Consider the following 115,343-nt stretch of genomic DNA (forward strand, 5'->3'; position numbering starts at 1 on the left):
GTCGACCCCCTTGCGCCCGGACAGCCCCGTCAGCGTTGAGTTGAGCGCGCCTTCGGCCTTCTGCTGAAGAATTGGATCGAAGCTGGTGAAAATGCGCAGACCTTCTTCGGTCAAGTCCTCGTCCCGATAATCCTGACGCAACTGACGCTTAACCAAGTCGAGGAACGCAGGGTAAGAACTGTCGGCCAAACTGCCGCGCTTGGTCACACCCAACGGCATCTTCTTGGCGGCAGCTGCCTCTTCCGGAGTCACCACGTTCTGCTCCGCCAGCAGGTCAATGACCAAATTACGGCGCTCCAGCGCCCGCTCTGGAAAACGCCGCGGGTTGTAGTAAGACGGCCCCTTGACGATACCGACCAGAAGCGCCACTTGATGCAACTTGAGCTCAGCCAACGGCTGACTGAAGAAATACTGGCTGGCCAGGCCGAAACCATGCACCGCGCGCTGGCCATCTTGGCCAAGGAAGACCTCGTTGAGGTAAGCCTCGAGAATCTCCTGCTTGTCGTAATGCAGCTCAAGCAGCAGCGCCATCAGAGCCTCGGTGGCTTTACGGGTGAGGCTGCGCTCGCTGGTCAGGTAGAAGTTCTTCACCAACTGCTGGGTCAGCGTACTGCCGCCCTGGCGCAATTGCCCGGCACTGGCATTGACCCAGAAGGCGCGGGCGATGGACTTCGGTGACACCCCGAAGTGATGGAAGAATTCCCGGTCTTCCACCGCTACCAGGGTTTCCACCAGATAAGGTGGCACCTGATCCAGCTTGATCAGGATGCGATCTTCATGGTGCGCCGGGTAGAGGCCACCGATCAGCAACGGCTCCAGCCGCGCCACCGCCAGTTCCTGACCGCTAGCCTGGGTAAGCCCTGCAACATAGTCGCCGGAGAACTTCACCCGAATGCGCTGGGCTGGCTCGGCACCTTCATAAAACTGAAAACCGCGGGTATTCAGCTCAACGTTATTGCCCGCCACCGCCGCCGCGCCTGGGCCATTGGCGGCGCTTTCGCGGCGGTAGCCAAGGGCGTCCAGCTCCGTCAGAAAGTCGTTCTTGGCCAGTTTCTGGCCGACGAACAGCTCCAACGGGCGAGCGTAAACCTTGGCTGGCACAGTCCAGCGCTTGCCGGAGAATTTCTCCTGCACCACGGCATCCAGATAAACGGCGAAACCGGCCAACACCACCAGCCCCACCAGGCTGAGTTTTACTAGCCAACCAAGCCAAGGGCGCATGCCGCCAGTACGGTGTTTGGGGCGCGAACGAGAAGAACGAGGGGATCGAGTACGAGTCATGGCGGCGCATTATACGCACTTTATCTAGAGCAGAGAGCCGCCACCTGGCGGTTTGCAGAGCCGCGCACAGTCGCCATAATGTCAGCCTTCTAACCAGTCCGTAACTCAAGGATAGACCGTGAGCCAGCCCCTGATTGCCGCCCTGCAGAACCCGGCCCTTTACCCACACCCCGTGGACGGTTTCCAGGTCATCGAGACGCATATCTCCTGGGTGCTGCTAACCGGCCCTTATGCCTACAAGATCAAAAAGCCGGTGAATTTTGGCTTTCTCGACTTCACCGACCTGGCCGCACGCCAGCACTTTTGCCACGAAGAATTGCGCCTAAATCAGCGCCTGACCCAAGGCCTGTACCTGGAGGTCCTGCCGATCAGCGGCAGCCTCGAAGCGCCGCAGCTAGGCGGCGATGGCCCGGCCATCGAATATGCCCTGAAGATGCGCCAGTTCCCGCAGAGCCAACTGCTCGGCGAAGTCCAGGCCCGTGGCGAACTGACCACTGCGCATATCGATGCCCTCGCCCAGCAGATCGCCAGCTTCCACCTGGTCGCCCCACGGGTAGCCCTCGAGCATCCGCTCGGCACCCCGGCTGCGATCATGGCGCCGGTCACCCAGAATTTCGAACAGGCCCGCGCCATGCTCTCGGAAAAGGCCGACCTGCAGCAGTTGGATGCCCTGCAAGCCTGGGCCGAAAGCAGCTTCGAGCGGCTCAAGCCGTTGCTTGAGCGGCGTAAGGCTGAAGGTTTCATTCGCGAATGCCATGGTGATATCCACCTGGGCAATGTCACCCTGATCGATGGCGAAGTGGTGCTGTTTGACTGCATCGAGTTCAACGAACCGTTCCGCCTGATCGACATCGCCTCGGATGCCGCCTTTCTCGCCATGGACCTGGAAGACCGCGGCCTCAAGCCGCTGGCACGGCGCTTCGTCAGTGCCTGGCTGGAGCAGACCGGTGACTATGCCGCACTGGAGTTGCTGAACTTCTACAAAGCCTACCGCGCAATGGTGCGCGGCAAGGTCAGCCTGTTCCGCCTCGGCCAGGAACAGGATGCAGTGCAGCGTGCGGTGATCCTGCGCCAGTACCGCAGCTATGCCGCCCTGGCGGAAAGCTACAGCGCCATTCCTTCACGCTTCCTCGCCATCACCCACGGAGTTTCCGCGGTTGGCAAAAGCCATGTGGCCATGCGCCTGGTCGAGGCACTTGGCGCCATCCGCTTGCGCTCGGATGTCGAGCGCAAGCGTTTGTTCGGTGAGCAAGCTGCTGCTAACCAAGGCCAGTTGAGCGCCGGCATCTATAGCCAAGACGCCAGCGCGGCCACTTATCAGCGTCTGCACGAACTGGCCGATGCTGCGCTGCATGCCGGCTTCCCGGTAGTGATCGACGCAACTTACCTTAAACACGCTCCGCGCGAAGCCGCCTGGCATGTTGCGGAAGAGACCGGCGCGCCTTTCCTGATCCTCGACTGCCAGGCCCCGGAAAGCGTTATCACCAGCTGGTTGGCACAACGCCAGAACGCCGGCCAGGACTCGTCCGATGCCACGTTGGAAGTCATCCAGGCCCAACAAGCCAGCCGCGAAGCACTCAGTGCTGAAGAACAGGCCCATAGCAAACGCGTCGATACCCATGAGAGCGCCAGCCTGGACAGCTTGATCATGCGCATTCGCCAACGCCTGCCGGGGCTCTAAGCAGAGCCAAGAATAGCTGGAACAGTCGCGGCGAGCAGAGCGCGCCGCGACCTCTATACTGCCGGTGAGCCCTTCGCCGGAAAGATGCTATGAGCCAGCCGCGCCAACTTGATCACCCGCTGTACCGCTTCCTGCATAACGAAGACATCCCCAGTTTCAATGCGCAAAAGCCCCAGAGCGGCGAAATCGACCTCTCCAATGGTGATTTTCGTGGTCTCGATTTGCGCGCCTTGCACGCCAATGGCATTAACTTCACCGACGCTTACTTTCGCGGTGCCGACTTGCGCGGCCTCGACCTTCGGCAGACCTGCATGGAAGGCGCGAGCCTGGCGCATGCGCAGATCTCAGGGGCTTACTTCCCTGTTGAGTTGAGCGCCGACGAGATCCTCATGTCGCTCAACTTCGGCACCCGTATGCGCTACCGGCCGAGCTAGCAGCATGAGTGAAATTGCCCGTTTATTCGGCGCCCGAGCGGGCGCTTACGCCAGCTTCCGCCCGGCATACCCTGCCGAACTGTTCGCCTGGCTAGCCGAGCACAGCCCCGCACGACAACGCGCACTGGATATCGCCTGCGGCAACGGCCAAGCCAGCCGCCCACTGCTTGCCTATTTCGAGCAGGTACTCGCCTGCGATGCCAGCGTCGAGCAACTGACCGCCAGTCAGGAACTGCAAGGGATTGAATTGTTTGCCGCAGATGCCGAGGCGCTGCCCTTAGCCGCCAGCAGCCTTGACTTGATTGTGGTCGCACAAGCCCTGCACTGGTTCGCCACTCCCGCATTTTTCGCAGAGGTACGTCGCCTCCTCAAGCCCGGCGGCCTGTTCTGCGCCTGGTGTTACAGCTTGATGCGCATCGACCCTGCACTCGATGCCGTGATCGACGAGTTCTACAGCAACACGCTCAACGGCTATTGGCCGCAGGGGCGTGCCAGCGTAGATGCTGGATATCGCGACCTGCAGGCGCCCTTCTCCCTCATCCAGCTACCGCCTTTCGCGATTGGAGTGGAGTGGAGTTTCGAGCATCTGCTGGGGTATCTGCGTACCTGGTCTGCAGTCCAGCGCTGGGAGCGTCAACACGGCCACGACCCGGTGACGGAGCTGACACCGACACTGCGACATGCCTGGGGCGATCTCAATCAACCACGCTTTGTCCGTTGGCCGCTACACTTTCTCGCAGGCTTCCCGACTCACTAAATCTTCGGTAGCGATGCCCCATTGCAAGGAGGCAGGATGAACGACGAACTGCAGCATCTGAAGAACTTGGGCAAAACCTCGGCGCAGTGGCTGCACGCCGTCGGCATCCACAGCGTTACCGACTTGCGCCGACTAGGTGCGGTCGGCGCCTACCGAGCGGTGCAGGCGCGCGGCTTTCGCGCATCGAAAGTCTTGTTGTATGCGATCGAAGGCGCATTGCTCAATGTGCATTGGAATGAATTGCCGCCCGCCCATAAAGCAGAGTTGAACGGCCAGTTGGATGCCATTCTGCTGCGCAATAAGAGCTAGCTCACAACCTCTGCGCGCGGCGATTTACGCAAGCCTTGGCACAACCTATTGTCTCAGGGACGTTCGTGCGTTCTCGCCTGCCCAGCCAGCTCAAGGAATTACTGTATGTACCTACTCGGGGAGCAACCGGCCTACGCCGATCAGCTGATCAACCGACTGCAAAGCATCCCCACCCAACTGCTGGAAGGACTGGAACCTATGGGTGCTCCCGTGTGCCTTGAGCGGGTCGAGGACCTGGCGCAGACACTGCCGGGCAACCAGTTGTTTATTATCGAAAATGGTTTGCTGCATGCGCTGGTTGACGAGCGCCCGCTGTTCTACCTGCAGGAAGGCGATTTGGTTGGTCTGCGCCAGGGCATCGAACTGCCCAGCTGCCGTTACAGCAGCGAAGAACCACTGAGCCTGATTCCGTATTTGCGCAGCGACGTGTTCAAGCACATCTATGCTAGCGAGCATCGCCAAGAGCTGCTCATCCAATACCTGATCGGCCATACCGCATTGCTCTCTGACGCACTGGCACGCCTAAAGCAGCCGGAAATTCGCCCAGCTACCGGCTTCCAGCATTTTGCCGCTGGCGAAGAATTGATCCACCAGGGCGACGAGGCCGATCACGTATTCATCATTATCGAGGGCCACGCCGAAGCCTATGTCGACGGGCACAAAGTCGGTGATGTGCAGAAAGATGAGATCTTCGGCGCCATGGCCGTGTTCACCCGCGAGAAGCGCAGCGCCACGGTACTGGCCAGTGAGCCATGTACGGTGATGGCGATTCCCAAGGAACAATTCCTTAGCCTGATGCAGAGCAACCCGCGGATCGCACACAGCCTGATCGAGAGCATGGCGCGCCGCATCGACCTACTGAACAAGGAAGTCACCCAGCTGCGGCTACCGCGTAGAGAGGCCTAGAGCCTGCTCCGCTCACCAAGAACCCGGCCCTGTGCCGGGTTCCTAGCTTCTGTGAGCTGGATTGTGCCGAGTTAGAAAAAGTTGAAAACGGAGTGTTGACATACAAATGAGAATTGTTATTATTATCACAACTGGTCGCGAGATCAGTCGATAAGCTGAGAGACCATTCAGTCGGACTTTTCAGATTATCTCCTCATCAGGCTAATCACGGTTTTGACCCGGCTCTTGCCGGGTCTTTTTTTGCCCGCCATAAAGTAGCGCCCCAGCGACCTTCAATAATCGACCTGAACCAGCCCGTCCGGCGGATTGGAGCAGTGACCGGTTGGCGCGAGACGCCCCTGGCGAATCTCGAAAAATGCTCCCGCCATCCATTGATCACGCTAGCCACGCGCTGCCCCTCGACTCAGTACGACTCAGCACATCCTCGAGGCTTTCGCGGTAACAGCGGGTCAACAGATCATCGGCGGCGGGCATTGGGAGTGCCCTGGCGCGAGAAGCACCGGGAATACGCCACAGCCATAGGCGGTAACGGGGGCTAGCGGCGCAGTTTAGCGCAGTGGTCCTGCTCCGGCTGCGCCGCGCTGTACCAGACAAAATCAGCGGTCTCGGCAGCCACCGGTTTACCGACTTCAGTCAGTATCAGCACTTGGCTGCCCTGCGCGGCGCCCAGATCGGCCAAGTGCAGTGGCACCCCCAGGTCACGCCGCACATGGAAGGCGCCAGCGAACAAGATCGCCGGTTCTGGCGCGGCCAACAGGCGCTCGGCCATCCGCCGATCACGCTGTTGCTGCACAGCGAGCATGGCCGGCAACTGATCTTCAGGCAGCAGCCCGCAATGCGACTCGCGAATTTGCGCCAGCAAGGGCGCGCGTACCACAGCCGCGGTCGAGGCCGTGCCGCTGAGCGCGGGCCGCGCGGCGTAAATCTGCATAATTTCACCGCGGTCCAGATTGGCCGACAGCACGGGATAAGGCTGAGCCAAGGCATAACGCAGGATCGGGCCGTACAACGCCCAATCCCAGTTCTGCTGCCAAGCTAACGCGCCCGGCAGATCGGCCAGTGGCTGGCCTGCAGCCATGGCCACCCGCGCCTGCTCGACCTTGGCCTGCTGGTCCGGATTGAGCATTTCCAGCAATAGACTACCTTGCGCCCGCTGCGCCACCAGCGCCTGCAACAACCACAACTGCAAAGCATGTTGATCCGGGTTGTCGTGCTGCTCGCCTACCAACACCCGCGGGGCTTTTGCCAGACGCTCGATCAGTTGCCGCGGGGTCAGCTGCTCACCACTGCGCAGATCACGGATCACGCCGAGGTCGGCATGCTCGAGCCCTTCTGGACTTTGCCAGGCAGGCAGCGGCGGCACCGACTGGCAAGCCGCCAACGCCAGCGAACACAGCAATACAAAGAAGCGCATCGGATTTCCTTAGAGCCTGTTCACGATCTCGCGAGCTAAGGTCAGGCAAGGCGAAATCGGGCGAAACGTAGCGAAGCGGAGTAACAGCCAAAGGCTGGCCCGCAGGGCGAGCGAAGCGAGTCAAAAGCGCAGTTTACACGTGGTAAATGAGCATTTTGAGCCCGATTTCAACGCCGCATTACCGACGCGCAGCAGATCATGAACAGGCTCTTAGCGGGCAATGATCAATGGATGACCGCGTTCCGGGTGGCGCTGCACCAGCACCTCCAGGCCGAACACCGCTTGTAGCGGCTCGGCCCGCAGCACCTCATCCGGGCTACCCAGCGCATGCGGGCGGCCACGCTCCAGCAACAGCACGCGATCGCAATAACGCGCCGCAAGGTTCAGGTCATGCAGGATCACCAGCACCGCCGCACCACGCTCGGCAAAGGTGCGCGTCGCTTGCAGGGTAGTGTGTTGATGCAAGGGATCGAGCATCGAGGTCGGCTCATCCAGCAACAGGCTCTGCCCCGCCGCACCGGGCCACAGCTGCGCCAAGACCCGGGCCAGGTGCACGCGTTGGCGCTCACCGCCGGACAGTTCCAGATAGCTGCGCCCGGCAAGGTGCATAGCATCCGCGGCGACCAGTGCCTCATTGATGATTTCCGTGTCGCGCGCGCGACCACTGGCGTGCGGCAGGCGGCCCATGCCCACCACCTCCTCGACCCGGAAAGCAAAGTTCAAAGGCGAGCTTTGCGGTAACACGGCCAAGCGTTGGGCGCGCTCCGGGCCTGGCCACTCGGCGAGCGGCCGCTGATCCAGCAGAACCTGCCCATGGGTCGGCCTCAATTCGCCACCCAGCGCGTCAAGCAAGGTGCTCTTGCCCGCGCCATTTGGGCCGAGCACGCCAAGCACTTCGCCCGGCTGTAGTTCGAGGTTGATATCCGTTAGCACAAGTTTGGCGCCACGCCGCACCGCCAGATTTTCCGCACGCAGCATCAGGCACGTCCTCGCAGCAATAAATAAAGGAAGAACGGCGCCCCCAGCAGCGCGGTGACAATCCCGATCGGCAACTCCGCCGGCGCCAACGCCAAACGCGCCAGCACGTCCGCAAATAGCAACAAGCTCGCCCCCGCCAACGCCGAAGCGGGCAGCAGCACACGGTGATCCGGCCCGACCAGCAAGCGCACCAAGTGCGGCACCACCAGGCCGATAAAGCCGATCATCCCCGCCGCCGCCACCGCAGCACCGACGCCCAGCGCGGTGCAGAACACCAACTCGCGCTTCAAGCGCTCGACCTCGAAACCCAGATGGCGGGCCTCGGACTCACCGAGCAGCAAGGCATTCAAGGCCTTGGCCCGGCGCGGCAACCACAGCCCAACGCCGGCAGTGACCAGCAATAACGGCCACAGACGCGCGTAGCTGGCGCCGTTGAGGCTGCCAAGATTCCAAAAGGTCAGGGTGCGCAGCGTCGCGTCATCGGCCAAGTAGGTGAACAGGCCGATGGCCGCGCCAGCCAGGGCTGTCAAGGCGATACCGGCCAGCAGCATGGTCGAGACGCTGGTCTGGCCATCCCGGCGACCGAGGCGGTAGACCAGCGCAGTCACGCCCAATCCGCCGGCGAAAGCACACAGCGACAGCAGATACGGCGCGACAGCCTCCGGCAGACCACCAAACGCGGCACCACCGACGATGGCAATCGCCGCACCAAGCGCCGCGCCACTGGAGACGCCGACCAAGCCGGGGTCCGCCAACGGGTTGCGGAACAACCCCTGCATCGCCACCCCGGACAGCGCCAGCACCGCGCCGACTGCCAACCCCAACAGGGTTCGCGGCATACGGATTTGCCCGAGAATCAACTCCGCCTGTTCCAGCCCCAGGCCAGACAATGGCAAGCCAAGCAGACGTAGCGCGGCGCGCAGAGTGTCGGCCAACGGCAAACTAACCGGCCCCAAGGCCAGCGACAGCCAGAGCGCGAGCACCAGCAACAAGCCCAGGGCGATAAACAATGAGCGCGGTTGAACGACAGAATTCATGGTTGCGGCTTAGCTTCGGCGGTCAGGGCTTGCGCGGCAGGATAGAAGGCTGCGCTGAGCACTGCCAGCCCATCGGGAATCCGCGGACCCAGTCCGCCGACCAGCAACGTCGGATCCAGCCCCAACAAACGCCCAGTGCGCGCAGCGCGGGTCGCGGCCAACGCCGGGTTCTGCTTGAGCAACGCCTGCTTGGCGGCGGCCCCGACCAGGCTGCGATCGGCAAAGATCAGCACTTCCGGGTCCAGTGCCAGCAGCGCCTCAGTCGACAGCGCCTTGTAGCTGGCATGCGTGGTCACATTGCGTCCACCGGCCTGCTCGATCAGCCAGGCCGCAGCGGTATCCCGCCCCGCCGCCATTGGACTACTGCCCGCATGACCGAGCAGCAACAGTACCCGCGGCGCCGGCTGCCTACGCTGTGCGGCCGCAACCCAGCGTGCCTGCGCCTGCAGACGCTGCCGATAGTCGGCCAGCACCTGAGCCGCACGCTGCTGCGCGCCGAGCAGCGCACCGATACGCGTAAGGCTACCCTCCAAGGTCGGCAAATCGGCCCGGGTTGACAGTGCCTCGATACGCACACCTGCGCTCGTGAGCTGCTCCAGCACCGGCGGCGGGCCCATCTCTTCGCTGCCCAGCAGCAGGTCAGGCTTCAGGCTGAGGATGCCCTCGGCGGCCAGTTGCCGCTGATAGCCGATGCTCGGCAGGGCTTTTAATGAGGCAGGGTGCTGGCTGGTGGTATCCACGCCGACCAACTTGGCTTCGCCGCCCAGTTCAACTATCCATTCGCTCAGCGAGCCTCCCGCGCTGACCCAGCGTTGCGGCAATGGTTCGGCGGCGCTGGCCAGCTGGCTCAGCAGAAAGCCGCCGCAAAGGCTGGCAAGACAGGCAGTAAAGCGCATGGCAAATCGACTCCATCAACATTCGAATATCCCGCGAGGCCTGCTGTTAGGGCGGAGCCAGCGGGTTGAAAACAACGGTAAGGGTTGGCACTGAACGTAGGTTGGTGCTGAGCCGAAGGCGATGCCCAACAACCGGCCTGCAAGGCCGGGCGGTCACGTTCGAATCCGAGCAAAGGGAAGTCGCTGGGCGACTCCTTGTTGGGCATCACTGCGTTCAGCACCAACCTACGTGAGCGGCATTACCGGCCAGGCGTGCTGAGCGCTGACAGTAGATCGGCGCTTAGGCATCCAATGCCGCAGCGGTTTCGGCCAGCGTCCGCCAGTCTTCCCGCTCCGGGATGCCTGGCTTACGCACGCCGAAGAGCTGGACGATCAACTCGCCATCCGCATCGAAGGCTTCCCAACTGGTGATCACGCCATCCGTGCTCGGCTTACGTACCCGCCACAACTCGGCCACCGACAGGCTCTTCAGGTGCAGATTGAACTCAGGGTCGAGCACGTTGAACCAGCTGTCCATCCAGCGCAGGTTGCGCACCGGGCCGCTATGGATCTGGATGCAATGACGATTGCCGACAAACACCATCAGCGGCACTTCAGTCTCACCCGCCGTCTCCAGCAACTTCGGCAACTCGGCCGGTGCCAGCGGTTCGGCCCACTCGCGCCCGGCCAGACGCAACGCCTGGGTACGTGTCGCGCCGTGCTGCTTCAATAATGCAAAGAAGTGATGAGTGTCTTTCAAGGTCGACCAGCCGACGCGCAGCGAGTTGACGTCGATCAACCCGTCCGCCGTCGGCACCGTGCGCGCCGGTAGCGGTTGCAGGTCGAGCTCGGCGTTCTGCTCCGCCGCGCGAAAGCGCTCGACCAGCGGCGCCCAGGCCTTGAGCTCGCTGTCCTCGGTGAGGAACACCTTATGCACTGCCACGCCTTGGCGGTCGAACACCTGAATACTGCGCTGGGTGCCTTTGCTGGTTGCCTCTTCGATGGCAAACACGCTGGCCCAACCACCGAGGAACAACCGAAGGTCGATTTCAGCCGACACCACCAACCCCATCTGCCCATTCGGCGTCACCGTTACTTCACGGTAAAAGCCCTTGCGTTCATGCACGCAGTGCTCGTTGCGCGTCAGCGCCATTACGTAACCCAGCTCACCGAGGGCTGGTAACAGCGCCGACCAGTCAGGTTGCAGACGCTGCGTATCGACGCCCAGCCGGCTGGCGATCAGCTCCGCTTCGCTGACCGCCAGACGCTCGGCGGCATCCCGCGCGCGCAGACGTGGCTGCTCGGTGCGCAGCACCTGCCAGGCCAGGTAAAGGTCATTGGCCACCGCGGCGGCCTGGGTCTGAGTGCTCATGGATGGAACTCCTTCATCACAATCAACGGCTCGCCGTCAGGGCGAACTCGATAGGTATTTGGACACGGCTGGGGACGGGGCGGCCGTCCTCGGTTTCCGGGCGGAAGCGCCAGGCGGCGACGGCCTGCACTGCGGCCTCATCCAGGCTTGCGACCCCAGAAGAGCGCAGCACCTGCAACGCCCGCTGCTGGCCTCGTTCGTCCAGCCGCACTTCGAGCAACACCACGCCATGCTGATTGCGTCGCCGCGCCTGCGTCGGGTAGCGCGGCGGCGCGGGCGGCTGCAGAAATGCCGGCGCGCGACTGAACACTTCTCTAACGACCGACTGCATCGGCAGCTGTGCCGCTGTAGCCGTTGTCGTTGCAGTTGCAGTTGCAAGCTCACTGCGGCTGACCGCCGGCGCGGTTTTCGCCGCCAGTTGCACGGGCTTGGGCGGCAGCGGTTGCCGCTGCGGCGGGGCTTTTGCCGGCGCTCGCGCCGGCACTTTGGCTCGCACCGGTGCAACTGGCGCCACGACTGGAGGCGCTTGCACGGCAGTCGCAGGCGGCGCAGCCGATGGCGCTACCGCAAGCGTCTGGGGAGCTGCCTGCAACTGAATCGTCATCACCGCCAACTCCGCCGGCAGCGCCGCTTCCTGCGGTCGCCCCGCGCCTAAAGTCGACTCGCGCAACAACAAGCCCGCCACCGCATGCAGTGCCAGCGACAGCAGGAAATAAAGCGAGAAACGCGACATTAGAGTCCCGACCCATAAAATCAGAATCTATTTGATAATTATTTGCATTTGCATGTCAAGCTCGTTAACGTCTTCCGCCGATATCTAACCGGTGGCCACCGAAGTCACCTGCCGTTCTCGCTTCAGGAGCCAGCCCATGTCCAACCGCCCACCCTTCGCCCGCCGGCCCTTGCTGGCCTTGCTGCTACTCTCACCGTCCCTGGCCCTGGCTGCAGAAGCAGCCAAAACCGCCACCCAGTTCGATACCGTGACCGTGACTGCAACTCGCAGCGAACAGCCCCTGGACAAGGTGCCGAGCACCGTTTCAGTCCAGACCGAACGCGATATCGACCAGAAGAACGTGAACAACCTCCAGGATCTGGTGCGCTACGAGCCGGGGGTTTCGGTCAGCGGCACCGGCAGCCGTTTCGGCCTGTCCGGCTTCACCATCCGCGGCATCGGTGGCAACCGCGTGCTGACCCAGGTGGACGGTGTCGGCGTAGCGGACGCCTTCAATTTCGGCCCCTTCCTCGATGCCCGGCGCAATTACATCGACCCTGACACCGTGAAACAGGTGGAAATCATTCGCGGTCCAGCCTCGTCGCTATATGGCAGCGACGCCATCGGCGGCGCAGTGAGCTTCCTGACCAAGGATGCCGCGGACTACCTGGACGAAGGCGATGACGCCTATGCGCGCCTGAAGACCGGCTATGACGGTGCCGATGACAGCTGGCTCCGCAGCGCTACCGTCGCCGGTCGCCAGGGCCAGGTCGATGGCCTGCTGCATCTCGGTCGTCGCGACGGCCAAGCCGTAGACACTCATGGTGGGCGAGGCGGCATCGGCAGCGCTCGCGAAGAAGCCAACCCGCAGGACTACAAGGCGCAGAACCTACTGGTCAAAAGTGGCTGGAACTACTCCGGCAACGATCGCCTGCAACTGACCTACGAGCGCAACGAAAATGACGCCGACACCAAGGTGCTCAGCGAATACAGCAATACCGCGACCATCCGTACCTCGAATGCCAAGGACAGCACGGACCGTGAGCGCGTCAGCCTGCAACACCAGTTCGAGCTGAACAGCGCCATTGCCGACAGCATCGACTGGCAACTGAGCTATCAGGACAGCGAAATCCGTCAGCAGACATTCCAACAGCGCTTTAGCGGCGGTAGATTCCGCAACCGCAGCCGCGACTCGAACTACCAGGAAGAACTGTGGGCGCTGAATGCCAAGCTGGACAAGCTGTTCGAGACTGGCATGGCCAACCATCACCTGATCTACGGCGTGGACGTGAAACGCCTGGACAGTAGCGACCTGCGCACCGGTGACGAAGTGTTTGCCACCACCGGCCTGCCGACGCCGCCGGCCTTCGGCGCAGAGACCTTCCCACTCAGCGACTTCCCGGACCCGACCACTAGCGAATACGCTCTGTTCGTCCAGGACAGCATCGAGATCGGCCGCTGGACCCTGTTGCCCGGCCTGCGTTACGACTACTACGAGCTGAAGCCAGACGTCACCCAGGAGTACCTCAACAGCAAACCGATCAATAAAAGCCCGTCCAACTTCAGCGACCATGCCTTGTCGCCCAAGTTTGGCGTCACCTACCAGCTCGACGGCCTGCACAGCGTTTACGGCCAATATGCGGCCGGCTTCAAGTCACCGGATGCGGTAGATATCTTCGGCGAGTTCGTCAACTCGGCAATGGGTTACCAGACCATCGCCAACACCGACCTGAAAGCGGAAACCAGCAATAGTTTCGAAATCGGCCTGCGCGGCAAATACGATGTCGGCAGCCTTGGGCTGGCGCTGTTCTACAACCGCTACAAGGACTTCATCGACTCGGTAACCATCCCCGATCCGACCGGTGCCGGGCTGCTGACCTACCAGTCGCAAAACCTGAGCAAAGTCACCATCCGCGGCGCAGAAGCCAAGGGCGAGTTGTTCCTCGATCAGTTCGGCCTGCCAACCGGCACCCGTCTGCATGGCGCCATCGCCTATGCCCGCGGCAAAAACGAGGAAAACGGCGCGCCGATCAATAGCGTCGACCCGCTCAAGGCGGTCTTCGGCCTGGGCTATGCCGCGCCGAGCGGGCAGTTCGGCGGCGATATAGCCTGGACCCTGGTGGGCGCCAAGACGCGCGTCGACCAGAGCCAGAGCGCCGCGCTGCGCATCAGCGAACAATTCGAAACGCCAGGCTATGGCACCCTCGACGTCAACGGCTGGTGGCAGATCAGCGAGCAGTTCTCGGTCAACGCCGGCCTTTTCAACCTGACCGACAAACAGTACTGGCAATGGGGTGATGTCCAGGGGCTGGACACCAACAGCCCGAGCCTGGGCCGCTTCACCCAGCCGGGCCGCCACGCGGCGGTCAACCTGATCTGGGAAATCTAGCCCTTTTCACGCGCAAGGACTTCGTCCTACTTGGCAAGCCAGCACGGCGCGGGATAATGCCCGCCCTGTGATGGAGGTGCCGATGATTCGCTTATGCGCCCTGGACGAACTGGCTGAAGGCCAGAGCCGGGGCTTTTCACTGGATGGACTGAAACTCTTGGCGGTGCGCAAGGACGGCCAAGTCTATGCCTATCAGAATCGCTGCCCGCACCGCGGCGTGCCGCTGGAATGGCTGGAGGATCAATTCCTCGATCACAGCGGCAGCCTGATCCAATGCGCCACCCACGGCGCCCTCTTTCTGATCGACTCCGGCGAGTGCGTGGCCGGCCCCTGCTCCGGGCAAGCGCTCAACGCGCTGACCTGTCGCGAGGATGCCGCCGGTATCTGGGTCGAATTGCCTGCCTAGAAAACTACAGGTGAACCTCAAGTCGCCGGGTGAGGCGAATCTCTTGCGCCGACAACTCAGCGGCATAAGCCAGTACCTCGACACCCTCCGCCAGTGCTTCGTGCAGCGCGGCGGCATAAGCCGGGTCGATTTCCGCCGCAGGACGCACCGCGTCGATCCCCGACAGGTTCACGCAATACAGTTGCACCGCGCGCACGCCCTGACGCGCCAAGGTCGCCAGTTCACGCAGGTGCTTGGCACCGCGTTCGGTGCGCGCATCGGGGAAAGCCGCGATCGCTGAACCCTCAAAGCCGAGGGTGACGCTCTTCACTTCGACAAAGGCCGGACCGCTCGGGTAATCCAGGCGAAAATCGATCCGGCTGTTTTCCTGACCGTAAGCCACCTCACGCTTGAGTGCCGTGAAACCTGCCAGCTCGGCAATCACGCCAGCCTTCAGCGCCTCCTCGACCAAGGGATTGGCCCGTGCGGTATTCACGCAGGCCAGTCGCCCTTGCGGAGTTTCGCTGAGCTCCCACGTGCCCGGCAGCTTGCGCTTGGGGTCATTCGAGCGGCTGAACCAGACCGTCCCGCCCTCGACCATGCAATTGAGCATCGAGCCGGTATTCGGGCAGTGGATGGTCAATTGCTCACCGCCGCTGGTTTCGATATCGGCGAGGAAACGCTTATAGCGGCGCAGCAGTCGACCCTGCTCCAACTCTGGAACAAAACGCATCAGGGCTGCCAGCTTTTCAGGCCGCGGGCAATCCGCTCGACCGCCTCCTGCAATCGAGGCAGGCTCTGGGTGTAGGCGAAACGCACGTGATGACCGGCCTGATAGCGACCGAAATCCAGCCCCGGGGTAAAGGCGACATGCTCGGTTTCCAGGAAGTGTCGGCAGAAAGCAAAAGCATCGCCGCCGAAAGCACTGATGTCCGCATATAAATAGAAAGCGCCTTCCGGCTCGACAGCGATACCGAATCCCAGCTCACGCAAGGCCGGCAGCAGGAAGTCGCGACGCCGGGCGAACTCGCCGCGGCGCTCTTCGAGGATTGCCAGAGTAGCGGGCTCGAAGCAGGCCAGCGCCGCATGCTGGGCCATGCTCGAGGCGCTGATATAGAGGTTCTGTGCCAGCTTCTCCAACTCCGGCACCGCAGCCGGCGGCGCCACCAGCCAGCCGAGGCGCCAACCGGTCATGCCGAAATACTTGGAGAAACTGTTGAGGACGAACGCCTCGTCATCCACCTCCAGCACGCTGGCAGCCTCCACGCCGTAGGTCAGGCCGTGATAGATCTCATCCACCACCAGATGGCCACCGCGCTCTTTCAATGCCCCGGAGAGTGCCGCCAGCTCAGCGCGCTGCAACAAGGTGCCGGTCGGGTTGGCTGGCGAAGCGACCAGCGCACCGACACTGTCGTGATCCCAATAACGCTCGACCAACGCCGGGGTCAGTTGATAGCGCACCTCGGGGCCCACCGGCACCAACTGCGCGGCGCCTTCGACCAGGCGCAGGAAATGCCGGTTGCAAGGATACCCAGGATCGGCCAGCAACCAGTGCTTACCCGGATCGACCAACAGGCTGGTGGCCAACAACAAAGCACCGGAACCACCGGGAGTAATGAGGATCCGTTCGGGGTCTATGCTTAATCGATAGCGTTGTGCGTAGAAGCTGGCGATGGCCTCACGCAGTGCCGGCAAACCCCGCGCCGCGGTGTAGCGGGTATGCCCATCGGCTAGCGCGGCTTGGCCCGCGGCGATGATCGGCGCAGCGGTGGTGAAGTCCGGCTCGCCGATCTCCAGGTGGATGACATCATGACCATCCGCCTGCAACTGATTGGCCCGAGCGAGCAACGCCATGACGTGAAAGGGTTCGATCGCGCGGCTGCGAGCACTGTAGGACGGGATCATTAGCCTTCCTTTATATAAGTTAAGGAAGAGATTCTAACCAACCATCCGGGTAAACAGCAGCAACCACGACATCCAGGAGTGGCGCGGCCGTGGGCGATCTGGTAAGTTCGCCCGCTTGCAGCCGCAGGGCCGGCAAAATGACGGCAATGGACATCATCCTGCGCAGTGGATTAGAGAGATTAAGAGGCGGTCATCCATGCCCACCAAAGCAAAAGCAAAGAACGACCTGAATCGTGGCTTCGAACCCTATAAAGAAGTGAAGGGCGAGGAGTACATGAGCGACCCCATGCGCGCTCACTTCACCAATATTCTGGGGAAGTGGAAGCTGGAGCTGATGCAGGAAGTCGATCGGACTGTGCATCACATGCAGGACGAAGCTGCCAACTTCCCGGACCCGGCCGACCGCGCGAGCCAGGAAGAAGAGTTCAGCCTGGAACTGCGTGCCCGTGACCGTGAACGCAAGCTGATCAAGAAGATCGACCAGACCCTACAGTTGATCGAAGACAACGATTACGGCTGGTGTGACTCCTGCGGCGTCGAGATCGGCATCCGCCGCCTGGAAGCCCGTCCTACCGCCACCCTGTGCATCGACTGCAAAACCTTGGCGGAAATCAAAGAAAAGCAGATCGGTTCCTGATCTCAGAACGGGGCGCTTAGGCGCCCCGCTTCATTTCTAGCAGCCCCTGCGCGCATGAACACTTCTGCCTATATTGGGCGCTTCGCCCCGACTCCCAGCGGTTACCTGCACTTCGGCTCTCTGGTCGCGGCGCTGGCATCCTATCTAGACGCCAAAGCCTGTGGCGGCACCTGGCTGCTGCGCATGGAGGATATCGACCCGCCCCGCGAAGTGCCGGGCGCGCAGACGGCCATCCTGAAAACCCTGGAAAGCTACGGCTTCGAGTGGGACGGCGAACTGGTCCGTCAAAGCCAACGGTATGCGGCCTACGCCGCGGTACTCGATCGTCTGTTCAGCCAAGGCCTGGCTTACGCCTGCACCTGCTCACGTAAACAACTGGAAGACCATCACGGTATCTACCCCGGTTTCTGTCGCAATGCCGGGCATGCCCAGCACGCTGCGGCTATCCGCTTACGCGTACCGGAGCTGGAGTATCACTTTGCCGATCGTGTGCAGGGTGAGTTTCGCCAGCACCTCGGCCGCGAGGTCGGTGACTTCGTGATCCGTCGCCGCGACGAGCTCTACGCCTATCAATTAGCCGTGGTCATCGACGATGCCTGGCAAGGCGTAACCGATGTGGTCCGCGGCGCCGACCTGCTCGATTCGACGCCACGGCAACTTTATCTGCAGGAACTGCTTGGTCTGCCGCAACCGCGTTACCTGCACGTGCCGTTAATTATCCAACCGGACGGCCATAAGCTCGGCAAGTCCTACCGCTCACCGCCGCTGCCCGCGGATCAGGCCGCACCGCTGTTGATCCGCGCCCTGCACACACTCGGCCAAAGCGTCCCCAGCGAGTTGAGCGACGCACGCCCCCATGAACTGCTGAGTTGGGGCATCCGCCATTGGGACGCCAGCCGCATCCCACGCCGCCGCACCTTGGCCGAAGCGCAGTTGCGCTGATGCTGTCGGGCGTCCAACGCAACGCGTTATCCGCCGTTACCCCAGTTGGGGCGGATCGATCACTGCACGATTTATCCGACCTACTGTGCCCAACGCTTCCAGCTTCCAGCGTCCTTCCGTTAACATCGCCGCATCCCTGACACGAGACACGGCATGTACATCTACCGATTGGTCTTACTTCTGGTGGTGGGGATCTACCTCTTCTCCCCCGCCATCATGGACTGGTGGATCGACCCTACCGGTGCCTGGTACCGCCCCTACCTGTTGTGGCTGATCCTAATCGTGGTGACCTTTATCCTGCAGAGCCAACGTGATGCTGACGAGCTTTAGTCTAAGTCAGCTGATTCTGATCAGCGCCGCCTACCTGCTGGTGCTGTTTGGTGTCGCCTGGATCAGTGAGCGCGGGCTAATCCCGCGCTGGATCATCTGTCACCCGTTGACCTACACCCTCTCGCTTGGGGTCTACGCCAGTGCCTGGGCCTTTTATGGCACCGTGGGCCTGGCCTATCAGTATGGCTTCGGCTTCCTCGCCAGTTACCTTGGGGTGTCTGGCGCCTTTCTACTCGCCCCGGTACTGCTCTACCCGATCCTGCGTATTACCCGCACCTATCAACTGTCGTCACTGGCCGACCTATTCGCCTTTCGCTTTCGCAGCACCTGGGCCGGCGCACTGACCACGCTATTCATGCTGATTGGCGTATTGCCGTTACTGGCGTTGCAGTTTCAAGCGGTGGCCGACTCGATCGGCATTCTCACCCGCGAACCCGTGCAGGCGCGCGTGGCGCTGAGCTATTGCGCGCTGATCACGCTGTTCACCATTTTGTTCGGGGCCCGGCATATCGCCACCCGCGGCAAGAACGAAGGCCTGGTATTCGCTATTGCCTTCGAGTCCGTGGTCAAGCTGGTGGCCCTCGGCGGCATTGGCCTTTACGCACTCTATGGGGTGTTCGGCGGCCCCCATGAACTGGAGCTCTGGCTGCTGCAAAACCGCGACACCCTCGCCGCCCTGCACACACCGCTGCAGGAAGGCCCCTGGCGGACGCTGCTGCTGGTGTTCTTCGCTTCGGCCATCGTGATGCCGCATATGTATCACATGACCTTTACCGAGAACCTCAACCCGCGTGCCATGGTCAGCGCCAGTTGGGGGCTGCCGTTGTTCCTGCTGCTGATCAGCCTGGCGGTACCGCTGATTCTCTGGGCCGGACTGAAACTCGGCGCCACCACCAATCCCGAATACTTCGCCCTGGGCATCGGTATCGCGGTGAACAACGACACCCTGGCCTTGCTCGCCTATGTCGGTGGTTTATCGGCGTCCAGCGGGCTGATCATCGTGACCACGCTGGCGCTCTCCGGCATGGCGCTCAACCATCTGGTGCTACCGCTGTATCAGCCGCCCGCCGAAGGCAATATCTATCGCTGGCTGAAGTGGACGCGACGCGCGCTGATCATTGCCATCATCGCCGCCGGCTATGGTTTCTATCTGCTGCTCGGCGCCGAGCAGGATCTGGCCAACCTCGGCATCGTCGCCTTCGTCGCCACCCTGCAATTCCTCCCTGGCGTGCTCTCCGTGCTGTACTGGCCAGCCGCCAACCGCCGCGGCTTTATCGCCGGCCTACTGGCGGGGATCGGCGTGTGGCTGGCCACCATGCTGCTACCGCTGGTCGGCAACCTTCAGGGCCTCTACCTGCCACTGTTCAATGTCATCTATGTCCTCGACGACACCAGTTGGCACCTGGCGGCGATTGCCTCGCTGGCGGCCAACGTGCTGATCTTCACCCTGGTCTCGCTGTTCACCGAGGCCAGCCCCGAGGAGGGCAGTGCCGCCGAGGCCTGTGCGGTGGATAATGTGCGCCGCCCACAACGCCGCGAGCTGCTGGCCGTGTCGCCGCAAGAATTTGCTGCCCAACTGGCCAAGCCGCTCGGAGCAAAAACCGCGCAGCGCGAGGTCGAACAGGCCTTGCGTGACCTGCACCTGCCCTTCGACGAAAACCGCCCGTATGCCCTGCGCCGCCTGCGCGACCGCATCGAGGCCAACCTCTCCGGCCTGATGGGGCCGAGCGTGGCACAGGACATCGTCGAAACCTTCCTGCCGTATAAATCCGGCAGCGAAAGCTACGTGACCGAGGACATCCACTTCATCGAGAGCCGCCTGGAGGATTACCACTCGCGCCTCACCGGCCTGGCCGCCGAGCTGGACGCACTGCGCCGCTACCACCGGCAGACCCTGCAAGAGTTACCGATGGGCGTGTGCTCGCTGGCCAAAGATCAGGAAATCCTCATGTGGAACCGTGCCATGGAGGATCTGACCGGGATCGCCGCGCTGCGCGTAGTCGGTTCGCGCCTATCGGCCCTCGGCGAGCCGTGGAAAGACTTGCTGGAAGGCTTCATCAATCTGCCAGACGAGCACCTGCACAAACAACGCCTAGCGCTCGACGGCCAGATCCGCTGGCTCAACCTGCACAAAGCCGCCATCGACGAACCGCTGGCGCCCGGTAACACCGGGCTGGTGCTGCTGGTCGAAGACCTCACGGAAACCCAAATGCTGGAAGACAAGCTGGTGCATTCCGAGCGCCTGGCCAGCATCGGACGGTTGGCCGCCGGGGTCGCCCACGAGATTGGCAACCCGATCACCGGCATCGCCTGCCTGGCGCAGAACCTGCGCGAGGAACGTGAAGGTGACGGCGAACTGAGCGAGATCAGCAGTCAAATTATCGAACAGACCAAACGCGTCTCGCGCATCGTGCAATCACTGATGAGTTTCGCCCACGCCGGCGCCCGCCAGCAGCCGGAGGAACCGGTCTGCCTGGCTGAAGTGGCGCAAGACGCCATCGGCTTGTTGTCGCTCAATCGGCGCAGTGTCGAGGTGCAGTTCTTCAACCTCTGCGATCCCGAGCACTGGGCCGAGGGCGATCCGCAGCGCCTGGCGCAAGTACTGATCAACCTACTCTCGAACGCCCGCGATGCCTCGCCACCTGGCGGCGCTATCCGGGTCAAAAGCGAGGCCTCCGAACATACCGTCGACCTCATCGTCGAGGACGAGGGCACGGGCATTCCGAAGGCAATCATGGACCGCCTGTTCGAGCCCTTCTTCACCACCAAGGACCCAGGCAAAGGGACGGGCCTGGGCCTCGCACTGGTCTATTCAATCGTGGAAGAGCATTATGGGCAAATTACCATCGACAGCCCGGCCGATCCCGAGCACCAGCGCGGCACCCGTATTCGGGTAACTTTACCGCGGCACGTCGAAGCGACGTCCGCAGTGACCAGAGACCGTCGAGAGAACTGAATTAATGCCACACATTCTGATCGTCGAAGACGAGACCATTATCCGCTCGGCCCTACGCCGCCTGCTGGAGCGCAACCAATACGAGGTCAGCGAAGCCGGCTCGGTGCAGGAAGCGCAAGAGCGTTTCAGCATCCCCAGTTTCGACTTGATCGTGAGCGATCTGCGCCTGCCGGGCGCCCCCGGTACCGAGCTGATCAAGCTCGGCCAAGGCACCCCGGTGCTGATCATGACCAGCTACGCCAGCCTGCGCTCGGCGGTGGACTCGATGAAAATGGGTGCGGTGGACTACATCGCCAAACCCTTCGATCACGACGAAATGCTCCAGGCTGTCGCCCGCATCCTCCGCGACCGGCAAGACGCCAAGAGCGCGCCGAGCGAACGCAGCAGCGCTAACGGCAGCCGCAATTCCGACAAACCTGCGAACAATAGCAACGGCGAGATCGGCATAATCGGTTCCTGCACCTCGATGCAGGAGCTTTACAGCAAGATTCGCAAAGTCTCTCCGACCGATTCGACCGTACTGATCCAAGGTGAGTCCGGCACCGGCAAGGAGCTGGTCGCGCGCGCCCTGCACAACCTCTCCAAACGCGCCAAAGCACCGATGATCTCGGTGAACTGCGCGGCGATTCCGGAAACCTTGATCGAGTCCGAACTGTTTGGCCACGAAAAAGGGGCGTTCACCGGTGCCAATGCCGGGCGTGCCGGCTTGGTGGAAGCCGCTGACGGAGGCACCTTATTCCTTGACGAGATTGGCGAGCTGCCACTGGAAGCTCAGGCCCGTCTACTGCGCGTCCTGCAGGAAGGCGAGATTCGCCGAGTTGGCTCAGTGCAATCGCAAAAGGTCGACGTACGTTTGATCGCCGCCACTCACCGCGACCTCAAAACTTTGGCCAAAACTGGTCAGTTCCGTGAGGATCTGTTTTACCGCCTGCATGTCATCGCCCTGAAACTGCCCGCCCTGCGCGAGCGCGGCGCCGACGTCAGCGAGATCGCCGGCCTGTTTCTCGCCCGCCAGTCCGCGCGGATGGGCCGTAGCGAGTTGCGCTTCGCCCATGACGCGGAACAAGCCATCCGACACTACCCCTGGCCGGGTAACGTACGCGAGCTGGAAAACGCCATCGAGCGTGCAGTCATCCTCTGCGAAGGCTCGGAGATTTCCGCTGAGCTGCTGGGTATCGATATCGAACTGGATGACCTGGAGGACGACGATTTCCTCAGCGCCCCCGTACAGCACACCAGCAGTAACGCTCACGAACCAACGGAAGACTTGTCTCTAGAGGACTACTTCCAGCATTTCGTCCTTGAGCATCAAGATCACATGACCGAGACCGAACTGGCGCGCAAACTCGGCATTAGCCGCAAGTGCCTGTGGGAACGCCGTCAGCGCCTGGGCATCCCCCGCCGTAAAACTGGAGCGGTGATCGGCAGCTAAAGCGTAACGGCGATGACAGGTGCGCCACTTTTTGGTTCCACACACTGTTACCTCCTCAACATCTCGTAACAAAAGCCGGGTCTTATGGTAACGAGAACCCGGCTTTTTTATGCCTGCCAGCCCCCCACAAAGCGCTCAAGCCCTTGTTTTATAAGGAATCGCAAAAACTGGCACGGCTCCTGCTATATGTTTGGTACAACAACAATAACAAGCAATGCAAAAGACAATAAAAATAAGACGTACCGACTCCAGCACAACAAAAACAATACCGCGGGAGGCGCAGCTAACTGATTCTTTTGGAGAGGACTTGCCTTTGGGGCTTGCCCCACAACCAGGCCGAGAATAACAAAACTGCCCCAAGGCAGAGCCTGAACTGGTTGGATCACATGATCATGGCTATATCAGCATCCAAAGCAATCCGTTTGCTATTGACTCCCAAATTGGGGGTTATTCCTGAAGCCACTAGGCCGACGGAACGGGCAAATCAACAAAAACAACAAGCCCGATATAATAATAAAAACAAAGCACGCACCTACTTGGGGGGGAGCTTCGGCTCCCCCAGTAGCTTTGTCCTCCAGAGCTCTAACAGCTCCAGCTTTGACAGCCATCCGCAGCTTCCTACACCATCCCCCGACTCAATGCTAGAATCCGCGCCTATCATGCGGTCATTTCCTATTCTGGCCGACCATTCCGTCAAACAGTGCATCCCATGCTGAAAAAGCTGTTCCAGTCTTTGCGTTCCCCCCTGCGCCGCGCCAAACACCCGCGCAGCACCCCTGAAGTGCTGACCAATAGCCAGCATCCGTTGCGTCGCGGGCAAATCAGCCGCTACGCGGTCAGCGTCGTTGAACGCCTGCAAAACGCCGGTTATCAGGCCTACTTGGTCGGTGGTTGCGTACGCGATCTACTGCTGGACATCGAGCCTAAGGATTTCGACGTCGCCACCAGCGCCACGCCCGAGCAAGTACGGGCCGAGTTCCGCAACGCGCGGGTGATCGGTCGTCGCTTTAAATTGGTGCACGTGCATTTCGGCCGCGAGATCATTGAAGTCGCGACCTTCCGCGCCAATCATCCGCAGAGCGAAGACGATGAAGACAGCAACCTGTCTTCGCGCAATGAGAGCGGCCGCATCCTCCGTGACAATGTCTATGGCAGCCTGGAGGACGACGCCCAGCGCCGTGACTTCACCATCAACGCGCTGTACTACGACGTTACCGGCGAGCACATCCTCGATTACGCCCGCGGCGTACACGATATTCGTAACCGCTTGATCCGCCTGATTGGCGACCCCGAACAGCGCTACCAGGAAGACCCGGTACGCATGCTGCGCGCTGTGCGCTTCGCCGCCAAGCTGGACTTCGACATCGAGAAGCACAGCGCCGCCCCGATCCCGCGCCTAGCCGCGATGCTGCGGGAAATCCCCTCGGCGCGGCTGTTCGATGAAGTGCTCAAGCTGTTTCTCGCTGGCTATGCCGAACACACCTTTGAGCTGTTGCTCGAGTACGACCTGTTCGCCCCACTGTTCCCGGCCAGTGCCGCCGCGCTCAAGCGCAACCCCGACTACGCCCACAGTCTGATCAGCCAGGCGCTGGCCAACACCGACCTGCGTATCCAGCAGGGCAAGCCGGTAACCCCGGCATTCCTTTTCGCCGCCCTACTCTGGCCCGCGCTACCCGCCCGCGTGGCGCAATTGCAGGATCGCGGCATGCCGCCGATCCCGGCCATGCAGGAAGCCGCCCATGAGCTGATCAGCGAGCAATGCCAGCGGATTGCCGTGCCGAAACGCTTCACCATTCCGATCCGCGAAATCTGGGATATGCAGGAACGCCTGCCACGCCGCAGTGGCAAGCGCGCCGACTTGCTGCTGGAAAACCCACGCTTCCGTGCCGGTTACGACTTCCTCTTGCTGCGCGAAAGCGCCGGCGAGAAAACTGGCGGCCTTGGCGACTGGTGGACGGATTATCAGGATTGCAGCGATAGCGAGCGCCGCAGCATGATCCGCGACCTCAACAGCAACCAGGAAGAAAGTAGCGGCGCCCCGCGTAAACGTCGGCGTGGTGGTAACCGCCGGCGTGGGCCGCGTAGCGACGGCGCACCGAACTCTGTGGGCGAATGATGGAGCGGGTGTATATAGGCCTCGGCAGTAATCTGGCCGAGCCGCTCGAGCAGCTGCGCGGCGCCCTCAACGCGCTGGCACAAATACCGCAGTCGCAGCTGGTGGATGTCTCGTCATTCTATGTCAGCGACCCGCTCGGCCCGCCCGAGCAACCGCGCTATGTCAATGCCGTGGCCGCACTGGACACCACGCTTACGCCGCTGGAGCTACTCGACGCCCTGCAAGCCATCGAGCTGAACCAGGGTCGGCAGCGCAAAGCGGAGCGCTGGGGGCCACGCACACTGGATCTGGATATTTTGCTGTTTGGTCAGCGCCTGCTCGACGAACCCAGGCTCAAAGTACCGCACTACCATATGCACGCCCGGCCGTTTGTCCTCTACCCATTGGCGGAGCTTGCTCCAGAGCTGCAACTGGCGGATGGCCGGCGGCTCAGCGAACTGCTTAGCGCCTGCCCGTGCGAGGGTCTGGAGCGCCTTTAAGCCACAGTGACTATGGCGGTAACGCCAGTAACAACTCGGTAACACCTGCAATTGACTTCACCCCGCCCCATCAGGACTATAGGCGTCCCGTTGCCCCGCACCGATGCGCGCGAGGCGCCAAGAGGACGATTGTGATGCCTGACGTTACCCTGACCACCCTACAAAGCCTCAAGCAGAGCGGCGCGAAAATCGCCATGCTCACCTGCTATGACGCCACCTTCGCCCAGGCCGCTTGCCAGGCCGGAGTCGAAGTACTGTTGGTAGGCGATTCCCTCGGCATGGTTCTGCAAGGCCACGACAGCACCTTGCCGGTTAGCATTGCCGATATGGCCTACCACGTTGCCAGCGTCAAACGCGGCAATCAGGGCGCACTGATTCTTGCCGACCTGCCCTTCATGGCCTACGCCACCACGGAACAGGCGCTGCACAACTCTGCCGTCCTGATGCAGGCGGGTGCGCATATGGTCAAGCTGGAAGGCGCCGCCTGGCTGGCCGAGCCGATCCGCCAGTTGGCCGAGCGCGGTGTGCCGGTGTGCGCGCACCTGGGCCTGACCCCACAAGCAGTAAATATCCTCGGCGGCTATAAGGTGCAAGGTCGCGGCGAAGCCCAGGCGCGCCAGCTGCGCTGCGACGCCATGGCCCTGGAGCAAGCCGGTGCGGCCATGCTGCTGCTGGAATGCGTACCCAGTGAGCTGGCCGCAGAAATCACCCAGGCGGTGAAGATTCCAGTGATCGGCATAGGCGCTGGTAGTGCCACCGACGGTCAGGTGCTGGTTCTGCACGACATGCTCGGCCTGTCCCTGACCGGCCGCACAGCAAAGTTCGTGAAAAACTTTATGGACGGCCAACCAAGCATCTCGGCAGCCCTCGCCGCCTACGTCCAGGCCGTCAAAGACCAATCATTCCCCGCCGCCGAACACGGATTCTCTGCATGAACACGGTTACCACCGTCCGCGAACTGCGCGCCGCAGTCGCCCAAGCCCGCGCGGAAGGCAAAGACATCGGCCTGGTGCCGACCATGGGCAATCTGCACGCCGGCCACGCAGCGCTGGTGGAGAAGGCCGCTCAGCGCGTCGACTTCGTGGTCGCGAGCATCTTCGTCAACCCATTGCAATTTGGCCCGAAAGAAGACCTCGCGAGCTACCCGCGCACCCTCGCCGCGGATCAGGAGAAACTGATCCAAGCCGGCTGCCACCTGCTGTTCGCCCCCAGCGTTGAGGAAATGTATCCCGACGGCATGGCCGGGCAAACGCTGGTCCACGTTTCCGGCGTCTCCGAAGGCCTCTGCGGCGGCAGTCGGCCAGGCCATTTCGACGGCGTCGCCACGGTGGTGACCAAGCTGTTCCATATGGTGCAGCCGGATCTGGCGGTGTTCGGTCAGAAGGACTACCAGCAACTGGCGGTGATTCGCACCTTGGTGCGCGACCTGAATATGCCGATCCAGATCATTGCTGAGCCGACTGTGCGGGCCGAGGACGGTCTGGCCCTGTCTTCGCGCAACGGTTATCTGGACGACACTCAGCGCGCGGCGGCACCGGCGATTTATCGCTGTCTGAAGCAGATGGCTACGGCGATCAAGGCCGGCGAGCGCGACTTCGCCAAACTGATTGAGCAAGGTAAAGACGAGCTGGAACGCGCAGGGTTGCGCCCCGACTATCTGGAAATCCGCAAAGCCGACAACCTGCGCCAAGCCGAGGCCAACGATCGTCATCTGGTGATTCTCGCCGCGGCGTTTATTGGCAACACCCGACTGATCGACAACCTCGTGTTCGACCTCGAAGAACTCGCCTGAAACCTTGCCGCCCGCGGCCTTGATCGCCCATCAGGGTTCGGGCAAACTCAGCCGCCGTTTCTGGCCCCGCTAAGGAAACCACCATGCACGCCATCATGCTCAAGGCCAAACTGCACCGCGCCGAAGTCACTCACGCGGTGCTTGATTACGAAGGCTCCTGTGCCATCGACGGTGAGTGGCTGGACCTTTCCGGCATCCGCGAATACGAACAAATTCAGATCTACAACGTCGACAACGGTGAGCGCTTCACCACCTACGCCATCCGTGGCGAGGAAGGTTCGCGGATCATCTCGGTGAACGGCGCGGCGGCGCACAAAGCCAAAGTCGGCGACCGCGTGATCATCTGCGCCTACGCGCACTATAGCGAAGCCGAACTGGCCAGCTTCAAGCCGCGCATGCTGTATATGGCCCCCGGCAATGAACTCAGCCATACCAGTAACGCTATTCCGGTGCAGGTCGCTTAAAACCAGAACCGCTAAACTGAAAGCCCGGAACACTCCGGGCTTTTTAGTGTTCAAAGGTTGTCCACGTTAGAAGGAAGTTCCAGGCCATGGCGTATTACCAACACCCGCTCGACGTTACTACCCTGCCCGCCTGGCAGGCGCTGAGCCAGCATCGCGAAGCCATGCAGGACTTCAGCATGCGCGAGGCATTCAATGCCGACGCCCAGCGCTTCAGCCAGTTCTCCCTGAGCAGCTGCGGCCTCTTCCTCGACTACTCGAAAAACCTGATCAACACGCAGACTCGCGACTTGCTGGTCGGCCTGGCGCGCGAAGCGGGCCTGGAGCAGGCCATTCGCGCGCTGTTCGACGGCGAGCTGGTCAACGCCTCGGAAGGCCGTCCGGCCCTGCACACGGCGCTGCGCCGGCCAGTCGGTGAACGCCTGGCGGTCAACGGCGTCAATGTGATGCCCGAAGTCCACCGCGTGCTCAACCAGATGACCGAACTGGTGGTGCGTATCCACAACGGCTTGTGGCGTGGCTACACAGAGAAGCCAATCACCGATGTGGTGAATATCGGCATCGGTGGCTCATTCCTCGGCCCGCAACTGGTCTCCGAGGCGTTGCTGCCGTTCGCTCAACAGGGCGTGCGCTGCCATTACCTGGCGAATATCGATGGCAGCGAATTCCACGAACTGTCGGAAAGTCTGCGCGCCGAAACCACCCTGTTTATCGTCTCGTCGAAATCGTTCAACACCCTGGAAACCCTGAAGAACGCCCAGGCCGCACGCAGCTGGTATCTGGCTCAGGGCGGCTCGGAGGGTGAGCTGTATCGGCACTTCATCGCGGTATCCAGCAACCGTGAGGCGGCGATTGCCTTCGGTATCCGCGAAGAGAACATCTTCCCGATGTGGGACTGGGTCGGTGGCCGTTACTCGCTGTGGTCGGCGATCGGTCTGCCAATCGCCCTGGCCATCGGCATGTCCAACTTCAAGGAGCTGCTGTCCGGCGCCTACAGCATGGACCAGCACTTCCAGACCGCGCCCTTCGAACGCAACATGCCGGTACTGCTGGCGCTGCTTGGGGTCTGGTACGGCAACTTCTGGGGCGCGCAAAGTCACGCCATCCTGCCCTACGACCATTACCTGCGAAACATCACCAAGCATCTGCAACAGCTGGACATGGAGTCCAATGGCAAGAGCGTGCGCCAGGACGGCAGCCCGGTGACCTGCGATACCGGCCCGGTGATCTGGGGTGGGGTCGGCTGTAACGGCCAACACGCCTACCACCAGTTGCTGCACCAAGGCACCCAGCTGATTCCGGCGGACTTTATCGTGCCCGTGGTCAGCTACAACCCGGTCGCCGATCATCATCAATGGCTGTATGCCAACTGCCTGTCGCAGAGCCAGGCGTTGATGCTCGGCAAGACCCGCGACGAGGCGGAGAGCGAGCTGCTTGCCAAGGGCGTGCCCGAGGACGAAGTGCAGCGCCTGGCGCCGCACAAAGTGATCCCCGGTAACCGCCCAAGCAATACCCTGGCCATGGAGCGCATCAGCCCGCGTCGCCTAGGCGCGCTGGTGGCACTCTACGAACACAAAGTGTTCGTGCAGAGTGTGCTCTGGGGCATCAACGCCTTCGACCAATGGGGTGTGGAGCTGGGTAAGGAGCTGGGTAAAGGCGTCTATCAGCGCCTGACCGGCGGTAACGAGCAACCGGCCGAGGATGCCTCCACCCAAGGTTTGATCGACTACTTCCGCGGCCGTCATCGCGGCTAACGCTCAAGCCTCGCGCAAGCAAACGAAGCCGGCCGGGTATCCCCTCGCCGGCTTCGTGCTGTCTGAACCCATTACAGCGCCAGCTGCTAGCGGCAAAAGCGCAAGCGGTACTCGCTAGGGGTAACTTTCAGCCCCATAACGAAAGCCCGCCGCAGGTTGTATTCCGAGCCGAAGCCGGCTTTCTCGGCCATGCGCTTCAAGGATGCCGCGCCCGCCTCGAGCAATCGACACACTGCAATTGGAGTATCCACAGCCGCTTTCGCACTAACGGCAGGCGGTGAAGCACTTGAACCAAGCAGCGCCCTGGGTGCACCCTTATGAGCATTGCGGCATCACAACAAAAAGGACCCGCCATGTTCGACATCACCACTCACCCCGTCGCCGATGCCGTGCGCAAACGCGCCCTGCTGAGCAGCGACGACTATCAGCGCCTGTACCAGCAGTCCATCGAACACCCCGATATTTTTTGGGCCGAACAGGCAACTGCCTTCCTCGACTGGTTCAAGCCTTGGCACAGCGTGCATCACGGTGACCTGAAGCAAGGTCAGGCCACGTGGTTCAAGGACGGCAAGCTGAACGTCAGCTACAACTGCATCGACCGCCATCTGGAACAACGTGGCGAGCAGATCGCGATCATCTGGGAAGGCGACAACCCGGCCGAGTCGGCCCATATCACCTACAAGAAACTCCATCACAACGTCTGCCGCCTGGCCAACGTGCTGAAAAGCCGCGGCGTGCAGAAGGGCGACCGGGTCTGCATCTACATGCCGATGGTGCCGGAAGCGGCCTATGCCATGCTCGCCTGTGCCCGGATCGGCGCTGTGCACTCGGTAGTGTTCGGCGGCTTTTCCCCGGACGCCCTGCGTGATCGCATCCTCGATGCCGACTGCCGCACCGTGATCACCGCCGATGAAGGTGTGCGCGGCGGCAAATACATCGGCCTCAAGCAGAATGTCGACAAGGCGCTGCTGAGCTGCCCGGAGGTTTCCACGGTGATAGTGGTCGAACGCACCCAGGGCGAGATCGACTGGGTCACAGGCCGCGACCTCTGGTACCACGAGGCACTGCACGGCACCAACGACGACTGCCCGCCCGAGCCGATGGACGCCGAGGACCCGCTGTTCATCCTCTATACCTCGGGCTCCACCGGGAAACCGAAAGGCGTGCTGCACACGACCGGCGGCTACCTGCTGATGGCCGCCATGACCCACAAGTATGTGTTCGACTACCACGATGGCGATGTCTATTGGTGCACGGCCGACATCGGCTGGGTCACCGGCCACAGCTACATCGTCTACGGCCCGCTGGCCAACGGCGCGACCACCCTGGTGTTCGAAGGCGTACCGAACTACCCGGACAGCTCGCGTTTCTGGCAAGTGATCGACAAGCATCAGGTGAATATCTTCTACACCGCGCCGACCGCGCTGCGCGCGCTGATGCGCGAGGGCGAAGGCCCGGTACAGAAAACCTCGCGCAGCAGCCTGCGCCTGCTCGGCAGCGTCGGCGAGCCGATCAACCCGGAAGCCTGGGAGTGGTACTTCAATGTGGTCGGCGAGCGCCGCTGCCCGATCGTCGACACCTGGTGGCAGACCGAAACCGGCAGCATCATGATCACCCCGCTGCCCGGCGCCAGCGTGCTCAAACCCGGTTCGGCGAGCAAGCCGTTCTTCGGCGTGCAGCCAGCCCTGCTGGACGAACAAGGTAAGGAAATCCACGGTGCCGGCTCTGGCGTACTGGCGATCAAGGCCAGTTGGCCAAGCCAGATTCGCAGCGTTTACGGCGATCACCAGCGGATGATCGACACCTACTTCAAGCCTTACCCTGGTTACTACTTCACCGGTGACGGCGCGCGCCGCGATGAGGATGGCGACTACTGGATCACCGGCCGCATCGACGACGTGATCAACGTCTCCGGCCACCGCATCGGCACCGCCGAAGTGGAAAGCGCCCTGGTGCTGCACGATGCCGTGGCCGAGGCCGCGGTGGTCGGTTACCCGCATGACATCAAAGGCCAGGGTATCTACGCCTTTGTCACCCTGATGAACGGCATTGAAGCGAACGAGGCCCTGAAGACAGAGCTACTCGCGCTGGTCAGCAAGGAGATCGGCGGCTTCGCCCGGCCGGAACTGATCCAGTGGGCACCCGTCCTGCCGAAGACTCGCTCGGGCAAGATCATGCGGCGCATCCTGCGCAAGATCGCCTGCAACGAGCTGGACAACCTCGGCGACACCTCGACCCTGGCCGACCCATCCGTGGTCGACAGCCTGATCGACAAGCGTCTGAATCGTTGAAACGACAACGCTCCGTAACCCGTAGGCTGGGTAGAGCGCAGCGAAACCCGGCAGTTAGCTACAAGCTGGGTTTCGCCCGGACGGGCTCTACCCAGCCTACGGCTTGTCCCCCCTCAGGAGAGGGATGAAGGAAACACCGAATCACGCTTATGGAATTCCTCCGCAGCCGTATCGAAAGCCAGGTTCTCGGCCTCACCGGGCTGGCCCTCGGCCAGATTGACTTCGAAAAACCCCAAGGCGACCCTGGCCTGTTTGGCCCCGAGGCTATCTGCTGGCAAGTGCATGGCGACTTCACCAGCATGCTGATCGGCGGCATCAGCGCGCTGATGTTGCAGGCGCTGCATCCCCTGGCGCTGGCTGGAGTCTGGGATCACTCCAACTTCCGTGAAGACCTGCTCGGCCGCCTGCGCCGCACCGGACAATTCATCTCCGGCACCACCTACGGCTCGACCCAGGACGCCAATTGGCTGATCGACAAGGTGCGCAACATCCACCTGCACGTGACGGGTACCGCGACGGACGGCCGCCCTTATGCGGCCAACGATCCGGCGCTGCTGACCTGGGTGCATGTCGCCGAAGTCAGCAGCTTTCTCGCTGCTCATCTGCGTTACTGCAATCCACAGCTGTCCGGAGCCGATCAGGATGCCTACTACGCCGAGATCGCGTTGATCGCCGAGCGTCTGGGCGCGCAGGGGGTGCCGCGCTCACGCCAAGAGGTCACCGACTACCTCGAACAGGTACGCCCGCAATTACTCTGTGATCAACGCAGCGAGGAAATCCTCCGCGTCCTGTTCAATGCCCCGGCACCGAGCGCCCTGGCCAAGCCATTCGGCGTTCTGATGCTGCACGCTGGCGCCGACCTCTTGCCGGACTGGGCCGCACAGATGCTCAGCCTGCGCCTAAGCCCCCTGCAGCGCCGCTTGATTCGCAGCTGCGTCAGACGCACTGCACCTCTACTGCGCTGGGCGGTGCGCAACGGCTCCGTGCACCGCGCGCGTCGGCGCCTGGGGCTTGCCACCGCTGCGCTGAACGACCGTTCGGCTCAAGATCTGGCCGCAAGCAAAGCCACTGTGCCACCATAACCGCCCGCCGCGGCTTGCCGCGCCCAATATTCGTGAGGAACTGCGCCATGCAAGAAGTCGTTATCGTCGCCGCCACCCGTACCGCCGTTGGCAGCTTTCAAGGTTCGCTGGCGAGCATTCCTGCCGTCGATCTGGGTGCGGCAGTGATCCGCAGCCTGCTCGAGCAGACCGGTCTGGATGGCGCGCAAGTGGACGAAGTGATCTTCGGCCAAGTGCTGACCGCCGGCGCCGGACAAAACCCGGCGCGTCAGGCCGCGATCAAAGCCGGTCTGCCCCATGCGGTCCCCGCACTGACGCTGAACAAAGTCTGCGGCTCCGGCCTGAAAGCCCTGCACCTGGGCGCCCAGGCGATCCGTTGCGGCGACGCCGAGGTGATCATCGCTGGCGGCCAGGAGAACATGAGCCTCGCCCCCTACGTTATGCCTGGCGCCCGCACTGGCCTGCGCATGGGCCACTCGCAAATCATCGACACTATGATCACCGACGGCCTGTGGGATGCCTTCAACGACTACCACATGGGCATCACCGCGGAAAATCTGGTGGAAAAATACGCTATCAGCCGTGAAGAACAGGACGCCTTCGCCGCCGCCTCGCAGCAGAAAGCCGTGGCTGCCATCGAAGCCGGGCGCTTCACCCAGGAAATCACCCCGATCCTGATTCCCCAGCGCAAAGGTGAGCCACTGGCCTTCGCTACCGACGAGCAGCCGCGGGCAGGCACCACGACCGAATCGCTGGGCAAATTGAAACCGGCCTTCAAGAAAGACGGCAGCGTCACCGCCGGTAATGCTTCCAGCCTCAACGACGGCGCCGCCGCCGTAATACTGATGAGTGCGGCAAAAGCCAAAGCCCTCGGTTTGCCGGTACTGGCGCGCATCGCCGGTTACGCCAATGCCGGTGTCGACCCGGCGATCATGGGCATCGGCCCGGTCTCGGCAACCAAGCGCTGCCTGGAGAAGGCCGGTTGGACGCTAGAGCAGTTGGACTTGATCGAAGCCAACGAAGCCTTCGCCGCGCAATCCCTGTCGGTTGGTAAAGAACTCGGCTGGGATACCAGCAAGGTCAACGTCAATGGCGGCGCCATCGCCCTCGGCCACCCCATCGGCGCCTCCGGCTGCCGGGTGCTGGTGACCCTGCTGCACGAGATGATCAAACGTGACGCCAAGAAAGGTCTGGCAACCCTGTGCATCGGCGGCGGTCAGGGCGTGGCACTGGCGATCGAACGCGAGTAACGCGCCTCGGCGAGGCTATCGAAACCTGTAGGAGCGGGGGGTGAGGGAAACACCGACTCTCGCCTCTGCGAATCTATCGAAACCTGCAAGGCGTTTCATTGCCCCCCTGTGGAGCAACTGCGCAGGTCCAGCCCTCGCCTGATAAACTGCCCCGCCCAGTCCAAGGCGCTGCGCATGCCCCTTTTGAACCAGGCGCTGCGCGCCGCCCTCGACACTCGCCAGCCTCTGTTAGCCGAACTGCATGCTCAAGGCACTGACTGCTACCGGTTGTTCCACGGCAGCCAGGAAGGTGCTTCCGGCCTGACTATCGACCGCTACGGCCCGCAACTGATGGTGCAGAGCTTCCATACCACACTGGAAAACGCAGCCCTGCTGGAGCTACACGCGACCATCAATGCTCGGCTCGGCCTTGAGACCTTGCTGGTCTATAACGACCGCTCACGCGGCAACTCCCGTATCGATCGCAGCGACACGGTTTACCAAGCCAGCGCAGCCGCCCTGGAAGACCTGATCGGCCACGAATGGGGGCTGAAGTATCGCGTGCGTGGCCGCCATGCCGGTCAAGACCCGCTGCTGTTTCTCGACCTGCGCAATGCGCGGGGCTGGGTGAAAGCCCACAGCGCGGGCAAAAGCGTGCTTAACCTGTTCGCCTACACCTGTGGCGTAGGTCTGTGTGCGGCAGCCGGTGGCGCCCGCGAGGTGTGGAATCTGGATTTCGCCGAGGGCAATCTGACGGTCGGCCGCGAGAACGCCGCACTCAATCCCGAGCTGTTAGCGATGGAATTTATCCAGTCCGACTATTTCCCGGCCATCCGCCAGTTGGCGGGGCTACCCATCGCCCAGCGTCGCGGGCAAAAACTGCCGAGCTACCTGCGCCTGGAACAACGTCAGTTCGATCTGGTACTGCTCGACCCGCCGGCCTGGGCCAAAAGCGCCTTCGGCACTGTCGACCTGCTGCGTGACTACCAGAGCTTGCTGAAACCCGCGTTACTGACCACTGCCGAGGATGGCGTGCTGATTTGCTGCAACAATCTGGCGAAGGTGGCCCTGGAAGATTGGCGCGAGCAGGTGCTGCGCTGCGCCAACAAGCTTGGCCGGCCGGTGCGCGACTGCCAGGTGCTGGCGCCCGCCACCGACTTTCCCTCGGCCGACGGCCGCCCACCGCTGAAAACTCTGATTCTTCAGCTCTAGGAAACGACGCAGATCGCGCTCGGAACCCAAAGCCCGTGCCATACTCCAAAACACTTCTTGCCAGGAAAGATGAAGTCTCGCCATGCCCAAAGGATTGAAACGCGCCGGTGGCGCCCTGCTGATTGCCTTCACCCTCTATAGCCTCCTCGGCTTCCTGATCCTCCCAGGCGTAGCCCTGCGTATCGCCAATCAACAGTTGGCCGAACTCGCCACTGTGCCGGCCAAGCTTGAGCGTTTGGAACTCAACCCCTTCAGCCTCGAATTGACCCTCTGGGGCCTGCATCTGGGCGAGTCGGGTGCTGACCAGGTGGCCTTCGAGCGGCTGTACGCCAACCTGCAACTGGACAGCCTGTGGAGCGGAGCGCTGCACCTGGCGGATGTCGAGCTGGAGAAGTCCCACACCGAGGTCCTGTTCGCCAAGGACGGTACGCTCAATCTGGCGCAGCTGTTCAAACTGCCGGAGAGCCCTGAGCCGCCGGCCGAGGAAGCACCGAGCGAGCCTTTCCCGCTGCGTATCGATCACCTGCAACTGATCGAAGGCGGCCTGCACTTTGCCGACCTGCGCCCGAGCGAGCCAGTCGAGTTCGTCTACGACTCGCTCAATCTGGAACTGAAAAAACTCAGCACCCTGCCGGACGACAACTCCGAGATGAGCCTAGTCGCCAAAGGCCCACACGGTGGGCGCATCGACTGGAGCGGTCAGGTCAGCCTGACGCCCATCACCTCCAGCGGCCAATTGAAGATCACCGAAGGCAAAATGAAAGCCTTCTGGCCCTATGTCCGCGACGCCGTGCCCTTGGTATTGGAGAATGGCGTCATCAACCTCTCCACCGACTACACGCTGGATCTGAGCAAAAGCACCGAGCTATTGCTGAATAACACCTCCGCCACCATCGCGCCGCTCGCCATCAAGGCGCCGGATGGCCGTCCGCTGGTACGCCTGGAGCGCTTGGAAGTCAGCGAAACCTCGGTAGACCTGGTTAAACAGCAAGTTATCGTCGGCAAGATCCGCAGTCAGAACCTGGAAACCTGGGCCGCCCGCGAGAAGGATGGCGAGCTGGACTGGCAAAAGCTGTTCGCCTCCCACCAACCGCCACAACCGCAACCGGCTCCCAGCAAAGCCACGCCGGCGCCTACGACTGAAGCACCCGCGGCTGCGGCCGAGAAACCCGCTACGCAAGTCGCCGCCAACGCGTCGGCGCCAGCCACCGCGGTAGAGCCACCCAAAGCCCCAGTCGAACCAAGCAAACCCTGGCAAGTACTGTTGCGCGATACCCAGTTGCGCGGCTACCAAATCCATCTGACGGACCGCCAGCCGAAACAGCCTGTAGTGCTGGAGGTCGGCCCACTCAACTTCGATCTGCAGAACTTCGACAGCCTCAATCAGTCGCCTTTCACCCTCAAACTCGATACCGGCCTCGGCAAACAGGGCAAGCTCAACGTGGCCGGCCAGGTTAACCTGAGCCCGATCAGTGCCCAGTTGCAGGTTGCCACCCAAGACATCGACCTGCGCGTGGCCCAGGCCTACCTGGAACCGTTCGTGCACCTGGAGTTGCGCAGCGGCCTGCTCGGCAGCGATCTCGCCGTCGACCTGAAGAGCACCGAGCCGCTGGCCTTTAGCGTCGCCGGGCGCGCCGAAGTCAACCAACTGCACACCCTCGACACCCTTAAAGAGCGCGACTTCGTCAAATGGCAGCAGTTGGTGCTCGACGGCCTGAACTACCAGCATGGCGACAGCCTGGCGGTCGCCAAGGTCAGCCTGGCCCAGCCCTATGCACGCTTTATGATCAACGAGGATCGCACCACCAACGTCAGCGATCTGCTCATCCCACAGCCAGCCGATCCCCAAGCCAAACCGGCAGCGGCCGGCAAGCCGCTGGGCATCCACATCGGCGAAATAAGCATCAATGAAGGCTCGGCCAACTTCGCCGACTTCAGCCTGACGCCCAACTTCGCCACCGCGATCCAGCAACTGAACGGCCGTATTGGCAGCCTTGACAGCCGCAACCCGAAGCCGGCGAAAGTCGACATCAAAGGCAAGGTCGACCGTTATGCACCGGTCAGCATTCTCGGCAGCCTGAACCCCTTCGACCCGCTGGATAGCCTCGATCTGACCACCAGCTTCAAACATGTCGAGCTGACCACGCTGACGCCCTATTCCGGCAAGTTCGCCGGTTATCGCATCCGCAAAGGGCGGATCAATCTGGATCTGCATTACCGCATCGAGAAAGGCCAGTTGACCGCCGAAAACAAACTGGTCGTTGAGAAACTGCAGCTCGGCGAACAGGTCGACAGCCCGGACGCCGTCGATCTGCCGATACGCCTGGCCGTCGCACTGCTGAAGGACTCGGAAGGCAAGATCGAGATCGAGCTACCGGTCTCCGGCGATCTCAACAACCCACAGTTCAGCGTGATGCCGATTGTCTGGCAAACCCTGCGCAATCTGGTGTTGCGTGCCGTACAGGCGCCATTCAAGTTCATCGCCGGACTGGTCGGCGGCGGCGAAGTCGACCTCAGTACCGTGCAGTTCGCCGCAGGCAGTAACGCGTTGGACAGCGGCGCCCAGAGTGCCCTGAGCACGCTCTCGGCCGCCCTCAAAGAACGCCCGAACCTGCGCCTGGAAGTAGAGGGCATGAGTGCCGCCAGCAGTGACGGCCCCTTGCTGGCCCAACAGCGTCTACAGCGCGAATACCAAAGCATTTACTACAAGATTCTGCAGCGCCGCGGCGACAAGGTGCCGGCCGAGGCCAGTCAACTGGAAGTGCCTGAAGATGAACAAGCGCCGATGCTGGAAGGCATCTACCGCAGCCGCCTGAAACAGCAACCACCGGCCGAATGGACCGAGCTGGACGACGATGAGCGCAGCGCCAAACTGCGCGAAGGCGTCCTTGACTCCTGGGGCAAAAGTGAACTGCTGCTGCGCCAACTGGGCCAGGCGCGTGCAGCTAGCATCAAGGACTATCTGGTGAGTCAAGGCGGGCTGGCGGACGAACGTATTTATTTGCTCGACGTCAGCCTCGGCGAATCGGGAACCGACGGTCGCGTGGCCTCACCGCTCCACCTGGATAGCGAATAAGTCCGCAGCCGCGGATGCCTCTGCCCTGCCCAGCTCAGGACGAAACCCTGTGCTGGGCAGGTCAGGTGCTTGGCTCGACGACCAGCAACGCTGGCCTTCAACATCGAAGAGCTACCGTATGGGCCGAAAGACCGCCTGCACAACCGCCGCTCCCTTGCAGGCAATCGCCTGAACCCTAACGTGATCCCGCGCAACTGACAGCTCACCAACACGGGTGTAGGCTGATCCCACCGCATCTGCTTCGGATTACCCCGTGAAAGCCCCCGCCATGCTTGGCCTGTCGTTTCTTCTCTTGACCGGCCCCGTCTCCTCCGCCTCCACTCTGCGCTGTGGCAGCGACCTGGTCAGCCTCGACGATCACACCGGCGAGGTGCAGAACAAATGTGGCGAACCGCTCAGCCGCGACTTCATTGGCTACCGTGTGATCGTCGGCTACTACGGCGAACGCAGCGAAGTGCAGATCGAGGAATGGGCCTACGGCCCGCGCAACGGCATGTACAACTACCTGCGTTTCGAAGGCAACCGCCTGGTCAAGATCGAGAGTAAGCGCGGCAACTGACAGGCCTTAGAACCTGTTCAAGATCGTCGCGAGCGCAGGTCAAGCAAGGCGCAACGCAGCGAAGCGGAGTAACAGCCGAAGGCTGGCCCGCAGGGCGAGCGTAGCGAGTCAAACAGGCGAGGAAGCGGAGTTTACGAGTGGTAAATGAGCATTCCGAGCCTGTTTTCAACGCAGCATGGCCAAGCGCAGCAAATATTGAACAGGTTCTTAGCGGCCAATGCTAGGCTGCCTCACCCTTAGGACAGGATGCCCACTTCTATGAGAACGTCTCTTACCCTGCTCTGTCTGCCGCTGCTCCTGCTGGCCGGTGAAAGCTTCGCCTCGATCCGCTGTGACAAAGGCATCGCCAGCGAAGGTGACCGCACCAGTGAAGTTCTGAGCAAATGCGGCGAACCTGCCAGCCGTGACTTCATCGGTTATTCCCAGACCCGCACCGGTAACCGGCGTCAGGAGGTTGAGGTGGAAGAGTGGGTCTATGGCCCGCGGAGTGGCGGTATGTTGTACTTCCTCAGATTCGAAGGCGGCCGCCTGAAGAGCATCGAGAGCAAGCGCGGCAATTGAGCCCCCACCATCGCCAAGGAAGGCTGTAGATGCTGATTCTCCCCGCCGAACACCCGCTGGACTGGAAAAAGCCACCGGTCATTACCCTGCTGCTGATTCTGCTCAATGTGCTGATTTACTTCGGCTACCAGAGCGGTGATAGCGAGCGCGAAGCCACTGCGGTGAAAACCTATCTCGATGGCGGCCTGCTCAACCGCGAACGCAGCTTGTTTCTCGAAGCATTCAGCGCCCGTCACCGGCTCGATCTCAACCAGCAAAAAGCCCTCGACGCCATGCGCCGGCCGAAACTCGCCGAGCTGATCCTCGGTGACCTGCAGTTTGAAAACAATCTGCATCACAACCCCGCCTATCAGGCCGATCCTGCCTGGCAGGCCGCACGGCAAAAAGCCGAGGCTGCCCGCGACAAACTGAGCAACATGCGCTTCGGCTTCATTCCAGCGAAATTCAGCGTCCAAGGCCTGTTCGGCGCAATGTTCCTGCATGCCGACTTCGGCCACCTGGCCGGCAACATGCTATTTCTGTTCATCTTCGGCTTTGCCCTGGAAATCGCGCTGGGCCGCTGGGTCTACCTGGGGCTATATCTGCTCAGCGGTGTGGCCTCGCACCTGCTGTGGTGGATCATGGACCCGGTATGGGTCACCGGGATTGGCGCCTCCGGGGCGATCTCCGGGCTGATGGGCATGTATCTGGGCATCTATGGATTGCGGCGGATCAACTTCTTCTACTGGCTGGGCCCGCTGTTCGGCTACTTCCGCGCGCCGGCCCTGTGGATTCTGCCGGTGTGGATGGGTAAGGAGCTGTATGGCCTGCTACTCGCCGACGACCATGTGAACTATTACGCCCACCTCGGTGGCATGGGCGCCGGCTTTCTCGCAGTCTGGTTACCACGCCTGGGCGGCACGCTAAAAGTCGACGAAGCCTATCTGCACAAAGAAGACCCGGATGCACCATTCAAGCGCGAGTTGGCTGGGCTGGATCAACTGATCGGACGCTTTGCCCTGGATCAAGCCGCCCCCCGCGGGCTGGATTTGCTGAACCGTTACCCTGGGCGGTTGTTGTTGCTGGAGCGCCTCTACCCAGTGGCGAAGAGTCGCCAGGACAACGCCCTGATGAGCGCCCTGCTAAAACAATTCTTCCTCCTGCCGGAACAACCGGCCGGCCTGCCGCTGCTACTGCGCTTGGCCGACGACAGTCGCGACCCGCAGCAGCGCATGCTGCAACACCCCGCCGTGCAGTTACACCTGCTGCAACGTCTGTTGCGCGTAACCGAGGGCCCACGCGCCCTAGCCGCCTGGCGCAAGTTAAGCCAGGCCAAAGCACACCCAACTCAACTGCCGGCGCTGACCCTGCAATTGGCTAAGTTGCTGGGGCAGCGCGGTGATCTACAGGGCATTGCCGAGCTGAGCCGTTTTCTCCACGGCACTTATCCGCAAGCCGAACAGACCCAGCAACTGAGCCTGTATCGGCAGCACCTGGCTCGCTGAATGCAACAGGCCCCCCTCCAACCGTTAAGGACAACTGTAGGTTGGCGCTGATGTAGGTTGGCGCTGAACGCAGTGATGCCCAACAAGGAGTCGCTCCGCGACTCCCGTGCTCGAGTTTGAACCTGACCGCCCAACCTTGCAGGCCGGTTGTTGGGCATCGCCTTCGGCTTTGCGCAGCTCCTGCACGATTATCCAACGCTTAAGCGATCGGTATTACCCCTCCAACCGTGTGTCGCCATCGGCTACGTGTTCAGGTGTTAGCCGCCAGCCGGGCGACTGTCGCCTCTAGTGCAGCCACTTCCGCCAGCAGCGGTGATTGCGGGTAACGCGTGCGCACAAAAACCAGCAGCTTCTGAGCCGACTCGACTTGCCCCAGGCCCTCGGCAAAACCTCGCGCCGCCAGCAGGTAAGCCCGGGGGATGTGGGGATACTCGGGGAAACGTTGGTGCAAATTACGCAGCAGGCTCAGGCCTTCACGGGTCTTATGCCGATCCAGTAGCGCACCGGCCAGCCGCTCGCAAACCAGCGCATCTTCGGGCATAAAGTCCGCCTTGAACTGGCGCGCATTGAGCAGTGCGGTAGCCGCTTGCGCCGGGTTCATCCGCGTAGCCAACGGCAGATAGTGCGCCAGGTGACGCAGACAACGCTCACGGGCATTCAAGCCATACAACAGTTGATGGAAACGCTCATTCAACTTGAGGTCGTCTGGATCACGCGCCAGTGCGGCGGTCAGCGTTTCCAGAGCCTGGCCACTCTGGCCTTCCTTCAGGCGAATCTCGGCCTCGGCCAACGCTCGGCGACGCAGATACTCGGCTGCCGGAAAACCGGTCTGGCTGTCTTCCTCGGCAATCGCATAACCAAGAGCCCCCTGATACTGGAACACCGCATAGCCCATGATGGCGCACATCACCACGCCGAAATAACCGAAGAGGAAGGCCGCTACCGGCACCAGTACCACTCGCGGCAGGCCATGGGAAAGCATGTAGGTCACCCAACTCGGCGACTGCCAAAGGATGAACAGAAAGGCGCAGAGGATCAGATAGCGCCAACCCATGGCCTTGATCACCTGCCCCACTTCGTCCGGGCTCAACGCCGCACTCAAGGTCTTATCCAAGGCCAGGCGAATGATGCTGGCCGGCAGCACCAACAACAGGCCGATATTCACCGCCCAGTACAGCGCCTCACTGTCGAAGTCGGCCGCCAGCCAAAGCGTCGCGAAAGAGAGGAAGAACACCACCAACTGCTTGAAGAACAGCCCGAAACCCTCGCCGACAAAAGCGCTAAGCAGGCTCGGCGCCTGCTTTTGCGCCTCACTGTTGGCCTCGATCACGCTGTAGAAATACTTGGTGGCGATGCTGAACAGGACGAACCAAAGCAGTATCGAACGCGGCATAAACAGGCTGGCCAGCGCCAATACCGCACTAAACGCCAGAGGCCCGGCTTGCAGGCCATAGGCGAAAAAACGCGGAATCCGCTCCCAGAAGGGCTGGGCACTGTTAGCCGCCCCGAGAAAGCTGAGCTTGCTCCGGCACAAGGGGCAGGTCGGTGTCTCATCCGGGGCGTCGGCATTCAGCGGGATACAACAGTCGCCAAAATGCCGCTGACAGGGCACGCAGTGCCAGGTGGCGGGATGTGCCGGGTGATAGTGGCAGAGAGTCTTATCCATGAACGGTGCATTCCTTGTCGAGTACAGCGAGCGATGCCTATTCTCCAGGCAAAAAAAGAGGGCCCGCAAGGGCCCTCTTTCTCAGCATTAGCGAAGTTCGGGATTAAACGCCCGAAGCCTCGGCAGCCGCTACGTCTTTGATCGACAGTTTGATACGGCCGCGGTTGTCCACGTCGAGTACCAGAACTTTGACTTCCTGACCTTCTTTCAGCACGTCGGTGACTTTCTCGACACGCTGATCGCTCAGCATCGAGATGTGCACCAAGCCATCTTTGCCCGGCAGGATGTTGACGAATGCGCCGAAGTCGACGATGCGTTCAACCTTGCCGACGTAGATCTTGCCGATCTCGGCTTCCGCGGTGATACCCAGTACGCGCTGACGCGCGGCCTCTGCAGCTTCCTTGGTTTCGCCGAAGATCTTGATGCTGCCGTCGTCTTCGATGTCGATCGAAGCCTTGGTCTCTTCGCAAATAGCACGGATGGTAGCGCCGCCCTTGCCGATGACGTCGCGGATTTTGTCCTGATCGATCTTCATCGCGATCATGGTCGGAGCGTTAGCCGACAACTCGGTACGCGACTCAGCGATCACCTGGTTCATCTGACCGAGGATGTTCAGGCGAGCTTCCAGGGCTTGGCCCAGGGCGATCTCCATGATTTCTTCGGTGATGCCGTTGATCTTGATGTCCATCTGCAGCGCAGTAACGCCTTTAGCGGTACCGGCTACCTTGAAGTCCATGTCGCCGAGGTGGTCTTCGTCACCGAGGATGTCGGTGAGGATGGCGAATTTCTCGCCCTCTTTCACCAGACCCATGGCGATACCGGCAACCGGCGCCTTCATCGGTACGCCTGCGTCCATCAACGCCAGGGAAGCACCGCAAACGGAGGCCATGGAGCTGGAGCCGTTGGACTCGGTAATTTCCGAGACTACGCGGATGGTGTAGGGGAACACGTCAGCCGCCGGCAGCATTGCCTGCACACTGCGACGAGCCAGACGGCCGTGACCGATTTCGCGGCGACCGGCGCCACCCATACGACCGCACTCACCTACCGAGTAGGGAGGGAAGTTGTAGTGCAGCATGAAGGGGTCTTTGCGCTCGCCTTCGAGGGTGTCGAGCAGCTGTGCGTCACGGGCAGTACCCAGGGTCGCAACCACCAGGGCCTGAGTTTCGCCACGGGTGAACAGCGCCGAACCGTGGGTTTTGCTCAGCACGCCGACTTCGATGTTCAGCGGACGCACGGTACGGGTATCGCGGCCATCGATACGCGGTTTGCCGTTGACGATATTCTCGCGCACGGTGCGGTATTCGATTTCGCCGAAAGCGTCTTTGACTTCGCCAGCGGACGGCTGACCTTCAGCACCGGAGAGCTTCGCAACCACCTGGTCGCGCAACTCGCCGAGACGGCCATAGCGCTCGTGCTTGACGGTGAGGGTGTAGGCCTGGGAGATCGCTTCACCGAACTCGGCGCGAATGGCGTCGAGCAGCACGGTGTTCTTGGCCTGGGCTTTCCAGTCCCAAGTCGGCTTGCCCACTTCGGCAGCCAACTCAGCAACAGCCTTGACCACAGCCTGGAACTCGTCGTGGGCGAACAGCACTGCGCCGAGCATCTGGTCTTCGGTCAGTTCTTTAGCTTCCGATTCAACCATCAGTACGGCGTCAGCGGTACCGGCTACGACCATGTCCAGGCTGGAAGCCTTGAGCTGCTCGTAAGTCGGGTTCAACAAGTAACCGGTGCTTTCATGGAAGGCTACGCGAGCGGCGCCAATCGGGCCTTCGAACGGAATGCCGGAGATGGCCAGAGCGGCCGAGGTACCGATCATGGCAGCAACGTCCGGATCGGTCTTCTTGCTGGTCGACACGACGGTGCAGATAACCTGCACTTCGTTCATGAAGCCTTCTGGAAAGAGCGGACGGATCGGACGGTCGATCAGACGCGAAGTCAGCGTCTCTTTCTCGGACGGGCGCGCTTCACGCTTGAAGAAGCCACCTGGGATTTTGCCAGCAGCGTAGGTTTTTTCTTGGTAATGCACGGAGAGCGGGAAGAAGCCCTTGCTCGGGTCAGCCTGCTTGGCGCCAACCACAGTCACCAATACGCTGACGTCGTCGTCAACGGTGACCAATACTGCGCCGGAGGCTTGACGGGCGATACGGCCAGTCTCGAGGGTGACGGTCGATTGACCGAACTGGAATTTCTTGATTACCGGGTTCACGGTGTTGTTACCTTCTATTTGCCTTGGGGAAATCTGTGTCTTGCGTAATTTGTGGGCAACGACGGGATTCGGACCCGAGGGCTGTCCAGATAAAACTTGAGGCTGGAAGCCTGCCCCTACTCACCGGGGCGCCCTATAACGGCAGGCCCAACAAATAGCGACAAACAACCAACCTCTAGCAACGTCGGTATTAGCGACGCAGACCCAGGCGACCGATCAGGGCGCTGTAACGAGTGGTGTCCTTACCTTTCAGGTAATCCAGCAGCTTACGACGCTGGTTTACCATACGGATCAGGCCACGACGCGAGTGGTGGTCTTTACCGTTGGCCTTGAAGTGGCCTTGCAGCTTGTTGATGTTGGCGGTCAGCAGTGCAACTTGCACTTCCGGAGAACCGGTGTCGCCTACAGCTTGCTGGTAGTCAGTTACGATTTGGGCTTTTTCTTCAACGCTGAGTGCCATGTGGCTTCCCCTCAGTTAAGAAACCGCTTCAAAAGAGGCAGTTCCAATAGGCCGAGGACAAATCCTCGTATTTAAAAGTGAGATGTGACCGTGCCTATTAACAGCCACCCTCGTTCGGTCATTCTGACCGAATCAATCGACGTGGCGCGATTCGCCCGTCTTCGCTCACTTCACCGATACCGATGAAGCGCCCGTTGTGATCCTGCACCCGTACCATGCCGAACTTCGGCGCATCCGGGGCACGTACCGGCTGCCCATGCAGCCAATAAAACGCGCTGTGTTCCGAGAACTGCAACAGCGGCCAGTGCTCGAGCCCGCTGTCCGACGGCAGTAGAAACTGATCGACCGCCTCGTTACCGCCTTCGGCATGAGCCTGTTCCAACGCTTCCAGGCTGACCGTCTGGGCCAGGCTGAAGGGACCTGCCTGAGTGCGCCGCAATTCTGCAACGTGGGCGCCACAACCCAGGACTTGGCCAATATCCTCGACCAAGGTGCGGATATAGGTGCCTTTGCTGCAGGCTACTGCCAGTCGCGCTTGCTCCGACTCACAGGCCAGCAATTCCAGGCGCGCAATAGTAACAGAACGCGCTTCGCGCTCCACTACCTCACCAGCCCGCGCCAGCTTGTAGAGCGGCTGTCCATCACGCTTTAGTGCCGAATACATCGGTGGTATCTGACTGATTTCTCCACGAAAACGGGGCAAAATCGCCTCAATATCAGCGCGACCAACGGTCACTTCGCGACGCTCCAGCACTTCGCCTTCCGCATCGGCCGTGGTGGTCGTGACCCCCAGCTGCATGACGGTCTCATAACCCTTATCGGCATCGAGCAAGTATTGCGAGAACTTGGTCGCCTCACCGAAGCACAGCGGTAACACGCCAGTGGCCAGCGGATCGAGGCTACCGGTATGCCCAGCTTTCTCAGCATTCAACAGCCAACGCACCTTCTGTAACGCAGCGTTGGAGCTAAAGCCTTTAGGCTTGTCGAGCAGGATGATGCCGCTGACGTTACGGCGAATACGCTTAACCTGAGCCACGCCTTTACTCCTTGAACTCGGCCTTGACCTCGGTCTTAACCTCGACCTTGGCGTCGTCCTCAGGATGCTGGCCGTCCTCCGCCACTGCCCGCTCGATCAGCGCCGACAGGTGCGCACCGCGCATCACGCTTTCGTCGTAGTGGAAATGCAGTTGCGGCACGCTGCGCAGCTTCATCGCCCGCGCCAACTGCATGCGCAGGAAGCCGGCGGCGTCATTGAGCACCTTGATATTCTGTGCAACATCTTCAGCGCTGTCCTGGCCCATCACGGTGATGAAAATCTTCGCATGGCCAACATCACGACTCACCTCGACGGCGGTGATCGTCACCAAGCCTACGCGTGGGTCTTTGATTTCGCGCCGGATAAGCTGCGACAGTTCGCGCTGCATCTGATCGCCGATGCGTTGGGTACGGCTATATTCTTTTGCCATGGTGCTTTACACCTATCACTTCTAGCCTGTCACTCTCCGCGCGGGCAAAAGCCAGGCGGTCTGAAAGCGGCAAACGCCCGGCCAGGCGGAAGCCGGACCGGGCGTTGCGTATAACAGCTCGCGCTTAGAGGCTACGAGCCACTTGGATCTTCTCGAACACTTCGATCTTGTCACCGACTTTGACGTCGTTGTAGCTCTTCACACCGATACCGCATTCCATGCCAGCACGCACTTCGGACATGTCGTCCTTGAAGCGGCGCAGGGACTCCAGCTCGCCTTCGAAGATCACCACGTCTTCACGCAGTACGCGGATCGGACGGTTACGGTGAACCATGCCTTCCAGCACCATGCAACCGGCGATCGCGCCAAACTTCGGCGAACGGAACACGTCACGCACTTCGGCAATACCCAGAATGTTCTCGCGAACATCGCTGCCGAGCATACCGGTGAGGGCTTTCTTGACGTCTTCGATGATGTCGTAGATCACGTTGTAGTAACGCATATCCAGACCTTCCTGCTCGACAATCTTCCGTGCGCCAGCATCGGCACGCACGTTGAAGCCGAACAGTACGGCGTTGGAGGCCAGTGCCAGGTTCGCATCGCTCTCGGTGATACCACCGACACCGCCACCGACCACGCACACTTGCACTTCTTCGTTACCCAGGCCACCCAAGGCGCCCTGCAATGCTTCCAGCGATCCACGGACGTCAGATTTGAGGACGATATTGAGCGTCTTCTTCTCTGCCTGGCCCATGCTCTCGAAGATGTTTTCCAGCTTGCCGGCATGCGCGCGAGCCAGTTTGACTTCGCGGAACTTGCCTTGACGGAACAAGGCTACTTCACGCGCCTTCTTCTCATCGGTCAACACGCTGAGCTCGTCACCCGCATCCGGGGTGCCATCCAAGCCGAGAATCTCAACCGGGATCGACGGGCCAGCTTCTTTCACCGGTTTGCCGTTCTCATCGAGCATGGCGCGGATACGGCCGAAGTTGGAGCCGACCAGCACCATGTCGCCTTGGCGCAGCGTACCGTCCTGTACCAGCACGGTGGCTACCGGGCCACGGCCCTTATCCAGACGCGATTCAACCACGACGCCTCGTCCAGGAGCGGACGGGATCGCTTTCAGTTCCAAGACTTCGGCTTGCAACAGGACTGCTTCAAGCAGATCGTCGACGCCGGTACCCATTTTCGCGGAGACCGAAACGAACGGACTGTCACCACCCCACTCTTCCGAGGTAACACCATGGGTGGACAGCTCGCTCCGGATGCGATCGAGATCGGCACCTGGCTTGTCGATTTTGTTGATTGCAACGACCAGCGGAACACCCGCAGCCTTCGCATGCTGCACAGCTTCAATGGTCTGCGGCATGACGCCGTCGTCCGCCGCCACCACCAGGATGACGATGTCGGTAGCCTTGGCACCACGCGCACGCATGGCGGTAAACGCCGCGTGACCCGGGGTATCGAGGAACGTGACCATGCCGCGGTCAGTTTCCACGTGGTAGGCACCGATGTGCTGGGTGATACCACCCGCTTCACCGGCGGCCACCTTGGCGCGACGAATGTAGTCGAGCAGGGACGTCTTACCGTGGTCGACATGACCCATAACGGTCACGACCGGCGCACGGGCAATGGCTTCACCTTCGAACTTCAGGGATTCGGCCAGTTGCTCTTCCAGGGCGTTGTCGCTGATCAGCTTGACGTTGTGGCCGAGTTCTTCAGCAATCAGTTGAGCAGTTTCCTGATCCAGAACCTGGTTGATGGTCACCGGAGTGCCCATCTTGAACATGAACTTGATCACTTCAGCGGCTTTGACCGACATCTGTTGCGACAGCTCGCCAACCGTGATGGTCTCGCCGATCGCCACATCGCGTACTACCGGGCCGGTTGGGCTCTGGAAGCCGTGTTGGTTACGCTTCTTCAGCTTGGCCTTGCCACGCCCACCGCGACGGAAGCTGTCGCTTTCCTCGTCAGTAGTACGCGGTGCCACACGCGGAGCCGGAACTTTTTCTTTCTCTTTGATCGACGGACGATGCGCAGTGTTCTTACGGTCGCCACGGCGATCGCTGTCATCAGCGCGAGTCTTGTCCGGGCGACGCGGCTCATCTTTCTTACGCTCATCCGCCACCGGCACAACAACCGGCGGCAGCTCAACCGCTGCAATCACTGCCGCAACGTCGCGAACCACTTCAGCTTGAGCGGCGGACAGAGCTGGAGCGCTGGCCTGACGGCGCGCTTCCTCTTCAGCCTGACGCTTGGCTTCTTCGGCAGCCTTCAGACGCGCAGTCTCTTCCGCAGCGCGCTGCTCTTCCTGCTCACGCTTCTGTTCGGCTTCGATTTCTTCCGAGCTGCGCTTAACGAAGGTCTTCTTCTTGCGCACTTCAACACTGATAGTTTTGCTACCGGCGACGCGCAGCGTGCTCGTGGTCTTGCGCTGCAAGGTAATCTTGCGCGGTTCTTCAACCTTTTCGCCGTGACTTCCTTTGAGATGCGCCAACAAGGCCTGCTTCTCATTATCGGTCACAACTTGCTCGGCGCTGGTGTGCGGTAAACCCGCCTCACGCATCTGCAGCAGCAGGCGCTCTACCGGTGTGTCGACCACTTGGGCCAGTTCTTTCACCGTGACTTGCGTCATGCACTTCTCTCCTCAGGCCGCGTACTTACTCGAACCAATGGGCTCGGGCGGCCATGATCAACTTGCCGGCACGCTCAGCGTCGATACCGTCGATGTCGAGCAGGTCGTCAATCGACTGCTCGGCCAGGTCTTCGCGGGTAATCACGCCGCGCACTGCCAGTTCATGCGCAAGCGCCTTCTCCATACCCTCGAGTGAGAGCAGGTCGTCGGCGGGATGAGCGTCTGCCAGCTTTTCTTCTGTAGCGATGGCTTTAGTCAGCAAGCGATCCTTGGCGCGAGCGCGCAGCTCGGTGACGATGTCTTCGTCAAAGCCGTCGATGCTGAGCATTTCTTCCATCGGTACATAGGCGATTTCTTCCAGGCTAGTGAAGCCTTCTTCCACCAACACCTGCGCCAACTCTTCATCGACTTCCAGCTCGTCGATAAAGCGCTGCAGGATGTCGCCAGTTTCAGCTTGTTGCTTCGCCTGAATATCCGCTTCGGTCATCACATTCAGCGTCCAACCAGTCAACTGACTGGCTAACCGCACGTTCTGACCGCCACGACCAATAGCCTGAGCCAGGTTGTCTTCGCCAACGGCGATGTCCATGGCATGGGCATCTTCATCAACGATGATGGCTGCGACTTCGGCCGGTGACATGGCGTTGATCACGAACTGCGCAGGATTGTCATCCCACAGCACGATATCGACACGCTCGCCGCCCAACTCACCCGACACTGCTTGCACACGCGAGCCGCGCATGCCGATGCAGGCGCCTTGCGGGTCGATGCGTTTGTCTTTGGAGCGCACGGCAATTTTGGCGCGCGAACCCGGATCACGGGAGGCGGCCATCACTTCGATCAACTCTTCAGCGATTTCCGGTACTTCGATGCGAAACAACTCGATCAGCATCTCCGGCGCAGTGCGCGACAAAATCAGCTGCGGACCGCGGTTTTCGGTACGGATCTCTTTCAGCAGCGCGCGCACGCGGGCGCCAACGCGGAAAGTCTCACGCGAGATGATGTCTTCACGAGCCAGCAACGCTTCGGCGTTGTTACCAAGATCGACGATGACGTTGTCGCGGGTCACCTTCTTCACGGTGCCGGCAATGATCTCACCGAGTCGCTCGCGATAAGCCTCGACTACTTGCGCGCGCTCAGCCTCACGAACCTTCTGCACGATCACCTGCTTGGCAGTCTGCGCAGCGATGCGACCGAACTCGATCGATTCGACTTTCTCTTCGATCACGTCGCCAATCTTGGCATCAGGCTTTTGTTCCCGCGCCTCATCGAGCGTCAGCTCAGAAGCCAGGTTAAGCAGCGACTCATCGTCGACCACGGTCCAGCAACGGAAGGTCTCGTAGTTACCAGTGTGGCGATTAATCTCCACGCGCAACTCAACCTCAACGTCAAAACGCTTTTTGGTCGCAGTGGCCAGGGCCAGCTCCAGCGCTTCAAAAATAACGCCGGCCGGTACGCCCTTTTCGTTGGACACCGACTCAACAACCAGCAGTACTTCTTTGCTCATCGTACGCCTCGCCTTTCGCAATCCATTGGATCCGCGGGATCCGCGTCTCAGTCAAAACTGGGAACAATATTGGCCTTGTCGATCGAATCGATCGGCAACAGATATTCGTGATCATCCACCAGCACCACGACGTCCTGCTCCTCTACTCCGCGGAGGAGGCCCTGAAAGTTGCGCCGCCCATCAAAAGGCGAACGCAGCTTGATCTTCACTTGCTCACCGGCATGCGCAGCGAACTGTTCAATAGTGAACAGAGGCCGATCCATACCCGGAGAGGACACCTCAAGGGTGTATTCGCTACTGACTGGGTCCTCGACATCGAGAACGCCACTCAACTGACGGCTAACCTTCTCGCAGTCTTCCACGAGAATGCCATTGGCATGATCGATATAGATCCGCAGCAGAGAATGCCGCCCCTGAGACAGGAACTCGATACCCCAGCATTGATAGCCAAGAGCCTCGACTACCGGGGCCAACAAGGCCTGCAACTCTTCTAGCTTGCTCGACACCTGAACCCCTCGTGCGCGCTGTGCAAATAAAAAATGGGCGAAACGCCCATCCCTTTAAAACCGCTTATAAATACTAGCGGAACTGACTGCCCAGCTAGCAAAAAGCCCCTGAAAAGGGGCTCCGCTACAACTGGTTGCGGGGGCTGGATTTGAACCAACGACCTTCGGGTTATGAGCCCGACGAGCTACCAGACTGCTCCACCCCGCGCCAAAGCTGGGGCCGAAGTATACGACCGAACCTAGTTAAGGGTCAATCTAACCCCTGCCAACAAGAAAGCCCGCATACAGCGGGCCTTCTTGTTTAATTGGTACCGAGGAGGGGACTCGAACCCCTACAGCCTATGGCCACTACCACCTCAAGGTAGCGTGTCTACCAATTCCACCACCTCGGCAAAACTCTTTTTACTTCTGCTCTTGAGCTTGAGGTACGTCAGCCGCGTTAGACGCTGGCTTTTGCTCTTCGAGCACCGGCACATCTTCAGCTGCCGGCTTTTCTTGCTGCACTTCCAGAACCGCCGGATCAGGCAATCCAACCTGAGTCAGCGCTTCAGCCTTTTCTTTAGCAAAGAAGCCTAAGCCCAAGCTACTAATGAAAAAAGCGGCTGCAAGTATAGCAGTAAAGCGACTAAGAAAGGTAGAGGAACCTTGGCTACCAAACACAGTTGCCGAAGCACCGGAACCAAAAGAGGCGCCAGCATCAGCCCCCTTACCCTGCTGCAGCAGAACTAGCGCAACAACACCCAGCGCTGCCAACAGATGCAAAACCACAACGACAGTTTCCAGCATTTCTTCAGCTTCCTGCGGCGCGACAAATCGCACCAAACTCATCCGCATTCAGAGAGGCTCCACCAATGAGCCCCCCATCGATATCCGGCATGCCGAACAATTCAACCGCATTGGCCGCCTTAACACTGCCGCCATAAAGAATCCTTACACCGCGCGCCACTTCAGCATTTTCTGCTGCCAGTTGCGCACGAATAGCCGCATGCACTTCCTGCGCTTGCTGCGGCGACGCCGTCAGCCCGGTACCAATCGCCCAGACCGGCTCATAAGCTACAACTGCGTGAGCGAATGCACCAACGCCCAACTCCTCGATGACGCGGCCAAGCTGACGCCCGACCACCTCAAGAGTCTTACCCGCCTCGCGCTGCTCGAGGGTCTCACCGATGCACAACACCGGAATCAACCCACAAGATTGTGCGGCAGCAAACTTGCGACTCAGCAACTCATCACGCTCACCGAGAACCAAGCGTCGCTCCGAGTGACCAACCAACACCAAAGAACAGCCAGCATCAACCAACTGACTTGGTGCAACTTCACCCGTCAGCGCACCCTGCATTGGCTCAGCCGCGCAATTCTGCGCACCGACAGCAATCGACTTGCCATCTAGGCCAGTCACTACCTGATTGATGTACAGACAGGGCGGAAAAACTGCAACTTCGACTCCGCCTGGCAAAGCCAAAAGACGAAGACTTTTGATCAGCTCAGCGACGCTGGCGCGGGTACCGTGCATTTTCCAGTTACCAGCTACCAAGGGGCGACGCATGCTCTACCTCGTCGATCAAAGTGGGCGCAGATGTTACCCAAGAGCTTCTGGGCTGGCAAGCCGAATCAAGCACAGACTTCTGTAACTACTTTAGCCAATTCATCGGCATAGCTACGCACCAAAGCCTCATCGTCACCTTCCACCATAACCCTGACCAGCGGTTCGGTACCGGATTTACGCAACAGTACGCGCCCGCGCCCGCCCATCAGCTCAGTAACCCGCGCACAAGCCTCCTGCACGGCGGCATGTTCGACCGGGTTCTGCCCGCCAGCAAAGCGCACATTGACCAATACCTGCGGGCATTTACGCAAGCTTTGCCGTGCCTCTGCCAAACTCTGCTCACGACGCTTAAGCGCCAGCAAAACCTGCAAGGCTGCGATAATCGCATCGCCAGTCGTGGTGTGCTGGAAGCACACGATATGCCCCGAATTCTCGCCACCTAACTGCCAATTGCGCTCCAGCAACTCGCTAATCACATAGCGATCGCCCACTTTCGCACGCACAAAGGGGATGCCCAGATCAGCCAGCGCCAACTCCAGGCCCAAATTGCTCATTAGGGTACCAACCACCCCACCCTGCAACTTGCCACGCTCCTGCAGGTCGCGCGCGATGATGAATAGCAACTCATCGCCGTCCACCACCGCACCAGTGTGATCGACCATCAACACACGGTCAGCATCACCATCGAAAGCGATACCCAAATCCGCTTGCTGTGCCACAACGGCGGCCTGCAAAGCCGACACATGGGTCGAGCCGCACTCATCATTGATGTTCAAGCCGTTCGGCTGCGCGGAAAGCACCGACACCTCCGCACCCAACTCACGAAACACACTCGGCGCGACCTTGTAGGCCGCGCCATGCGCACAATCGACCACCAGCTTGAGGCCAGCGAAATCCGTGCTGCTCGGCACGCTGCTTTTACAGAACTCGATATAACGACCAGCGGCATCATTGATCCGCGAGACCTTGCCCAACTGCGCCGACTCAACCACGCTCATCGGCGTGTCGAGCAGTTCCTCAATCATTAGCTCTACCTCATCTGGCAGCTTGGTGCCCTGGCCAGAGAAGAACTTGATGCCGTTATCATGATGCGGATTGTGCGAGGCGCTGATGACAATACCGGCCTCTGCATGAAAGGTACGGGTCAGATAAGCAATAGCCGGCGTCGGCATCGGCCCCAGCAGCAACACGTCAGCCCCGGCCGCGGACAATCCCGCCTCCAGCGCCGACTCAAACATATAGCCAGAAATCCGCGTGTCCTTGCCGATCAAAACACGACAAGCGCCCTGACGGCGAAAAGCCATACCAGCAGCCCAGCCCAGCTTGAGCATAAATTCAGGAGTAATCGGAAATTCACCGACACGACCACGAATACCATCGGTGCCAAAATATTTTCTGCTCATAAACGCTCCGTCTTTCTTATTCTGCCGTTTCCACAGCAGTGATCATGCGTACGACATCAACCGTCTCGGCCACATCATGCACGCGCAGGATGCGCGCCCCCTTGACCACCGCCAAAGCGGCCAAAGCCAAGCCACCGTATAAACGCTCGCCCACCTCTCGCCCCAGCGCCTGGCCGATCATGCTCTTGCGCGAAACACCGACCAACAGCGGCCGACCGAGCGCATGCAAGACCTCCAGGTGTTTGAAGAGACTCAGGTTATGCTCCAGCGTTTTGGCAAAACCAAACCCTGGATCGAGGATCACCCGCTCAGCACCGATCCCGACCGCTGCACAGGCGCCCAGGCGCTCGAGCAGAAAATCACTGACCTCGCCCAGGAGATTCGCATAGTGAGGATTTTGCTGCATGTTGCCCGGCTCACCGCGCATATGCATCAAGCACACCGGCAGACCACTAGCTACCAGCGCCTCCAATGCACCATCGCGCCGCAGCGAGCGCACGTCATTGATCAGCCCAGCACCAAGCCGAGCAACTTCACGCATGACCGCAGGCGTCGAGGTATCCACCGAGACGATCACATCCAGCTCACGCGCAATCGCCTCAACCACCGGCGCGACTCGCTCAAGCTCCTCAACCGGTGACACCGCGCGAGCCCCCGGCCGAGTGGACTCGCCACCCACGTCAATCAGAGTTGCGCCGGCGGCAACCATACTCGCAGCATGCTTGAGGGCCGCATCCACGCGACTAAAGCGCCCACCGTCGGAAAAGGAATCAGGGGTGACATTCAGGATGCCCATCACTTGCGGGCGGCTTAAATCAAGAAACCGGCTGCCACACGGCAGCCGGCTTGGGTATTGCGCTAGAGACATGTCAGGCCTTAATGCTCGGCGGCCGGCCCACCAATGGGCTTCTCGGGGAGTTCAACTTCATCCAGTTTGCTTAGCGGCACACCGGAATCATCCCCGCCATCTTGCCAGTCACGCGGCTCGCGCGGCACGCGGCCACTCATGATGTCATCGATCTGCTCAGCATCGACCGTTTCATACTTCATCAGTGCTTCAGCCATCGCATTCAGCTTGTCGCGATTCTCTTCCAGCAAACGCTTGGCCGTGCCATAGCACTGATCGATGATGCTACGAACCTCCTGATCAATCATCTTGGCAGTCTCGCCAGATATATTGCTGTGCTGGCTACCCATGCTGCGCCCAAGGAACACCTCACCCTCTTCTTCGGCATACATAAGCGGGCCAAGCTTCTCGGATAGCCCCCACTTAGTCACCATGTTCCGGGCAATCTGGCTGGCACGCATGATGTCGTTCGAAGCCCCAGTGGTGACACCGTCGAAGCCCAACGTCATCTCCTCAGCGATACGACCACCGTACAGCGAGCAAATCTGACTGATCAGCGCGCGCTTGGACAGGCTGTAACGATCCTCCTCTGGAAGGAACATCGTCACACCCAGCGCGCGGCCGCGCGGAATAATCGAGACTTTGTAGACAGGATCATGCTCCGGCACCAACCGCCCAACAATGGCGTGGCCAGCCTCATGGAACGCAGTATTGAGCTTCTCTTTTTCGGACATGACCATGGATTTGCGCTCAGCGCCCATCATGATTTTGTCCTTGGCCAACTCGAACTCTTTCATCTCAACCAGGCGCTTGCCGGACCGCGCAGCAAACAGCGAAGCCTCGTTGACCAAGTTGGCCAAGTCAGCACCCGAGAAGCCTGGCGTACCACGGGCAATCACTGCCGGCCTAACGTCATCGCCCATTGGCACTTTGCGCATATGGACTTTCAGAATCTGCTCCCGACCGCGGATATCCGGTAGGCCGACCACGACCTGGCGGTCGAAACGGCCCGGCCGCAACAGCGCCGGATCCAGCACATCGGGACGGTTGGTAGCGGCGATCACGATGATGCCGTCATTCATCTCGAAGCCATCCATCTCGACCAACAACTGGTTGAGGGTCTGCTCGCGCTCGTCGTGACCGCCCCCCATACCGGCGCCACGATGGCGACCAACGGCATCGATTTCATCGATGAAGATGATGCAGGGCGCATGCTTCTTAGCCTGCTCGAACATGTCACGAACGCGCGATGCACCCACACCGACGAACATCTCGACGAAATCGGAGCCAGAGATGGTGAAGAACGGCACCTTGGCCTCACCCGCGATAGCCTTGGCCAACAAGGTCTTACCGGTACCGGGAGGGCCAACCATCAGCACGCCGCGCGGAATACGGCCGCCCAGACGCTGGAACTTGCCTGGATCGCGAAGGAATTCGACCAGCTCGCCGACTTCTTCCTTGGCCTCATCGCAGCCTGCGACGTCAGCCAGAGTGGTCTTGACCTGATCTTCCGAGAGCAGGCGTGCCTTGCTCTTGCCAAAGCTCATCGGCCCGCCTTTACCACCGGCACCGCCCTGCATCTGGCGCATGAAGAACATGAAGACGGCGATAATCACCAGAATCGGGAAGCTGGCGACCAACAACTGCGTCCAGATGCTTTGCTGCTCGGGCTTTTTGCCCTCAACAATCACGTTGTTGTTGATCAGATCGCCGATCAAACCGCGATCTTCGATCATCGGGCGCACCGTGGTGAACGGCTTGCCATCGGTGCCAATGCCACTGATGGTGTAGCCTTCAACGGTCACTCGCTGAACCCCGCCATCCTTGACCTGCTCGATAAATTGCGAGTAGTTCAGCGTCTGCGGCTCGCTCGGGCTGGAGAAGTTGTTCATCACAGTCACCAAAACGGCGGCGATGATGAGCCACAGGATCAGGTTCTTTGCCATATCGTTCAATTAGCTACCCTCTGAAGCAGGCCCCGTCCTGGAACGTGCCTCGCATGACGGCTGGTTATTTACCGGCCTAACTTACTACACAACTCCCACCCCTGGCAGGAACCGTCTGTAACCCTTTATGAACCGCCGACCCCTCGGGCCGGTTACGGCAAACACGTGTTATCACGGCAAAACGCTTTGTTCTTTGACCTCGCCCAGGGGCTTAAGTGCCACTCGGCGCACCACGAAAACCGCGGGCCAGCAGGTATTGTTCGCGGGAGCGACCCCGGGAAGACAGGGGCTTGCGCATCTGAACCTTCTCGAACATAGCCCGAACCTGCTTGTGGTAGAGATCGAAGCCCTCGCCCTGAAATACCTTGATCAGAAAATCGCCCCCCGGACGCAACACCTGCCCGGCGAGATCCAGCGCCAGCTCGCACAGATACATGGCGCGCGCCTGATCGGCCATCCTCACTCCACTCATATTGGGGGCCATATCGGAAATCACAAGGTCTACCGGATTATTGCCGACGGCCTCGAGAATCTGCGCCAGCACCTGCGCCTCGGTAAAGTCACCCTGAATAAAGGTGACATCGGGAATGCTGTCCATTTCCAGGATATCCGAGGCAATCAAGCGGCCCTTGTCGCCAATCACCCGACTGGTCACCTGCGACCAGCCCCCGGGCGCCGCCCCCAGGTCAATCACGGTGTTGCCAGGCCGCAGAATGCGGTCCTTCTCCTGAATCTCCAGCAACTTGTAGCTTGCGCGCGAACGGTAGCCGTCCTTCTGCGCCATTTTCACGTAGGGATCGTTGAAATGTTCTCTGAGCCAGTTCTGGCTAGTCTTGGAACGTGCCACGGGGTACCTCAAAATTGACGGGGCGTGATTAACTGGGCGGTTGCGGGGTCGCTCGGGTAAACTGGCCGCCGCTTTTTACCAGATCAGACGCAGGGGTCAGATTATGCCGCTCACTCAGGAGCAGAAGAAACAGTACAAATCTATCGGCCACCATCTGAAACCGGTATTGATTGTGGCTGACAACGGTTTGACCGAAGGCGTGCTAGCCGAATTGGAGCGCGCGCTGAGCGATCACGAACTGATCAAGATCCAGCTCAGAATCACTGAACGCGAAGATCGCCTAGCGGCGATTGCCGAACTGTGCAAAACCGCCAAGAGCGAGCTGGTACAAGTAATTGGCAAAATGGCGCTTATTTATCGCAAGAACCCCAAAGCCAATAAGCAGCTGTCTAACGTCAGCCGCCACAGCTAAGGGCATCCGCTTCAGTCGTCAGTGGCGCGCTTGGCGCGCCCTGCCACCCTCTCCGCCCGGCACCGGCTGTAACACCAGCAGCAAACCGCACAGGGCCAGCACCAAATAATTGAACAGTAGCCAGCGCACCGCCTCTGGCATCCATTCGTGCACCGCAAAATAACTCGCCGCCATCAGCAGGATGGTCACCAGCAACTGGCCACGCATGTCGCGCCAAAGACTGGACCAGCGCTCAGCCTGCAGCAGAACCAACAGCTGCAGAAAGGCGCAGAAGGCCGCCAGGCCAACCAGCAATGGGCCTAGCGTGCCGGCGACCTCCTCGATCAGCAGCGGCGCCAAGCCCATTTCCCCCAACGCGGGGAGCAGGACGAAGTGCAGCAACCACAGGCCGCCCACCCAGAAGGTCTGAGCCAATTGCCAGCTGATCGCCCCCGCCTTAAGCGGCTGACGCTTAAAGATGGCGGACTTCGACAATCTCGTACTCGATCACACCGCTCGGGGTTCTCACGACCACTACATCGCCCTCTTCCTTGGCAATCAAGGCACGAGCGATGGGTGAACCGACTGAAATCTTGCCTAGCTTGATATCGGCCTCGTCTTCTCCGACGATCTGATATGTCACGCGGTCATCGGTTTCGACGTTAGCGATCTCGACGGTCGTGCCAAAGATTACTTTACCGGTGCTCGGAATCGCTGTGACGTCGATGACCTGAGCATTCTGCAAGCGACCTTCGATATCGCGAACACGCGCCTCGACCATCCCTTGCTGCTCACGTGCCGCGTGATACTCGGCATTTTCCTTCAAGTCACCTAACTCACGCGCGGTGCCGATATCTTGGCTGAGTTTCGGACGCACCACCTTGGTCAGGTGATTCAACTCTTCTTCCAGGGCGCGAGCGCCCCGGACGGTCATCGGGTATTTGGTCATGCCTTCAATCCTGCGTGTAGATCCTGCAAGCGACGTACGGTCTTCTCGGGACCGAACTTCAGCGCTTCACAGATAGCCTCGCCAGCAGCAATGGTCGTGGTGCAGTAGATCTTATGCTGCAGGGCATTACGGCGAATGGAATAGGAATCAGCGATCGACTGACGACCTTCGGTGGTGTTGATGATCAGCGTGACTTCATCATTCTTGATCATATCGACCACGTGCGGACGACCTTCAGTCACCTTGTTGACCCGGCGCACTTTCAGGCCGGCCGCTTCAATCAACTTGGCAGTACCGGCGGTCGCGACCACTTCAAAGCCGAGGCTGATCAGGTCGCGGGCAACACCGGCAACCAGTGGCTTGTCGTCGTCACGCACGCTAATGAACGCGGTACCGCCGGTCGGCAGCACTTCGCTGGCGCCCATCTGGGCCTTGGCGAACGCTTCACCGAAGGTGTCGCCGACGCCCATCACTTCACCGGTAGACTTCATCTCCGGGCCGAGGATCGGGTCGACGCCAGGGAACTTGGCGAAGGGGAACACCGCCTCCTTAACGCTGTAGAAGTTCGGAATAATTTCCTTGGTGAAGCCGATTTCCTTCAGGGTTTTACCGGCCATCACGCGAGCCGCGATCATTGCCAGGGAAACACCGATGCACTTCGATACGAACGGCACGGTACGGGATGCGCGCGGGTTGACTTCGATGACGTAGATATCTTCGCCCTGCAGGGCCAACTGCACGTTCATCAAGCCGACCACGCCAAGTTCCAGGGCCATCTTCTTGACCTGCTCGCGCATTTCGTCCTGGATATGGGCAGGCAGCGAGTACGGCGGCAGCGAGCAAGCGGAGTCACCGGAGTGCACGCCGGCCTGTTCGATGTGCTGCATGATCGCGCCGATCACCACGTCGGTGCCGTCGCAGACCGCATCGACGTCCATTTCGATCGCGCAGTTGAGGAAGTGGTCCAGCAGCACCGGGCTGTCGTTGGACACTTGCACCGCCTCACGCAGGTAACGCTTGAGCTCTTCTTCCTCGTAGACGATTTCCATCGCCCGACCGCCCAGTACGTAGGACGGACGCACCACCAGCGGGTAACCGATCTTGCCAGCAGCGCGAATCGCTTCGTCTTCGCTGCGCACAGTGGCGTTAGGCGGCTGACGCAGATTCAGGCGTTCGACCATTTGCTGGAAACGCTCACGGTCTTCGGCACGGTCGATGGCATCAGGACTGGTGCCGATGATCGGTACACCAGCTTCTTCCAAGGCACGCGCCAGTTTCAACGGGGTCTGCCCGCCGTACTGGACGATCACGCCTTTGGGCTTCTCGACGCGGACGATTTCCAGCACGTCTTCCAGGGTTACCGGTTCGAAGTACAGGCGATCCGAAGTGTCGTAGTCGGTGGACACGGTCTCCGGGTTGCAGTTGACCATGATGGTCTCGTACCCGTCTTCGCGCAGGGCCAGTGCCGCGTGTACGCAGCAGTAGTCAAACTCGATGCCTTGGCCGATACGGTTCGGCCCGCCGCCCAGAATCATGATCTTGTCGCGGCTTGACGGATTAGCCTCGCACTCTTCCTCATAGGTCGAGTACATGTAGGCGGTATCCGTGGCGAACTCGGCAGCACAGGTGTCGACGCGCTTGTAGACCGGGTAGACCTCAAGCTTGTGACGATGGCGACGCAGGCTCTTCTCGGTGACACCCAGCAGCTTGGCCAGGCGCGCATCGGAGAAGCCTTTGCGCTTGAGGCGGAACATCAAGTCGCGGTCAATGGTGGCCAGACCCAGGGTCTTGATCTTCTCTTCTTCTTTGATCAGGTCTTCGATCTGTACCAGGAACCAGGGGTCGATCATGTTCATGCCGAAGATTTCTTCGACCGTCATGCCGGCGCGGAAAGCGTCCGCCACGTACCAGATACGCTCGGCGCCAGGCACGGTCAGCTCACGCTTGAGCACGCTCATGCTTTCCGGGTTGCCCAGATCGAGCTTGGGGTCCAGACCGCTGACACCCACTTCCAGGCCGCGCAGGGCTTTCTGCAGGGATTCCTGGAAGGTGCGGCCGATGGCCATGACTTCACCGACAGACTTCATCTGAGTGGTCAGGCGTGCGTCAGCCTTGGGGAATTTTTCGAAGGCGAAGCGTGGCAGTTTGGTGACCACGTAATCGATCGAAGGCTCGAAGGACGCTGGGGTCTTGCCGCCAGTGATTTCGTTCTGCAATTCGTCGAGGGTGTAGCCGATCGCCAGCTTGGCCGCGACCCTGGCGATCGGAAAGCCGGTGGCTTTCGAAGCCAGCGCCGAGGAACGCGACACCCGCGGGTTCATCTCGATCACCACCATGCGACCGGTTTCCGGGCAGATACCGAACTGCACGTTGGAGCCGCCGGTTTCCACGCCGATCTCACGCAGCACCGCCAGGGAGGCGTTGCGCATGATCTGGTATTCCTTGTCGGTCAGCGTTTGCGCTGGCGCAACCGTGATCGAGTCGCCGGTGTGCACGCCCATCGGATCGAAGTTCTCGATGGAGCAGACGATGATGCAGTTGTCCTTCTTGTCGCGGACCACCTCCATCTCGTACTCCTTCCAGCCGATCAGCGATTCGTCGATCAGCAGCTCTTTGGTCGGCGACAAGTCCAGACCGCGGGCGCAGATTTCTTCGAACTCTTCACGGTTGTAAGCGATACCGCCACCGGTGCCGCCCATGGTGAAAGACGGGCGGATGATGCACGGGAAGCCCAGCTTATCGAGCACCGCGTAGGCTTCTTCCATGCTGTGGGCAATACCGGAACGCGGGCAGGCCAGGCCGATGTCTTTCATCGCCTTGTCGAAACGCGAACGGTCTTCAGCCTTGTCGATGGTGTCGGCGTTGGCACCAATCATCTCGACACCGAACTTCTCCAGAATCCCGTGGTGCTCCAGATCCAGTGCGCAGTTCAGCGCGGTCTGGCCGCCCATGGTCGGCAGCAGCGCATCCGGGCGCTCTTTCTCGATGATCTTGGCCACGGTCTGCCATTTGATCGGCTCGATGTAGGTGGCGTCGGCCATCGCCGGGTCGGTCATGATGGTCGCGGGGTTGGAGTTCACCAGAATGACCCGGTAACCCTCCTCGCGCAGCGCCTTGCAGGCCTGGGCGCCGGAGTAGTCGAACTCACAAGCCTGGCCGATAACGATGGGGCCAGCGCCGAGAATCAGGATGCTTTTAATGTCTGTACGTTTTGGCATTTTCTCTCACTCGAATCCGTAGGTCTGTCGGCAGGCTTAGCGGCGCGCGGCCATGGCTTCGATAAAGCGGTCGAACAGTGGCGCAACATCCATCGGGCCTGGGCTGGCTTCCGGGTGTCCCTGGAAGCTGAAGGCCACCTTGTCGGTGCGCTCGATGCCCTGCAGGGTGCCATCGAACAACGACTTATGCGTTGCGCGCAGATTGGCCGGCAGGGTTGTCTCGTCTACCGCAAAACCGTGGTTTTGACTGGTGATCATCACAACACCGCTGTCCAGATCCTGGACCGGGTGGTTAGCGCCGTGGTGGCCGAGGCCCATCTTCACGGTCTTGGCACCGGAGGCCAGGGCCAACAACTGATGACCGAGGCAGATGCCGAACAGCGGAATCTGAGTTTCGAGGATGTCGCGAATCGCGGTGATCGCGTAATCGCACGGCTCCGGATCACCCGGGCCATTGGACAGGAATATGCCATCTGGCTTCAGCGCCAGCACTTCACTGGCTGGGGTCTGCGCCGGCACCACGGTCAGGCGGCAACCGCGCTCGACCAGCATGCGCAGGATGTTCACTTTGACGCCGTAGTCGTAGGCAACCACATGGTACGGCAGCTCGCCGGCGGCGATTTCCGGGTGGCTGTCGGTTTTCAGGTTCCAGACACTTGAGCGCCACTCGTAACGCTCGCTAGCGCTCACCACCTTCGCCAGATCCATGCCCTTCAGCCCCGGGAAGCCACGAGCGGCTGCCAGCGCCTGCTCATCGGAGATGTTGTCGCCAGCCAGGATGCAGCCATTCTGCGCACCTTTCTCACGCAGGATGCGGGTCAGGCGACGGGTGTCGATACCGGCGATGGCCACCACGTTGTTGGCCTTCAGGTAATCCGACAGCGACAGGGTGCTACGCCAGTTGCTGGCCACCAGGGGCAGATCGCGAATCACCAGGCCGGCGGACCAGACGCGATTGGATTCAGCGTCTTCCGGCGTAGTGCCGGTGTTGCCGATATGCGGATAGGTCAGGGTAACGATTTGCTGGGCATAGGAAGGATCGGTAAGGATTTCCTGATAGCCGGTCATGGCGGTGTTAAACACCACCTCTCCAACGGTTTGACCGTCGACTCCAATGGCTTCACCGCGAAAAATGCTGCCATCAGCAAGGGCGAGTATGGCTGGCTTAGTCAAGAAGACCTCCCGTAAATCAAGCCTGACAGGGCATACGCAGGTTGTAAAAAAGCGGGATGACGTTTGGACACGTCACCCCGCTTTTTTCGAATCACTTTTTCAAGTTCCCGCGCGCTTTTAGTGGACACACTAAAGCTGTAGCTTACAGAAAAAGGCCTTTTTGGTCTACCCGCCATTACAACCGTTTAGCTGTCTCAGTGCAGACTCAGCACATCCTGCATGTCGTACAGCCCTGGCTGCTGCCCATCCAGCCACAACGCGGCACGCACCGCCCCCTTGGCGAAGGTCATACGACTGGAGGCCTTGTGGGTGATTTCCACGCGCTCACCATCCGCCGCGAACAGCACGGTATGGTCGCCGACCACATCCCCCGCACGCACGGTGGCGAAGCCGATGGTCTGCCGCTCACGCGCTCCGGTCTGGCCTTCACGGCCGTAGACCGCGACCTTCTGCAGATCACGCCCCAGGGCATTGGCCACGACCTCACCCATGCGCAGCGCCGTGCCGGATGGCGCATCGACCTTGTGCCGGTGATGCGCCTCGATGATTTCGATATCGACCTCATCGCCCAGCACCCGAGCGGCGGTATCCAGCAGCTTCAGACAGAGGTTGACGCCGACACTGAAGTTGGCCGCGAAGACGATCGGAATCTCCTTCGCCGCCTCCGCCAGCAGTTGCTTTTCCTCGGCACTGAAGCCCGTGGTGCCGATCACCATGGCCTTGCCGGCCTGACGACAGAATGCCAGGTTCTTCAAGGTGACCGACGGATGGGTAAAATCGATCAGCACATCGAACTGGTCAGCAACCTTAGCCAGATCACCCGACAGCGGCACACCGATACGCCCAAGCGCGGCCAACTCTCCGGCATCCGCACCCACCAGCGTGCTGTCAGGCCGATCGACTGCCGCCGTCAGCCCAGCATCCGGCGCCTGCTGCACCGCCTCGATCAGGGTCTTGCCCATGCGCCCAGCGGCGCCCATCACTGCAATACGTCGCATGCCTAAGCCCTTATAAATCGAAAAACTTACCCTTCGACAAACTTACAAATCACCAAAGAAGCGCTTCACGCCTTCAAACCAACCACTGGCTTTGGGCGAGTGCGTGCTGTCGTCCTGCAAGGTTTGCCGAAACTCTTCGAGCAGCTCACGCTGGCGTTTATCCAGATGCACTGGCGTCTCCACCGCAACCCTGCACATCAGGTCGCCCGCGCCACCACCACGAACCGGCGCAACACCCTTGCCACGCAGACGGAACAGTTTGCCGGTTTGCGTACCTTCTGGAATCTTCAGCTTGACCCGGCCATCCAGGGTCGGCACTTCCAACTCACCACCCAGCGCCGCATCGGCGAAGCTGATCGGTACTTCGCAGTACAGATGCTTGCCATCGCGCTGGAAGATCGCATGCTCACGCACATTCACCACGACATACAGGTCGCCCGCCGGGCCACCCATGGCGCCCGCCTCACCCTCACCGGAAAGGCGAATACGATCGCCGGTATCGACACCTGGCGGCACCTTGACCGACAAAGTCTTGTGCTCTTCCACCCGGCCGTGGCCGTGACAGGCACCACAAGGGTCGGCAATCATCTTGCCGCTGCCATGGCACCGCGGACACGTTTGCTGCACCGAGAAGAAACCTTGCTGCATGCGCACCTGACCGATGCCGCCACAAGTGGTGCAGGTCACCGGACTAGTGCCTTTCTTAGCGCCGGAACCCTCGCAGATTTTGCAATTGACCAGCGTCGGCACTCGAATGGTTACGGTGGTGCCACGCACCGCCTCTTCCAGATCGAGCTCCAGGGTGTAACGCAGATCACTGCCGCGCTGCGCACCGCCACGCGAACCACCACGCGCACCACCGAAGAAGTCACTGAACACATCGCCGAAGATGTCGGAGAAGTTCGCCCCGCCAAAGCCCGCACCGCCAGCGCCACCGCCCATGCTCGGATCGACCCCGGCATGCCCGTACTGGTCGAAGGCCGCACGCTTGTTCGCGTCGGACAGCACTTCGTAGGCCTCATTGGCCTCCTTGAACCGCTCTTCCGACGCTTTATCGTCAGGGTTGCGATCCGGGTGGTGCTTCATTGCCAGCCGGCGATAAGCTTTTTTCAGCTCTGCCTCGCTAGCACCGCGCTCGACACCCAGCACCTCGTAATAGTCACGCTTAGCCATAATTCTTCAACACTCTTAAATCGCCTTCTCCAGACACGCCAACGCGGGAGCAAGCTCCCGCGCGACGGATAACCCCTGCCAGCGCCTTAGCTAGGCAGGCTGGAGCGGAAGCAAGCGGACGCTTACTTGTTTTCCTTGACCTCTTCGAACTCAGCATCGACCACATCGTCGGCACCGCCTTTCGCTTCGTCATGACCATGCGCCGCTTCGCCAGCCTGCGGCTGCTCGGCGTACATCTTCTGCGCCAGCGGCGTGGTCGCTTCGGACAGGGCGTTGATCTTGGCTTCGATAACCGCCTTGTCGTCGCCCTTCACGGCCACTTCGAGTTCGCCCAAGGCCTTTTCGATCGCCGCTTTCTCGTCCGCAGTGGCTTTGTCGCCCGCTTCGGTGATCATTTTGCGAGTTGCATGCACCAGTGCGTCACCCTGGTTACGCGCCATCGCCAGCTCTTCGAACTTGCGGTCTTCCTCGGCATTCACCTCGGCGTCACGCACCATCTGCTGGATCTCTTCCTCGGACAGACCCGAGTTGGCCTTGATCACGATGGACTGCTGCTTGCCGGTCGCCTTGTCCTTCGCGCCCACATGCAGGATGCCGTTGGCATCGATATCGAAGGTCACTTCGATCTGCGGCACGCCACGCGGTGCTGGCGGAATTTCAGCCAGATCGAACTTGCCCAGCGACTTGTTCTGCGCAGCTTGCTTACGCTCGCCCTGCAACACGTGAATGGTCACGGCGCCCTGGTTATCGTCGGCGGTCGAGAACACCTGCGACTTCTTAGTCGGGATGGTGGTGTTTTTCTCGATCAGCGCAGTCATCACGCCACCCATGGTTTCGATACCCAGGGTCAGCGGGCTGACGTCGAGCAGCAGCACGTCTTTCACGTCGCCAGCCAATACCGCACCTTGAATCGCAGCACCCACGGCCACGGCTTCGTCCGGGTTGACGTCCTTGCGCGGCTCCTTGCAGAAGAAATCGGTCACCAGCTTCTGCACCAGCGGCATACGGGTCTGACCGCCGACCAGGATCACGTCATGGATCGCGCCAACGTCGATACCGGCATCTTTCATCGCGATACGGCATGGCTCGATGGTGCGCTGCACCAGGTCTTCCACCAGCGATTCCAGCTTGGCGCGGGAGATCTTCACGTTCAGGTGCTTCGGCCCGGTTTGATCTGCGGTGATGTACGGCAGGTTAACGTCGGTCTGCTGGCTGGAGGACAGCTCGATCTTGGCCTTCTCAGCGGCTTCTTTCAGGCGCTGCATGGCCAGCGGGTCACCCTTAAGGTTCATGCCGCTTTCTTTCTTGAACTCATCGACCAGATAGTCGATCAGACGGATGTCGAAATCCTCACCACCGAGGAAGGTGTCACCGTTGGTCGCCAACACTTCGAACTGGTGCTCGCCATCGACTTCGGCGATCTCGATCACCGAGATGTCGAAGGTGCCACCACCCAGGTCATAAACGATCACGGTGTGGTCGCCCTTGGCCTTGTCCATGCCGTAGGCCAATGCAGCCGCAGTCGGCTCGTTGATGATGCGCTTGACGTCCAGACCGGCGATGCGACCGGCGTCTTTAGTGGCCTGGCGCTGGCTGTCGTTGAAGTACGCCGGCACGGTGATCACCGCCTCGGTGACAGGCTCGCCGAGGTAGTCTTCGGCGGTCTTCTTCATCTTTTTCAGCACTTCCGCGGAAATCTGCGGCGGAGCCATTTTCTGGCCCTTCACTTCCACCCAGGCATCGCTGTTATCGGCCTTGACGATTTTGTACGGAACCATCTGGATGTCTTTTTGTACGACGCTCTCATCGAAACGACGGCCAATCAGACGCTTCACCGCGTACAGGGTGTTGTGCGGGTTGGTCACCGCCTGACGCTTGGCCGACTGACCGACGAGGATTTCACCGTCGTTGCTGTAAGCGATGATCGACGGCGTGGTGCGCGCGCCCTCGGCGTTCTCGATGACCTTGACGTTACCGTTTTCCAGAATGGCGACGCAGGAGTTGGTGGTCCCCAGGTCGATACCGATAATTCTGCCCATCTTCACTCTCCCGAAATTTTGCCTTAAACCTTGATTGCGCCGCGCCCTGGTTTAACCGGTCGCGGCAGCTCTGAATCGCTTGCCTTAATAGATGGGGGCCTGATGCCGAATTTCAAGCCTGCTCATCAATCGAAGGTGGCGTCTCGGCCGGGGGCTTGCTGACCACGACCATGGCCGGACGCAGCAGGCGACCGTGTAGCAGATAGCCCTTCTGGAACACCTTGAGCACGCTATTGGGCTCAAGATTGGTGCTTTCCTGCATGGCCATGGCCTGATGGTGCTCGGCATTGAACGGTGCGCCATGCGGGTCGATGACTTCCAGCTGATAGCGCTTCAGCGTGTCCTGAAACAGCTTGAGCGTCAGCTCCATGCCTTCACGCACCGGCTTGATCGCCTCGTCATCCGGGTTGGACAGCTCCAAACCGCGCTCGAGACTATCGACGACCGGCAACAGGTCATTGGCAAATCTTTCCAGGGCGAACTTGTGGGCTTTTTCCACATCCTGATCGGCGCGACGGCGCACGTTCTGCAAGTCAGCAGCAACCCGCAGAGCCTGATCCTGAGCGGCCGCCAGCTGCTCTTCCAGTGCTTGCACGCGGGCAGCCAGGTCTTCGCTAGATACGGCCTCGGCAACGGGTTCCGCGTCAGGATTCTGGGAATTCAGGGTCTGTTCGTCAGCCATGCGTCTCTCCTCTCAAAAACGACAGTGAGCCTTAACTCACACTTCTGCCGCCTATATGGGGTCGCAATCTGCCGATTCAAGAGCGGCGGAGGATTGTCAGGCACAAAACAAACACTGTATAAATAACCATACTTTACCATCGGAGCCCCCGCCATGCTGGTACACCTATCCGTGCACAACTACGCCATCGTCGAACACCTCGACCTCGAGTTGAATGGCGGGATGAGCGTAATTACCGGCGAAACCGGGGCCGGCAAGTCGATCATGCTCGACGCCCTCGGCCTGACCCTGGGTGATCGCGCCGACAGTGGTGTAGTGCGGCCTGGCGCCGACAAGGCGGATATCCTCGCCAGTTTTGATCTCGGTGATATTCCGGAAGCCCGCGCCTGGCTGGCCGAGCGCGACCTGGATAATGACGGGCCGTGCATCCTCCGGCGCGTGATCACCGCCGAAGGTCGCTCGCGCGGCTACATCAATGGCTCGCCCTGCCCACAAGGTGACCTGAAAGCCCTCGGCGAACTACTGATCGACATCCACAACCAACACGAACACCAGTCACTACTCAAGCCCGAGACCCACCGCCGCCTGCTCGACGAATACGCCGGCAGCCAGGAACTGGCGCGCCAGGTGCAACTCGCCGCGCAGCGCTGGCGGCAAACCCGGCAAGAGCTGGAACGTCTATCCAGCGCCGGCGATGAACAGTGCGCGCGCCATCAACTGCTCAGCTATCAGCTGGAAGAGCTAGACAACCTGGCGCTTGGAGAAACCGAACTGGAGCAACTGGAACAGGATCACAAGGCCCTGGCCAATGCCGAAAGCCTGCTGAGCACCTGCCGTCTGGTGCTGGAACAATGCAGTGAAAACGACGCCGGCAACGTCTTGTCCGCACTCACCAGCAGCCTGCAGCGGCTCAGCACCTTCAACAGCCCACAGGGCGCCCTCGGCGAAGCCGTCAACCTGCTGGCCAGCGCGCAGATCCAGGTTGAAGAAGCGGTCGGCGAGCTGAACCGCTTTCTCGATCACTTCGACGCCGATCCCGCCCGCCAGCAACTGCTCGAAGAGCGCCTTGACACCATCTACACCCTGGCGCGCAAGCACCGGATACAACCGAGCGAACTGGCCGCCCTGCAACAACAGCTATTTGAAGAGTTGGAAAACCTCAACGCCGACGACCAGGCCGTCGAGCGCCTGAGCGAAGAGCTTTCGGCTTACGCCCGCCACTACCAAGAAAAAGCCCACGAGCTCAGCACGCTCCGGCATGACGCGGCGGGGCAACTGGCTAGCGCTGTCGAAATCGAAATGCAGCGCCTGGGCATGCCTGGTGGGCGCTTCAACATCGAACTGCACGGTGCCAACGCCGCCGATCCGCAGCCGCAAGGCTTGGAGCAAGTGGAATTTCTGGTCAGCGCCAACCCCGGCCAGCCGCTCAAAGCCTTGGCGAAAGTCGCTTCCGGCGGCGAACTGTCACGCATCAGCCTGGCCATCCAGGTGATCACTGCGCAAACCTCACGTGTCCCCACGCTGGTCTTCGATGAAGTCGACGTCGGCATCGGTGGCCCTACCGCCGAAGTGGTCGGCCAACTGCTGCGCCGGCTCGGAGAGCGTGGCCAGGTGCTGACCGTGACCCACCTGCCGCAGGTCGCTGCGCAAGGGCACCAGCATCTGTTCGTGCACAAGGCCCGTGGCAGCGATGCCACACGCACTGCAGTGGCGAATCTGGATGGTTCAGGACGGATTGAAGAAATCGCTCGCATGCTCGGCGGCGTCGATCTGACCGAGGAATCCCTGGCGCACGCCCGGCAGATGGTCAGCACTGCCGCCAATGCCTGACCCTGGTTTCTAACTCTGGCTTAAAGCGCAAAGCAAAAAGGCGACCCCAGGGTCGCCTTTTTTACCAGCCTAGCGATTACTCGCGCAGGCAAGCCTTACTTCTTCTTACGAACGTAAAGCACCAGATTGTGGTCCACCAGCTCGAAACCATGCTCACGCACGATCTCTTTTTGGCGCTTCTCGATCTCGGTATCGAAGAACTCGATCACTTCACCGGAATCGACACAGACCATGTGATCGTGGTGACCGCTGTCGGCCAACTCAAACACCGCATGACCACCATCGAAGTTGTGCCGCACCACCAGACCGGCGGCCTCGAATTGGGTCAGTACACGGTAAACCGTGGCCAAACCCACATCTTCGCCAGCCTCCATCAGCGCCTTGTACACATCTTCCGCACTCATATGACGCTGCTCGGCAGAGTCGAGCATCTGCAGAATTTTGACCCGCGGCAGGGTCACTTTAAGGCCAGCTTTACGTAGTTCGCTATTTTCAACCATGGTCAGCTTTCTCGCGGTTGCTGCTTCGCAGCTCCCTTCAATGCAGGTATGATCGGACGTCAAGTTGCCCAGCCAAGATAGTGGAAGTCACCCACCGATGCAAAACACCAAGCTCTTGCTGACTAGTCTCACCCTTGTGGGACTGTTCGCACTCGCCGGCTGTTCATTCCCCGGGGTTTATAAAATCGACATTCAACAGGGCAATGTCGTGACACAGGACATGATAGACCAGTTACGCCCTGGAATGACCCGTCGCCAAGTACGTTTTATCATGGGTAACCCACTGATTAGCGATACCTTCCACGCCGACCGCTGGGACTATCTGTACAGCATCCAGCCTGGTGGCACGCAGCGCCTGCAAGAGCGCGTCAGCATAGTGTTCGATAGCAACGATCAACTGGTTGGTCTGGCGGGCGACTTTATGCCCGGCGTCAGCCGTGACGAAGCGATCCTCGGTCAGGATGGCAGCAGCCCAGCAGTTGCCACGCCCAAGCCCAGCGAGCAACCGAAAGCTGAAGAGCCGCCCAAGCCTGGCTCACTGCTAGAAAAGATCCAGCACGAAGTGGACAACGTCGAGACCGTCCCAGTCCCGACTCCCACACCACTGGAAACCTCACCGCAGTAAGCGCTGCGCCGAGACAGAAAAGCCCGGAGATTCCGGGCTTTTTTATGCATGAACAAAGCGCTTTAGCTGCTCGCCCCATCTGCCTTGGCTTGTGCCGCCTTCGCTGCGCGCTGCTTGCGCACCTCTTTCGGGTCGGCAATCAGCGGCCGATAGATCTCCACCCGCTCCCCCTCTTCCAGCACTCGCTCTTCCGGCTTGGCGACGACCTTGCCGAAGATACCCAACGGGCAGCTCGCCAGATCCAGCCCTGGGAAATACACCGTCATCCCAGACTGCTCGACGGCCTGCCGCACTGTGGTGCCATAGGGCACGCTCAGCCGCAGCAGCTTCTGCTGGTCCGCCAGGGCATAGACCACTTCCACCGTAATGCTTGGCTTACCCATGCAACTGCTTGGCTCTTTGGCAGAAGGCATCGACCAAGGTATTGGCCGCCTGATTGAACAGTGGCCCGAGGGTCGCCCTAACCAGCGGCCCTGCGTAGTCGAAGGATAGATCCAGACTGATCTTGCAGGCCTTGTCCGTCAGTACCTTAAACTCCCAGACGCCATGCAGATGGGTGAAGGGCCCTTCCTCCAGCTGCATTTCAATGCGCTGCCCGGGTGTCAGCTGATTACAGGTCATAAAGTGCTGACTCAGGTGAGCCTTGCTCACCGACAGGCTGGCGCGCATATGGCTGTCGCTCTCCTCCAGCACTTCAGTCGCCGAACACCAGGGCAGAAACTCCGGATAGCGAGCCACATCATTGACCAGATCGTAGAGTGCCTGCGCCGGATAGGGCAGCAGGGCCGAGCGTTGAATATGCGTGGTCATGCGGATCTCACTTCCATAACTGCGCGGCAAACACGATGAGAATACCCAGCGGCGCGACATAACGCATGAGGAAGAAGGTCAGGGCGAACAGTTTCGGACTGCGCATGGCCAACTCATCACGCACCGCCTCACGGCCCATCACCCAACCGGCAAAGATCACAAAGGTCAGCCCACCGAGCGGCAACATGACTCTTGAGGTGAAAAAGTCGATCACGCCGAAGAAGTCCAACCCGCCCGCCGCGCCCCACTGATAGAGCTGGAAGCTGTCAACGCCACTGACGAAGAACTTGGCCTCCTTCCAGATATTGAAAGAGAACACCGTGCCCAGACCGACAAACCAGCAGATAAACGCCAGCCAAGTGGTAACCCAGACGCGACTCACACGAGTGCGCTCGACCAAGTAAGCCACCATCGGCTCCAGCAGGGAAATCGCCGAACTCCAAGCGGCCACCGCCACCAACACGAAGAACACCACCCCCATCAACTGACCAAAGACCACGTTACCGAAGGCCAGCGGCAGGGTGACGAACATCAGCCCAGGCCCCTCCCCCGGATTCAAACCGGCGGCGAAAACAATCGGGAACAGCGCCACACCGGCCAACAGGGAGACGAAGGTGTCCAGCAACGCCACGCCGACGATGGTGCCGGAGATCGAGGAATTCTTCGGCATATAAGCGCCGTAGATCAAAATCGAACCCACCCCGACACTTAGCGAGAAGAACGCATGGCCCATGGCAGGTAGCAGGCCATCGAGCAAGCGCGAGGTGTCAAAGTTGAACATGAAGTGCACGCCCTCCATGAAGTGCCCGGTGGTCAGGCTGTAACCCAGCAAGATCAGCAGCAACAGGAATAACAGCGGCATCATGATCCGCAGGCTGTGCTCCAGGCCTGCGACCACCCCCGAGCGATCACATAGGCCGACAGCAGCATAAAAATGCTGTGCCATAGAATCAGCCGCCAGGGATCGCCAATCACCTGGGCGAAATACGCCCCGGCCTGCTCGGGCGCCACGCCCTGGAAATCGCCACGGCCCATGTCGATGATGTAGTCCAGCGACCAGCCACCCACCACGCTATAGAACGACAGGATCAACAGCGCCGTGATCATTCCGGCAAACGCCGCCCACGACCACTTAGTCGAGTGACCAGCCTCGATCGCCAGATCGCGCAGAGCGTTCGCCGGGCTTTGCCGGGCCCGGCGACCGATCAAGGTTTCCGCCAGCATCACCGGCAAACCGAGCAGCGCGATGCACAGCAGAAACACTAAGACAAAGGCTCCGCCGCCGTAGACGCCGGTCATATAGGGGAATTTCCAGATACTCCCCAAGCCCACCGCCGAGCCCGTAGCTGCCAGAATGAAGACCCAGCGACTAGCCCAGGAACCGTGGATCGAAACCTTGTCGCCCGCCATGTATATGTCCGTGGTGCCTGCAAAAGAGCGCGCATTGTCCGAGATTCATCCAAACCCCTCAAGCCTTTGCGCCGCTAGTGGCCTGTACGGCTAGTTGGTTAACTCAAGTTCGGATGCCTGGAGTCCTGAGACAAGGCGCCGTGACGAGTCATAGCTGGGCTAGTCAGGTTTTTAAACTGCGGTAACCGCAAGCGGGCGCCCCAGAACAGCGATAAACATGCCATGCCCGGGAACCAAAGGAAAAATTCGACCGACGCCTAAACTGTCGCCAGCAGGCCAGTGACTCCCTATAATGCCGCGCCTATGGCTAAGCAAAAGAAACACCCTCAGGGCACCATTGCCCAAAACAAGAAAGCCCGGCACGACTACTTCATCGAGCACAAGTTCGAGGCAGGCATGGTCCTGGCCGGCTGGGAAGTAAAAAGCCTGCGGGCCGGCAAAGCGCAGTTGGTCGACAGCTACGTGCTGCTCAAGAATGACGAAGCCTGGCTGATCGGCTGCCACATTGCGCCACTGACCGCCGCCAGCACCCATGTCATCGCCGACCCCGTGCGCACACGCAAACTGCTGCTCAACAAGCGCGAGCTGGAAAAACTGACCACCTCCGTGCAGCAGAAGGGTTACGCCTGCGTGGCCTTGTCGATGTACTGGAAGCAGCACTTGATCAAGTGCGAAATCGGCCTAGGCAAAGGCAAGAAGGAATACGACAAGCGCCATACCGAACGCGAGCGCGACTCCGATCGCGAGCTGCAGCGCGCAGTTCGTAACAAGGGCAAGGATGAGTAAGCGATTTTCTCGATCCCCGCCTGCGCGGGGATGACAGTGTGGGACGCACTATCGGCGGAGCTCTCTGATAGTGCAGTAGCTGCGCCTAGAACCCCTGCCGCCGCTCTGCTCGCGCCACCCGTTGCGCCTCCTGCAAGCCCTCCGCCAGCACTTCCTGCACGTAATGGATGTGCCGATTGGACACTTCCCGCGCCGCCTCGGCACGCCCCTCGATGATTGCCTGATACAACTCGCCATGCTGTTGCATCAGCATCTTGCGGGTCTCGGTGCGCAGGGCATACATGCCGCCGATATTGGTCACCACGTTGCGCTTCAACAAGTCGAACAATCCGCGAATGGTGTGCAGCAGCACAGCGTTGTGACTGGCTTCGGCAATTGCCAAGTGGAAGCGCGCATCGGCGGCGCCCTCCTCGGCGCGGCTGACCTTCCCGTCACGCGCATAACAGTCCTGCAGCGCCTCGAAGGCTTCGCGCAGCCGCTGATGATCCAGCTCGGTCGCCCGTTGCGCGGCGTAATAGGCACAGGAACCTTCCAGCGTGTGGCGAAACTCCAGCAAATCACGCTGCGCCTCGGGGTTGCTCTCCAGTAAATGCAGCAGCGGATCGCTGAAAGTCGACCCCAAGGACTCCGCGACATAGTTGCCGCCGCCCTGACGACTGACCAGCAAACCCTTGGCCGCCAGCTTCTGAATCGCCTCGCGCAATGATGGTCGCGACACGCCGAACTGCTCCGCCAGCGCGCGCTCCGCAGGCAGGCGCTCGCCAGCCTTGAGCGTGCCTTCGAGAATCATCCCCTCGAGCTGCGCAACGATATCGTCCGACAAACGGCGCTGCTGTACCTGACCGAAGCCCATAACCCTCTCCACCGCGCCCGACCATCGACCGGGCTGTCTAATCCGTGCTTTGCCACGTGTTAGCCGCAGCCTAACCAGCCACTGACAGCGCGACAAGAACAACCAACCGCAACCTGCCTCGACCAAAGTAGCAGGCCGGCAAATTGACAGACTCGCTGTAAGGCTTTTACCCTGAGCCGTCGAAATTGTAAATTGGTATGACCAATTAAGTCGACCTACGAGTTGCGGTCATTGTTTTGCCTGGCTGGACGCCACAAGCGCACCGGCCCACATGACCCGACATAAGGCACACCCAACAATAATCAGGGAGCCAACCCACGATGCAAGCCTGGCAACAGCTATATACACCTCTCGGCAACCTCGGTCTGTCAGCACTGGCAGCCGTCATCCCCATCGCCTTTTTCTTCCTCGCTTTAGCGGTATTCCGCCTCAAGGGCCATGTCGCCGGCAGCATCACCCTGGCGCTGTCGATACTGGTCGCCATCTTCGCCTTCCAGATGCCTGCCGACATGGCTTTTGCCGCAGCCGGTTATGGCTTCGCCTATGGCCTGTGGCCGATCGCCTGGATCATTGTCGCGGCGGTCTTTCTCTACAAGCTGACGGTGAAAAGCGGGCAGTTCGAGATCATCCGCAGTTCGGTACTGTCGATCACTGACGACCAACGCTTGCAGGTCTTGCTGATTGGTTTTTCCTTCGGCGCCTTTCTTGAGGGCGCGGCCGGCTTCGGTGCGCCAGTAGCGATCACCGCAGCCCTGCTGGTCGGCCTCGGCTTCAACCCGCTGTACGCCGCCGGTCTGTGCCTAATCGCCAACACCGCGCCGGTGGCCTTCGGTGCGCTGGGCATCCCGATCATCGTCGCAGGTCAGGTCACCGGCATCGACGCGTTCAAGATCGGCGCCATGGCCGGTCGCCAGCTGCCGCTGCTGTCGATCATCGTGCCGTTCTGGCTGGTGGCCATGATGGATGGCTGGAGGGGGATCAAGGAAACCTGGCCGGCCGCGCTGGTCGCCGGCGGATCCTTCGCCATCACCCAGTACTTCACCTCCAACTACATCGGCCCGGAACTGCCGGACATCACCTCGGCGCTGGTCAGCCTGGTGTCGTTGACGCTGTTCCTCAAAGTTTGGCAACCGCAGCGCGCCGCCGAGGTGGAAGTGCTCGGCGTCAGTGCCAGTGGCGCCGCGGTAGTCGGCGGCTTGGGCGGGCCTCGCAGTAGCACGCCCTCGCCTTACAGCTTTGGCGAAATCCTCAAAGCCTGGTCACCGTTCCTGATACTCACCGTACTGGTGACAATCTGGACCCTGAAGCCGTTCAAGGCCCTGTTCGCCACAGGCGGCGCACTGGAAAGCTGGGTGTTCTACTTCGCCATTCCGCACCTGGATCAACTGGTGCTGAAAGTCGCGCCAATCGTCGCCAGCCCGACCCCGATGGCCGCCGTGTTCAAGCTGGACCCGGTATCGGCCACCGGCACAGCGATCTTCTTCTCGGCACTGATCTCGATGCTGGTCCTGGGCATACACGCCAGAACTGGTCTGACCACTTTCAAGGAGACCTTGGTCGAGCTGCGCTGGCCGATTCTGTCGATTGGCATGGTGCTGGCTTTCGCCTTCGTCACCAACTTCTCCGGCATGTCGACTACCTTGGCGCTGGTTCTCGCCGGCACCGGTGCGGCCTTCCCGTTCTTCTCGCCATTTCTCGGCTGGCTGGGTGTCTTCCTGACCGGCTCGGACACTTCATCGAACGCACTGTTCAGCTCGCTGCAAGCGACCACGGCGCATCAGATTGGGGTCAACGACACTTTGCTGGTAGCAGCCAACACCAGCGGTGGCGTGACCGGCAAGATGATTTCACCGCAGTCGATTGCTGTCGCCTGCGCCGCCACCGGCCTGGTCGGCAAGGAATCGGATCTGTTTCGCTTCACCCTGAAACACAGCCTGATCTTCGCCGCCTTCGTCGGCCTGATCACCCTGGCGCAGGCCTATGTGTTCACCGGCATGCTGGTTCACTAAAGAGTCTCTGAACGTCAGCCGTCAGCCCCGTCCCGGCAAGGCTGCAGAAATGCCGAGGCATCCGGGTTCCCACTTGAGCGGGAACGACGGCTAACGACGTGTTCAGAGCGCGGTAAAAGCACCACACTTGGTGCCGGGCTTGCCCGGTGCCAGCTATTCACCACCGACCCTGCAAGGCTGCTGAAAGCTTCAGCATCTATGCTGGGCGGATAACCGGGTCAACCCGGAGAAACGCCTGATGAGCGAGCTGTTCTATAACGCCGTGCCCAACGCGACCCGCGTCGCGCCGCCACTGCCAAAACCGCGCCGATACCCCGCGCAGAAGCCTGCGCAGGTCTATCTGTTCGGCACCTGTGTAGTGGATTTGTTTTTTCCCGAAGCGGGGATGGATGCCATCCACCTGCTCGAGCGCGAAGGCATTCGAGTGCACTTCCCGCAGGGGCAGAGTTGCTGCGGGCAGCCGGCCTACACCTCGGGGTACACCGAACAGGCTCGGGAAGTCGCGCGCGCACAGCTGGCCTTGTTCGCTAGCGATTGGCCGCTGGTAGTGCCGTCCGGCTCCTGCGCCGGGATGCTGCGCGAGCACTGCGCCGACTTGTTCAAGGACGAGCCGGCGACACTCAAGCAGGTGCAGGCCCTGGCTGAGCGCACCTATGAGCTGGCCGAGTTTTTGTTGTACGTGTGCAAGGTGCGGCTGCAGGACAGTGGCGAGCCGGTCAAGGTGGCGCTGCATACCTCCTGCTCGGCCCGCCGCGAAATGAACACCCACCTGCACGGTCGCGTCTTACTCGCGCAGTTGGCCCAGGTGGAACGAGTCGAGCACAGCCATGAAAGCGAATGCTGCGGATTTGGCGGCACTTTCTCGGTACGCATGCCGGATATTTCCGGTGCCATGGTCGAGGACAAAACCCGCGCGCTACAGGAATCCGGCGCGCATCAGGTGATCAGCGCCGACTGCGGCTGCTTGATGAACATCAACGGCGCATTGGAGAAACAACAGCAAGCGCTACGCGGGCAACATCTAGCGAGCTTCCTCTGGCAACGCACCGGAGGTGGGAAGTGAGCAGCCACACACTGATTCCCAGCGTGCAACTGCACGATGACTTCAAGACCCGCGCCCACCAGGCGCTGGGCGACGGCCAACTGCGGAGCAACTTCCGCAGCGCCATGGACTCGCTAATGAGCAAGCGGGCTGCGGCCTTCAGCGATGCCGATGAACGCGAGCGGCTGCGCGCCCTGGGCAACAGCATCCGTGCACGCGCGCTATCCAAGTTGCCCGACTTGCTCGAGCAACTGGAACAGAACCTGACCCGCAACGGTGTGAACGTGCACTGGGCGGAAACGGTGGACGAGGCGAATGCCATCGTCCTCTCGATCATCCGTGCTCACGAGGCGCGGCAAGTGATCAAGGGCAAATCGATGGTCAGTGAAGAGATGGAGATGAACCATGTCCTCGCTGAACAGGGCATTGAATGCCTGGAATCGGACATGGGCGAGTTCATCGTCCAGCTCGACCACGAGAAGCCTTCTCATATCATTATGCCGGCGATCCACAAGAATGCCGGCCAGGTCGCGTCCTTGTTCCACGACAAACTCGGCGTGGAGTACACCAAGGACGTAGACCAACTTATTCAGACCGGTCGCCGCGTGTTGCGACGGAAGTTCTTCGAGGCCGATATCGGTGTCTCGGGCGTCAACTTCGCGGTGGCCGAAACCGGCTCCCTGCTGCTTGTCGAGAACGAGGGCAACGGCCGCATGTCGACCACGGTGCCGCCGGTGCATATCGCCGTAACCGGTATCGAAAAGGTCGTCGAGAACCTGCGCGATGTGGTGCCGCTGCTCTCCTTGCTGACCCGCTCGGCGCTCGGCCAGCCGATCACCACCTACGTCAACCTGATCTCCGGTCCACGCCAGGCCCACGAACTCGACGGTCCGCAGGAAGTGCATCTGGTGCTGCTGGATAACGGCCGCAGCCAGGCCTTCGCCGACAGCGAACTGCGCCAGACGCTCAATTGCATCCGCTGCGGCGCCTGCATGAACCATTGCCCGGTCTATACCCGCATCGGCGGCCATGCCTACGGCGAGGTCTATCCCGGGCCGATCGGCAAGATCATCACCCCGCACCTGGTCGGCCTGGCGAAGGTACCGGACCACCCCAGCGCCTCCTCGCTGTGCGGCGCCTGCGGCGAAGTCTGCCCGGTGAAGATCCCAATCCCGGCCCTGCTCCGGCGTTTGCGTGAAGAGAACGTCAAGGCCCCGAACGCTCCGCACCCCGTCATGCGTGGCCAGGGCAGCAAGTATTCGCGCACGGAGCGCTTGATCTGGAATGCCTGGCGCCACCTCAACAGCTCGCCGCTGCTGTATCGCGGCTTCCTGTACCTCGCCACACGTCTGCGCAGCCTGACGCCGGGCAAGATCGGCCCCTGGACGCAAAACCATAGCGCCCCGAAGCCCGCCGCCCGCTCGCTGCACGAATTGGCCCGCGAACACCTGGGGGACGAGTGATGGTCATAGCCTGTAGGAGCGAGCTCTGCTCGCGATCCGAACCCGGCGCAAAAGTAATCGCGAGCAGAGCTCGCTCCTACACGGGAGTTAGGCCATGAGCGCCAAGCAGAACATCCTCGCCAAGCTGCGCAACAGCCTGAGCGGTACCACGCCGTTGGCCGATGACTTCGACGAGACTTTGGTCACCCAGCCTTGGAGCTATCCACCGGAGCAGCGCCTTGCCCGCCTGCGCGAGTTGATGGAGGCCGTGCATACGGAAATCCACCTGACCCGTAGCGACGCATGGCCGGCGCTGTTGCAACGCCTGCTGGTGGAGCGTGATTTGCCAAGTCTGCTGATCGCCCCGAATACCGAGCACGGCCAGCAACTCCAGACGCATTGGCGGACGAGCGCCTGCACAATCCCCCTCAAGGCCTACGACCGGCCCATCGAGGAATGGAAAGCCGAGCTGTTCAACGACACGCCGGCCAGCCTGACCGGCACCCTCGGCGCCATCGCCGCCACCGGCAGCCTGATTGTCTGGCCAAGCCGTGAAGAACCTCGGTTGATGAGCCTGGTGCCGCCGGTGCATTTCGCCTTGCTCAAGGCCAGCGAGGTCTACGACAACCTCTATGAGGCGCAGCGCAAGCAGCAGTGGGCCGCTGGCATGCCGACCAATGCGCTGCTGATTTCCGGCCCGTCGAAGACCGCCGACATCGAGCAGGTGCTGGCCTATGGCGCCCACGGCCCGAAAGACCTGGTGGTGCTGATTCTGGAGGACGCATGAGCCTGCCGGCCGCCTTTCTACGTGACGCACAACGCCTGATCCCGCCTGAACGGCGCTTCGATGACCCGCTGTCGACCCTGGCCTTCGGCACCGATGCGAGCTTTTATCGGCTGATTCCCAAGCTGGTGCTGCGCGTCGAATCCGAAGAGGAAGTCATCACCCTACTCAAGCTGGCCCATGCCGAACGGGTGCCGGTGACCTTCCGCGCCGCCGGTACCAGCTTGTCCGGTCAAGCCATCAGCGACTCGGTGTTGATCGTCCTCGGCGATAGCTGGAATGGTCGCGATATCCGTCGCGGCGGCAGCCAGATCCGCCTGCAACCCGGCGTGCTCGGTGCCCAGGCCAATGCCTGGCTGGCACCGTTCGGGCGCAAGATCGGCCCCGACCCGGCCTCGATCAACGCCTGCAAGATCGGCGGCATCGTCGCCAACAATGCCAGTGGCATGTGCTGCGGCACGGCGCAGAACACCTACCACACCCTGGCCGGCATGCGCCTGGTGCTGGCCGACGGCAGCGCAGTGGATAGCGAGGACGCCGCCAGCGTCGACGCCTTTCGCAGCAGCCATGCGCAACTGCTGGAGCAACTCGCCGAGCTTGGCCGCACAACCCGCGCCAACAGCGAGTTGGCGGCAAAAATCCGGCACAAGTACCGGCTGAAGAACACCACCGGCCTGTCGCTGAATGCACTGGTCGACTATGACGAGCCGCTGGATATCCTCACGCACCTGCTGGTCGGCTCCGAAGGCACCCTCGGTTTTATCAGCGCAGTGACCTACGACACGGTGCTCGACCACCCGCACAAGGCCTCGGCGCTGGTCGTCTTCCCCGATGTGGAAACCTGCTGCACCGCCGTCACCGCACTGAAAAGCCAGCCAGTTTCTGCCGTCGAACTGCTGGATCGCCGTAGTCTGCGTTCAGTCCAGGACAAACCGGGGATGCCGGCATTCGTGCGTGAGCTGTCGGCGAATGCCTGCGCACTGCTGATCGAGTCGCGCGCGGCCTCGCAGTCACTGCTGCATGAACAGATGGCACTGATCATGGCCTCGCTCGCGCCATTCCCGGTCGAGAAACAGGTCGATTTCAGCACCGATCCCGTGGTCTACAACCAGTTATGGGCGATCCGCAAGGACACCTTCCCGGCCGTCGGTGCGGTGCGCCAGATCGGCACCACCGTGATCATCGAGGATGTGACCTTCCCGATCGAACACCTGGCCGCCGGCGTCAACCGCCTGCTCGCGCTGTTCGAGAAACACCGCTACGACGAGGCAATCCTCTTCGGCCACGCCCTGGAGGGTAACCTGCACTTCGTCTTCACCCAGGCCTTCGAAACACCCGAGCAAGTCGCCCGTTACTCGGCCTTTATGGACGACGTCGCCCAGTTGGTGGCGGTGGAGTTCGGCGGCTCGCTGAAAGCCGAGCACGGCACCGGCCGCAACATGGCGCCCTTCGTCGAGCTGGAGTGGGGCCACGACGCCTACCAGTTGATGTGGCAGCTGAAACGCCTGCTCGACCCGCGCGGCATCCTCAACCCGGATGTGGTGCTGTCGGAAGACCCACACATTCATTTAAAGCACCTGAAACCGCTGCCGGCCGCCGACGAAATCGTCGACAAGTGCATCGAGTGCGGCTTCTGCGAACCGGTCTGCCCGTCCAAGGAGCTGACCCTCAGCCCGCGCCAGCGCGTCGTGATCTGGCGTGAGATTCAGGCGCAGAAACGCGCCGGCCTCGATGCCTCGGCGCTGGAGCGTGCCTTCCAGTACCAGGGTCTCGACACGTGCGCGGCCACCGGCCTCTGCGCCCAGCGCTGCCCGGTCGGAATCAATACCGGCGACCTGGTGCGCAAGCTGCGTGCGCGCACGGCGACCCATCAGGGCAGCGCCAACTGGCTGGCCGCGCACTTCGCCACCGCCCTGAAAGGCGCGCGCTTCACCCTCTTGGCCGCCAATGGCGTACGCAGAGTGCTGGGCGCGCCGCTGCTGGAGAAAGCCTCGACGAGCCTGCGCCAGGCCTCCGGCAACCGCCTGCCGCAGTGGACAGCGGCTATGCCCCAGGCTGCGCAGCCGATCCGCTTCACCCCGCCGGCCGCCGATCAACGCCCACGGGTCGTGTATCTAGCCGCCTGCGTCTCCCGCGCCATGGGCCCGTCGTTCAGCGACAGCGAGCAAATGCCGCTGATCGACAAAACCCGCGCGTTGCTGGAGAAGGCCGGTTATCAGGTGGTGTTCCCGAACAATCAGGACAACCTCTGCTGCGGCCAGCCGTTCGCCTCCAAAGGCTACGCGGCGCAAGCTGACAGCAAGCGCCGGGAGCTGATCGACGCCCTGCTCAAGGCCAGCCGTGGTGGCCTCGATCCGATCTACTGCGACACCAGCCCGTGCGCGCTACGCCTGCTGCAAGACGGCCTGGATGAGCGGCTGAAACTGCATGACCCCGTGAAGTTCATCCGCGAGCACCTGTTGGAGCGCCTGGAGTTCAAGCAGCAGGACACGCCAGTGGCAGTACATATCACCTGCAGCACCCAACACCTGGGTGAAAGCCAGGGGCTGATCGACATCGTCCAACGCTGCACCAGCCAGGTCGTGATCCCCGAAGGCATCCACTGCTGCGGCTTTGCCGGCGACAAGGGCTTCACCACTCCAGAACTCAACGCCCACTCGCTACGCAGCCTGAAAGACGCGGTACAGATCTGCAAGGAAGGCATTTCCACCAGCCGCACCTGCGAAATCGGCCTGAGCCAGCATGGCGGCATCGACTATCACGGCTTGGTATATCTGGTCGATCGGGTCACCACGGCCAAGGCCGTCTGAACTTTCAGCTCAATACGCCCCGCCCCGCGCGGGGCTTTTTTTATCGGGAGAAAATGACCGGCAGCCATGCTCGCGATGGATGACTTCTATACTGGGAGCGTCAACCAAATCTCGGAGACCTGCCATGCGCCGCCTCGCCCTGTTCCTCGCCGCCAGCCTGCTCTGCACCCCGCTCTGGGCCATGCACTGCCCGCAGGACATGGCGCAGATCGATGCCATCCTGAAGAGCGATCCACCCAGCGATCCGGCGGTACTGGCCCACGTGCAGAAGCTGCGCGCCGAAGGCGAAGCACTGCACTTGGCCGGCGACCACAGCCAGTCGGTGAAGGTGCTCGGCGAAGCCTTGGACTTGCTCAAGGCCAGCGAGTAACCCGCCAGCCGCTCCACCTATTGCGCCGGACCGAGCAATGACAAGGCCAGCCGGCGCACCTGCTGCAGGTCGACCGGCTTAGCCAGACAGGCTTGGGCGCCACGTGTACGCGCTTCGGCAAAAATCACTTCATCGGCCGCTGCGCTGACCACCAGTACCGGCACAGCGCGTAAGCGTGGGGTGCGCCGAAGCATATCGAGCACCTCCAACCCGTCGCCATCCGGCAGGTCGAGGTCAAGCAGCAGCAACGCCGGGGTGAAACTTTCCAGTTCCGCCAGGGCGCGCTGCACCGAGGCGGCACCGCGCACCTCGGCGAACTCGCGCAAGCCTTCCTGCAGCACCTTCAAACACGCCGGGTGATCCTCGACACAGAGCACGGCGGCCAGCGTTTTCGGCTCGGGCGGACTGTCCGGCCGCGGCGCAGTCGGCTCTGTCTCGGGCGGCGCGGCACTCGGCAGGTCGATCCAGAAGCGGCTGCCCATCCCGGGCGCACTGCGAAAACCAATCTCACCGCCCATTAGTTCCGCCAGTTCACGGCTCAACACCAGGCCAATGCCGGCACCGGGAGTATTCGAATTCTCCCAACCCAAGCGCTGGAATGGCTGGAACAGTTGAGCCTGCTGCTGCTCGCTGAGCCCAGGGCCACAGTCATCGACCCACAAACGCACGCAGTTCGAACGCACCTCGTAACCCAGACTGACCAGACCTTGCGGGCTGTTGTACTTGATCGCGTTAGACAGCAGGTTGAGCAGCACCTGCCGCACCCGGCGAATATCCGCCAATACATACAGCGGTGGTTCGGCAGCCGCCATCACCTGCAACTGCTGCCGACGATGCTGCGCCTCCGGCTGCACCAGCTCGGCACAACCGGCGAGCAGTGCACCGACCTCGACCGCTTTAAGCTGCAACTGCTGGCGCCGGCTCTCGATGCTGGAAAGGTCGAGAATGTCATCCACCAACGAGGTGAGGTGGCGGCTGGCGTTGACGATCTCCCGCGCATAATCGGCCTGCTGCTCTGCACCGGGTTGCTCCTGCGCATCCAGCTCGATCAGTTGGGCGAAGCCATAGATCGCGTTCAGCGGCGTGCGCAGCTCATGGCTCATGCTGGAAAGAAAGCGGCTCTTGGCCTGGCTCGCCGCTTGCGCTTCGAGGCTGGCGCGGCGCAAGTCTTCCTGCACCTGTTTCAGGTCGGTGATATCGACATGGGTGCCAGCCACCCGCAGTGCCAGCCCGTGCGCATCGCGCTCCAGCACCTTGCCACGGCTGAGCAGCCAGGCGTACTTGCCCTGCGCATCGGCGAAACGATATTGCGCATCGAAATTGTCCTCACCGCTGACGGCAAAGAATTTGCGCAGGCGCCGCAGCCGATCGAGATCATCCGGATGCACCCGCTGGTTAAACTCGCTGAAAGTCAGGCGTTCACTGCTGAGGTCGAAACGCTTAACCGCACGCCCACTGACCTTGATCGTCAGGCTCTCGGCCTCTACCTCCCAGAGGCTTTCCGTGGTGCTATCCAGCACCAGCTCAAGGTTGCGCTGGGCCTGGAACCGCTCGATCTCGCTGGCCTGCAACTGGGCACCAGTTTGCTGTACCGCCGTCGCCATACTGACCAACTCATCGATCTGAGTAGTAGGCGCGGCGGGCTGGTAATCGCCCTGACCGAGACGGCGCATCATCGCCACGATCCCCACCATCGGTTGTGCCAGCTCTGCGCTCAGGCGCCGTGAGCGGCGCCACATCCAGGCGAAAAACAACAGGTAGAAGAACAGCAGCCCGGCGATCAGCAGATAGCCAATCTGCCGGTAGCGCTCGGCCAGGCTGTTGGTCTCGCGGAAGATATTCGCCTCATCCACCACCAGCAGCAGGCGCCAGCCGGTTTGCGGAATCTCGCTCCAGGCCACCAACTGCTTGCGCCCCCCCAGCAGCACCTCCCGCACACTGCCCTGACTCGCCGCCATTGCCTGCAGCAGCGGTTGCAGGTCAGGGCGCTTGCTCAGGTTGAAGTCATCCGGTTTGAGCACCTCGCGGCGTACCGCCTCCTCGTAGGTGTACTGGGTCAATTCGTTCAGACCGAAGTCCTGCTCGCCGGCTTCAGGCAAGGCGATGATCCCGTGGTCGCGACTGACCAGCAGGGCGTACCCCTGCCAAGGCACCTGCAAATTGCCTATCTCGGCAAGCATCTGCCCGACGGTGATATCCACACCGACCACCCCCTCGAGGAAGTTCTCCCGGTAGATCGGCGCCACCGCGGACATCATCCAGCCCTGCCCGGCCGGATCGAGGTACACATCCGTCCAGGCGACCTTGCGCGCTGGGTTGTGCTGGGCGTCGGCCAGGTAATAGAAGTTGTAGTTGGGTATCACCATGTCATGGGGATACTGCTCGGGGGTCATAAAGAAGGGGTAGATGCGGTTGTAGCTGTCCCAGCTGTTGAAGTAGATCGCCGCCACCTGCGGGTTGGCCGCGCGGATCGAACGCATCAGTGGGTCGACCTGCGACAGACGCAAGGCCTTGGCGTGATCCTGCTGCGCCAGCGGCGTGCTGTTGGCATAGAAAGACGCCGCCCGCCCATCATCGCTCCGGCTGAAGAGCACCCCATCGGCGCTTACCGCATGCCGCGCCCGCTCCAGTGCATCCGGCTGGTAGGCCAAATCGGTCAGGGCCCGAGCAGTCGCCGCTCGATAGATCTGCACCTGCGCCTCGATACCCTGTAGGCGGCTGTCGATGATCTGCCCCTCGCGCTGAACGGCCCCCGCCAGATCCTGTACGGCGCTCTGCCGCAGATAGTCCAACTGCGAGTCGCGAATGGCGTTGTTGCTCAGCAGGTACACCGCAATCAACACCGACTCCACCAGAATCAGCGGGATCAGCGCGCTTTGCACAAAGGCGCGCCAGATCCACTGACGCAAGGGATAACGCGACGAACGCGACATAGTGGCGGCTCTTAGAAGGTTGCGGCGATAACCGACAGGTTCGCCATGATATCGCCAGTTGCCCAGCATGACCTTAGTCATCGCCGAGTCGACGCCTGGGAACCTTTGCCGTACACTGCACGTCCCAACTGTGTCACCACAGTGGTTTTGGGGCCGATTAGGATTCGACGCCGGTAACAAAACTCGAGGGGCATGCCGAGCTGGTAGCAGAACTCGTTAATTAGCTGCTGCAAACTTATAGTTGCCAACGACGACAACTACGCTCTAGCCGCCTAAGTGCCGCTAGCTGTCCATAGGGGATGCCTGTAAACCCGAAGATTCTGGACAGTCATATAGAACAGGATCGCCGCCAAGCTCGCTGCAGGTGTAACGGCTAAAACTTATGCAGCTCGCTCAAAGCACCCTGCCACTCGGGTCGCGATGAGTTAACTCAATAGAGATGGCTACGCATGTAGAACCGACAGCGGAGAACTGGCGGACGGGGGTTCAAATCCCCCCGGCTCCACCAAATACACATCTAAAGACGTCCACGGGCGTCTTTTTTTGTGCCTGAAACCCAGTAAATACGGGGCTTTCAGCGCTCTAGCGATCCATAGACATCCATACGCATCTACGCATTCGTGTATTCCAAGTGGTATTCCAAGCTCTCAGCTGGTAATTTTTGGAATACACAAACAGCACTGGAATACACCATGGGTGCCCAAGCCACGCGCCTTTCAGACCTCAAAGTCAAAGCCGCAAAGCCTAAAGAAAAGGACTACACGCTCACTGATGGCAACGGACTTCAGTTGCGAGTGAGAATCAATGGCTCAAGGCTGTGGAATTTCAACTATATCCATCCCGTAACCAAAAAACGGATCAACATGGGACTGGGCACCTTCCCCGAGGTGAGCCTGGCTCAAGCACGCAAGCGAACCGTGGAGGCCAGGGAGCTCGTCGCTCAGGGGCTAGACCCGAAAGAGAGGCGCGACGCGGATCGGCAAGCGAAAAAAGCAGCCACAGAACACACTTTCGAAAACGTGACGGCGGCGTGGTTTGAGCTCAAAAAGGATTCAGTCACCCCAGCCTATGCCGAAGACATTTGGCGCTCGCTCACGCTCCACATCTTCCCGGACCTGGGCTCGACCCCAATTTCCGTTATCAGCGCCCCTAAGGTCATCAATTTGCTCAGGCCTCTTGAGACTAAAGGTAGTTTGGAGACTGTTAAACGGCTGACCCAGCGCCTCAACGAGATCATGACTTACGGGGTGAATTACGGACTCATCCATGCCAACCCCCTTAACGGGATTCGCTCGGTCTTCAAGAAACCAAAAAAGAAAAATATGGCGGCGCTGCCTCCCGATGAGCTGAACGAGCTCATGGTGGCAATTGCCAATGCCAGCATCAAAAGAACAACCCGATGCTTAATCGAATGGCAGCTTCACACTATGACCCGACCAGCAGAGGCCGCCACCACCTGCTGGGCTGACATCGACTTCGAGAAGAAAACCTGGACGATCCCTGCGGAGCGCATGAAGAAGCGTCGCACACACATTATCCCGCTCACGGATCAGGCTTTTGCACTCCTAGAGGCCATCAAGCCCTACAGTGGACACAGGGAGTACGTGTTTCCAGCAGACCGGAACCCTCGCACCCACTGCAACAGTCAGACCGCCAACATGGCGCTGAAGCGGATGGGTTTCGAGGGGCGCCTGGTAAGTCATGGAATGCGCTCAATGGCGAGCACCATCCTCAACGAGCAGGGCTGGGATCCTGAGTTGATCGAGGTTGCGCTTGCCCACGTCGATAAAGACGAGGTACGCAGCGCATATAACCGAGCGGATTACATAGAACGCAGACGCCCGATGATGGCCTGGTGGAGCGACCACATCCAGGAAGCTGCTACCGGCAACCTGTCTGTGTCAGCCATCAGAGAAAATCGAGATAAAAAAGTCGTTTCGATACGTTGACCCAAGGGCAGCTCTCGACCCAAACGAGCCAAAAGTAGCAACTGAAGGTTGAGTGCAGACAGGCAAGAAGCGACCCCATACGCGTCTACGAAACTAGGGGCGATTCAGCCAGAGTTTTTCAAGCGCTCAAGTAGGGACTATGAATACCATGACTGGAGATCAGCAAATGCCTAACGGCACGGGTCGCCGCCACATGGAGTAAGGCTCGTTCGTTAAGATCCAGCAAGCGATGCTCTACAGGATCCTCAGTCGACTGAACGGCCATAGCGAGCGGTACAACACCCTCGTTGATGCCCACCATAAAAACGCACTTAAACTCCAGGCCTTTGATCCGATGCATGGTGGCAAGTCGCACTCCACCTTTGCTTCGATCATCGGCCTGACGAGAAAGCCAGCGAGTTTCAATACCCTGCTCGCCTAGTACCTTCTCATAGGCCTTAAGCAGGTTGTTCGTACGAGCTACGACACAGATATCCTGCAAGCCAAACCCTTCCTCTTGAAGGGTGCGGATTTCAGCTGCTAGCCACTCGCTTTCGGCTTGCAGCGAAGGGGCATGGTAGATCTGCGGCTTCTCGCCATGCACCAAAGATCGGTAATCCGTTAGACGCACCCTCAATCGTCGCCTGGCTCAGGGGGGCAGCAGCTATGTGGAGGTGCTGGATCGGGCCCGCTTCGCCATCAGCCGCATGCTGCTCAAGGAAACCGAACTGAGTATCAAGTTAATTGCCGAGCTGATCGGCTACTCGGATGCAGCGTCTTTTAATCGCGCTTTTCGCCGCTGGACCGCCAGTACGCCGCAGGGTTGGCGGCTGGAGCGGCAGCTGCGCGCCTGAGCTTGCGGGCGTCTATGCTGAGGTGGCGCAAAATGCCAAGCAAAATTGACCGTTGGTTAGCGAGTCGTATGCTCGCCATAATTTCTTAAATAGTTACATTCAGTGGAGTGATAAGGATGCGACTGAATCAGCTCGCTCGTCTGCTCGTCACCTTGCCCGCACTGTGCGCACCGTTTGCCAGCGCCCAGGCTGCCGGCCTGGATCGCAGCCAATTACCGATTGCCGAGCCGTCCCGGCCGCTTTACAGCGAGCAGGATGTGCGCGGGGCCAAGCCCCCTGTCCCGTTCAAAATCGAGGCCCCGGCCGGTGCGCCCAACGTGGTGATCGTGCTGATCGACGACCTCGGCTTCGGCGCCACCAGCACCTTCGGCGGGCCGATTGCCACGCCAACCCTGGATGCCCTGGCCCAGGACGGCCTGCGCTACAACAACTTCCACACCACCGCGCTGTGCTCGCCAACCCGCAGCGCGCTCAAATCCGGACGCAACCACCATACGGTGAACATGGGCTTCGTCACCGAGTTCGCCACGGGCTTCCCGGGGAACACCGGGCAGATCCCCAACGCCACCGCGCCGCTGGCCGAGATGCTGCGCCTCAATGGCTACAGCACCGCCGCCTTCGGCAAGTGGCACGAGACCGCCGTCTGGGAAACCGGAGTGTCCGGGCCCTTCGACCGCTGGCCGACCCGTCAGGGCTTCGACAAGTTCTATGGCTTCATTGGCGGCGAGACCAACCAGTGGGCGCCCTACCTCTTCGACGGCGTCGCCCAGGTCGAGTTGCCGGAAGACCCCAACTATCACTTCATGACCGACATGACCGACAAGGCGGTGTCCTGGGTCAAGTATCAGAAGGCGCTGACGCCGAACAAACCGTTCTTCCTGTATTTCGCCCCGGGTGCCGTGCATGCACCGCACCATGCCCCCAAGGAGTGGATCGACAAGTGGAAGGGCAAGTTCGATCAGGGCTGGGACAAGATTCGCGAGGAGAGCCTGGCCCGGCAGATCGAACTGGGCGTGGTGCCGGCCGGCACCCAGCTGCCGCCCAAGCCGCCGGCGATCAAGGACTGGGACAAGCTCTCGGCTGACGAGAAGCGTCTGTTCACCCACCAGGCCGAAGTCTTCGCCGCCTTCCTCGATTACACCGATCATGAGATCGGCCGCATGCTCAAGGCCGTCGAGGACACCGGCCAGGCCGACAACACCCTGGTGTTCTATATCGCCGGCGACAACGGCGCCAGCGGCGAAGGTGGTGCCAACGGCACGTACAACGAGTACAGCTATTTCAACGGTGTGCAGGAAAGCGTGCCGGACATGCTCAAGCTCCTCGACCAGTGGGGCGGTCCGCAAACCTACCCGCACATGGCTGCCGGCTGGGCTGTGGCCTTCGATTCGCCGTTCGGCTGGATGAAGCAGGTGGCCTCGGACTTCGGTGGTACCCGCAACGGCCTGGTGGTGCACTGGCCCAAGGGCATCAAGGCCAAGGGTGAGGTGCGCAGCCAGTTCGGCCATGTGATCGACGTGGCGCCGACCATACTCGATGCGGCCGGTCTGCCGGAGCCTAAGGTGGTCAACGGCACGCCGCAGATCCCTATGGAAGGCACCAGCCTGGCCTACAGCTTCGATGACGCCAAGGCACCGGAGCGCCACACCACCCAGTACTTCGAGATCTCCGGTAACCGCGCTATCTACCACGACGGCTGGTTCGCCCGCACCATCCACCGCGCGCCCTGGGAGTCGAAACCGCGTGCCAGCTTAGTCAGCGACACCTGGGAACTGTTCGATGTGCGCAAGGACTTCAGCCTGAACAACGACCTGGCCGCGCAGCAGCCGGAAAAGCTCAAAGAGCTGCAGGCTCAGTTTCTTGTCGAGGCGAAGAAGTATCACGTACTGCCGTTGGACGATCGGCTGTTCGAGCGTGCACTGGCCGAGGCGGTCGGTCGTCCGGACCTGATGGCCGGGCGCACCTCGCTGACCTTGGGTGAGGGCATGACCGGGATGCTGGAAAACGTCTTCATCAACGTGAAGAACAAGTCCAAGACCCTCACCGCCGAGCTGGAGATTCCCCAAGGCGGCGCCAATGGCACCGTGATCGCCCAGGGCGGGCGTTTCGGCGGCTGGTCGCTGTACGTCAAGGACGGTGTGCCGGCCTACGACTACAACTTCCTCGGCATGCAGCGCACCTCGATCCAGGCCAGCAAGCCGTTGCCGGCCGGCAAGGTCAAGCTGCGCTTCGAGTTCGCCTACGACGGTGGCGGCCTGGGCAAGGGCGGGCAGGGCACCCTCTATGTCAATGACCAGAAGGTCGGCGAAGGCCGCCTCGAACACACCCAGCCGATTATTTTCTCCGCCGACGAGACCGCCGATATCGGCATCGACCTCGGCACCCCGGTGGTCGAAAGCATTGGTGCCGAACACCGTTCGGCCTTCACCGGCAGCATCGACAAGGTCACCGTTCAGGTGCATTGAATCGCTCACTCCGGCGTCCCCTCAGGTGCGCCGGAGTGATTCACGCTTTCTTCGCAAGGATGTCACCCATGAAGCGCAATCTTCCCCTGACCCTGCTGGCCAGCCTCGTGGCCTTGCCCATGCCGGCGCTGGCCGGTGGCCTGATGCTCTACGAGGTCGCTAGCGACAACGTCGGCCTGGCCAATGCCGGTGCGGCGGCGCGCGCGCAGGGGCCGGGTACCCTGGCGAGCAACGTGGCGGGCATGGCGTTGTTGTCTGGCACCCAGATCAGCGGCGGCGCTCAGCTGTTGCACGGCAATCTGCGTTTCGATGTCGACAGCGGCAGCAACGTCGGCGGCGGTGATAGCGGCAACGCGGTGGAGTGGGTTCCAGGCGCTAGCCTGTTCGTTACCCACGAGCTGAGCGATGGCTGGTCGGTGGGTTTCGCCAGCTACGGCGACTTCGGCCTGAGCGTCGACTACGAGGATGACTGGAGCGGCCGCTACTTTCTGCAGAACGGCGAGCTGATGGGCATGACGTTGATGCCCAGCCTGGCTTACCAACTCAATGAACAGTGGGCCTTCGGTGTCGGTGTGAGAGCCTACTACGCCAAGCTCGGTAATCAGCTGGCGGTGGATAACCTCAACCCGCTGCTGGGCGATGGTCAGGCTGAGTTCCAAGCCAGTGACTGGAGCTATGGTGCCAGCCTGGGGGCCATCTACTCGCCGCGCCCGGGCACCCGCCTGGGCCTGAGTTACACCAGCGAGATCGACATCGAGTTCAAGGACAAACTCGACCTCGAGGGCATCGGCCCGCTGGCCATGGCGGTGCTGCAAAACCGCGGCGTGCTCGATGCCAGCACCACGCTCGACATGCATGTGCCGCAGACCCTGACCTTCAGTGCCTACCACGAGCTGGATGCGCAGTGGGCCCTGCTGGCCAGCGCCAACTGGCAGGACTGGTCGCGCTTCGGCCAGGTCGGTATCGACCTGGACAGCAATCAGCCCCGCTCGGCGTCCCTGGAAGCCAACTTCAAGGACACCTGGCACCTGTCGCTCGGCACCCAGTACCGCTTCGACCCACGCTGGATGTGGAGTGCCGGTGTCGGCTACGACAGCTCGGCGGTGGACGACGAAGACCGCAGCGTGATCGTGCCGATGGCGGAAAACTGGCGCTTTGCCACCGGCCTGACCCATGCCCTGGACGAGCAGACCGAACTCAACCTGAGCTATGAGTTCGTCTGGATGGGCGACATGCCTGTCACCCAGGAGAAGCCGAACGGAACCCGCGTTTCCGGCCGCTTCGACGACGCCTGGATCCAGGCCCTGAGCACCAGCGCCACCTGGCATTTCTAGAGCTGGCAACTCGTACCAGCGGCGTGCCGGCCTGGCCGATGCCTCTTCTACACGACCTTCGGCATCCACAGCGAGTCGACCTTCGACTGGCAGGCGCGGGAGTGCTTGGTGCCGAACGCCTGAGCAAGGGGCTCCGCCGCGCCGAGTCCCGTGCCCGCCTGGTTTTCTCCGGTCGGTGCTTTAGACTGCCCGGCCCCATAACCGCAACAACGGATTGTGTGCATGCGCCAATTACCCGGCCCCCTTTCATCCCGGCAGCAGGCCCGCCGGTTTGCTCCGTGGCTGGCGCTGCCGGTGATTGCGGCCTTTGCTCTGGCTGCTTTCGCCTGGTGGTGGAAGCAGCCTGAAGTGCCCGCACTCCTCGGCAAGCCGCAGTGGGTGGATGAGCAGCAATGCCAGGCGTGCCACGCCGATGCGGTGAAGGCCTGGCAGGGCTCGCACCACCAGTTGGCCATGCAGCCCGCCAATGCCGGCACAGTGCTCGGCGACTTCCGCGAGCAGCCCCTGGACAGCAATGGCGTGAGCACGCGATTTCGCCGCGAGGGTGATAGTTTCTGGCTCAACAGCGAGGGTGCGAACGGCCAGCGTGCCGACTTCAAGGTGGCCTACACCTTTGGCCTTGAACCCCTGCAGCAATACCTGCTGGAGCTGCCCGGCGGACGTCTGCAGGCCCATGACACGGCTTGGGATGTCGAGAAACAGCAGTGGTTCCATCTCTATCCCGAGCAGCAGGTCGACTCGCGTCATCCACTGCACTGGAGCGGCAGCCAGCAGAACGCCAATGCAATGTGCATCGAATGCCACACCAGCGGCTTCCAGCGCGGCTTCGATGCCGACCGGCCGCGCTTCGACAGTCGCTGGCAGGCCCTGGGCGTCGGTTGCCAGAGCTGCCATGGCCCGGCGTCGAATCATCTGCAGTGGGCCCGTGGCGAGCGCCAGGCGCCCAGTAACCACGGCTTTGCCCTCGACCTGCGCAACGCAGGCAACCAGGCCGAGGTGGAAACCTGCGCACGCTGCCACAGCCGGCGCAGCGTGCTGGGCGGGGATCCGTCGCCGGGTGGCCAGCTGTACGACGACTATCAGCCCGCCGGCCTTAGCGCACAGCTCTACGAGGTCGACGGCAAGATCAAGGACGAGGTGTTCGAGTACGGCTCCTTCGTCCAGAGCCGGATGCACAGCGCCGGTGTGCGCTGCTCGGATTGCCACGAGCCGCACAGCGCGAAGCTGCGCTTGAGCGGCAATGCGGTCTGCACCCAATGCCACAATCCGCAGGCCCGGCCGCGCCGAGCCGGCATCCAGGCCGGCGGGCTGATCGGCAAGGACTACGAGAGCCCGGACCATCACCGGCACGCCGCAGGCTCGATCGGGGCGCAATGCAGCAGCTGCCACATGCCGGGCAAGTGGTACATGCAGGTCGATTATCGCCACGACCACAGTTTTTCCGTGCCCGACCCGGCGCAGGCGCAGGCCCTGGGGCACAGCGATGCCTGTCTGAGCTGTCACACCGAGGACAAACCGCAGGCGATCATCCAGGCCTTCGCCGACTGGTACGGCCATCCTTCGGTGCCGCATGACGGTGGCTATGCCCAGGCGCTGTCTGGGGCGCGTGCAGCCCGCCCTGGGGCTGCAGCGGCGCTGCTGACACAGCTCGGTCGTCGCGATCTGCCCGGCCTACGTAAGGCGGCGCTGCTCGCCGAGTTGCCGCGCTATCCTTCAGCCGCGGCGCTGAATGCAGCGCTGCAGGGCTTGCAGCACCCCGATCCGGCCGTCCGCCTGGCGGCCATCGAAACCTTACCCGCCCTCATGGCGCCACAGCAGGTGGCCCAGCAGCTGCCGGCTCTGCTGACGGATGCGCGGCGGGCGGTGCGCCTGGCCGCAACCTGGCAACTGCTGCAACTGCCACAGACGTTGAGGCCGAGTGGTACCGCATGGCAGGCAGCGCTGGTGGCCTACGAGTCCAGCCAGCGGACCCAGCTCGATCGCGCCGAGGCGCTGAGCAACCTGGCCAGCCTGTACCAGCTCAGCGGCCGCGACGCGGAGGTCGAATCCCTGCTGCGTCAGGCGCTGCAGCGCGACCCGCATTTCCATCCGGCACGGGTGATGCTGGCCCAGCATCTGGAGCGGAGCGGGCTGGGGCAGGCGGCGCGGGAGCTGCTGCTGGCTGCGACTCAGGAGTATCCGCAGGAGGCCTCATTGCAGCACGCTTTTGGCCTGCAGCTGGTGCGTCAGGGCGAGCGCGCCGAGGCGCTGCGGCGGCTTGAACAGGCCGCCCAACTTGAGCCGGACAACGGCGAATACGCCTATGTGCTGGCCGTTGCCTGGCATGACAGCGGCCGTGCCGCGCAAGCCATCGACCTGCTGCGCCGACAATTGCAGGCTCAGCCTGGAGATCGCCGGGGACGCTTGGCTCTGGCCGGTTATTTAGGTGCGCAGGGCAACCACGAGGAGGTTCAGGCCCTGCGCGAAGAGCTGCGCGACATCAATCCCGAGGATCCACTGCTGAGGTGAGTCGCGCATTATGGCTTCCCTGCGTTTTGCTGCTTTTTGCGTCATGTCAGCAGGTAGTTTGCCGGTTAGTCAGCGATCACTTGATCAGTACCGGCTTTGGTCAAACCAATGACCTGGAGGGGGAAAAGTGGAAAAGGGGACTGATTTATTTCCTGCTGATGACGGTCTGCTTCCGACCCAGGCTGTGTGAAAACGCCAGTCTTGCCTAGAGTTGCTGAAGCAACGTCAGCGGGGGCGACGTATGAAGCGATTCATCGAAGAGGCGATCCGGACACAAGTCAGTTTGCTGCCTGAGTGCCTGGATGACTTCGTCGCAGAGGACAACCCTATCCGGGTGATCGAGGCTTTCGTCGAACAACTCGACCTGGCTAGCTTGGAGTTCGATGGGGTGTCCCCAGCTGCAACCGGGCGGCCGTCATACCACCCCGCGGTACTGCTGAAGATCTATATCTACGGTTACCTCAACCGCATCCAGTCCAGCCGGCGCCTGGAGCGTGAATGTCAGCGCAACCTGGAACTGATGTGGCTGACCGGACGGCTAGCCCCAGATTTCAAAACCATTGCCGACTTCCGCCGCGACAACGGCAAAGCCATCCGCAATGTCTGCCGGCAGTTCGTCGTGCTGTGCCGCCAACTTGATCTGTTCGCGCAGTCGATCGTGGCCATCGACGGCAGCACGTTCAAAGCCGTCAACAATCGCGATCGCAACTTCACCCAGGGCAAGCTCCGAGCCCGTATGGAACAGATCGAGAAAAGCATCGACCGTTACCTGGCGGCCATGGATACCGCCGACCGGACGCAGTCCGATGTCGCCGAAGTCAAGGCCAGCCGCCTCCAGGACAAGATCGAGAAGCTCAAGCAGCAGATGCAGGCGCTCAAGTAGATGGAGCAGCAGCTACGTGAAGCGCCGGACGGACAGGTCTCCCTGACTGATCCGGATGCCCGTTCCATGGCCACCAGTGGGAAAGGCACCGGCACGGTCGGCTACAACGTGCAGACCGCCGTCGACACCAAACACCATTTGATCGTCGCCCCACGAAGTCACCAATGTCGGTCACGACCGCGCGGCGCTGGCCATGATGGCAGAGCAGGCGCGTGGTGCCATCGGCGTTGAAAGCCTCACCGTCGTTGCTGATCGTGGCTACTTCAGCGGCCCGGAAATTCTGGCCTGCGAGCAGGTTGGTATCACGCCCTACGTGCCCAAACCGATGACGTCCAACAGTAAGGCCGAAGGACGCTTTGGCAAGCAGGACTTCGTCTACGTACCGGCCGATGACGAGTACCGTTGCCCCGCCGGACAACGCGCTATTAAGCGTTTCTCGACGGTCGAGGCCGGTCTCAACCTGGATGTTTACTGGAGTTCCGCATGTCCGCGCTGCCCTATGCGCACCAAGTGCACGGCGAGCAACTCCCTGCGAATTCGGCGCTGGCAACACGAAGAGGTACTCGAGGCCATGCAACAGCGGCTAGATCGTCAAACAGAAATGATGGGCGTGCGTCGGCAGACAGTTGAGCATCCGTTTGGCACGCTCAAGCACTGGATGGGCTCCACGCACTTCCTGACCAAAACGCTGCCACGGGTGAGCGCGGAGATGAGTCTCCATGTGCTCGCCTACAACCTCAAACGGTTGATGAGCATCCTTGGCATCAGTGGCGCGATGAGGGCCCTGCGGGCCTGATACGGGCTGTTTTCAGGCGTTTCCCCGCATCAAGACGCGGCATATCGCGTCAGGGGCCCCTCGCGGCGACCAGCAGTTCCCTGCCAGCCGAAACCTCGTCAGGTCGCAAGCCCAATGCAGCGTGCGGCTCTGAAGGTAGCACTTCGCTGTTTTCACACAGCCTGGACCCAAACCAGCCGGTCGTGACATGCAACAAACGGCCAGAAGCTGCCGTTTATGACGTTCCACGCTGGCAGCGCTTCCTTTTTATCGGGCCGGAGAAAGCCCATCCCGATCTACCATCCGCAGCACCTCAGCGGACGTGAGCTGCTGGGGCATTCGGCCGCGCAACACGTGGCGATGCTCGAAGGAGCGGGCGCCACGCTGACCCGCTGCCTAACGGAAAATCAATCCCAAGGCCTGTTCGGCTGAATTACGCGCACCCAGGCTAATCAGAGCGAGCCCCAGTTACGCCCTTGCCCTGGAACTCGTCGATGACATCGGCCACGGAGACCGTGTGACTGAAGTTGCCGAAGCGTTCCTCCAGTCCTTCGGCGCGCAGTAGGTCCCGCACTGCCGCATGGGCTGCGACGGGTCGCAGGCGTATCCCCAAAACCAGCAGTTCTCTATGCAAGGCCTCAAGCATGCGTACGCCGGCCAAGTCGACGAGGGGGAGGCGGACATGTCGCAGACCACCAGCTTCAACGCGTCGGGGGTAGAGCGGATTTTCTGCCAGATCGCATCGCGCACGTGCTCGACGTTGAAGTAAAGCAGCGACGCCTCGACGCGGAACACCAACACGCCCGGTACGGCCAGGTTGTCCGGGTTGCGATCCATGTCGGAATAACTTCGAGTGCCGGGGATCTGGCCGAGAAACGCCACGTGGGGGCGCGCGGCGCGCCGTATCAGCAACAGCAGCGATACCACGACCGCCAACATCACGCCGTTGAGAATCCCCAGCAGCAGCACGGCAGCGAAGGCCACCATCGACACGCTGAATTCGAAGCGACTCACGCGCCAGACGTGGTGCAGCTCGCGGATGTCGATCAAGCCTTTGACGGCCACCAGCACGATGGCTGCAAGCACCACATTGGGCAGGTTGGCCAGCAAACCCGTCAGAAACATCAGGCACAAGGCGATGGTGATCGAGGCGAAGACCAGTGCCAATGGCGTCTTGGCGCCGGCTTGGTCATTCACCGATGACTGGGACAGGCCGCCGGCCACCGGATAGCCCTGGAACAAGGCCGCCCCCAGATTCGCTGCCCCCAGACCGAGCAGCTCCTGGCGTGGATCAATTTCCTGGCCGTGGGCCTGGGCAAGGGCTCGAGCCGCTGAGACGCTTTCCACATAGGCCAGCAGCATGCAAGCAAAGGCCAGGGGAATCACCCCGTCCACGTCCCGCAGCCGCAGCCCTGGGAGGTGGAAGTCGGGTAAGCCGGTCGGTAATGCGCCGACGACCTTGAAGCCAAGGCCACTCAGTGGCGTCACCGACAGGGCAACGATCGAAATCGCCACCACAACCAGAGCCACCGGACGGCCTGGCAGAAATTTTTCCCCGAGCAGCAGCACCGCAATGACCGCGACGCCAAACGCCAGCACGGCGAGGTTGGTGTCGGGAAGTTGGCCGACCAGGACGATGATGCGCTCGAAGAAATGTTCCCCGCCCCCCTGGACCCCGAACAGCTTGGGCAACTGAGTCATCGCAATGGTCAGGGCGGCGCCGGCCTTGAAGCCAAGCAGAATGGTTTCGCTGATGAAGTTGACCAAGGAACTCAGGCGCAGCAGCCACGCCAGCGCACACATGGCGGCGATGACCAGCGCTGTCAGCGCCGCGATGTCGGCCCAGCGTCCCGGATCGCCCCCCGCCATGTCCGCAACCGTGACGCCGATGAGCATCGAGATCGCGGATGTGGGGCCGATGGCCAGCTGGCGAGAAGAGCCGAACAGCGCATAGAACAGACCGCCAACCAGATAGCAATAAATGCCGTATTGCGGCGGAAGACCCGCCAGCAAGGCATAGGCGAGTGACACCGGAATGCCATAGGCCGCGAGGGTAACACCAGCGATAGCGTCCTTCCCAAGCCATTGCGCCCGGTACGCAGGGAGCCACTGGGCCGGAGGGAAAGCTGCGCGCCAGCCGCGAACCGGAGCGCTGGCGGCAAGGTTTGCCGCGGGTGTCGCACTATCAGTTACGGGGTCATCGCTTCTGGGCATAAGTCCATCCATCCGGCCTGCATGCAGAGCACAAGTTTTCTTCCACGACGGCTGCGACGTGACCGCGGCAGGCCTCATCTATCAGTGCAGATTAGACCGTCCCGTTTGGGCCGGCAAAAGCGAGGCAACAGCTTTCCACTGCCTCGCCGAAGGTATGGCTGTTGCCCAGATACCAGATAGTCGGTGATGGTGGCGGTATTCCTTGGCCTGTTGTGGGGGCGGCCAGGCCTCCTCACGGAACTGGGCGTAGCACTTTGAAAAGGGGGTTGCTCATGACTGACAGCGCTAGCCCACCCAAGCCATTGGTGCTTCGATGGGGGAGCAGTCGCCGTGGGGTTTCGGCCTTGCTGCCACACACAATCACTGCGCCGGGATGGTGATCAGCGGCAGATTGTTGTTCCCTTTGGCCTCCGACAGCGAGAAGAAAAGCATGATGGCGGACAGTGCCCGCTTCGCCTGCCAGTTGCTGTCATCGATCCAGAACCAGTGGTCGCGATAACGCACGGACGTGTACGCGTGCTCGGGTTTTTCCTTGCCGCTGCGAATGAGGATCCGCGACATGCGATTTTCCGTGCTACCTGTGTCGACAGTCGGCACGGCACTAAGGTCCTGAATGTGCTCTTCGGGCACCTCCATGTAACTGGAGAACGCCGTCATGATCTGCAGCATCGAACGGCTGTTGACCGACAGTTCGCCCTCTTCTCCGCGTGCCGGCGAGTACTTGAGCACGAACCTCTGGCTGTCTTCCGGCAAATGAAGCAAGCGACGGAGCTGCTTCTGCTTTTCCAGTATTTCCGGCTCTACATCATCCCGACGCATGACCAGCAGCGCGGTCGTGCCCGTGGCCTTGTTTTCTTCCACGCGCAAACCCACTGCGCCTGCGACCTGGATATCGCGCAGCAAACCCAGGGCACGCAGGAACTCCGGTTCAGCCTCGCGCACGGCGCCAGCCAATGCCGAGCGATTGCGTACACCGTTGAGTGACTCGACCGTCAGCCCGAGGATGAAGTCCGCCGCATAGCCTGACTGGAGCAAGGAGAAAATATTCTTCGGATCGATGGGCGTCAGTAGTCCGAACAGGAATTTCTCACCGGTCATTGGCACATAGGTAATCGTGGGGCGATCAGTATATTTGCCGTTGGCACCCAGCACGACGCTGTTGCCCTGAACGGCATCGGCCGAGGAAATTTGTCCGCCAATGTTGCCTCCGGTCTCCAGCGAATAACCGGCGACAATCGAAGCAACGTCGACAAACACAGGCATGTCCATATAGCGCAGCTTGACGATGTTGAGCAGAGTCTGCTGTTTTCATGAGTCGGCTATGGCCGAACTGTAATCGAAGCGATCCACCGTTACAGTACTGGGGCCGATACTCGCGCAACCCGATAGCGCCAGCGAAGCCACCACGGCAGTAACGAGCAAGTTCTTCTTGTTCGGAGTCAATATCATGGCCCCCTTTCCTCGCCTTCCTCAGATGGAGACCGAACGCCAGCGCTTGCAACAACGGACACGCAATCGAACGTCGCGCATTGGTTGCACTGCACCATCCCGGCCAGAGTAATGCCCTTCTCCAGTTCGGCCCTGAGTCAGCGGTCCCGGTTGATGCCACGTCACGCTTGGATGTACCGCCCGGTACATTTACTCGGATATCGATGACCCTCGCCGAGAGGATCGGCACTCCGATCATGCGCTTCAATGTCAAAGATTAGCCCAGGTCTGTATGCGTCATCGTCGCTCCGCAACGCTCGCTCGCCCGGGAAATCTGAGTTATGGGCGTGCACAAGGCCGAAGGTTCGTCTTTCATTATGGGAAGACCGACACGGGGGCAGTGCATGAGCCTGTGGGCCAACTGAGAACTCTTGTGGCAGAGGATGCTGAAACGGGAATGAGCGGGGTGCAATCATGGCCATCAGCAAGAGAACGACCAGCAAGGCGAAGACCAACGCCGCCAAGGCAGCAGAGGCCGCACCGCTATTCCGCTCCCGTGAACAGCGTCTCAATGCTGGGAAGCTGCTGCGCGATAGCGTGCCGCGCAGCAGCCACGCCGCCTGGACACCAAAGGCCAAGCAGCGGGATCCGATCGCGATCCTCGAAAAATCGAACAAGGATCGGCTCCAGGAACTGGTGCCGATCCGCTACGGCCGCATGCTCCGCAGTCCCTTTACCTTCCTCCGAGGCTCGGCGGGGCTCATGGCCCATGATCTGTCCAGAACACCCAACATCGGCGTTCAGGTGCAGGCCTGTGGCGATTGCCACCTGTTGAATTTTGGCTTGTTTGCCACGCCGGAGCGCAACCTGGTGTTCGACCTCAACGACTTCGACGAAACCCTCCCGGCCCCCTGGGAGTGGGACATCAAACGGCTGGCCGCCAGTTTTGCGGTCGCTGGCCGCGATTTTGGGCTGTCCGATACCCGATCACGGGAAACCGCTGTGGCTTGCGCGCGCGCCTATCGGGAAAACCTGCGCGAATACTCCAAGAAGAACCCACTGGAGGTCTGGTACTCGCGCCTGGACATGCAAACCCTGATTGAGACGGCGCCTGATGAAAAAATGAAAAAGACTCGCCAACAACTTGCCGATAAAGCCCGCGAGCGAGTGGTCGAAAACGTTTTCCCCAGGATTGCCGAGTAGGTTGCCGGGCACCCCCGCATAGTCGATCAACCGCCGGTCCTGTTCCATGTCGCCACCCCAGGATTCATGGAAGCGGTCCACCAGGCGCTGGCGGACTACCGTTCGACGCTGTCCGATGAACGCCGCGTCCTCCTGGATCGCTATCGCTTGGTAGACGCCGCCATGAAAGTCGTGGGTATTGGCAGCGTCGGCACCCGCTGCTTGATCGGATTGATGCTCTCCGAAGAAAACCACCCGCTGATTCTCCAGTTCAAGGAATCCTGTCGCTCGGTCCTCGAACCCTATGCGGGGAAAAGCCACTATACGAACCAGGGACAGCGTGTCGTCATGGGGCAGCGACTCATGCAGTCCTCCAGCGACATTTTCCTGGGTTGGACGCGAGGGCGGGGGGGACATGATTTTTTTGTCCGTCAGATGCGCGACATGAAGATGTCGGTGCCTATCGAGGGTGTTACAGCCACACAACTCAAGCGCTATGCCGGATTCTGCGGCTTGACCCTGGCCCGCGCCCATGCCAAGTCGGGCGATAGCGCGACCATCACGGGTTATCTGGGCAACGGAGACAGCTTCGATGAGGCATTGGGCGACTTTGCCCTCGCCTATGCCGATCAGACGGAGCAGGACCATGCGGCCCTGGTGAAGGCGGTGAAGTCCGGGCGGTTGGAGGTCCTTATCGAAGAGGAATAGTGTCTGGAGCGCACCGCCGCCAAATCGCCACTATGACGGTTCTTTCGTTTTGGCTCACGCATACCAGCAGTGATTCACGGTGAGTCACTGCTGGTGACTCCCGCCTGATTCATGGTGAATCACCAGAGGCGGTTCCAATGGTTGCCTACTCTGTGAGGAACTGCCTGCAGTCGCCTAATCTGTAGTTTGGCGCCAGCGGCACCGCCTTTGAATGCCGCAACAAAGGGGAGTCCACAAATGAAAATGCTACTCACGGCCGAGTTTCCACTTGAACCATTCAACTCGTTAGTCAGAAGCGGAAAGGTGGGCGAGATCATTGGGCGCATTCTTGAATCAATCAAGCCGGAGACTGCCTACTTCACGGAGCAAGACGGAAAACGCGGCGGTATCTTTGTGATTAACGTACAAGATCCGTCTGATGTGCCTGCCTTTGCTGAGCCCTTCTTTCTTAACTTCCAGGCCAACTGCAAGTTCCGCATCTTGATGAGCCCGGAGGACTTACAAAAGGCTGGCTTGGAAGAGCTCGGAAAGAAGTGGGCGTGAGTGACGCCTCACTAAGCGTTCAAGGGGGCGTGCGGGCCGCCCGCACGCCCTTAACTCAGGCCTTTGCCGCTCTGGAGGAACTCTGGATGAGTATTCATCTGGCTTTTTCTGCCCAGCGCGCTTGTCCATCCTGCTGAGCGCCATGCGCTTTGCCTCGATGTGGAGGGACTGCAAATGAAATCTCGGACATCGGAACCCAGCGATGGTTTGGGTCCGTTCCCAGCTGCGCCAGACTTCTCGCTCGTCCTCGGCGGGCCGCTCTTCCAGCTTCTGATTCGGGCGCACCTGTCCGACGATTCGCTGCTGCTGGTGCGCCAGCGCATCATCCTGATCTCGCTGCTTGTATGGCTACCGCTCTTGCTGCTCTCGACTCTGGAAGGGCAGCTGCTCGGCGGGAGTGCGACCGTACCCTTCCTGCTGGACGTGGAAGTTCACGTCCGCTTCCTGGTGGCGCTGCCCCTGTTGATTGCAGCCGAACTGGTGGTGCACCGGCGCATGAGCTCCGTGGTGACGCTATTTCTGGAACGCCATTTGATTCCCGCCAGCGCCATGCCGCGCTTCGATGCCGCCATCGCTTCGGCATTTCGGCTGCGCAACTCGGTGTCCGCCGAGGTACTGCTGATCGCCTTCGTGTATCTCGTCGGTGTCCTGATCATTTGGCGCCAATACCTGGCACTCGACACCGCCACCTGGTACGCGACACCGTCCGTGGACGGCGCGAAGCCCTCGTTCGCGGGAATCTGGTATGGCTATGTGAGCCTGCCGATCTTCCAGTTTCTGCTGTTGCGCTGGTATTTCCGCCTCTTCATCTGGGCGCGCTTTCTCTGGCAGGTGTCACGCATCGAGTTGAGCCTGGTTCCCGCGCATCCGGATCGCCTCGGCGGCCTGGGATTTCTCTCCAATACCGCCCACGCCTTCGCCCCGCTCGCGGTAGCGCATGGCGCAGTGCTAGCCGGACTGCTCGCCGGCCGGATTTTCTACCTCGGCGCCACACTGACCGACTTCAAGGTCGAAATCGCTGTGATGGTCATTTTTCTGCTGTGCCTGGTCTTCGGCCCACTCCTGATGTTTACGCCTCAGCTTGCTCAGGCGAAGCGCACCGGCCGGAGCGAATTTGGCACGCTGGCGGAGCGTTACGTGCGCGAGTTCGATAGCAAGTGGCTGCGTGGCGGCGCCCCTGCCGATGAGCCGTTCGTGGGGAGCGCCGACATCCAGTCCCTCGCCGATCTGGGCAATAGTTACGAGGTGGTGCGGGGCATGCGTCTCGCGCCTATAACTAAGGACGCCATCCTCCAGATCGTGGTCGCCACACTGGTGCCGATGGTGCCGCTGGCACTGACCATGATGCCGCTGGAAGAACTGTTGAAAATGCTGGTGGGGGTGGTGTTCTAGGGAGCCTCCAAGAGCGAATGCACGATGACATTACCCTGTGCCACTGATGCCGGCCGTGATTCGGCAAGTCCTGAAACCCGACGTTAGCTGGCCACCCACTCATCGAGTTCAACACGGCATAGCAAGAGAGATAAATGATGATGAAAACCACCAGCCTGATTGTGGCCGTGTTAGTGCTGATGCAGGGCTGCGCGATGGCGCCGCCGCGCCTGCCGGCGGTGCCGCCCGAGTTGACGGCAAAGGCGGAGATCCCGGGCATGGCCGGGGTGCGTTATGTCGCGGGTGGCGACATGACCGAGCTCGCCCGAGTCGGGCTTGAAGCGCTGCGGCGGGAACAGGATTACCTCGCGAAGCAGGGACACCAGGGGGCGCTGCCACCGGCGGTATATCTGGCGATTTCCGGTGGCGGTGACAATGGCGCCTTCACCGCGGGATTGATGAATGGCTGGACGGCGACAGGAACGCGGCCTGAATTCAAACTGGTGACCGGCATCAGCACCGGCGCGCTGATTGCGCCTTTCGTCTTTCTCGGGCCGAAGTACGATGCGACGCTGAAGAAGGTCTATACCACCATATCCCCGAAAGACGTCCTTGAGCCGCGCAGCTTCATCGCGGGCGTTTTGGGCGATGCGATGGCGGACAATGCACCGCTGTTGCAGCTGACGCGTCAATCGGTGGACGAGGACATGCTCAAGGCGATCGCCGCCGAGTACGCGAAGGGCCGCTTTCTGTTGATCGCCACCGCCGACCTCGATGCGCGCCGCCCCATCATCTGGAACATGGGAAAAATCGCGAGCTACGGCGGTCCCAAGGCATTGGACCTGTTCGTGAGGATCATGATCGCCTCCGCCTCGATTCCGGGAGGCTTTCCGCCGACCATGTTCGACGTGGAAGTCGACGGCAAGGCCTACCAGGAAATGCACGTGGACGGCGGCATCATGGCGCAGGTATTCGCCTATCCGGCGGCGATCCGCGTTAAAGAGCTGGCGGCGGCCGCCGGAGTCACCCGCGAGCGCAGGCTCTACGTGATACGCAACGCGCGGCTCGACCCGGACTGGGCGCAGGTCGAGCGCAACACCATGAGCATCGCCGGGCGCGCGGTCACCTCGTTGATCCACAGCCAAGGCATCGGCGACCTGTACCGGATCTATGCCACCGCCCAGCGCGACGGCGTGGATTTCAACCTCGGGTTCATACCCTCGAGCTTCAACGCGCCCCACAAGGAGGAGTTCGACAATCAATACATGCGCAAGCTCTACGACACCGGTTATGACATGGCGTTGCAGGGCTTCCCGTGGCTCAAGGTGCCGCCCGGATTCGCCCCGCCAGGCGCAGCGGCAGCGGGAAAATAGCGCGCACGGTGAACGCAGGTCGTGCTTAGCCGCCTCACTGGTCGCGGGCATTTACCGCGACGCCGCGCTGCATGTCGGTGGGGCGAATTTCCGCCGGGGCACCTGAGTGCAGGCAAGTGGAAACAGCCGCCAATGCTGCGGGTGAAATAGCCAATGATCGCCCTGAGCGTGGGTGATGGTCTGACCAATAACTCCCACCGAAAGGTCACAACAATGCAAACCACACGCAGACAAAACCTCATCGCCGTCGCGCGCCGCTTGCGTTGCCTCGCCTCAACGAAGCTTTGCCTGTGTGTCGCAGCGGCTGCGTTGTTCGCGGGCTGTACACATCTGGGCCCCAACACCATTGCGGTGGATCGTTTCGACTACAGCGCCTCGATCGCCGATTCGTGGAAGCAGCAGACGCTGCTGAACATCGTCAAGCTGCGCTACATGGACCTGCCGGTGTTCGTGGAGGTGTCATCCATCGTCAACGGCTACTCGTTGCAAACCGGCGTGAACCTCACCGGCACGCTCTCCTCGGAAAGAGCGGTGCAGGGCGATTTCCTCTCGGGGAGCGGGCTGGCCATCTACACCGACCGGCCCACCATCACCTACATGCCGCTGACTGGGCAAAAGTTTTTGCGCGGACTCATCACGCCGATTGATCCCAAGAACATCTTCTTCATGATCCAGGCGGGTTATCCGGCGGACTTCATCCTGGGCCTGACCGCCGAGTCGCTCAACGGCGTGCGCAATCGTTCGACCGCGGGGGGCGCGGTGCGCGAGGCGGATCCAGAGTTTGTGCGCGCGTTGCAACTGATACGCGAAGTGCAAGCCGCCGGTGCGGTCGGGATGCGCGTCGAGGAGGACAATGCCAAAGGCGCGACCGGAGTCATACTCTTCCGGCGTGACGACGTGCCCGCCGACATCGTGGAAAAGGCGGCGCAAGCCCGGCGGCTGCTCAAGCTGCCCGCCGAACAGCAGAGATTCGTGATCACCTATTCGCCGATGCGCGGGGCGGAGAACGAACTGGCCGTGAACAGCCGCTCAATGCTGCAAATCATGGGTGCCTTCGCGAGCTACACGGACGTGCCGCAGGCACACCTGAAGGACCACCGCGCGCTGCCCGCCTTCGAGCACGCCGCCACGGAGACCCGGCAGGACAAGGTGCGGATTCACAGCGGCAAGGACAAGCCAGCGGACGTTTTTGCCGCCGTGCGTTACCGCGATTACTGGTTTTGGATTGACGACGGCGACTGGCAAACCAAGCGTGCGCTCACGGCCGTCATGTTCTTCTTCACGCTGGCGGAAACCGGCGGCAACGAGAAGCTGCCCTTGCTCACCATCCCGGCGCAATAGTCGCGCGAACCAGAGCAAATGAATTGACCGAAACCAAACAACGACCGTGAACGGGAATCCAACAGGAACAAACAGATCAATCGTCTGATTCCTGTTCGAAAGCGTTCATCGCGCACCTCTGGAGCGATGAGCAGCATGATAAAACCAGAGGCAAACAGATTCTCCGTGCCGCCGCGCTCGCTGGCGCGGTCGATCTCCGGCAAGCGCACGAGTTGATTTGGCGCCAAGCGTCACGAAGTCCGAGGAGGTAACCCCGGTGAAACGAGAGAGTCGACAATCGAAGCGATCGGCAATGCGGCCGCGGGGAAATAGCGAGCGCAGTGAGCGCACGTCGCGCTTAGCCGCCTCACTCGTCGCGGGCATTTACCGCGACGCCGCGCTGCATGTCGTTGGTGCGAGTTTCCGCCGGGGCACCTGAGTGCAGGCCAGTGGAAGCAGCCGCCAATGCAGCGGGTGAAATAGCAAATGGATCGCTCTGGGCGTGGGTGATGGTCTGACCCGCTAACTACGGTTGCCGGGGACATCCCTGTCCCCGGCACAACCCGGCAGGCTGAACGGACCGCACATCTCCCAGTTATTTGAGGAACGCCTGCATATCGCCGGTCAGCCCATTGATCGCGGCCTTGAAGTCATCCGCGGTGATCTCCTGGCTTTCATTTTCCAGAGTTTTGCCGAAGACCTTGCGCACGACTTTCGCCACCGGCAAACCGGAGGCCGCATCGATAAAGTCGGCCTCGATGTACAACTCGGTATTCTGATCGCGATGGCCGGAGGCTGCGGAAGCCGCCCCCACCACAGCCGCTACCGGTACCACCTCATACCATTTCATGCCTTCGTTGGAGGCCGTTACGCCGGTGATCGCCGCATGCATGATCAGGGTGCGCGAGCCGGCTGGCGCCGCCTGAAGAGTCGGGACTACCTGATACTTCTGCGCCAGTACGCTCTTCGCGCTGGCGCTGGTGAATGCCTGCAGATCCTGCAGGGTTTGCAGGTTGACCCGCTCGTTCGGCTTCGGTGCGGGATACAGCTCCAGCTGGTTGAACACCACAGTGGAATAAGCGCCAGGCGTGAAGCCCGGGGCCACCCAGCGCATGGCCTTCTGGCCGCTCACTGTCGTGACTTCCTGCAGCCCATCGTAACTGGGCAGGAAGCCAGAATACTGCTCCTTTTCTGTCACTTTCGAGACACAACCACCGAGCAGCAGGCTGCTCAATACAACGCCAACCAGCAATTTACGTGACATGCTCATGAGACTTTGTACTCCTTGAGTTGGAACTTACTAGGCGATTGCCGGGCTTAGAAACGCCAGGTCATATTGCCCGTCAGGGCTTGAATCCAGGCATTGCTGAACTGCCCACAGGTGCGATCGCCTGGGCTGCCGACGAAATCGCTTTCAAGGTCGTCAAGACCGGCACCCTCAGCTACGAACGATTAACTATAGAACCCGGTGTTCGAGGCTTCCAGGGCCCCGGCCCAAGCGTGACGACGCTCGCGCACAGCTTGCAGGCGGCCAAGACCCTTCGCTTCAAAGGCGCATGGCCAGAGCGGTCAGCCAGCTTGATCACCAACACACCTTTGAATCGGTTGCCAAGCAATGGCTAGCTATTCGCGAGTCCTCCTGGGATCCGGAGTACACCCGCACTGTGCGGCAGCGCCTTGAGCTCAACGCCTACCCCTGGCTGGGAAAGCTACCGATCAGCAGTATCAGTACGCCCATGCTGGTCGAAAACCTACAACGCATTATCAAGCGCGGTGCCCGCGAGACGGCGCGTCGTGTTGCCCAGATCTATAAGCAAATTTTCGAATTCGCCGAGGCTGCCGGCATCACGCCTCCCAACCAGATTGGGAATGCGCGCTATCTGGAGGAGCGGATCGGCGAGCTGATCGCCACGCGGCCACAGGTGCGCCATCTGGTGCTGATGTGTCCGGGGGTCAACCTGATCGACGCCAGTGCCCTGGATTCGCTGGAAGCCATAGCCGAGCGGCTGCCGAGCGCCGGGGTGCAGTTGCATCTGTCGGAGGTGAAGGGGCCGGTGATGGACCAGCTCAAGCGCTCGGATTTTTTGCAGCGCTTCGGCGGCCAGGTATTCGTCAGCCAATACGAGGCGTTGCGCGCGCTGGACCCGGAAAGCGTGGCCCAGACGGCGGGGCATTCGGCCTGAACTGGGCTGTGCGCGGCACAGCCTAGTCTGGGCTGCACAAGGTGCGGCCCAGACTTCAGGTGGCTTAGCGCCGTTGTGGCGCCGGTTGTTGCTGGGTAATGCAGTGGATATTGCCGCCGCCCAGCAGTATCTCGCGGCCCGGCACCATCACCACGCGGTGGTCGGGGAACAGGCGCTGCAGGATGGCTTCGGCCTCGGCATCCTTGGCGTCGTTGAACTTGGGCGCGATGATGCCGCCGTTGACTATCAGGAAGTTGACGTAGGAGCCGGCCAGGCGGATCGACGGATCGCGTTCCTGGGTACCGGCGGCCAGGTCGACGCCGGCGCATTCTTCATCGGTGGCGTAGATGGGGCCGGGAATCGGCATCTTGTGCACTAGCAGCTGGCGTCCCTGGGCGTCACGCGCCTCCTCCAGCACGCGCATGGCGGCCTGGCAGCGCGGGTAGTTGGGGTCGCTGGGCTCATCGGTCCAAGCCAGCAGCACTTCGCCGGGGCGCACGTAGCAGCAGAAGTTGTCGACGTGGCCGTCGGTCTCGTCGTTGAACAGGCCGTCCGGCAGCCAGATCACAGTGTCGATGGCCAGGTGCTCGCGCAGCATCTGCTCTATCTGTTCGCGCGACAGGTGCGGGTTGCGGTTGCGATTGAGCAGGCATTCCTCGGTGGTGATCAGGCTGCCTTCGCCGTCCACATGGATGGAGCCGCCTTCCAGCACGAAGCCGTCGGTGCGGTAGCGGGCGCAGCCTTCGATCTCGAGGATCTTGCGCGCCACCTGATCGTCGCGCACCCAGTTGGCATAGAGGCCGCCGTCGAGGCCGCCCCAGGCGTTGAAGGTCCAGTCGATGCCGCGCACGGCGCCGCTGCTGTTCGTGACAAAGGTCGGCCCGGTGTCGCGCACCCAGGCGTCGTCGGTGCTGATTTCCACCACGCGGATATTGCCGTGGCCCAGACGCTCGCGGGCGTTTTCGTACTGGCCGGCGGACACGCAAACGGTGACCGGCTCGAAGTCGGCTATGGCCTTGGCCACGGCGCTGAAGGCGGCCTGCGCCGGCTTGCCGCCCAGGCGCCAGTTGTCCGGACGCTCGGGCCAGACCATCCAGGCCTGGCTATGGGGTTCCCACTCGGCCGGCATGCGGAAGCCGTCGGCGCGTGGGGTAGTTGTCAGGGTAGTCATCACTTATACCTGCAAGATCGGTGCATGTGCAGCCGGGATGGGTCGAGTGTAGCGATAGCCCGCACGGGGGCGATGGCTACCGACGCTGCGCACTGCACCCCATCCCGGCTTGTGGTGGGCTCGGGGCTCGGGGCTTAGGACTCGAGGGCGCTGCAGTGGATGGTTTATTTATATCCGATAAAAATCGGCTTTAAAAGCGAAATTTGCCTTCTTCTTGGGGTTTTAATCGATTAGTATCGAATAAAAATCCGTAATCGATACCGTTTGCCTGCTTTGCAGTAGGCAAAAAGTAAGCGTCCGGCAAAGACATCTGGCTAGCCCAGGTTTAAGTCCAGCCCCTGTCGCGTGATGCAGTGAAACGAGGAACGATATGAGAACCCATCTTGAGATAACTGATGTCCCTGAGCCCAAGGTGCGGCGTAATGGAGACATTCGTTGCATTCCCTACCAGCAGCCAGCGGTGACAGCATGATCGAGGTAACCGAGGTTTCCATTGCCGAACTGCGCGCTGCGCTCGAATCTAGCCAAACGACTTCAGTCGAGCTGGTCCAGGCCTATCTCGCCAGGATCGATGCCTACGACGGCCCCGACACGCCCACCGCCCTCAACGCGGTCGTGGTGCGCAACCCCGATGCGCTCAAGGAGGCGCAGGCTTCCGATGCCCGTCGGGCCCGGGGCGAGATGCTTGGCCCGCTGGACGGCATCCCCTATACGGCCAAGGACAGTTATCTGGTGAAGGGGCTCACAGCGGCGTCCGGCAGTCCCGCATTCGCGAACCTCATCGCCTATCGCGATGCGTTCACCATCGAACGGCTGCGCGCCGCCGGCGCGATCTGCCTGGGCAAGACCAATATGCCGCCCATGGCCAACGGCGGCATGCAGCGCGGGGTATATGGTCGTGCGGAGAGCCCGTACAACGCCGACTATCTCACCGCCCCCTTCGCCTCGGGCTCATCGAACGGAGCAGGCACGGCGACCGCCGCCAGTTTTGCGGCCTTCGGTCTCGCCGAGGAAACCTGGTCGAGCGGACGAGGGCCCGCCTCGAACAATGGCCTGTGCGCCTACACGCCGTCGCGTGGGGTGATCTCGGTGCGCGGCAACTGGCCGCTGACGCCGACCATGGACGTGGTCGTGCCCTATGCCAGGACCATGGCCGACCTCCTCGAGGTGCTGGACGTGGTGGTGGCGGATGATCCCGACACCCGCGGAGATCTGTGGCGGCTGCAACCCTGGGTGCCCATTCCGAGTGTCGCCTCGGTGCGCCCCACCTCCTATCCGGCGCTTGCCGCGAATACCGATGCGCTCGCCGGCAAGCGGTTCGGCGTACCTCGCATGTTTATCAACGCCGATGCCGAAGCGGGCACCAGCGAAAAACCGGGTATCGGCGGCCCGACTGGGCAGCGCATCATCACCCGTCCCTCCGTGATCGGGCTCTGGGAAGAGGCCCGCCAGGCACTAGAAGCGGCCGGCGCGGAAGTGGTCGAGGTCGATTTCCCGCTGGTCTCGAATTGCGAGGGCGACCGTCCCGGTGCACCGACTGTGTTCAACCGTGGCCTGGTTTCCAAGGAGTTCCTCCATCACGAGTTATGGGATCTGTCGGCCTGGGCGTTCGATGATTTCCTTCGGGCGAACGGCGATCCGAAATTGAACCGCCTGGTCGACGTGAACGGACCGCTGATCTTCCCCCACGACCCGGGAACCCTGCCCAACCGCGAAGGCGACCTGGTCGCCGGCATGGATGAGTATGTGCGGATGGCCGAGCGCGGTATTACGCCGTGGGACGAGATCACCACGCTGCCCGATGGCCTGCGCGGACTCGAGCAGACGCGTCGAATCGATCTCGAAGACTGGATGGATCGGTTGGGGCTCGACGCGGTGCTATTCCCGACGGTAGCCGACGTTGGCCCGGCAGATGCCGATGTGAATCCGCAGTCCGCGGATATCGCCTGGAGCAACGGTGTCTGGGTCGCCAACGGCAATCTCGCCATCCGCCACCTGGGGGTGCCCACGGTCACCGTGCCGATGGGCGTGATGGCGGACATCGGCATGCCCGTAGGCCTGACATTTGCCGGCCGCGCCTACGACGATTCGGCGCTGCTGCGCCTGGCTTCGGCGTTTGAGTCGACCGGGACGAAGCGCTTGATCCCTGCGCGAACCCCAGCCTTGCAGCGCGGCTAAAAATAGCAGCGGCGGGATTGGGGCGGCACAAGCCCCAACCCCGCTCAGTCTCGGCAAGCCCGAGCAAACTGGACGCACTCAAAAACCATCGTTCACCAAGATACTTTGTCGATCTCGCCAAGGTCCGCTTTCGGCCCAGAGTGTGTAAAAGCGCAGCCAGCGTTTCGTAATCGACGGATTGTTAGTTTTCGGTGGACTAGAGGCCTGTACAGGCTTCTAACCTATCGAATTGGCCTTGTGGGTCTATTCCGCAAAGAACCCGCTGTACCCACTCAGAACGCCGATAAAAAGGCCACATGCCCTAGGCCTTGATTGCCTTCATCAAGGCACCACTACCCAAAATCTTCATGACCCGTTTCAAGTTGTAGGCGAGCACATGCAAGCTCATTTCGGTACTGACTCGATGCAGCGTCCTGCTCAGGAAATGGGTAGCGCCCATCCAGTATTTGAGCGTCCCAAACGGATGCTCAACGGTTTGTCGGCGGACGCGCATCATCTCCGGTGCATGATCCAGGCGGCTCACCCCCCCTATGAGCACAATTGCCTGATCGGCTATCGCAGCAACGCCATGCCCGGCGAGAGGCCTGTCACGGATTCATCCCGGAGGCGCCACTCCAGTCGTGGAAAGGCGCATCCGTTGGGCCTACCAGATGCTGATGGGGACAATCACCTACGAACTGATCAACCGCGAATGCGTCCACCGCTTGTCCGACCGGCAATGGGCGGTGGAAATGACCAGGATGTTCTACCTGTATATCAGCGAGGAACTCGATGCCTGTCCGGAGGGCGATGCAGAAGCCAAGCGCGAAACAGCCATTGAACTGGAACAACCACATCCTGACGGGCATGCCCCCGCCAGAAACACCCGGGCCACCTAGTCTGAACTCCCGCTGCAACATCGAGGCGGACAGCGACACAATGAACTGCGACAAGCGGCGTTCCAACAGGCCAATTCGTCTCGGCCAGGTCTGTCGACGTTTCGCTGCGGACCGCCGCTCTCAGGGAAACGCGACCGCCGCCGCGAGGTACACCAGCAACGCCAGCAGCAACACCACGGTGAAGCCCAGGTGGATCGCCAGCAGGGTCGCCAGCACGGCCGCCACCACCGATGCGCAGGCGTTGACGCCCCAGGCGATCGGCACCAGCGCTTCGGCGCGCGCGGAGACGCGCCCGAGCCCGAGCGGAAACGGCATGCCCATGGCGAACGCCAGCGGCGCGACCAGCGCGGCGCAGACGGCGAACCTGACCACGGTCGATACCGGCGCCAGCAGCTGGAACAGCGGGGGCAGGACGATCAGGTAGAGCAGGGCGAACATGCAGATCGCCAGCACCGGCCGCGCCAGCGGATGGCGGAATCCTCCGCCCGTGCCCGCCTGCCGCCGGCCGGAATACCGGCTGCCGAGGCCGGCGAAGATCAGGAACGCGCTCAGCGTCACCGCCACCGAATACAGCGGGTGGCTGAGGAACAGGGTGAACTTCTGGATGAAGGCGATTTCCACGAACATGAAGGCGAAGCCGATGGCGGCGAAGTAGGACACGACCCGAAGTTCGAACCTGGCCAGAGCCGCATTTCGAGAGCGCCGCTGGCGCCGCCGCGCCACCCATAGCGGCAGCAGGATCAGCAGCACGGCGGCCACGCCGGCCTGCAGCAGCGTGGCGATCAGCACCGGGTAGCCCCACTCCAGCATCGACAGGCCGCCCTGCGCCTTCAGCGCCAGCAGTTCCGGCAGCGAGCGCCACTTGAAGAAGTGGAAGAAATACGGCCGGTCGTCCGTGACGGGGCGCACGTCGAATTTGTAGCGCGCCAGGAACTGCGCGCGCTCGCCGGACAGCAGGGCCTGCGCCGCGTCGAAGAAGTACGGCTGGTCGAGCAGGTTGTAGCGGTTCGCCTCGGCCACGGTCATCCCGGGGTAGTAGGCCAGGTCGAAGGAGCGCGCCCGGCAGAACTCCCGCAGCGCGGCGATACCGGCGTCGTCGAAATCCCTGTTGCTGACCAGCAGCGTCGCGGTCTTCCAGCCGCGGATCATGACGATGCGGCGCGCCGCGCTGGCCTGCCCGTCGCGCTCGATGGCCGCGGCCGCGGTGGCCAGCAGCCTGGGAACATCGCGCGGCGGCAGGGTGACCCAGCGGGTGATGGCCAGCAGGCCGCCGGGCGCGAGATGGCGCAGGTATTCCTCGAATGCCTCCACCGTATACAGGTAGTTCTCGGACAGCGCATGCAGGCCGCCCGAGGCGGTGCCGAAGGAGTCCAGT

General features: G+C 61.2%; 91 protein-coding genes, 2 tRNA genes, 1 other RNA gene and 6 pseudogenes (2 of these 100 running past the window's edge). 53 read left to right on the forward strand and 47 right to left on the reverse strand.

Translation table 11 applies throughout. From position 1 onward, the window contains the following. Positions 1 to 1,281: the 5' portion of a penicillin-binding protein 1B gene (gene mrcB, locus D3879_RS20985; protein ID WP_119956154.1), read on the reverse strand. Its footprint begins 1,047 nt before the window's first position; only the first 1,281 of its 2,328 coding nucleotides appear in the window; its start codon is at positions 1,279 to 1,281; its stop codon lies beyond the left edge, outside the window. A gap of 118 nt (positions 1,282 to 1,399) precedes the next feature. Between mrcB and D3879_RS20990 the strand changes: the two genes are divergently transcribed. The 5 genes from D3879_RS20990 (at position 1,400) to D3879_RS21010 (ending at position 5,368) form a co-directional block, all read left to right on the forward strand. Further along, the gene (locus D3879_RS20990) at positions 1,400 to 2,962 is read left to right on the forward strand and encodes a bifunctional aminoglycoside phosphotransferase/ATP-binding protein (RefSeq protein ID WP_119956155.1); all 1,563 of its coding nucleotides are present in this window, start codon (positions 1,400 to 1,402) and stop codon (positions 2,960 to 2,962) included. Positions 2,963 to 3,051: 89 nt separating this feature from the next. Continuing rightward, a complete protein-coding gene (locus D3879_RS20995) occupies positions 3,052 to 3,396 on the forward strand; it encodes a pentapeptide repeat-containing protein (protein ID WP_119956156.1) in 345 nt (114 codons plus the stop codon). 4 nt (positions 3,397 to 3,400) lie between these two features. After that, a complete protein-coding gene (locus D3879_RS21000; RefSeq protein ID WP_119956157.1) occupies positions 3,401 to 4,153 on the forward strand; it encodes a class I SAM-dependent methyltransferase in 753 nt (250 codons plus the stop codon). 36 nt (positions 4,154 to 4,189) lie between these two features. Continuing rightward, on the forward strand, positions 4,190 to 4,462 hold the full coding sequence (locus tag D3879_RS21005) for a TfoX/Sxy family protein (protein ID WP_119956158.1): 273 nt from the start codon (positions 4,190 to 4,192) through the stop codon (positions 4,460 to 4,462). A 105-nt stretch (positions 4,463 to 4,567) separates the two neighbouring features. Beyond that, positions 4,568 to 5,368, forward strand: a complete 801-nt coding sequence (locus D3879_RS21010; protein ID WP_119956159.1) for a Crp/Fnr family transcriptional regulator — start codon at positions 4,568 to 4,570, stop codon at positions 5,366 to 5,368. Between the two features lie 535 nt (positions 5,369 to 5,903). Here D3879_RS21010 and D3879_RS21015 read toward each other — a convergent pair. From D3879_RS21015 to D3879_RS21040, 6 genes are all read right to left on the reverse strand, one after another. Beyond that, positions 5,904 to 6,782 carry a ChaN family lipoprotein gene (locus D3879_RS21015; RefSeq protein WP_119956160.1) on the reverse strand — a complete coding sequence of 293 codons (879 nt, stop codon included), beginning with the start codon at positions 6,780 to 6,782 and terminating at the stop codon, positions 5,904 to 5,906. A gap of 210 nt (positions 6,783 to 6,992) precedes the next feature. After that, entirely contained in the window at positions 6,993 to 7,760 is a 768-nt protein-coding gene (locus tag D3879_RS21020) for a heme ABC transporter ATP-binding protein (protein ID WP_119956161.1), read from the reverse strand. After that, positions 7,760 to 8,743, reverse strand: coding sequence for a FecCD family ABC transporter permease (locus tag D3879_RS21025; protein ID WP_177412477.1), 984 nt, complete (start codon positions 8,741 to 8,743; stop codon positions 7,760 to 7,762). Before D3879_RS21025 ends, D3879_RS21020 begins: the two co-directional genes overlap by 1 nt. Positions 8,744 to 8,793: 50 nt before the next feature. Further along, on the reverse strand, positions 8,794 to 9,693 hold the full coding sequence (locus tag D3879_RS21030; protein ID WP_119956163.1) for a heme/hemin ABC transporter substrate-binding protein: 900 nt from the start codon (positions 9,691 to 9,693) through the stop codon (positions 8,794 to 8,796). 280 nt (positions 9,694 to 9,973) lie between these two features. Beyond that, on the reverse strand, positions 9,974 to 11,044 hold the full coding sequence (locus D3879_RS21035) for a hemin-degrading factor (protein WP_119956164.1): 1,071 nt from the start codon (positions 11,042 to 11,044) through the stop codon (positions 9,974 to 9,976). A 22-nt stretch (positions 11,045 to 11,066) separates the two neighbouring features. Further along, positions 11,067 to 11,777, reverse strand: a complete 711-nt coding sequence (locus D3879_RS21040) for an energy transducer TonB (protein ID WP_119956165.1) — start codon at positions 11,775 to 11,777, stop codon at positions 11,067 to 11,069. A 136-nt stretch (positions 11,778 to 11,913) separates the two neighbouring features. Here D3879_RS21040 and D3879_RS21045 point away from each other — a divergent pair, with 136 nt between their 5' ends. Then, positions 11,914 to 14,145, forward strand: a complete 2,232-nt coding sequence (locus D3879_RS21045; protein ID WP_119956166.1) for a TonB-dependent hemoglobin/transferrin/lactoferrin family receptor — start codon at positions 11,914 to 11,916, stop codon at positions 14,143 to 14,145. An 82-nt stretch (positions 14,146 to 14,227) separates the two neighbouring features. Further along, a complete protein-coding gene (locus D3879_RS21050) occupies positions 14,228 to 14,551 on the forward strand; it encodes a Rieske (2Fe-2S) protein (RefSeq protein ID WP_119956167.1) in 324 nt (107 codons plus the stop codon). 4 nt (positions 14,552 to 14,555) lie between these two features. Here D3879_RS21050 and sfsA read toward each other — a convergent pair whose 3' ends face one another. Next, entirely contained in the window at positions 14,556 to 15,263 is a 708-nt protein-coding gene (gene sfsA / locus D3879_RS21055; RefSeq protein ID WP_119956168.1) for a DNA/RNA nuclease SfsA, read from the reverse strand. Then, entirely contained in the window at positions 15,263 to 16,435 is a 1,173-nt protein-coding gene (locus D3879_RS21060) for a pyridoxal phosphate-dependent aminotransferase (protein WP_119956169.1), read from the reverse strand. Before D3879_RS21060 ends, sfsA begins: the two co-directional genes overlap by 1 nt. 196 nt (positions 16,436 to 16,631) lie before the next feature. Here D3879_RS21060 and dksA point away from each other — a divergent pair, with 196 nt between their 5' ends. The 19 genes from dksA (at position 16,632) to D3879_RS21160 (ending at position 40,807) form a co-directional block, all read left to right on the forward strand. Beyond that, positions 16,632 to 17,072: an RNA polymerase-binding protein DksA gene (dksA, locus tag D3879_RS21065; protein ID WP_119956170.1), complete on the forward strand. Its 441-nt coding sequence runs from the start codon at positions 16,632 to 16,634 to the stop codon at positions 17,070 to 17,072. A 54-nt stretch (positions 17,073 to 17,126) separates the two neighbouring features. Then, positions 17,127 to 18,014, forward strand: a complete 888-nt coding sequence (gene gluQRS / locus D3879_RS21070) for a tRNA glutamyl-Q(34) synthetase GluQRS (RefSeq protein WP_119956171.1) — start codon at positions 17,127 to 17,129, stop codon at positions 18,012 to 18,014. A gap of 153 nt (positions 18,015 to 18,167) precedes the next feature. Continuing rightward, positions 18,168 to 18,344 carry a hypothetical protein gene (locus D3879_RS21075; protein ID WP_010796831.1) on the forward strand — a complete coding sequence of 59 codons (177 nt, stop codon included), beginning with the start codon at positions 18,168 to 18,170 and terminating at the stop codon, positions 18,342 to 18,344. Next, positions 18,328 to 21,300: a sensor histidine kinase gene (locus tag D3879_RS21080; protein ID WP_119956172.1), complete on the forward strand. Its 2,973-nt coding sequence runs from the start codon at positions 18,328 to 18,330 to the stop codon at positions 21,298 to 21,300. The genes D3879_RS21075 and D3879_RS21080 overlap by 17 nt, the downstream gene beginning before the upstream one ends. A gap of 4 nt (positions 21,301 to 21,304) precedes the next feature. Then, positions 21,305 to 22,732: a sigma-54-dependent transcriptional regulator gene (locus tag D3879_RS21085; protein WP_119956173.1), complete on the forward strand. Its 1,428-nt coding sequence runs from the start codon at positions 21,305 to 21,307 to the stop codon at positions 22,730 to 22,732. A 709-nt stretch (positions 22,733 to 23,441) separates the two neighbouring features. Then, positions 23,442 to 24,848, forward strand: a complete 1,407-nt coding sequence (locus D3879_RS21090) for a polynucleotide adenylyltransferase PcnB (protein WP_119956174.1) — start codon at positions 23,442 to 23,444, stop codon at positions 24,846 to 24,848. Continuing rightward, positions 24,848 to 25,327, forward strand: a complete 480-nt coding sequence (gene folK, locus D3879_RS21095; RefSeq protein WP_119956175.1) for a 2-amino-4-hydroxy-6-hydroxymethyldihydropteridine diphosphokinase — start codon at positions 24,848 to 24,850, stop codon at positions 25,325 to 25,327. Before D3879_RS21090 ends, folK begins: the two co-directional genes overlap by 1 nt. 134 nt (positions 25,328 to 25,461) lie before the next feature. Continuing rightward, entirely contained in the window at positions 25,462 to 26,262 is an 801-nt protein-coding gene (panB, locus tag D3879_RS21100; protein WP_119956176.1) for a 3-methyl-2-oxobutanoate hydroxymethyltransferase, read from the forward strand. Then, a complete protein-coding gene (panC, locus tag D3879_RS21105) occupies positions 26,259 to 27,119 on the forward strand; it encodes a pantoate--beta-alanine ligase (RefSeq protein ID WP_119956177.1) in 861 nt (286 codons plus the stop codon). Before panB ends, panC begins: the two co-directional genes overlap by 4 nt. A gap of 83 nt (positions 27,120 to 27,202) precedes the next feature. After that, positions 27,203 to 27,583 carry an aspartate 1-decarboxylase gene (gene panD, locus D3879_RS21110; RefSeq protein WP_119956178.1) on the forward strand — a complete coding sequence of 127 codons (381 nt, stop codon included), beginning with the start codon at positions 27,203 to 27,205 and terminating at the stop codon, positions 27,581 to 27,583. 86 nt (positions 27,584 to 27,669) lie between these two features. Continuing rightward, positions 27,670 to 29,334 (forward strand): glucose-6-phosphate isomerase, encoded by a 1,665-nt coding sequence (pgi, locus tag D3879_RS21115; RefSeq protein WP_119956179.1) that lies wholly within the window; start codon positions 27,670 to 27,672, stop codon positions 29,332 to 29,334. Positions 29,335 to 29,687: 353 nt separating this feature from the next. After that, complete coding sequence (gene acs, locus D3879_RS21125) at positions 29,688 to 31,625, forward strand: acetate--CoA ligase (RefSeq protein WP_119956180.1); 1,938 nt, start codon at positions 29,688 to 29,690, stop codon at positions 31,623 to 31,625. Positions 31,626 to 31,774: 149 nt separating this feature from the next. Next, on the forward strand, positions 31,775 to 32,707 hold the full coding sequence (locus tag D3879_RS21130; protein ID WP_119956181.1) for an oxygenase MpaB family protein: 933 nt from the start codon (positions 31,775 to 31,777) through the stop codon (positions 32,705 to 32,707). Positions 32,708 to 32,754: 47 nt separating this feature from the next. Further along, a complete protein-coding gene (locus D3879_RS21135) occupies positions 32,755 to 33,936 on the forward strand; it encodes an acetyl-CoA C-acetyltransferase (RefSeq protein ID WP_119956182.1) in 1,182 nt (393 codons plus the stop codon). A 174-nt stretch (positions 33,937 to 34,110) separates the two neighbouring features. Beyond that, positions 34,111 to 35,127: a class I SAM-dependent rRNA methyltransferase gene (locus tag D3879_RS21140; RefSeq protein WP_119956183.1), complete on the forward strand. Its 1,017-nt coding sequence runs from the start codon at positions 34,111 to 34,113 to the stop codon at positions 35,125 to 35,127. 82 nt (positions 35,128 to 35,209) lie between these two features. Then, entirely contained in the window at positions 35,210 to 38,203 is a 2,994-nt protein-coding gene (locus D3879_RS21145; RefSeq protein ID WP_119956184.1) for a DUF748 domain-containing protein, read from the forward strand. Between the two features lie 253 nt (positions 38,204 to 38,456). Next, positions 38,457 to 38,762 carry a DUF2845 domain-containing protein gene (locus D3879_RS21150; RefSeq protein ID WP_238474289.1) on the forward strand — a complete coding sequence of 102 codons (306 nt, stop codon included), beginning with the start codon at positions 38,457 to 38,459 and terminating at the stop codon, positions 38,760 to 38,762. 258 nt (positions 38,763 to 39,020) lie between these two features. Continuing rightward, positions 39,021 to 39,323 carry a DUF2845 domain-containing protein gene (locus D3879_RS21155; RefSeq protein ID WP_119956186.1) on the forward strand — a complete coding sequence of 101 codons (303 nt, stop codon included), beginning with the start codon at positions 39,021 to 39,023 and terminating at the stop codon, positions 39,321 to 39,323. 29 nt (positions 39,324 to 39,352) lie between these two features. Continuing rightward, complete coding sequence (locus tag D3879_RS21160; protein ID WP_119956187.1) at positions 39,353 to 40,807, forward strand: rhomboid family intramembrane serine protease; 1,455 nt, start codon at positions 39,353 to 39,355, stop codon at positions 40,805 to 40,807. 250 nt (positions 40,808 to 41,057) lie between these two features. Here the strand turns inward: D3879_RS21160 and D3879_RS21165 are convergent, their stop codons facing one another. The 16 genes from D3879_RS21165 to rlmE all read right to left on the reverse strand — a co-directional run bounded on the left by D3879_RS21165 (position 41,058) and on the right by rlmE (position 57,845). Then, positions 41,058 to 42,473 (reverse strand): tetratricopeptide repeat protein, encoded by a 1,416-nt coding sequence (locus D3879_RS21165; protein WP_119956188.1) that lies wholly within the window; start codon positions 42,471 to 42,473, stop codon positions 41,058 to 41,060. A gap of 103 nt (positions 42,474 to 42,576) precedes the next feature. Further along, positions 42,577 to 44,682, reverse strand: coding sequence for a polyribonucleotide nucleotidyltransferase (gene pnp / locus D3879_RS21170; RefSeq protein ID WP_119956189.1), 2,106 nt, complete (start codon positions 44,680 to 44,682; stop codon positions 42,577 to 42,579). A gap of 190 nt (positions 44,683 to 44,872) precedes the next feature. Next, the gene (gene rpsO / locus D3879_RS21175; RefSeq protein WP_119137890.1) at positions 44,873 to 45,142 is read right to left on the reverse strand and encodes a 30S ribosomal protein S15; all 270 of its coding nucleotides are present in this window, start codon (positions 45,140 to 45,142) and stop codon (positions 44,873 to 44,875) included. A gap of 118 nt (positions 45,143 to 45,260) precedes the next feature. Continuing rightward, positions 45,261 to 46,178, reverse strand: coding sequence for a tRNA pseudouridine(55) synthase TruB (gene truB, locus D3879_RS21180; protein WP_119956190.1), 918 nt, complete (start codon positions 46,176 to 46,178; stop codon positions 45,261 to 45,263). A 4-nt stretch (positions 46,179 to 46,182) separates the two neighbouring features. Beyond that, entirely contained in the window at positions 46,183 to 46,608 is a 426-nt protein-coding gene (rbfA, locus tag D3879_RS21185; RefSeq protein ID WP_119956191.1) for a 30S ribosome-binding factor RbfA, read from the reverse strand. A 124-nt stretch (positions 46,609 to 46,732) separates the two neighbouring features. Then, entirely contained in the window at positions 46,733 to 49,243 is a 2,511-nt protein-coding gene (infB, locus tag D3879_RS21190; protein WP_119956192.1) for a translation initiation factor IF-2, read from the reverse strand. A gap of 25 nt (positions 49,244 to 49,268) precedes the next feature. Then, the gene (gene nusA, locus D3879_RS21195; protein WP_119956193.1) at positions 49,269 to 50,750 is read right to left on the reverse strand and encodes a transcription termination factor NusA; all 1,482 of its coding nucleotides are present in this window, start codon (positions 50,748 to 50,750) and stop codon (positions 49,269 to 49,271) included. 47 nt (positions 50,751 to 50,797) lie between these two features. Then, complete coding sequence (rimP, locus tag D3879_RS21200; protein ID WP_119956194.1) at positions 50,798 to 51,256, reverse strand: ribosome maturation factor RimP; 459 nt, start codon at positions 51,254 to 51,256, stop codon at positions 50,798 to 50,800. Between the two features lie 131 nt (positions 51,257 to 51,387). Continuing rightward, positions 51,388 to 51,464, reverse strand: a tRNA-Met gene (locus tag D3879_RS21205). A gap of 98 nt (positions 51,465 to 51,562) precedes the next feature. After that, positions 51,563 to 51,648 (reverse strand) — tRNA-Leu (locus D3879_RS21210). A gap of 10 nt (positions 51,649 to 51,658) precedes the next feature. Beyond that, entirely contained in the window at positions 51,659 to 52,042 is a 384-nt protein-coding gene (secG, locus tag D3879_RS21215; RefSeq protein WP_119956195.1) for a preprotein translocase subunit SecG, read from the reverse strand. 4 nt (positions 52,043 to 52,046) lie between these two features. Beyond that, positions 52,047 to 52,802 carry a triose-phosphate isomerase gene (gene tpiA, locus D3879_RS21220; RefSeq protein ID WP_119956196.1) on the reverse strand — a complete coding sequence of 252 codons (756 nt, stop codon included), beginning with the start codon at positions 52,800 to 52,802 and terminating at the stop codon, positions 52,047 to 52,049. 65 nt (positions 52,803 to 52,867) lie between these two features. Beyond that, entirely contained in the window at positions 52,868 to 54,205 is a 1,338-nt protein-coding gene (gene glmM, locus D3879_RS21225; protein WP_119956197.1) for a phosphoglucosamine mutase, read from the reverse strand. 16 nt (positions 54,206 to 54,221) lie between these two features. After that, on the reverse strand, positions 54,222 to 55,073 hold the full coding sequence (gene folP, locus D3879_RS21230) for a dihydropteroate synthase (RefSeq protein WP_119956198.1): 852 nt from the start codon (positions 55,071 to 55,073) through the stop codon (positions 54,222 to 54,224). Between the two features lie 8 nt (positions 55,074 to 55,081). Then, positions 55,082 to 56,998 (reverse strand): ATP-dependent zinc metalloprotease FtsH, encoded by a 1,917-nt coding sequence (ftsH, locus tag D3879_RS21235; protein WP_119956199.1) that lies wholly within the window; start codon positions 56,996 to 56,998, stop codon positions 55,082 to 55,084. Between the two features lie 211 nt (positions 56,999 to 57,209). Then, positions 57,210 to 57,845 (reverse strand): 23S rRNA (uridine(2552)-2'-O)-methyltransferase RlmE, encoded by a 636-nt coding sequence (gene rlmE, locus D3879_RS21240; protein ID WP_119956200.1) that lies wholly within the window; start codon positions 57,843 to 57,845, stop codon positions 57,210 to 57,212. A gap of 103 nt (positions 57,846 to 57,948) precedes the next feature. On the opposite strand from rlmE, the gene yhbY reads away from it, so the two are divergent. Then, on the forward strand, positions 57,949 to 58,257 hold the full coding sequence (yhbY, locus tag D3879_RS21245) for a ribosome assembly RNA-binding protein YhbY (protein WP_119956201.1): 309 nt from the start codon (positions 57,949 to 57,951) through the stop codon (positions 58,255 to 58,257). Positions 58,258 to 58,275: 18 nt separating this feature from the next. On the opposite strand, the gene D3879_RS21250 is transcribed toward yhbY, so the two are convergent. The 8 genes from D3879_RS21250 to grpE form a co-directional block, all read right to left on the reverse strand. Continuing rightward, the gene (locus D3879_RS21250; RefSeq protein WP_119956202.1) at positions 58,276 to 58,731 is read right to left on the reverse strand and encodes a DUF4149 domain-containing protein; all 456 of its coding nucleotides are present in this window, start codon (positions 58,729 to 58,731) and stop codon (positions 58,276 to 58,278) included. After that, entirely contained in the window at positions 58,709 to 59,185 is a 477-nt protein-coding gene (gene greA, locus D3879_RS21255; RefSeq protein ID WP_119956203.1) for a transcription elongation factor GreA, read from the reverse strand. The genes D3879_RS21250 and greA overlap by 23 nt, the downstream gene beginning before the upstream one ends. Beyond that, a complete protein-coding gene (gene carB, locus D3879_RS21260; RefSeq protein WP_119956204.1) occupies positions 59,182 to 62,403 on the reverse strand; it encodes a carbamoyl-phosphate synthase large subunit in 3,222 nt (1,073 codons plus the stop codon). The genes greA and carB overlap by 4 nt, the downstream gene beginning before the upstream one ends. Positions 62,404 to 62,439: 36 nt before the next feature. Next, positions 62,440 to 63,576 (reverse strand): glutamine-hydrolyzing carbamoyl-phosphate synthase small subunit, encoded by a 1,137-nt coding sequence (gene carA / locus D3879_RS21265; protein ID WP_119956205.1) that lies wholly within the window; start codon positions 63,574 to 63,576, stop codon positions 62,440 to 62,442. Positions 63,577 to 63,770: 194 nt separating this feature from the next. Continuing rightward, on the reverse strand, positions 63,771 to 64,574 hold the full coding sequence (gene dapB, locus D3879_RS21270; RefSeq protein WP_119956206.1) for a 4-hydroxy-tetrahydrodipicolinate reductase: 804 nt from the start codon (positions 64,572 to 64,574) through the stop codon (positions 63,771 to 63,773). Positions 64,575 to 64,616: 42 nt separating this feature from the next. Continuing rightward, entirely contained in the window at positions 64,617 to 65,747 is a 1,131-nt protein-coding gene (dnaJ, locus tag D3879_RS21275) for a molecular chaperone DnaJ (protein WP_119956207.1), read from the reverse strand. 122 nt (positions 65,748 to 65,869) lie between these two features. Continuing rightward, positions 65,870 to 67,786, reverse strand: a complete 1,917-nt coding sequence (gene dnaK / locus D3879_RS21280; protein ID WP_119956208.1) for a molecular chaperone DnaK — start codon at positions 67,784 to 67,786, stop codon at positions 65,870 to 65,872. 112 nt (positions 67,787 to 67,898) lie between these two features. Then, complete coding sequence (gene grpE / locus D3879_RS21285; protein ID WP_119956209.1) at positions 67,899 to 68,468, reverse strand: nucleotide exchange factor GrpE; 570 nt, start codon at positions 68,466 to 68,468, stop codon at positions 67,899 to 67,901. Between the two features lie 153 nt (positions 68,469 to 68,621). Between grpE and recN the strand changes: the two genes are divergently transcribed. Beyond that, on the forward strand, positions 68,622 to 70,298 hold the full coding sequence (recN, locus tag D3879_RS21290) for a DNA repair protein RecN (protein ID WP_119956210.1): 1,677 nt from the start codon (positions 68,622 to 68,624) through the stop codon (positions 70,296 to 70,298). A gap of 95 nt (positions 70,299 to 70,393) precedes the next feature. Here the strand turns inward: recN and fur are convergent, their stop codons facing one another. Then, positions 70,394 to 70,798: a ferric iron uptake transcriptional regulator gene (gene fur / locus D3879_RS21295; protein ID WP_119956211.1), complete on the reverse strand. Its 405-nt coding sequence runs from the start codon at positions 70,796 to 70,798 to the stop codon at positions 70,394 to 70,396. A gap of 97 nt (positions 70,799 to 70,895) precedes the next feature. On the opposite strand from fur, the gene D3879_RS21300 reads away from it, so the two are divergent. After that, a complete protein-coding gene (locus D3879_RS21300; protein WP_119956212.1) occupies positions 70,896 to 71,423 on the forward strand; it encodes an outer membrane protein assembly factor BamE in 528 nt (175 codons plus the stop codon). Positions 71,424 to 71,485: 62 nt separating this feature from the next. Here the strand turns inward: D3879_RS21300 and D3879_RS21305 are convergent, their stop codons facing one another. The 3 genes and pseudogenes from D3879_RS21305 to D3879_RS21315 all read right to left on the reverse strand — a co-directional run bounded on the left by D3879_RS21305 (position 71,486) and on the right by D3879_RS21315 (position 73,643). Continuing rightward, positions 71,486 to 71,806: an RnfH family protein gene (locus D3879_RS21305; protein ID WP_119956213.1), complete on the reverse strand. Its 321-nt coding sequence runs from the start codon at positions 71,804 to 71,806 to the stop codon at positions 71,486 to 71,488. Continuing rightward, positions 71,799 to 72,233, reverse strand: coding sequence for a type II toxin-antitoxin system RatA family toxin (locus tag D3879_RS21310; protein ID WP_119956214.1), 435 nt, complete (start codon positions 72,231 to 72,233; stop codon positions 71,799 to 71,801). Before D3879_RS21310 ends, D3879_RS21305 begins: the two co-directional genes overlap by 8 nt. A gap of 7 nt (positions 72,234 to 72,240) precedes the next feature. Further along, positions 72,241 to 73,643: pseudogene (locus D3879_RS21315) on the reverse strand (sodium-dependent transporter). Positions 73,644 to 73,946: 303 nt separating this feature from the next. On the opposite strand from D3879_RS21315, the gene smpB reads away from it, so the two are divergent. Further along, positions 73,947 to 74,429: an SsrA-binding protein SmpB gene (smpB, locus tag D3879_RS21320; RefSeq protein WP_119956215.1), complete on the forward strand. Its 483-nt coding sequence runs from the start codon at positions 73,947 to 73,949 to the stop codon at positions 74,427 to 74,429. An 85-nt stretch (positions 74,430 to 74,514) separates the two neighbouring features. On the opposite strand, the gene D3879_RS21325 is transcribed toward smpB, so the two are convergent. Further along, positions 74,515 to 75,282 carry an FCD domain-containing protein gene (locus D3879_RS21325; protein ID WP_119956216.1) on the reverse strand — a complete coding sequence of 256 codons (768 nt, stop codon included), beginning with the start codon at positions 75,280 to 75,282 and terminating at the stop codon, positions 74,515 to 74,517. Between the two features lie 320 nt (positions 75,283 to 75,602). Here D3879_RS21325 and D3879_RS21330 point away from each other — a divergent pair, with 320 nt between their 5' ends. The 6 genes from D3879_RS21330 to D3879_RS21355 all read left to right on the forward strand — a co-directional run bounded on the left by D3879_RS21330 (position 75,603) and on the right by D3879_RS21355 (position 83,739). Then, on the forward strand, positions 75,603 to 77,291 hold the full coding sequence (locus tag D3879_RS21330; RefSeq protein WP_119956217.1) for a lactate permease LctP family transporter: 1,689 nt from the start codon (positions 75,603 to 75,605) through the stop codon (positions 77,289 to 77,291). A 238-nt stretch (positions 77,292 to 77,529) separates the two neighbouring features. Then, positions 77,530 to 78,354 (forward strand): (Fe-S)-binding protein, encoded by an 825-nt coding sequence (locus D3879_RS21335; protein WP_119956218.1) that lies wholly within the window; start codon positions 77,530 to 77,532, stop codon positions 78,352 to 78,354. Then, on the forward strand, positions 78,351 to 79,796 hold the full coding sequence (locus D3879_RS21340; RefSeq protein WP_119956219.1) for a LutB/LldF family L-lactate oxidation iron-sulfur protein: 1,446 nt from the start codon (positions 78,351 to 78,353) through the stop codon (positions 79,794 to 79,796). Before D3879_RS21335 ends, D3879_RS21340 begins: the two co-directional genes overlap by 4 nt. Positions 79,797 to 79,890: 94 nt before the next feature. After that, the gene (locus tag D3879_RS21345; RefSeq protein WP_119956220.1) at positions 79,891 to 80,562 is read left to right on the forward strand and encodes a LutC/YkgG family protein; all 672 of its coding nucleotides are present in this window, start codon (positions 79,891 to 79,893) and stop codon (positions 80,560 to 80,562) included. Continuing rightward, on the forward strand, positions 80,559 to 83,369 hold the full coding sequence (locus tag D3879_RS21350; protein WP_119956221.1) for an FAD-binding and (Fe-S)-binding domain-containing protein: 2,811 nt from the start codon (positions 80,559 to 80,561) through the stop codon (positions 83,367 to 83,369). Before D3879_RS21345 ends, D3879_RS21350 begins: the two co-directional genes overlap by 4 nt. A 124-nt stretch (positions 83,370 to 83,493) precedes the next feature. Then, complete coding sequence (locus D3879_RS21355) at positions 83,494 to 83,739, forward strand: hypothetical protein (RefSeq protein ID WP_119956222.1); 246 nt, start codon at positions 83,494 to 83,496, stop codon at positions 83,737 to 83,739. Positions 83,740 to 83,756: 17 nt separating this feature from the next. On the opposite strand, the gene D3879_RS21360 is transcribed toward D3879_RS21355, so the two are convergent. After that, positions 83,757 to 86,672 (reverse strand): ATP-binding protein, encoded by a 2,916-nt coding sequence (locus tag D3879_RS21360; RefSeq protein WP_119956223.1) that lies wholly within the window; start codon positions 86,670 to 86,672, stop codon positions 83,757 to 83,759. Between the two features lie 149 nt (positions 86,673 to 86,821). Here D3879_RS21360 and ssrA point away from each other — a divergent pair. After that, positions 86,822 to 87,180, forward strand: a transfer-messenger RNA (tmRNA) gene (gene ssrA, locus D3879_RS21365). Between the two features lie 184 nt (positions 87,181 to 87,364). Continuing rightward, positions 87,365 to 88,621 carry an integrase domain-containing protein gene (locus tag D3879_RS21370; RefSeq protein ID WP_119956224.1) on the forward strand — a complete coding sequence of 419 codons (1,257 nt, stop codon included), beginning with the start codon at positions 87,365 to 87,367 and terminating at the stop codon, positions 88,619 to 88,621. A gap of 118 nt (positions 88,622 to 88,739) precedes the next feature. Here the strand turns inward: D3879_RS21370 and D3879_RS21375 are convergent, their stop codons facing one another. Further along, positions 88,740 to 89,231 carry a 3'-5' exonuclease gene (locus D3879_RS21375; RefSeq protein WP_218567848.1) on the reverse strand — a complete coding sequence of 164 codons (492 nt, stop codon included), beginning with the start codon at positions 89,229 to 89,231 and terminating at the stop codon, positions 88,740 to 88,742. 43 nt (positions 89,232 to 89,274) lie between these two features. Here D3879_RS21375 and D3879_RS21380 point away from each other — a divergent pair, with 43 nt between their 5' ends. The 6 genes and pseudogenes from D3879_RS21380 to D3879_RS26395 all read left to right on the forward strand — a co-directional run bounded on the left by D3879_RS21380 (position 89,275) and on the right by D3879_RS26395 (position 97,851). Then, on the forward strand, positions 89,275 to 89,454 hold the full coding sequence (locus D3879_RS21380) for a helix-turn-helix domain-containing protein (protein ID WP_238474290.1): 180 nt from the start codon (positions 89,275 to 89,277) through the stop codon (positions 89,452 to 89,454). 116 nt (positions 89,455 to 89,570) lie between these two features. After that, positions 89,571 to 91,919, forward strand: a complete 2,349-nt coding sequence (locus tag D3879_RS21385; RefSeq protein WP_119956227.1) for an arylsulfatase — start codon at positions 89,571 to 89,573, stop codon at positions 91,917 to 91,919. 59 nt (positions 91,920 to 91,978) lie between these two features. After that, positions 91,979 to 93,253 carry an OmpP1/FadL family transporter gene (locus D3879_RS21390; protein ID WP_476644163.1) on the forward strand — a complete coding sequence of 425 codons (1,275 nt, stop codon included), beginning with the start codon at positions 91,979 to 91,981 and terminating at the stop codon, positions 93,251 to 93,253. Positions 93,254 to 93,475: 222 nt separating this feature from the next. Continuing rightward, the gene (locus tag D3879_RS21395) at positions 93,476 to 95,761 is read left to right on the forward strand and encodes a tetratricopeptide repeat protein (protein WP_119956230.1); all 2,286 of its coding nucleotides are present in this window, start codon (positions 93,476 to 93,478) and stop codon (positions 95,759 to 95,761) included. A gap of 241 nt (positions 95,762 to 96,002) precedes the next feature. Beyond that, positions 96,003 to 97,440 (forward strand): annotated as a pseudogene (locus tag D3879_RS21400) (IS1182 family transposase). A 216-nt stretch (positions 97,441 to 97,656) separates the two neighbouring features. Further along, a complete protein-coding gene (locus tag D3879_RS26395) occupies positions 97,657 to 97,851 on the forward strand; it encodes a hypothetical protein (RefSeq protein WP_147411200.1) in 195 nt (64 codons plus the stop codon). Between the two features lie 36 nt (positions 97,852 to 97,887). Here the strand turns inward: D3879_RS26395 and D3879_RS21405 are convergent, their stop codons facing one another. The 3 genes from D3879_RS21405 to D3879_RS26575 form a co-directional block, all read right to left on the reverse strand. After that, entirely contained in the window at positions 97,888 to 99,633 is a 1,746-nt protein-coding gene (locus D3879_RS21405; protein WP_218567849.1) for a SulP family inorganic anion transporter, read from the reverse strand. Positions 99,634 to 99,993: 360 nt separating this feature from the next. Further along, positions 99,994 to 100,902: a hypothetical protein gene (locus D3879_RS21410; RefSeq protein WP_119956231.1), complete on the reverse strand. Its 909-nt coding sequence runs from the start codon at positions 100,900 to 100,902 to the stop codon at positions 99,994 to 99,996. Between the two features lie 39 nt (positions 100,903 to 100,941). Further along, on the reverse strand, positions 100,942 to 101,082 hold the full coding sequence (locus tag D3879_RS26575) for a hypothetical protein (protein ID WP_158592104.1): 141 nt from the start codon (positions 101,080 to 101,082) through the stop codon (positions 100,942 to 100,944). Positions 101,083 to 101,778: 696 nt separating this feature from the next. Here D3879_RS26575 and D3879_RS21415 point away from each other — a divergent pair. The 5 genes and pseudogenes from D3879_RS21415 to D3879_RS21435 all read left to right on the forward strand — a co-directional run bounded on the left by D3879_RS21415 (position 101,779) and on the right by D3879_RS21435 (position 107,579). Continuing rightward, positions 101,779 to 102,951, forward strand: a pseudogene (locus tag D3879_RS21415) (DUF2252 domain-containing protein). Between the two features lie 237 nt (positions 102,952 to 103,188). Beyond that, on the forward strand, positions 103,189 to 103,494 hold the full coding sequence (locus tag D3879_RS21420; protein ID WP_119956232.1) for a panthothenate synthetase: 306 nt from the start codon (positions 103,189 to 103,191) through the stop codon (positions 103,492 to 103,494). Between the two features lie 174 nt (positions 103,495 to 103,668). Beyond that, positions 103,669 to 104,886: a hypothetical protein gene (locus D3879_RS21425; protein ID WP_119956233.1), complete on the forward strand. Its 1,218-nt coding sequence runs from the start codon at positions 103,669 to 103,671 to the stop codon at positions 104,884 to 104,886. A 134-nt stretch (positions 104,887 to 105,020) separates the two neighbouring features. Beyond that, the gene (locus tag D3879_RS21430) at positions 105,021 to 106,238 is read left to right on the forward strand and encodes a patatin-like phospholipase family protein (protein ID WP_177412466.1); all 1,218 of its coding nucleotides are present in this window, start codon (positions 105,021 to 105,023) and stop codon (positions 106,236 to 106,238) included. Between the two features lie 213 nt (positions 106,239 to 106,451). After that, complete coding sequence (locus D3879_RS21435) at positions 106,452 to 107,579, forward strand: hypothetical protein (protein WP_177412467.1); 1,128 nt, start codon at positions 106,452 to 106,454, stop codon at positions 107,577 to 107,579. 574 nt (positions 107,580 to 108,153) lie between these two features. Here the strand turns inward: D3879_RS21435 and D3879_RS21440 are convergent. Then, a complete protein-coding gene (locus D3879_RS21440) occupies positions 108,154 to 108,828 on the reverse strand; it encodes a DUF3313 domain-containing protein (RefSeq protein ID WP_119956235.1) in 675 nt (224 codons plus the stop codon). Positions 108,829 to 109,114: 286 nt separating this feature from the next. Between D3879_RS21440 and D3879_RS27940 the strand changes: the two are divergent. Continuing rightward, positions 109,115 to 109,405, forward strand: a pseudogene (locus D3879_RS27940) (tyrosine-type recombinase/integrase); the annotation flags it as partial. Between the two features lie 21 nt (positions 109,406 to 109,426). Further along, a pseudogene (locus tag D3879_RS26725) lies at positions 109,427 to 109,741 on the forward strand (sodium-independent anion transporter); the annotation flags it as partial. A 64-nt stretch (positions 109,742 to 109,805) separates the two neighbouring features. Here the strand turns inward: D3879_RS26725 and aguA are convergent. After that, positions 109,806 to 110,912 carry an agmatine deiminase gene (gene aguA / locus D3879_RS21450; protein ID WP_119956237.1) on the reverse strand — a complete coding sequence of 369 codons (1,107 nt, stop codon included), beginning with the start codon at positions 110,910 to 110,912 and terminating at the stop codon, positions 109,806 to 109,808. 468 nt (positions 110,913 to 111,380) lie between these two features. Between aguA and D3879_RS21455 the strand changes: the two genes are divergently transcribed. Beyond that, positions 111,381 to 113,090, forward strand: coding sequence for an amidase (locus D3879_RS21455; protein WP_119956377.1), 1,710 nt, complete (start codon positions 111,381 to 111,383; stop codon positions 113,088 to 113,090). 301 nt (positions 113,091 to 113,391) lie between these two features. On the opposite strand, the pseudogene D3879_RS21460 reads toward D3879_RS21455, so the two are convergent. Then, a pseudogene (locus D3879_RS21460) lies at positions 113,392 to 113,607 on the reverse strand (transposase); the annotation flags it as partial. Positions 113,608 to 113,710: 103 nt separating this feature from the next. Here D3879_RS21460 and D3879_RS21465 point away from each other — a divergent pair. Beyond that, positions 113,711 to 113,968, forward strand: coding sequence for a hypothetical protein (locus tag D3879_RS21465; RefSeq protein WP_147411202.1), 258 nt, complete (start codon positions 113,711 to 113,713; stop codon positions 113,966 to 113,968). A 120-nt stretch (positions 113,969 to 114,088) separates the two neighbouring features. Here D3879_RS21465 and D3879_RS21470 read toward each other — a convergent pair whose 3' ends face one another. Then, positions 114,089 to 115,343, reverse strand: partial view of a spermine/spermidine synthase domain-containing protein gene (locus tag D3879_RS21470; protein WP_119956241.1) — the 3' portion only. The gene runs 1,163 nt beyond the window's last position; the window shows 1,255 of its 2,418 coding nt (coding positions 1,164-2,418); its start codon lies off the right edge, out of view; it ends in the stop codon at positions 114,089 to 114,091.

This window comes from Pseudomonas cavernicola, assembly GCF_003596405.1.
GTDB classification, from domain to species: Bacteria; Pseudomonadota; Gammaproteobacteria; order Pseudomonadales; family Pseudomonadaceae; genus Aquipseudomonas; species Aquipseudomonas cavernicola.

What these genes read in the sequence shown, in the direction of transcription:
- D3879_RS20995 (WP_119956156.1), top strand. Translation starts at nt 3,052, where the DNA reads ATGAGCCAGCCGCGCCAACTTGATCACCCGCTGTACCGCTTCCTGCAT.
- D3879_RS21000 (WP_119956157.1), top strand. Translation starts at nt 3,401, where the DNA reads ATGAGTGAAATTGCCCGTTTATTCGGCGCCCGAGCGGGCGCTTACGCC.
- D3879_RS21005 (WP_119956158.1), top strand. Translation starts at nt 4,190, where the DNA reads ATGAACGACGAACTGCAGCATCTGAAGAACTTGGGCAAAACCTCGGCG.
- D3879_RS21010 (WP_119956159.1), top strand. Translation starts at nt 4,568, where the DNA reads ATGTACCTACTCGGGGAGCAACCGGCCTACGCCGATCAGCTGATCAAC.
- D3879_RS21015 (WP_119956160.1), bottom strand. Translation starts at nt 6,782, where the DNA reads ATGCGCTTCTTTGTATTGCTGTGTTCGCTGGCGTTGGCGGCTTGCCAG.
- D3879_RS21020 (WP_119956161.1), bottom strand. Translation starts at nt 7,760, where the DNA reads ATGCTGCGTGCGGAAAATCTGGCGGTGCGGCGTGGCGCCAAACTTGTG.
- D3879_RS21030 (WP_119956163.1), bottom strand. Translation starts at nt 9,693, where the DNA reads ATGCGCTTTACTGCCTGTCTTGCCAGCCTTTGCGGCGGCTTTCTGCTG.
- D3879_RS21035 (WP_119956164.1), bottom strand. Translation starts at nt 11,044, where the DNA reads ATGAGCACTCAGACCCAGGCCGCCGCGGTGGCCAATGACCTTTACCTG.
- D3879_RS21040 (WP_119956165.1), bottom strand. Translation starts at nt 11,777, where the DNA reads ATGTCGCGTTTCTCGCTTTATTTCCTGCTGTCGCTGGCACTGCATGCG.
- D3879_RS21045 (WP_119956166.1), top strand. Translation starts at nt 11,914, where the DNA reads ATGTCCAACCGCCCACCCTTCGCCCGCCGGCCCTTGCTGGCCTTGCTG.
- D3879_RS21050 (WP_119956167.1), top strand. Translation starts at nt 14,228, where the DNA reads ATGATTCGCTTATGCGCCCTGGACGAACTGGCTGAAGGCCAGAGCCGG.
- sfsA (WP_119956168.1), bottom strand. Translation starts at nt 15,263, where the DNA reads ATGCGTTTTGTTCCAGAGTTGGAGCAGGGTCGACTGCTGCGCCGCTAT.
- D3879_RS21060 (WP_119956169.1), bottom strand. Translation starts at nt 16,435, where the DNA reads ATGATCCCGTCCTACAGTGCTCGCAGCCGCGCGATCGAACCCTTTCAC.
- dksA (WP_119956170.1), top strand. Translation starts at nt 16,632, where the DNA reads ATGCCCACCAAAGCAAAAGCAAAGAACGACCTGAATCGTGGCTTCGAA.
- gluQRS (WP_119956171.1), top strand. Translation starts at nt 17,127, where the DNA reads ATGAACACTTCTGCCTATATTGGGCGCTTCGCCCCGACTCCCAGCGGT.
- D3879_RS21075 (WP_010796831.1), top strand. Translation starts at nt 18,168, where the DNA reads ATGTACATCTACCGATTGGTCTTACTTCTGGTGGTGGGGATCTACCTC.
- D3879_RS21080 (WP_119956172.1), top strand. Translation starts at nt 18,328, where the DNA reads ATGCTGACGAGCTTTAGTCTAAGTCAGCTGATTCTGATCAGCGCCGCC.
- D3879_RS21085 (WP_119956173.1), top strand. Translation starts at nt 21,305, where the DNA reads ATGCCACACATTCTGATCGTCGAAGACGAGACCATTATCCGCTCGGCC.
- D3879_RS21090 (WP_119956174.1), top strand. Translation starts at nt 23,442, where the DNA reads ATGCTGAAAAAGCTGTTCCAGTCTTTGCGTTCCCCCCTGCGCCGCGCC.
- folK (WP_119956175.1), top strand. Translation starts at nt 24,848, where the DNA reads ATGGAGCGGGTGTATATAGGCCTCGGCAGTAATCTGGCCGAGCCGCTC.
- panB (WP_119956176.1), top strand. Translation starts at nt 25,462, where the DNA reads ATGCCTGACGTTACCCTGACCACCCTACAAAGCCTCAAGCAGAGCGGC.
- panC (WP_119956177.1), top strand. Translation starts at nt 26,259, where the DNA reads ATGAACACGGTTACCACCGTCCGCGAACTGCGCGCCGCAGTCGCCCAA.
- panD (WP_119956178.1), top strand. Translation starts at nt 27,203, where the DNA reads ATGCACGCCATCATGCTCAAGGCCAAACTGCACCGCGCCGAAGTCACT.
- pgi (WP_119956179.1), top strand. Translation starts at nt 27,670, where the DNA reads ATGGCGTATTACCAACACCCGCTCGACGTTACTACCCTGCCCGCCTGG.
- acs (WP_119956180.1), top strand. Translation starts at nt 29,688, where the DNA reads ATGTTCGACATCACCACTCACCCCGTCGCCGATGCCGTGCGCAAACGC.
- D3879_RS21130 (WP_119956181.1), top strand. Translation starts at nt 31,775, where the DNA reads ATGGAATTCCTCCGCAGCCGTATCGAAAGCCAGGTTCTCGGCCTCACC.
- D3879_RS21135 (WP_119956182.1), top strand. Translation starts at nt 32,755, where the DNA reads ATGCAAGAAGTCGTTATCGTCGCCGCCACCCGTACCGCCGTTGGCAGC.
- D3879_RS21140 (WP_119956183.1), top strand. Translation starts at nt 34,111, where the DNA reads ATGCCCCTTTTGAACCAGGCGCTGCGCGCCGCCCTCGACACTCGCCAG.
- D3879_RS21145 (WP_119956184.1), top strand. Translation starts at nt 35,210, where the DNA reads ATGCCCAAAGGATTGAAACGCGCCGGTGGCGCCCTGCTGATTGCCTTC.
- D3879_RS21155 (WP_119956186.1), top strand. Translation starts at nt 39,021, where the DNA reads ATGAGAACGTCTCTTACCCTGCTCTGTCTGCCGCTGCTCCTGCTGGCC.
- D3879_RS21160 (WP_119956187.1), top strand. Translation starts at nt 39,353, where the DNA reads ATGCTGATTCTCCCCGCCGAACACCCGCTGGACTGGAAAAAGCCACCG.
- D3879_RS21165 (WP_119956188.1), bottom strand. Translation starts at nt 42,473, where the DNA reads ATGGATAAGACTCTCTGCCACTATCACCCGGCACATCCCGCCACCTGG.
- rpsO (WP_119137890.1), bottom strand. Translation starts at nt 45,142, where the DNA reads ATGGCACTCAGCGTTGAAGAAAAAGCCCAAATCGTAACTGACTACCAG.
- rbfA (WP_119956191.1), bottom strand. Translation starts at nt 46,608, where the DNA reads ATGGCAAAAGAATATAGCCGTACCCAACGCATCGGCGATCAGATGCAG.
- infB (WP_119956192.1), bottom strand. Translation starts at nt 49,243, where the DNA reads ATGACGCAAGTCACGGTGAAAGAACTGGCCCAAGTGGTCGACACACCG.
- nusA (WP_119956193.1), bottom strand. Translation starts at nt 50,750, where the DNA reads ATGAGCAAAGAAGTACTGCTGGTTGTTGAGTCGGTGTCCAACGAAAAG.
- secG (WP_119956195.1), bottom strand. Translation starts at nt 52,042, where the DNA reads ATGCTGGAAACTGTCGTTGTGGTTTTGCATCTGTTGGCAGCGCTGGGT.
- tpiA (WP_119956196.1), bottom strand. Translation starts at nt 52,802, where the DNA reads ATGCGTCGCCCCTTGGTAGCTGGTAACTGGAAAATGCACGGTACCCGC.
- glmM (WP_119956197.1), bottom strand. Translation starts at nt 54,205, where the DNA reads ATGAGCAGAAAATATTTTGGCACCGATGGTATTCGTGGTCGTGTCGGT.
- folP (WP_119956198.1), bottom strand. Translation starts at nt 55,073, where the DNA reads ATGTCTCTAGCGCAATACCCAAGCCGGCTGCCGTGTGGCAGCCGGTTT.
- ftsH (WP_119956199.1), bottom strand. Translation starts at nt 56,998, where the DNA reads ATGGCAAAGAACCTGATCCTGTGGCTCATCATCGCCGCCGTTTTGGTG.
- yhbY (WP_119956201.1), top strand. Translation starts at nt 57,949, where the DNA reads ATGCCGCTCACTCAGGAGCAGAAGAAACAGTACAAATCTATCGGCCAC.
- greA (WP_119956203.1), bottom strand. Translation starts at nt 59,185, where the DNA reads ATGACCAAATACCCGATGACCGTCCGGGGCGCTCGCGCCCTGGAAGAA.
- carB (WP_119956204.1), bottom strand. Translation starts at nt 62,403, where the DNA reads ATGCCAAAACGTACAGACATTAAAAGCATCCTGATTCTCGGCGCTGGC.
- dapB (WP_119956206.1), bottom strand. Translation starts at nt 64,574, where the DNA reads ATGCGACGTATTGCAGTGATGGGCGCCGCTGGGCGCATGGGCAAGACC.
- dnaJ (WP_119956207.1), bottom strand. Translation starts at nt 65,747, where the DNA reads ATGGCTAAGCGTGACTATTACGAGGTGCTGGGTGTCGAGCGCGGTGCT.
- dnaK (WP_119956208.1), bottom strand. Translation starts at nt 67,786, where the DNA reads ATGGGCAGAATTATCGGTATCGACCTGGGGACCACCAACTCCTGCGTC.
- grpE (WP_119956209.1), bottom strand. Translation starts at nt 68,468, where the DNA reads ATGGCTGACGAACAGACCCTGAATTCCCAGAATCCTGACGCGGAACCC.
- recN (WP_119956210.1), top strand. Translation starts at nt 68,622, where the DNA reads ATGCTGGTACACCTATCCGTGCACAACTACGCCATCGTCGAACACCTC.
- fur (WP_119956211.1), bottom strand. Translation starts at nt 70,798, where the DNA reads ATGGTTGAAAATAGCGAACTACGTAAAGCTGGCCTTAAAGTGACCCTG.
- D3879_RS21300 (WP_119956212.1), top strand. Translation starts at nt 70,896, where the DNA reads ATGCAAAACACCAAGCTCTTGCTGACTAGTCTCACCCTTGTGGGACTG.
- D3879_RS21305 (WP_119956213.1), bottom strand. Translation starts at nt 71,806, where the DNA reads ATGGGTAAGCCAAGCATTACGGTGGAAGTGGTCTATGCCCTGGCGGAC.
- D3879_RS21310 (WP_119956214.1), bottom strand. Translation starts at nt 72,233, where the DNA reads ATGACCACGCATATTCAACGCTCGGCCCTGCTGCCCTATCCGGCGCAG.
- smpB (WP_119956215.1), top strand. Translation starts at nt 73,947, where the DNA reads ATGGCTAAGCAAAAGAAACACCCTCAGGGCACCATTGCCCAAAACAAG.
- D3879_RS21325 (WP_119956216.1), bottom strand. Translation starts at nt 75,282, where the DNA reads ATGGGCTTCGGTCAGGTACAGCAGCGCCGTTTGTCGGACGATATCGTT.
- D3879_RS21330 (WP_119956217.1), top strand. Translation starts at nt 75,603, where the DNA reads ATGCAAGCCTGGCAACAGCTATATACACCTCTCGGCAACCTCGGTCTG.
- D3879_RS21335 (WP_119956218.1), top strand. Translation starts at nt 77,530, where the DNA reads ATGAGCGAGCTGTTCTATAACGCCGTGCCCAACGCGACCCGCGTCGCG.
- D3879_RS21345 (WP_119956220.1), top strand. Translation starts at nt 79,891, where the DNA reads ATGAGCGCCAAGCAGAACATCCTCGCCAAGCTGCGCAACAGCCTGAGC.
- D3879_RS21350 (WP_119956221.1), top strand. Translation starts at nt 80,559, where the DNA reads ATGAGCCTGCCGGCCGCCTTTCTACGTGACGCACAACGCCTGATCCCG.
- D3879_RS21355 (WP_119956222.1), top strand. Translation starts at nt 83,494, where the DNA reads ATGCGCCGCCTCGCCCTGTTCCTCGCCGCCAGCCTGCTCTGCACCCCG.
- D3879_RS21360 (WP_119956223.1), bottom strand. Translation starts at nt 86,672, where the DNA reads ATGTCGCGTTCGTCGCGTTATCCCTTGCGTCAGTGGATCTGGCGCGCC.
- D3879_RS21370 (WP_119956224.1), top strand. Translation starts at nt 87,365, where the DNA reads ATGGGTGCCCAAGCCACGCGCCTTTCAGACCTCAAAGTCAAAGCCGCA.
- D3879_RS21385 (WP_119956227.1), top strand. Translation starts at nt 89,571, where the DNA reads ATGCGACTGAATCAGCTCGCTCGTCTGCTCGTCACCTTGCCCGCACTG.
- D3879_RS21390 (WP_476644163.1), top strand. Translation starts at nt 91,979, where the DNA reads ATGTCACCCATGAAGCGCAATCTTCCCCTGACCCTGCTGGCCAGCCTC.
- D3879_RS21395 (WP_119956230.1), top strand. Translation starts at nt 93,476, where the DNA reads ATGCGCCAATTACCCGGCCCCCTTTCATCCCGGCAGCAGGCCCGCCGG.
- D3879_RS26395 (WP_147411200.1), top strand. Translation starts at nt 97,657, where the DNA reads ATGACGTTCCACGCTGGCAGCGCTTCCTTTTTATCGGGCCGGAGAAAG.
- D3879_RS21405 (WP_218567849.1), bottom strand. Translation starts at nt 99,633, where the DNA reads ATGCCCAGAAGCGATGACCCCGTAACTGATAGTGCGACACCCGCGGCA.
- D3879_RS21410 (WP_119956231.1), bottom strand. Translation starts at nt 100,902, where the DNA reads ATGGACATGCCTGTGTTTGTCGACGTTGCTTCGATTGTCGCCGGTTAT.
- D3879_RS26575 (WP_158592104.1), bottom strand. Translation starts at nt 101,082, where the DNA reads ATGATATTGACTCCGAACAAGAAGAACTTGCTCGTTACTGCCGTGGTG.
- D3879_RS21420 (WP_119956232.1), top strand. Translation starts at nt 103,189, where the DNA reads ATGAAAATGCTACTCACGGCCGAGTTTCCACTTGAACCATTCAACTCG.
- D3879_RS21425 (WP_119956233.1), top strand. Translation starts at nt 103,669, where the DNA reads ATGAAATCTCGGACATCGGAACCCAGCGATGGTTTGGGTCCGTTCCCA.
- D3879_RS21430 (WP_177412466.1), top strand. Translation starts at nt 105,021, where the DNA reads ATGATGATGAAAACCACCAGCCTGATTGTGGCCGTGTTAGTGCTGATG.
- D3879_RS21435 (WP_177412467.1), top strand. Translation starts at nt 106,452, where the DNA reads ATGCAAACCACACGCAGACAAAACCTCATCGCCGTCGCGCGCCGCTTG.
- D3879_RS21440 (WP_119956235.1), bottom strand. Translation starts at nt 108,828, where the DNA reads ATGAGCATGTCACGTAAATTGCTGGTTGGCGTTGTATTGAGCAGCCTG.
- aguA (WP_119956237.1), bottom strand. Translation starts at nt 110,912, where the DNA reads ATGACTACCCTGACAACTACCCCACGCGCCGACGGCTTCCGCATGCCG.
- D3879_RS21455 (WP_119956377.1), top strand. Translation starts at nt 111,381, where the DNA reads ATGATCGAGGTAACCGAGGTTTCCATTGCCGAACTGCGCGCTGCGCTC.